81 protein-coding genes, 1 tRNA gene and 4 pseudogenes are annotated in these 111,934 nt (G+C 52.7%); 16 read left to right on the top strand and 70 right to left on the bottom strand.

Annotation, left to right across the window (positions count from 1 at the left end; all coding sequences use genetic code 11):
• Positions 1-156: 156 nt before the first annotated feature.
• The 3 genes and pseudogenes from IPH59_09920 (at position 157) to nifJ (ending at position 4,891) form a co-directional block, all read left to right on the top strand.
• A complete protein-coding gene (locus tag IPH59_09920) occupies positions 157-564 on the top strand; it encodes an Rrf2 family transcriptional regulator (GenBank protein MBK7092018.1) in 408 nt (135 codons plus the stop codon).
• Between the two features lie 55 nt (positions 565-619).
• The gene (locus IPH59_09915; protein MBK7092017.1) at positions 620-1,180 is read left to right on the top strand and encodes a dCTP deaminase; all 561 of its coding nucleotides are present in this window, start codon (positions 620-622) and stop codon (positions 1,178-1,180) included.
• Between the two features lie 155 nt (positions 1,181-1,335).
• A pseudogene (gene nifJ, locus IPH59_09910) lies at positions 1,336-4,891 on the top strand (pyruvate:ferredoxin (flavodoxin) oxidoreductase).
• Between the two features lie 319 nt (positions 4,892-5,210).
• Here nifJ and IPH59_09905 read toward each other — a convergent pair.
• From IPH59_09905 to fusA, 9 genes are all read right to left on the bottom strand, one after another.
• Positions 5,211-9,026 (bottom strand): S8 family serine peptidase, encoded by a 3,816-nt coding sequence (locus tag IPH59_09905; GenBank protein MBK7092016.1) that lies wholly within the window; start codon positions 9,024-9,026, stop codon positions 5,211-5,213.
• A gap of 306 nt (positions 9,027-9,332) precedes the next feature.
• Positions 9,333-11,099, bottom strand: a complete 1,767-nt coding sequence (locus IPH59_09900; GenBank protein MBK7092015.1) for a hypothetical protein — start codon at positions 11,097-11,099, stop codon at positions 9,333-9,335.
• A gap of 172 nt (positions 11,100-11,271) precedes the next feature.
• Positions 11,272-12,612, bottom strand: a complete 1,341-nt coding sequence (locus tag IPH59_09895; protein ID MBK7092014.1) for an NAD(P)/FAD-dependent oxidoreductase — start codon at positions 12,610-12,612, stop codon at positions 11,272-11,274.
• Positions 12,613-12,738: 126 nt separating this feature from the next.
• Positions 12,739-14,220 (bottom strand): hypothetical protein, encoded by a 1,482-nt coding sequence (locus tag IPH59_09890; protein ID MBK7092013.1) that lies wholly within the window; start codon positions 14,218-14,220, stop codon positions 12,739-12,741.
• 96 nt (positions 14,221-14,316) lie between these two features.
• On the bottom strand, positions 14,317-14,691 hold the full coding sequence (locus IPH59_09885) for a hypothetical protein (protein ID MBK7092012.1): 375 nt from the start codon (positions 14,689-14,691) through the stop codon (positions 14,317-14,319).
• Positions 14,692-14,967: 276 nt separating this feature from the next.
• On the bottom strand, positions 14,968-15,558 hold the full coding sequence (locus IPH59_09880; protein MBK7092011.1) for a hypothetical protein: 591 nt from the start codon (positions 15,556-15,558) through the stop codon (positions 14,968-14,970).
• A gap of 182 nt (positions 15,559-15,740) precedes the next feature.
• On the bottom strand, positions 15,741-16,358 hold the full coding sequence (locus IPH59_09875; protein ID MBK7092010.1) for an outer membrane beta-barrel protein: 618 nt from the start codon (positions 16,356-16,358) through the stop codon (positions 15,741-15,743).
• Positions 16,359-16,782: 424 nt separating this feature from the next.
• Complete coding sequence (locus IPH59_09870; GenBank protein MBK7092009.1) at positions 16,783-17,376, bottom strand: outer membrane beta-barrel protein; 594 nt, start codon at positions 17,374-17,376, stop codon at positions 16,783-16,785.
• 231 nt (positions 17,377-17,607) lie between these two features.
• Entirely contained in the window at positions 17,608-19,689 is a 2,082-nt protein-coding gene (fusA, locus tag IPH59_09865; protein MBK7092008.1) for an elongation factor G, read from the bottom strand.
• A 259-nt stretch (positions 19,690-19,948) separates the two neighbouring features.
• Between fusA and IPH59_09860 the strand changes: the two genes are divergently transcribed.
• Entirely contained in the window at positions 19,949-20,149 is a 201-nt protein-coding gene (locus tag IPH59_09860; GenBank protein MBK7092007.1) for a hypothetical protein, read from the top strand.
• Between the two features lie 9 nt (positions 20,150-20,158).
• Here the strand turns inward: IPH59_09860 and IPH59_09855 are convergent, their stop codons facing one another.
• From IPH59_09855 to IPH59_09790, 14 genes are all read right to left on the bottom strand, one after another.
• Positions 20,159-21,151, bottom strand: coding sequence for a glycosyltransferase family 4 protein (locus IPH59_09855; GenBank protein MBK7092006.1), 993 nt, complete (start codon positions 21,149-21,151; stop codon positions 20,159-20,161).
• Between the two features lie 56 nt (positions 21,152-21,207).
• Positions 21,208-21,873, bottom strand: a complete 666-nt coding sequence (locus IPH59_09850; GenBank protein ID MBK7092005.1) for a PD40 domain-containing protein — start codon at positions 21,871-21,873, stop codon at positions 21,208-21,210.
• Positions 21,874-22,651: 778 nt separating this feature from the next.
• Positions 22,652-23,902: an aspartate aminotransferase family protein gene (locus IPH59_09845; protein ID MBK7092004.1), complete on the bottom strand. Its 1,251-nt coding sequence runs from the start codon at positions 23,900-23,902 to the stop codon at positions 22,652-22,654.
• A 1,068-nt stretch (positions 23,903-24,970) separates the two neighbouring features.
• Entirely contained in the window at positions 24,971-26,425 is a 1,455-nt protein-coding gene (locus IPH59_09840) for a hypothetical protein (GenBank protein ID MBK7092003.1), read from the bottom strand.
• Positions 26,422-27,312, bottom strand: a complete 891-nt coding sequence (locus IPH59_09835; protein MBK7092002.1) for a hypothetical protein — start codon at positions 27,310-27,312, stop codon at positions 26,422-26,424. The genes IPH59_09840 and IPH59_09835 overlap by 4 nt, the downstream gene beginning before the upstream one ends.
• Positions 27,313-28,106: 794 nt before the next feature.
• On the bottom strand, positions 28,107-29,804 hold the full coding sequence (locus tag IPH59_09830; protein MBK7092001.1) for an AMP-binding protein: 1,698 nt from the start codon (positions 29,802-29,804) through the stop codon (positions 28,107-28,109).
• Positions 29,805-29,919: 115 nt separating this feature from the next.
• Entirely contained in the window at positions 29,920-32,013 is a 2,094-nt protein-coding gene (locus tag IPH59_09825) for an Ig-like domain-containing protein (protein ID MBK7092000.1), read from the bottom strand.
• A gap of 51 nt (positions 32,014-32,064) precedes the next feature.
• Positions 32,065-33,369 (bottom strand): type IV pilus secretin PilQ, encoded by a 1,305-nt coding sequence (gene pilQ / locus IPH59_09820; GenBank protein ID MBK7091999.1) that lies wholly within the window; start codon positions 33,367-33,369, stop codon positions 32,065-32,067.
• A gap of 14 nt (positions 33,370-33,383) precedes the next feature.
• Complete coding sequence (locus IPH59_09815; GenBank protein MBK7091998.1) at positions 33,384-35,195, bottom strand: AMIN domain-containing protein; 1,812 nt, start codon at positions 35,193-35,195, stop codon at positions 33,384-33,386.
• Positions 35,185-35,826 carry a type 4a pilus biogenesis protein PilO gene (gene pilO, locus IPH59_09810; GenBank protein ID MBK7091997.1) on the bottom strand — a complete coding sequence of 214 codons (642 nt, stop codon included), beginning with the start codon at positions 35,824-35,826 and terminating at the stop codon, positions 35,185-35,187. Before pilO ends, IPH59_09815 begins: the two co-directional genes overlap by 11 nt.
• Before the next feature lie 36 nt (positions 35,827-35,862).
• Positions 35,863-36,651, bottom strand: a complete 789-nt coding sequence (locus IPH59_09805) for a PilN domain-containing protein (GenBank protein MBK7091996.1) — start codon at positions 36,649-36,651, stop codon at positions 35,863-35,865.
• Between the two features lie 5 nt (positions 36,652-36,656).
• Complete coding sequence (gene pilM / locus IPH59_09800; protein ID MBK7091995.1) at positions 36,657-37,706, bottom strand: type IV pilus assembly protein PilM; 1,050 nt, start codon at positions 37,704-37,706, stop codon at positions 36,657-36,659.
• Between the two features lie 211 nt (positions 37,707-37,917).
• Entirely contained in the window at positions 37,918-38,181 is a 264-nt protein-coding gene (locus tag IPH59_09795) for a hypothetical protein (protein ID MBK7091994.1), read from the bottom strand.
• Entirely contained in the window at positions 38,135-38,416 is a 282-nt protein-coding gene (locus IPH59_09790) for a prepilin-type N-terminal cleavage/methylation domain-containing protein (protein MBK7091993.1), read from the bottom strand. The genes IPH59_09795 and IPH59_09790 overlap by 47 nt, the downstream gene beginning before the upstream one ends.
• A 380-nt stretch (positions 38,417-38,796) precedes the next feature.
• On the opposite strand from IPH59_09790, the gene IPH59_09785 reads away from it, so the two are divergent.
• On the top strand, positions 38,797-39,771 hold the full coding sequence (locus IPH59_09785; GenBank protein ID MBK7091992.1) for a hypothetical protein: 975 nt from the start codon (positions 38,797-38,799) through the stop codon (positions 39,769-39,771).
• 184 nt (positions 39,772-39,955) lie between these two features.
• Here IPH59_09785 and IPH59_09780 read toward each other — a convergent pair whose 3' ends face one another.
• The 10 genes from IPH59_09780 to IPH59_09735 all read right to left on the bottom strand — a co-directional run bounded on the left by IPH59_09780 (position 39,956) and on the right by IPH59_09735 (position 49,773).
• Positions 39,956-40,801 (bottom strand): hypothetical protein, encoded by an 846-nt coding sequence (locus IPH59_09780; protein MBK7091991.1) that lies wholly within the window; start codon positions 40,799-40,801, stop codon positions 39,956-39,958.
• A 360-nt stretch (positions 40,802-41,161) separates the two neighbouring features.
• Positions 41,162-43,153 (bottom strand): 30S ribosomal protein S1, encoded by a 1,992-nt coding sequence (gene rpsA / locus IPH59_09775; protein ID MBK7091990.1) that lies wholly within the window; start codon positions 43,151-43,153, stop codon positions 41,162-41,164.
• A 325-nt stretch (positions 43,154-43,478) separates the two neighbouring features.
• Positions 43,479-44,090: a 1-acyl-sn-glycerol-3-phosphate acyltransferase gene (locus tag IPH59_09770; GenBank protein ID MBK7091989.1), complete on the bottom strand. Its 612-nt coding sequence runs from the start codon at positions 44,088-44,090 to the stop codon at positions 43,479-43,481.
• Entirely contained in the window at positions 44,087-44,779 is a 693-nt protein-coding gene (locus IPH59_09765; GenBank protein ID MBK7091988.1) for a (d)CMP kinase, read from the bottom strand. The genes IPH59_09770 and IPH59_09765 overlap by 4 nt, the downstream gene beginning before the upstream one ends.
• 79 nt (positions 44,780-44,858) lie before the next feature.
• Positions 44,859-45,740 carry a hypothetical protein gene (locus IPH59_09760; protein ID MBK7091987.1) on the bottom strand — a complete coding sequence of 294 codons (882 nt, stop codon included), beginning with the start codon at positions 45,738-45,740 and terminating at the stop codon, positions 44,859-44,861.
• Positions 45,741-46,076: 336 nt separating this feature from the next.
• The gene (locus tag IPH59_09755) at positions 46,077-46,802 is read right to left on the bottom strand and encodes an rRNA pseudouridine synthase (GenBank protein ID MBK7091986.1); all 726 of its coding nucleotides are present in this window, start codon (positions 46,800-46,802) and stop codon (positions 46,077-46,079) included.
• Complete coding sequence (gene scpB / locus IPH59_09750; GenBank protein ID MBK7091985.1) at positions 46,799-47,545, bottom strand: SMC-Scp complex subunit ScpB; 747 nt, start codon at positions 47,543-47,545, stop codon at positions 46,799-46,801. Before scpB ends, IPH59_09755 begins: the two co-directional genes overlap by 4 nt.
• Positions 47,529-48,281, bottom strand: coding sequence for a segregation/condensation protein A (locus tag IPH59_09745; GenBank protein ID MBK7091984.1), 753 nt, complete (start codon positions 48,279-48,281; stop codon positions 47,529-47,531). The genes scpB and IPH59_09745 overlap by 17 nt, the downstream gene beginning before the upstream one ends.
• Positions 48,278-49,255, bottom strand: a complete 978-nt coding sequence (gene trpS / locus IPH59_09740) for a tryptophan--tRNA ligase (protein MBK7091983.1) — start codon at positions 49,253-49,255, stop codon at positions 48,278-48,280. Before trpS ends, IPH59_09745 begins: the two co-directional genes overlap by 4 nt.
• Positions 49,256-49,266: 11 nt before the next feature.
• Complete coding sequence (locus tag IPH59_09735) at positions 49,267-49,773, bottom strand: HNH endonuclease (GenBank protein MBK7091982.1); 507 nt, start codon at positions 49,771-49,773, stop codon at positions 49,267-49,269.
• Positions 49,774-49,912: 139 nt separating this feature from the next.
• Between IPH59_09735 and IPH59_09730 the strand changes: the two genes are divergently transcribed.
• Positions 49,913-50,842, top strand: a complete 930-nt coding sequence (locus IPH59_09730) for a GNAT family N-acetyltransferase (GenBank protein MBK7091981.1) — start codon at positions 49,913-49,915, stop codon at positions 50,840-50,842.
• Positions 50,843-51,358: 516 nt separating this feature from the next.
• The gene (locus IPH59_09725) at positions 51,359-52,594 is read left to right on the top strand and encodes a metallophosphoesterase (protein ID MBK7091980.1); all 1,236 of its coding nucleotides are present in this window, start codon (positions 51,359-51,361) and stop codon (positions 52,592-52,594) included.
• A gap of 485 nt (positions 52,595-53,079) precedes the next feature.
• On the opposite strand, the gene IPH59_09720 is transcribed toward IPH59_09725, so the two are convergent.
• The 5 genes from IPH59_09720 to IPH59_09700 all read right to left on the bottom strand — a co-directional run bounded on the left by IPH59_09720 (position 53,080) and on the right by IPH59_09700 (position 58,289).
• On the bottom strand, positions 53,080-55,098 hold the full coding sequence (locus IPH59_09720; protein ID MBK7091979.1) for a GAF domain-containing protein: 2,019 nt from the start codon (positions 55,096-55,098) through the stop codon (positions 53,080-53,082).
• A gap of 110 nt (positions 55,099-55,208) precedes the next feature.
• Positions 55,209-56,051 (bottom strand): hypothetical protein, encoded by an 843-nt coding sequence (locus IPH59_09715; GenBank protein MBK7091978.1) that lies wholly within the window; start codon positions 56,049-56,051, stop codon positions 55,209-55,211.
• A complete protein-coding gene (gene rnhC, locus IPH59_09710; protein MBK7091977.1) occupies positions 56,017-56,676 on the bottom strand; it encodes a ribonuclease HIII in 660 nt (219 codons plus the stop codon). Before rnhC ends, IPH59_09715 begins: the two co-directional genes overlap by 35 nt.
• Positions 56,677-56,685: 9 nt before the next feature.
• Complete coding sequence (efp, locus tag IPH59_09705) at positions 56,686-57,246, bottom strand: elongation factor P (GenBank protein MBK7091976.1); 561 nt, start codon at positions 57,244-57,246, stop codon at positions 56,686-56,688.
• A gap of 83 nt (positions 57,247-57,329) precedes the next feature.
• Positions 57,330-58,289: a YafY family transcriptional regulator gene (locus IPH59_09700; protein ID MBK7091975.1), complete on the bottom strand. Its 960-nt coding sequence runs from the start codon at positions 58,287-58,289 to the stop codon at positions 57,330-57,332.
• Between the two features lie 250 nt (positions 58,290-58,539).
• Here IPH59_09700 and IPH59_09695 point away from each other — a divergent pair, with 250 nt between their 5' ends.
• Genes IPH59_09695 through IPH59_09685 form a run of 3 tightly spaced genes read left to right on the top strand, consistent with a single transcriptional unit; the run spans position 58,540 to position 63,569 of the window.
• Positions 58,540-60,513 carry a hypothetical protein gene (locus tag IPH59_09695; GenBank protein MBK7091974.1) on the top strand — a complete coding sequence of 658 codons (1,974 nt, stop codon included), beginning with the start codon at positions 58,540-58,542 and terminating at the stop codon, positions 60,511-60,513.
• Positions 60,514-60,515: 2 nt separating this feature from the next.
• Positions 60,516-61,820: a hypothetical protein gene (locus tag IPH59_09690; protein MBK7091973.1), complete on the top strand. Its 1,305-nt coding sequence runs from the start codon at positions 60,516-60,518 to the stop codon at positions 61,818-61,820.
• 15 nt (positions 61,821-61,835) lie between these two features.
• On the top strand, positions 61,836-63,569 hold the full coding sequence (locus IPH59_09685) for a M6 family metalloprotease domain-containing protein (GenBank protein MBK7091972.1): 1,734 nt from the start codon (positions 61,836-61,838) through the stop codon (positions 63,567-63,569).
• A 47-nt stretch (positions 63,570-63,616) separates the two neighbouring features.
• Here IPH59_09685 and IPH59_09680 read toward each other — a convergent pair whose 3' ends face one another.
• The 9 genes from IPH59_09680 to IPH59_09640 form a co-directional block, all read right to left on the bottom strand.
• Entirely contained in the window at positions 63,617-63,910 is a 294-nt protein-coding gene (locus tag IPH59_09680) for a zinc-ribbon domain-containing protein (GenBank protein MBK7091971.1), read from the bottom strand.
• 399 nt (positions 63,911-64,309) lie between these two features.
• Positions 64,310-67,912 carry a PKD domain-containing protein gene (locus IPH59_09675; GenBank protein ID MBK7091970.1) on the bottom strand — a complete coding sequence of 1,201 codons (3,603 nt, stop codon included), beginning with the start codon at positions 67,910-67,912 and terminating at the stop codon, positions 64,310-64,312.
• Positions 67,902-68,702, bottom strand: coding sequence for a hypothetical protein (locus IPH59_09670; protein MBK7091969.1), 801 nt, complete (start codon positions 68,700-68,702; stop codon positions 67,902-67,904). Before IPH59_09670 ends, IPH59_09675 begins: the two co-directional genes overlap by 11 nt.
• Positions 68,702-69,823, bottom strand: a complete 1,122-nt coding sequence (locus IPH59_09665; GenBank protein MBK7091968.1) for a hypothetical protein — start codon at positions 69,821-69,823, stop codon at positions 68,702-68,704. The genes IPH59_09670 and IPH59_09665 overlap by 1 nt, the downstream gene beginning before the upstream one ends.
• Positions 69,824-69,855: 32 nt before the next feature.
• Complete coding sequence (locus tag IPH59_09660) at positions 69,856-71,154, bottom strand: tetratricopeptide repeat protein (GenBank protein MBK7091967.1); 1,299 nt, start codon at positions 71,152-71,154, stop codon at positions 69,856-69,858.
• Positions 71,151-72,158, bottom strand: coding sequence for a tetratricopeptide repeat protein (locus tag IPH59_09655; protein ID MBK7091966.1), 1,008 nt, complete (start codon positions 72,156-72,158; stop codon positions 71,151-71,153). The genes IPH59_09660 and IPH59_09655 overlap by 4 nt, the downstream gene beginning before the upstream one ends.
• A gap of 53 nt (positions 72,159-72,211) precedes the next feature.
• Positions 72,212-74,242, bottom strand: coding sequence for a serine/threonine protein kinase (locus tag IPH59_09650; protein ID MBK7091965.1), 2,031 nt, complete (start codon positions 74,240-74,242; stop codon positions 72,212-72,214).
• Positions 74,243-74,404: 162 nt separating this feature from the next.
• Complete coding sequence (locus IPH59_09645) at positions 74,405-76,435, bottom strand: hypothetical protein (protein ID MBK7091964.1); 2,031 nt, start codon at positions 76,433-76,435, stop codon at positions 74,405-74,407.
• A gap of 23 nt (positions 76,436-76,458) precedes the next feature.
• A complete protein-coding gene (locus IPH59_09640) occupies positions 76,459-78,132 on the bottom strand; it encodes a hypothetical protein (GenBank protein ID MBK7091963.1) in 1,674 nt (557 codons plus the stop codon).
• 242 nt (positions 78,133-78,374) lie between these two features.
• Here IPH59_09640 and IPH59_09635 point away from each other — a divergent pair, with 242 nt between their 5' ends.
• The 3 genes from IPH59_09635 (at position 78,375) to IPH59_09625 (ending at position 82,813) form a co-directional block, all read left to right on the top strand.
• The gene (locus tag IPH59_09635) at positions 78,375-80,723 is read left to right on the top strand and encodes a hypothetical protein (protein MBK7091962.1); all 2,349 of its coding nucleotides are present in this window, start codon (positions 78,375-78,377) and stop codon (positions 80,721-80,723) included.
• A gap of 154 nt (positions 80,724-80,877) precedes the next feature.
• On the top strand, positions 80,878-81,918 hold the full coding sequence (locus IPH59_09630) for a hypothetical protein (GenBank protein MBK7091961.1): 1,041 nt from the start codon (positions 80,878-80,880) through the stop codon (positions 81,916-81,918).
• Complete coding sequence (locus IPH59_09625; GenBank protein ID MBK7091960.1) at positions 81,911-82,813, top strand: hypothetical protein; 903 nt, start codon at positions 81,911-81,913, stop codon at positions 82,811-82,813. The genes IPH59_09630 and IPH59_09625 overlap by 8 nt, the downstream gene beginning before the upstream one ends.
• 145 nt (positions 82,814-82,958) lie before the next feature.
• Here IPH59_09625 and IPH59_09620 read toward each other — a convergent pair whose 3' ends face one another.
• From IPH59_09620 to IPH59_09555, 14 genes are all read right to left on the bottom strand, one after another.
• Positions 82,959-83,135: a hypothetical protein gene (locus tag IPH59_09620; protein MBK7091959.1), complete on the bottom strand. Its 177-nt coding sequence runs from the start codon at positions 83,133-83,135 to the stop codon at positions 82,959-82,961.
• A 150-nt stretch (positions 83,136-83,285) separates the two neighbouring features.
• Positions 83,286-83,594, bottom strand: coding sequence for a hypothetical protein (locus IPH59_09615; GenBank protein MBK7091958.1), 309 nt, complete (start codon positions 83,592-83,594; stop codon positions 83,286-83,288).
• 86 nt (positions 83,595-83,680) lie between these two features.
• Positions 83,681-84,361, bottom strand: coding sequence for a hypothetical protein (locus IPH59_09610; GenBank protein ID MBK7091957.1), 681 nt, complete (start codon positions 84,359-84,361; stop codon positions 83,681-83,683).
• Positions 84,362-84,529: 168 nt separating this feature from the next.
• Entirely contained in the window at positions 84,530-87,601 is a 3,072-nt protein-coding gene (locus IPH59_09605) for a hypothetical protein (protein MBK7091956.1), read from the bottom strand.
• Positions 87,602-87,697: 96 nt separating this feature from the next.
• Positions 87,698-89,899, bottom strand: coding sequence for a hypothetical protein (locus tag IPH59_09600; protein MBK7091955.1), 2,202 nt, complete (start codon positions 89,897-89,899; stop codon positions 87,698-87,700).
• A 115-nt stretch (positions 89,900-90,014) separates the two neighbouring features.
• Positions 90,015-92,039, bottom strand: a complete 2,025-nt coding sequence (locus IPH59_09595; GenBank protein ID MBK7091954.1) for a thrombospondin type 3 repeat-containing protein — start codon at positions 92,037-92,039, stop codon at positions 90,015-90,017.
• Positions 92,040-92,223: 184 nt separating this feature from the next.
• Complete coding sequence (locus IPH59_09590; GenBank protein ID MBK7091953.1) at positions 92,224-93,423, bottom strand: ABC transporter permease; 1,200 nt, start codon at positions 93,421-93,423, stop codon at positions 92,224-92,226.
• A complete protein-coding gene (locus tag IPH59_09585) occupies positions 93,420-94,367 on the bottom strand; it encodes an ATP-binding cassette domain-containing protein (protein ID MBK7091952.1) in 948 nt (315 codons plus the stop codon). Before IPH59_09585 ends, IPH59_09590 begins: the two co-directional genes overlap by 4 nt.
• 76 nt (positions 94,368-94,443) lie before the next feature.
• Positions 94,444-95,757, bottom strand: a complete 1,314-nt coding sequence (locus IPH59_09580) for a hypothetical protein (protein MBK7091951.1) — start codon at positions 95,755-95,757, stop codon at positions 94,444-94,446.
• A 306-nt stretch (positions 95,758-96,063) separates the two neighbouring features.
• Positions 96,064-96,537, bottom strand: a complete 474-nt coding sequence (locus tag IPH59_09575) for a GreA/GreB family elongation factor (GenBank protein MBK7091950.1) — start codon at positions 96,535-96,537, stop codon at positions 96,064-96,066.
• A gap of 129 nt (positions 96,538-96,666) precedes the next feature.
• Positions 96,667-96,739, bottom strand: a tRNA-Thr gene (locus tag IPH59_09570).
• A gap of 459 nt (positions 96,740-97,198) precedes the next feature.
• Positions 97,199-99,475: a hypothetical protein gene (locus IPH59_09565; protein ID MBK7091949.1), complete on the bottom strand. Its 2,277-nt coding sequence runs from the start codon at positions 99,473-99,475 to the stop codon at positions 97,199-97,201.
• 1 nt (position 99,476) lies between these two features.
• Complete coding sequence (locus IPH59_09560) at positions 99,477-100,055, bottom strand: hypothetical protein (GenBank protein ID MBK7091948.1); 579 nt, start codon at positions 100,053-100,055, stop codon at positions 99,477-99,479.
• Between the two features lie 317 nt (positions 100,056-100,372).
• Complete coding sequence (locus IPH59_09555; protein ID MBK7091947.1) at positions 100,373-101,350, bottom strand: hypothetical protein; 978 nt, start codon at positions 101,348-101,350, stop codon at positions 100,373-100,375.
• A 511-nt stretch (positions 101,351-101,861) separates the two neighbouring features.
• Here IPH59_09555 and IPH59_09550 point away from each other — a divergent pair.
• The 3 genes from IPH59_09550 to lepB all read left to right on the top strand — a co-directional run bounded on the left by IPH59_09550 (position 101,862) and on the right by lepB (position 103,627).
• Positions 101,862-102,602 carry a dockerin type I repeat-containing protein gene (locus tag IPH59_09550; GenBank protein MBK7091946.1) on the top strand — a complete coding sequence of 247 codons (741 nt, stop codon included), beginning with the start codon at positions 101,862-101,864 and terminating at the stop codon, positions 102,600-102,602.
• Between the two features lie 91 nt (positions 102,603-102,693).
• A complete protein-coding gene (locus IPH59_09545; GenBank protein ID MBK7091945.1) occupies positions 102,694-103,164 on the top strand; it encodes a hypothetical protein in 471 nt (156 codons plus the stop codon).
• The gene (lepB, locus tag IPH59_09540) at positions 103,136-103,627 is read left to right on the top strand and encodes a signal peptidase I (GenBank protein MBK7091944.1); all 492 of its coding nucleotides are present in this window, start codon (positions 103,136-103,138) and stop codon (positions 103,625-103,627) included. The genes IPH59_09545 and lepB overlap by 29 nt, the downstream gene beginning before the upstream one ends.
• 136 nt (positions 103,628-103,763) lie before the next feature.
• On the opposite strand, the pseudogene IPH59_09535 reads toward lepB, so the two are convergent.
• From IPH59_09535 to IPH59_09495, 9 genes and pseudogenes are all read right to left on the bottom strand, one after another.
• Positions 103,764-104,290 (bottom strand): annotated as a pseudogene (locus tag IPH59_09535) (DUF1572 family protein).
• A gap of 66 nt (positions 104,291-104,356) precedes the next feature.
• Positions 104,357-104,785: a hypothetical protein gene (locus IPH59_09530; protein MBK7091943.1), complete on the bottom strand. Its 429-nt coding sequence runs from the start codon at positions 104,783-104,785 to the stop codon at positions 104,357-104,359.
• Positions 104,786-105,013: 228 nt separating this feature from the next.
• On the bottom strand, positions 105,014-105,442 hold the full coding sequence (locus IPH59_09525; GenBank protein MBK7091942.1) for a hypothetical protein: 429 nt from the start codon (positions 105,440-105,442) through the stop codon (positions 105,014-105,016).
• 259 nt (positions 105,443-105,701) lie between these two features.
• Complete coding sequence (locus IPH59_09520; protein MBK7091941.1) at positions 105,702-107,105, bottom strand: cysteine--tRNA ligase; 1,404 nt, start codon at positions 107,103-107,105, stop codon at positions 105,702-105,704.
• A 345-nt stretch (positions 107,106-107,450) separates the two neighbouring features.
• Positions 107,451-108,521, bottom strand: a complete 1,071-nt coding sequence (locus tag IPH59_09515; protein ID MBK7091940.1) for a M42 family metallopeptidase — start codon at positions 108,519-108,521, stop codon at positions 107,451-107,453.
• A gap of 541 nt (positions 108,522-109,062) precedes the next feature.
• Positions 109,063-109,942: pseudogene (locus tag IPH59_09510) on the bottom strand (D-alanine--D-alanine ligase).
• A 103-nt stretch (positions 109,943-110,045) separates the two neighbouring features.
• On the bottom strand, positions 110,046-110,678 hold the full coding sequence (locus IPH59_09505) for a DedA family protein (protein ID MBK7091939.1): 633 nt from the start codon (positions 110,676-110,678) through the stop codon (positions 110,046-110,048).
• Positions 110,678-111,150, bottom strand: a pseudogene (locus IPH59_09500) (2-C-methyl-D-erythritol 2,4-cyclodiphosphate synthase). The gene IPH59_09505 and the pseudogene IPH59_09500 overlap by 1 nt, the downstream one beginning before the upstream one ends.
• A 324-nt stretch (positions 111,151-111,474) precedes the next feature.
• Positions 111,475-111,876 carry a hypothetical protein gene (locus IPH59_09495; GenBank protein ID MBK7091938.1) on the bottom strand — a complete coding sequence of 134 codons (402 nt, stop codon included), beginning with the start codon at positions 111,874-111,876 and terminating at the stop codon, positions 111,475-111,477.
• Between the last annotated feature and the right edge of the window lie 58 nt (positions 111,877-111,934).

Raw genomic sequence — 111,934 nt, 5'->3', positions numbered from 1 at the left:
AAAGTATAATATAGAGTGGAGAGTTACTGAGATTTAGCAACTGAAGATAGAAACGAGACTTGACTTTGTGAATTATTTCACATTATATGCTTCCGTTTCTGCGACGGAATCGCAGTGAAACCACTACTCGATTAGCGAAATGAAAGAGGTATCGCAATGCAGTTCACCAAGGCTGAGGAATACGGAATCTTCGGCATCATGTATCTGGCCAGCCAACCGCCCGGTCGGATCACGCCGCTATCTGAGATTTCTGAAAATCAAAAAGTGCCTGAGAAGTTCTTGGCCAAGATATTTCAGTCACTGTCGCGTTCCGGACTGATTCGTTCGCACCGCGGTGTCAAGGGTGGTTTCACCCTCGGCAAACCGTCGCACGAAATCACCATCAAAGAAGTCGTCGAAAGCATCCAGGGCCCATACTACATCTCCAAGTGCCTCACCGAGCCAACTGATGGCCAATCGCCGGCAATGTTGAGCTTACGCAAGCTGCTTGAGGAAGCACAGGCTCGATTGCTCAAGGTCTTTTCGGAACATACGATTAAAGATTTGACCGATTGGCAAGATTAGCGTATTCATTCTGGATAAGTCGATAGTTGTAGTGGTCATTCAACATGGATAAGTTATGTCGATAAAGCCAGATCATTGGATAGTTCGGATGGCGAAGGAGAATCGGATGATTGAACCGTTCGCCAATAAGCAAGTCTCCAAGCAAGTTATCTCATTCGGCGTGTCATCCTACGGATACGACATGAGACTCTCAGATGAGTTCAAAGTCTACACGCCGGTTCATGCCGCAGTCATTGATCCGAAAGATCAAAGTAGCGACGACTTTGTTGCGATGAAAATGAAGTCGATAAAGATACCACCGAATTCATTTGTGCTGGCGCGTAGCCTGGAGTATTTCCGTATTCCACGCGACGTGCTGGCGATTTGTTTCGGCAAGTCGACCTACGCACGCTGCGGTGTGGTGGTCAACGTAACTCCGCTGGAGCCGGAATGGGAAGGGTTCGTCACGATCTCGATATCGAACACCACTCCCCTGCCGGTTCGGCTTTATGCCAATGAAGGTATCGCCCAAGTGCTGTTCATCGGAGCAGACGAGTTGTGCGAAACTTCTTATGCGGATAAAAAAGGCAAGTATCAGGCTCAGAAAGGCATTACCCGCGCGCGAATACGCAAGTAGTCGCACAGGCTGAGCCGTTATCAAATAGAAGATTCAAATGGCGTCATGAGGGCGCCACGTTCAGAAAGGATCTGGTGATCTTTGTGATAAATAGCCACGAGAAAGAACAGAAAACGGCAGCCGGTGATAGCGGAGCAAAAACCGCCAAACGCCGCATGGTGTCAATCGACGGCAACACCGCCGTCGCTCATGTTGCACATGCAACCAATGAAGTCATCGCCATCTACCCGATCACACCGTCATCGGTAATGGGCGAAATCGCTGACGCCAAATCGGCGAAACACGAAAAGAATATCTGGGGCACAATCCCAACCGTAGTCGAAATGCAGTCCGAAGGCGGCGCTTCCGGCGCTTGCCACGGCTCACTCACTACCGGCGCTCTGACAACGACCTTTACGGCGTCCCAGGGCCTCCTGCTGATGATTCCAAACATGTTCAAGATCGCCGGCGAATTGTCGCCGACCGTGTTTCATGTTTCGGCCCGCGCCGTTGCCGTCCAAGCACTCTCGATTTTCGGCGACCATAGCGACGTTATGGCCACCCGCTCGACCGGCTTCGGTTTGCTGGCTTCCGGTTCAGTGCAGGAGACTATGGACAACGCACTCATTGCACAGGCCGTATCGTTGCGTTCACGGATACCGTTTGTCCACTTCTTCGACGGCTTCCGCACTTCGCACGAAGTCGCCAAAGTCGAAGAGTTGACTTTCGACGATATGCGCGCCATGATTCCTGATAGCATCGTCATCGAAAACCGCATGCGCGCTCTGACCCCTGATCGTCCGCTGCTGCGTGGATCATCGCAAAACCCTGATGTCTACTTCCAGGGTCGCGAACGCGTCAATGAATTTTATATCAAGGCGATTCCGATTGTTCAAGACGTGATGGACCAGTTCGCCAAACTGACCGGCCGTCAATACCATCTCTTTGACTACTTCGGTGCACCAGATGCCGACCGCGTCGTCGTGATGATGGGCTCAGGCGCCGAAGCGATGCACGAGACGATCGACTATCTCAATGCCCACGGCGAAAAAGTTGGTCTCATCAAAGTCCGCCTCTACCGTCCGTTCTCAGTTGAAGCTTTCGCAAAAGCTATCCCGGCAAGCGTCAAAGCGATTACTGTGCTCGACCGTACAAAAGAACCCGGCAGTGTCGGCGAACCGCTCTACACTGACGTCCAGACCGCATTGGAAGAAATGACCGAGCGCAAGATTGCGCCGTTCAAATCGATGCCAAAGGTCAGCGGCGGCCGCTACGGTCTTGGCTCGAAAGAATTCTACCCGGCAACTGCGAAAGCCGTAATGGACAATATCAAGAAGGACGTGCCGAAGAACCATTTCACTGTCGGTATCGTCGACGATATCACGCACACCTCGCTCGATGTCGATAACAAGTTTGATATCGAACCCGACGAAGTCTTCCGCGGATTATTCTACGGTCTCGGCTCCGACGGTACGGTCGGCGCCAACAAGAACTCGATCAAGATTCTCGGCGAGAAAACGTCGGCATACTCTCAGGGCTACTTCGTGTACGACTCCAAAAAAGCCGGCGCCGTCACGGTGTCGCACGTACGCTTTAGCAAAGACCCGATCAGAAGCCCCTATCTCATCAACCGCGCGAACTTCATTGCTTGCCACAATTTCTCATTTGTCGAAAAGTATGAGATGCTTGAGAAACTGGTCGAAGGCGGAACATTCCTCCTGACTTGCCCGTTCACTGCCGAAGAAGTCTGGGACAATCTTCCGATCGAATTTCAAAAATCGATCATCGCCAAGAAGGCGAGATTCTATGTCATCGATGCCGTTAAAATCGCCAAAGAACTGGGATTAGGCGCGCGCATCAACATGATCATGCAGACAGCGTTCTTCGTGATTTCGGGAATCATCAAACAAGACTTTGCGATTTCCGCGATCAAGGAAGCCATCAAGAAAACCTACGGCAACAAGGGCGAACGCGTCGTCGAAATGAACAACGCCGCGGTTGACGCTGGAATAAACGGCGTTCATCAGGTGAAATACCCGATGGCGGTAACCAGCAAATTGCATCGCCCCAGTGTAGTTCCTGATCACGCTCCGGAATTCGTAAAATTGGTGACCGCACCGATTATCGAAGGCCGCGGTGACGAACTTCCGGTGAGCGCATTCCCCGAAGACGGTTCTTACATGACCGGCACCACCGAATTCGAAAAGCGCAACATCGCTATCGATATCCCGGTGTGGGAAGCTGACATCTGTATCCAGTGCAACATCTGTTCGCTGGTTTGCCCGCATGCGGCGATTCGTCCGAAATTCTACGAAGCCTCTGCCCTTGCAAACGCACCGGCGACTTTCAAGTCGATCGATGCTATGACCGGGCAGTTGAAGGGTCTGAAGTACACGCTTCAGGTCGCGCCCGAAGATTGTACCGGATGCGAAGTCTGCGTTCAGGCTTGCCCGGTTGTCGCCAAGGATGAACAAGGCAACAAGACCGATAAGCGCGCCATCAACATGGCATCGCAGATCGCGCTTGCGCCAACCGGAACGGGAGAACTTTGAGTTCTTCCTGAACCTGCCGGAGCCCGATTCGGCGAAGTTCAATGTCTCAACCGTCAAAGGCAGCCAGTTCGTCAAACCGTTGTTTGAGTTCTCCGGCGCCTGCGCTGGTTGCGGTGAAACACCATACGTCAAACTCATGACGCAGATGTTCGGCGACCGCGCCATCGTCGCTAATGCGACCGGCTGTTCGTCGATCTACGGCGGCAACTTGCCGACTACCCCCTACTGCAAACGCTCCGACGGTCGCGGACCGGCGTGGTCCAACTCCCTGTTCGAGGACAACGCCGAATTCGGATTGGGTATGCGTTTGACCATCGACAAGATGCATGAATTTGCGATGGAACTGATGGCGAAAGTTATGCCGGATCGCGTCGAAGAAATTCGCAGCGCTCCGCAAACGAACCAAATCGAAATCGAAGTCCTGCGCGGTAAGATCGATCAGATCAAGAAGCAGTTGGAAAAGATCGACTCTTCCGAAGCCAGACACCTGCTGTCAATCGCTGACTACATCGTCAAGAAATCGGTGTGGATCGTCGGCGGTGACGGCTGGGCGTATGATATCGGTTTTGGCGGCTTGGATCACGTGCTGGCATCGGGACGCAATGTCAACTTGCTGGTACTCGATACCGAAGTCTACTCCAATACCGGCGGTCAGATGTCGAAGTCAACGCCGCGCGGCGCCATTGCACAGTTTGCAGCCGGCGGTCGCCCTGCTCCGAAAAAAGACCTCGGTCTTGAGATGATGAGCTACGGCAATGTCTATATCGCTCGCATCGCAATGGGTGCAAGTCCTAATCAGACTGTGAAAGCGTTTGCTGAAGCCGAAGCCTATAACGGTCCGTCGCTGATCATCGCTTACTCGCACTGTATTGCCCACGGCATCGACATGGCGCACGGTCTCGATGAGCAGAAGAAAGCTGTGGAATCTGGCCACTGGGTTATGTTCCGCTACAATCCGCTGCTTCGCGACCAGGGCAAGAACCCGTTCCAGCTTGATAGCAAGGATCCGACGATTCCGTTGGCAGAATATGCTTACGGCGAGAACCGGTTCCGCGCCCTCAAGTCGCAGAACCCGACAGCTGCAGCGAAGATGATGGAAGAAGCCCAGGCTGAAGTCAACTCACACTGGAACTTCTACAAGCAGCTTGCTGCTATGGATTACGCCGTCGATAAGAAGTAGCTCAACAGGCATCCATATAAACAAAGAAAGCGTTCTGCTCCGGCGGAACGCTTTCTTGTTTACGACCGCAATTCTAGTGTAGTGCCACAGAAAATTCCTTACAAGTAAGAGAGGCTTCCCCGCGAAGGGATCGTCATTCCCGCGAAGGGATCGTCATTCCCGCGAAAGCGGGAATCCAGCGTAGAATTCGTTTGAATTCTCGAATTCCTCAGTTGACAGATTCACGACGGTTGCTGCAGTGGAACGGTAGGGACCACAAATCAAAAGGGGCATCCGTTTCCGGATGCCCCTCTTATGGTGCGTGTGTGATATTGTGTGTCTACTTACAAGCTGCGCAAGGCGATGGTCCGCCTGAGAAGACGTAAGCGATCAAGTACACCGCGTCGGAGATGCTCACCCCGCCGCTGCAGTCGGCATCGGCTGACATCAGCGGATTGGGAGCCGGACCTCCGGAGAAGACGAATGCGATCAGATAGACAGCGTCCGAGATGTTGACCACGGTGCTGTTGTCGCAATCACCGCAAGTGTACGGCGGAGGAGGAGGCGTCACAGTCAACTTCGCCGGTACTACCAGCGGGTTGTTGCCCGGCACCGGATCGTTGTTGTAGATGTTGATCTTCGACTTGTAAATGCCGGTGTCAAGATCAGCCGACGAGAAGAGCAAGTCAATCGTATCCGCTGTGCCCGGAGCGACACTGCCGCCCAGCGATGACAGATACAGCCACTGCGCCGGCTTGGTGAACTCAACGGCGAGCCCAGCATGGATGTAGGCGGCATTAAGAGCTACCTGCAAACCGTCAAGACCGTTCTTGTTCTCCATACCGATCGTGCAGCCAAGCAGATCCATATTGGCGCCTGCCGATTCATACTGAATCTTGATGTTGCCGCTCGGCGACAAAATGATCTGCGCCGTGATGATGTTGCCGACGACGGCATTGGAGTTGTACTCCGGATACTTCTCGAACTGGATCACAAGATCACTGCCGACAACCTGATACAGCACCTTGCCGCCCGGATTGTCAGTATCAAGAATATTCAAGTCATCCCAGCACCAGTAAATGGCATTGTTCGGCGTGGCGTTCGACGGCAAGCCGCCGTTGGTCAAGCCGTCATAATCGGTGGTCGGACCGAAACCGATGTAGCCGTTGCTGGCAATGTAGAACTGCGTATAGACTGAATCATAGTATGCGAAACTGAATCCGATCGGGAATGGACCGACAAAGTTGTCGTCTGCCAAACCGGTCACCTGAGTACCGGTCCCTTCGATGTCGACCCAGTTGTACACCGGACCACCCGGCTGATCGGAATCAACCCAGTAATAACCGAAGTTGTCGGGACCGCCGGCATCATAAACGACCTCCGGTCCGCGCTGATTGGAAGTCTCCTGTGCTTTCGATTCCGGAAGCAGCGGCTGTTCAGTGGCATAGCTGGCCGGATTGACCTGGCCGGATGCGGCAAGGTCTGAGAACAACTGCATCCGCTTGGAGAAGTCAGGCAGAAGCACCAGCGAGTAGTTCAGCCCGCCAAGACCTGAGTTGGAGATAATCAACTGCTCATTCGTCGAATCGCCGATAGCGACGGTCTCGTCGAAGCTGGCATGGTTGACAGCGATCTCTGGACCGAAGTCCAGACCGATGTCGTCGACAAACCAATCGTCGTCGGAGGCGCCGACACTGCGTAAACGCAGGCGGAATGCCGAATGATAGGCATCAAGCGGAGCGCCGATAGTGACTGTCGCATAGGCGGTCATGTCGGCACCGGAACCAAACTGGCGGCTCAACTCCACCCAATTGCCCTGGTCGTTGAAATACTCAATAATCAAATCGTCACCGGTCTCAGGCGAACTGCCGCCGCCGGTACGTTCATAAGCATAGCTGAAATTGACGCCTTCGGAAACTTCCATGTCGATTGCCTGCGACATCACCGTGTCGGCAGAGCCATTGAGGCGAAGGCTGTAGAGTGCTGACGGTTCGCTGGTACCGACACCATCAATCGTAGCGCCGGTGTTGTAAACCCACTTGGCGACTTCGAGTGTCGTGGTCGGGAAGGTATCAACGAACGGCAGCGTCAAAGGCTGACCAGCCGAGGTTGTACGCACGGACGAAGTCTTGGTCACCAGCGGTTCGGCGACGGATACCGCCGTCACAAACGAGGTGTCCTGCTGGCCATAGGATGACAGCGGCACAATCACTCGCACCTTGAAGTTGAATATCGCATTCGGCGCCAGTGTGCCGGTGGAAGAGATTACTGACGTGCCGGCGTTGTCGTAGATACCAGTCGCCCAATTGACGCCGGTCAAACTCAAGTTATAGCTGTCATTGAACAAGCCGTCATTGGTCAGTGTGAAGTTGTGGAACACCGTGTCATCGACCGCACCGGATGTCGACGAAGCACTCGGCGTGAGCAGCATTGCGTAATCGATCACGCGGAACGAATAGGTCGCGGTGGTATCCGCTTTGCCGTTGATGGCATGTGCTTCGAGATAATAATTGATCTCGGTTCCAGGCGACTGCGCCGGAATGTAACCAACGTACTCATTCGGATTGCCCGTCGTGACCAACGTGTCAAGATACGGCGTGAAGTTGATCGTATACTTCAAGAACAAAGAGTCCGGAACAAGCGCAGCATCGGCAGCGATGTTACACACCACCGGATACGGATTGACTATCTCTTTCGTGTCGGTAAGACCGGTGTGCGAGATAGAAACACCGCAAGGATAACTTTGCACGAGCAGAAGACTGTTGTAAACATTCAAACGTCCGCCGGTGACAGTGATTCCCGCCAGCGATGGTTTCGGATCAACACCGTCGAGCAAGAAATCGCGCATTACAAGAGCCAGCGCGCCGGGGTTCTGTTTGTAAGCCGCCATCATCGTAACGCAAGCTTCCGACCACAAGAGACCAATCGCGCCGCAAACTTGCGGTGTGGCCATTGAAGTACCGGTGTTGTTGCCGTAGCTCGCACCGGGGAGTGTGGAATAAACATCGGTCCCGGCAGCGCCAAGATCGATTGTCGTCAGTCCATAAGCGGCACCCGAATTACGTGCGTCAGTGCGCGTCGTGTTAGTTACGGAAATCATATAGGGGCTTCCGCAAGCTGTCGGGATATCGCCGTTGGTATCAACATTGATGTTCTGATTTGCAGTAGCGCAGGCATTAAGAACACCGGCATTTCCAAGTGAATCGTAGTATGCGCACCACAGCGGGAAGTTGGCCGGCTGGCCGAAGTCGACACCGAACGATGAGTTGGTTGCGACAACGAACGTACCCTGTGCGCCGTTGGTCTGATTGTAAAGCTTTCTCTCTTTCAGCACATATGCATAAGCACGAACAACGATGGACTCCGTTCCGGATGAACCTGCAACAGGCATGACCTTGCAATTCCAGCTAACGCCGGTTACGCCAATTCCGTTGTTGCCGCGCGCTGCAGCAATACCGGCGCAGTGAGTTCCGTGCGAGTTGCTCGGCACTGAACCATCCATGGCGTACGCATCCCAACCATCATAGTCGTCGATATAGCCATTGGCATCATCGTCAATACCGTTGCTCGGGATTTCGTCGCTGTTTTTCCAATAGTTGATATCAGGGTGAGCGAGATCGCAACCGCCGTCGACAATCGCGACGACGATTTCATCACCGGTGCTCGTGGTGCCGCCGGTAGTGATGTCCCAAGCTTCAGGACTATCCATATCAGCGTCTACGGTGCCGCCTGATTGGCCGGTATTGTTGTGGCAGTACTGTTGACCAAATCCTGCGTCATTCGGTATCGTGGCGCGCAAAGTCACATGGTGGTTGAACTGTGCCAGCAGCACTCCATAGTTGTCGCGAACATCTTCAAGGAATGACTCGCGCATTTCCTTGGTCCAGCCCGCATCATCATACGAATAGAGCCAAATATTCATGTCCGGCGAAAGCAGTTCGACCGCCCTGAGACCCTGAATCGGAAAAGCATCCCCGACCGCCTTGGCGTCGACGTAGCGGCTGACCTGAATCAGCAGTTCGCCTTCTGTGTAAGTTGGTTCCTTGTAAGTCGCCGGTGCCTGTGCCTGCGCTGAAATCGCAAGTACAGATGCCAGCATTGCCGCTGCGACCAAATGTCGTAAAGAGCGGAGGACCTTGCTCTTAGCATTTGTCATTGTTTTGCTCCTTGAGTTGCTCGGAAAGTAGAAGTACATTATTTTCAATCATTACCAGGTAGATAAGCTTGTAAAATCAGCTGCAAAAGCGAAAACGGGCCTGAATACAGATTCAGGCGCAGGTCAGTACTAATCCAGCGAGTATAGTTCGTTTACAATATAGGGGCTAATTTCAATATGTCAATCAATGACTTGGCCGGAATTACGGGGATTTATTGCCCCGAAAGGGGTCATTATTGCTCTCCGCTAAGTCGTTGGTGATATTGGATTAGGAGGTCGATGGATTGACATGAGGCTCAATCCCCCCTACGGACACGCAGAACACGGCACAGCCCCGCCCGCGAAGGTGTAGTTAATCAGCAGTACTACATCTCCGACATCGACTCCGCCGGAACAGTTCGTATCCCCTGATTCCATCGGATTGGGCGCCACGCCCGACGAAAAGATGTAATTGATTAACGCGAGCGCATCCGCGATATCAATCGAGCCGCTCTTGTTCGGATCACCGCAAATGTAAAGCGGTTCTATTACAGCAATGGAAAGCGCAATCGTATCGTACTGCACCGGATTGCCGGAATCTTCCAGCGAGAAAGTCATGAAGTAATCCGCTGCCCAAGTCGGCGTTCCGGTTATTGAACCGACATCACCGCCGTTAAAATTGCACCCAAACGGCAAATCACCGCCAAGCATCGTCCACTTGTAGGGTCGCGTTCCATTGATCGCTGAGAGTGGTTGATTGTATGGCAAGTTCAGCGTGCCGTTCGGCAAAGAGTAGCTGATGATATGCAGATTGCCGTCGCACATGTCACCGATGCCGTCACCGTTCTTATCTCGCTGGTTGGCATTGGCAACGTCGGGACAATTGTCGCAGGCATCACCGATCGCGTCGCTGTCCGTATCAAGTTGGTCGGCGTTCGCTATAAATCGGCAGTTGTCGTTGGTAGGACAACCGAAGCTGACGAATCCGGCATCGCCGACTCCGTCAAAATCCGAATCAACACAGGGATCGCATGTATCGCCGATAGTATCGAAATCAATATCTGCTTGGCTGTTGTTTTGAGTCCCATTGCAGTTGTCGCACAAGTCGCTGATAGCATCACCATCTGAATCCACACCCGCTGAACAGCGCCACGACACCAACTCATTGTTGAGCCAACAATGCATTCTTCCCTTCTGCTGCTCCGAGAAACGATCCCAACACGAACTGCCGGAGTAACCCATGAAATTGCTCAGCGGCGTCGGAGCCCACGGCGTCCCGCTGCAAAGATCCAACCCGGTAAGGTCGGTGCAGAAATTATTTGTCGGTGTTGGTCTGGTATCGGCACAGAAGTCGCCGGTAAAATCAGTTTCGAATCCATCGGAACGCTCGCGGCAACCGCCGCATCCCGGTCCAACTTCGCTGACACCATGAAATGTGTGCCACAAACCGAGGCAGTGGCCCACCTCATGAGCAAGCGTACTCTCGTCTGCAATAAAGTGCGGCGTCGTCATGACTATGCCGCCCTGATTGGTCAAGCAAGCCGGATCCCAAGGGAATGTACCGTAAGAATATGACGCCTCGACATAGCCCACGAAGACATTGATCTGATGCTGCGGGTCGATCGCGTACTGATTCTTCATCGGGAAAAATTCATCCTCAGACATCGAACGATAGCGACTATCATCGACAAACCGCCAATCATAAGAGAATTGGATTCTTGACGGCAAGTAATCCTTGTTTAGCTCTTTCATTTGCGATACCACCGTCGCGGCGCTCGCCTGTGGCGACGAGCCATCGTTGTTGCGGAAGACGTGAATCATGATCTTCAACCACGTCATCGAGTCGCTGGTTGACGGATGGAATGAATCGCGCATCGTCGGAACATCGCACGGCCCTTCAATCGGACAATCCGCCAGCGCCTTATCGTATCGACTGCTGTTGGCTTCAAGATATCTAGTCGTTGTCCCGCACCAGTCCCCCTCCGTGTCGGCAAACAAAACGTTGGATGGAATCAAAAACGCGGTGGCAAGCAACACAATTGCGAGCATTGAAAAGCACTGAAGGAATCTGCGGATGTTGGTAAGTAGTTTCATATCATATCTATCGGTCGAAACGCACGATGCGGTCACGACTCAATCGGCGGTGATTTTAAGAATGTTGAGGCAAAGAACAGAATGAACTTTGCCGCGTGGGTAAGTTGATAATTTAGTGCAATTCAACGGTTTGTCAAGGTAGGTTTTGAGCTGACAATCCTGCTCAAGCCGATCACAACACCAAGGTTGTCGGCTTTTGGTCAGATGACGACTGGGCTGGCTTCCCCGGCGCGGACGGCGTGGTGCGCCAACCGCCAAAAATCAGTCTGATACTGCGATCATAAGTGATGTAGTTCCAAACCCAGTTAATCAACACCACCAGCTTGTTGCGGAATCCGACAAGATTCATCAGGTGCACAAATATCCACAACACCCACGCCAGAAAACCTTGCGCCTTGAAGTGCGCAAAATCAGCGACCGCGCGATTGCGTCCCACAGTAGCGAGATCGCCCAGATTGTTGTAAACAAACGGGCGAAGTTCCTTCCCGCGCTGAAGACGCATGAGATTATCCGCAAGACGTCTCCCCTGCTGCATCGCGACCTGAGCAACCATCGGATGTCCGTTTTCATAGCTCTCTGTCGGCATGCAGGCAAGGTCTCCGATAACGAAGATGTTTTCGTATCCGCGCACGCGATTGAAGTTATCAACCTTGACGCGCTGGTTACGCGTGAGCGAATCGGCAGCGAGCCCCTTTAGCGGCGAGCCGAGTACTCCCGCCGTCCAAATTACGGTTCCACTGCGAATCGACTTGCCATTCCCGAGTACGACATTGATGCCGTCGAAATCCTTGACCGGCGCATTCAACCAGATCGTGACTCCGAGTTCCTTCAGGAATTTGTCCGCATGCTCCCCTGCCGGTTCCGACATCGCCGCTAACAAACGCGGCGCTGCTTCGACCACGTGGATTTGCATCCGGCGCATATCGAGTTCGGGATAGTCAATCGGAAGTATATGCCGCTTCAACTCAGCCAGCGCACCGGCAGTCTCAACACCGGTCGGTCCGCCGCCGACAATAACAAAACTGATCAACGACTCGCGCTCGTCGATGTCATTTGTCAACAGCGCCTTCTCGAATCGGCGCAATACGAAATTCCTGAGATTAAACGCATCCTGAATCGACTTAAGCGGCATCACCTTTTCGCCCAGCTTGTCGTTGCCGAAGTAGTTCGTGCGCGAACCGGTCGCCATCACCAGATAATCATAGCGCAGACGGCCAATACTGGTCTCGATCTCTTGCGTGTCGGGATGTACCGCCGCGACCTCCGCCATCCGGAAGATCAAGTTCTTTTGACTGCGAAGTATCTTGCGCAATGGATACGCGATAGAATCTGGCTCCAAGCCGGCAGTGGCTACCTGATATAGAAGCGGCTGGAAAGTGTGATAGTTGTTCTTGTCGAGGAGAATGATTTGCAGGTCGGCGCCCTTCAGCTTACGGGCAAGAGTGAGCCCTGCAAAACCGCCGCCAACGATAACCAGGCGGGGAAGATTCGATATGGGGACGTTTACTGTCATAGCGTTGAACTCCTGTAAGAACAATCGCCACTGTTGTTCACTCTTCTTAACGTATTATCGACTGATTGGTTCCAAATTTCACAAGGGACAAATGGACTTCATAGAGCGATATTACGCGCCGGCAATTTAATCATTTCCAACCGGAATGAGATACCATTTTTCGCTGCCGCCTCGCGACCGGATAAGATGTTTCGCAATCTCACCAGTCCCCCAACCCTGAATCTCCGATACGCCCTGGCTTTCGGGATTGAAATGCGCTGCGAAAATCGCAGACTCGCGGACAAGAAAGTAGTCCGGCCGGCGCGTTGAAAACTTCGGATTGCTAAATTGCAGACCCCGTTCGCGCTGTTCCATGAAGTAGAACGCATCGGGCGTCGGGAAGAACTCGATGACCGATCCGGGATGACTCACCGCCAGCGAATCAAGTTGACCGCCAACGTCAGCGAGATCATCCATTGTCATGTACTTCATGCCGGGGATCTGCCTTTGATGCCAATACATCGCCCCAACAACAATAATCACTGCCGAAACAGCTAAGACCACCGGCCGAAGTCGCTGGAAAATGCGAATCGACTTTTCAGTAAAGTAATGTTCAAGCACAACCAAACAGATCACCGCGAGCAGAAAATACCCCATTCCATACATGAACTTGTACCACATCTCAATGCCGATCACATACACCAGCCACGCCGGTATCGCGAGAAAGAACAGCTTTCCAACCGGCAGTGACTTGCGCCAGCAATAGACTCCTGCGGCGGTCGCGACAATCAATTCGCCAATGTTGTTGAATGTAATCAAACGGCTCAAGTCATAGGAGGACTTCCGCGCTAACTGAAACGCCATATCGCTTTGGAAGTCGCTCCAGTGCCCGCTGACATACACGAGATATCCGACCCACGCGACTGAAGTAATGCCAATAACAGTGATGTCAAATGCATCGAGCCGCCGCCACTTCCCATCACGAATATTCTCGAATAAGCATAGAGCCAACGCAAATCCCAAAAAGTAAACCCCGTTGGGATGCACAAGCACAGACAGCGCCATCAGCGAAAGTCCCAGCATCTGCCTTTGCTTCAATATCAAACCAAACCCGCTGACCACCATCAGCCACAATAGCGAATCCATGCGGGCAACATTTCCAGCTTTGATAGAGGGCACCGACAGGAAGAACCCAGCACCGATGATCAAGCCAAGCAGGCGCACGCCGAAGCGCCGCACCATTGTGAATACTACCACCGCCGCCATCATCATCGCAAGCAACGAGACACCCCGCGCAACTCCCAGCGAGACGCCAGTGAACTTGAATACTGACCCGACGACAACGAAGTACCCGGGCGGCATCCAATGAATAGTCCGTTCAACATTAAGTTCAGGCGCGTGAAGATTACCGTGTTCCGAAAATGCCACCGCTTGCCAGAGAAAATGCGACTCATCGACCCACGGCAACGGCAGTTTCGAATCCGCCATACAATGCAGAAGCACGTATGCCACCATCACCAGCGAGACCAGTATCGCCCACAGATTCGCCTCCGATGTTAGTCGATCGACCAACCGCGGCGATTGCGAGCCATCCCCTTGTTCGTGCATCTGCGTTTCAGAGTTTGCCATGCACTAAAATCAACCGTCGAACGAGAATGTCCAACAGTTAAATTTTCTTGAATCAACTGCTGTTAACTTTACGAAGCTGGCGACAAGCCGGAGTAATCAATTCAGATTGAATGCAATTGCATAGCTCCAAGCATTGGTGGCGAGATTTTTGGAGTTCGTAGTGCCGTAGTTTGCACTGAATTCAATGGAGTGGTGGTGAGTGAATTGATAGCCAATTCCAATCGCCGCTCCCGCGCCCCGCCCTGTACCGACTTGCTTCTTGAATGGCGCCTTAAATGAGGCTTGGCCAACTTCGACGAAAAGGTATGATGTGGGCATCGTGGGTGATACATAGAACGCCATTCCGATACCCAATAGTCCGCTGATGGTGATCTCGTGATTATTTGTGGCGGCGAATTTGAACCGATACCATGAATAATTGCTGCAAATATAGGGGACAAAATAATCGCTCGGTGCGTATCCAACCCTCACGGTTGTCCGCAAGGCCAGATGTGTGTATGTCGGCGACTTCCAATCAGGTCCGTTCAAATGATAAAGCTGATGCAGCGTGACAACACCGGCACCGAATCCAACTGAAGAGCTGAACCCCTTCCTGCTTTCGCTCGATTTAGTATCGTCTGGCCGCCCTTCGCTAAACGCGGCAACAGACGACAGCAGTTGCCAGGTGACGTCGCAAGACTCCCGGCCTCTTTTTACCGACGCCTCGAACAGTCCGCACCAACCGCCAAGTGAATCTCACCCTCTCCCCTACCAAATGAACAACCGCAACCCAAGCTCAACACCTAGGCGCTTGCCGTCATACTTGATCTCGTCTTCGGTATCCCAAACGCTGGCCGCCGGTTCAATGGTCTTGAAATGATCGAAATTGTAACTCACTTCGCAGTAGCCGCCGATATTCTTGGCAAACATCGCGATTGCGCCCGCACCCAGAGAAAACGAGCGGAAATCAAGATCCGCCTCTCCCTCACTCACGGTACCGATCAGCGCCGAACCGTAGTAGGGCCTGCGCGCCTGTAGCTTTCCAATTGCGATCGGCTCGCAAAGTAGTAGGTCAGCTCTGGCCCGATTGCCGCAGCGCTGAAATCCATGTCGCCGTAAGATACTCTTCCAAGCATCAACGATATCCCTGCGCACGCACTGGGACAAATAGCCAATGTCGGACATGACGACGATGTCGAGATTTTCATCGCCTGATTCCTCGTCCGGCGAGAAACTCTGATAGGTGCCGCCGCCTCCGATAAGAAGGCTACCGCGGCTGAATGGTGACTGGCCGGCAAATCCTACGCCTGCAAACAGCAATAGGAAAAGAGTCGCAATAATTGAAACTCGACTGAACATTGGTCCACCTTTCTCTTGTAGTCAGCGCTTTGTATGCGCTTAGAATATAGTAATGAGGGTCTCTGATCGTCAAGAGAAATCAACCCTGCTGGAACAATTTGGCAATACACAAAAAAAACGGCGGACTCAATGTCCGCCGTCTGAAAGTACGTAATTTTCGATCTGTTAAATCTGAGGTCGAATTACTTCGTGCCGCCGAAGAACACATTTACGCCGCCATGAATCTCGGCGTAGTTGGTCTTCTCTTCTTCGGTGAAGATCATATGGAAACGACCACCGAGGTCTACACCCACGGTCGGGCTGACCATGTACAGGATACCAAGACCGCCGTTGATTCCAAACTTGGAGTCGGCATCTTCGTGCGAAGGCATATAGTAACCGGGACCTGCCTCGGCATACGGACACATTTTCTTTTCAGGTGAGAAGAAATAGACGCCGTTCACGTTGATTGCGATCCAGCTTTCGGTTTCGTCATAATTGAATATGTCTTCGAATCCGCCAAGGTCGCCAGATGCTTCGCCCTTGTACTTAATGGACTGACGATCGACAGAAGCAGCGACCGCCATCTTCGGAGCCAAACCATAAAGGAACTTGCCGCCGAACGAGATACCGAGAGAGGTCTCATTCTTGACGGTAAAGTCTTCAAAGGTCTCTTCGTAGTCGTCAAACATCTTTCCAAAGCCGATACCGTAGTTAATAAATCCGCCGACGGCCATTTTACCCTTGAGATCGCCGATCCCTTGGGCGGAGAGCGAAGCGGCCATCAGAAGCACCACCATCGCAATAAGAGTCTTCTTCATTTGTGAATCCTTTCGATTTAGTTGAGTCTCTTCACTCTTACAGTTTTATCTTACGTTGTTATTTCAGCAGTTCGTTTGAACTGATTCGTGAAATCGTTCACTGAATTGTGAGTTAACAGCCTAACCCACGACGAGTTAGAAAAGGCAAACAACACAAATCATCCCTGAAAGTTAGCGGCAGCGATCACCATCCTTCGAGTATTCAGTTTAGCATTCAATTGCGAGTCCCACTCACCAAGGGGACTAATCTCCACGGGGGCAAGTATCACATTTTATCGATATTCAACGCAACAAAAACTTTTGGAATAGAGGAGAAAAACAGTCAAATTAAAACGGTGCAAGTGATTGATTAATATAGCGTTGGCGAGGAACGTCAAAGGGCGAAGCGTGGCTTCGCCCTGACTATTTTTGCGAAATCTGGTTACTACATTTCCATTGGAGCGCCGGTGTTACCCAGCCAGAAATGAAGACCAACTGCCAACTGAAGCATCATGAATGTCTCGCTCGCCATGACGAAATGCATGCGAGCCATCAGATAAAGCGACATTGTCGACTTCAGCATGCGCTGATACATGACGCCGCCGAAGAAACCGATGTCACTATCGGAGCCGCCATCATATAGGCCGGCGCCTGCGTTCAGCAAAAGCATCGCCCGCTGCATATAGCTCATGGCGTATAGTGCGCTGAACAGGAAGCTCGTCCCTGACTCAGACTCGGAATAGTTCACTTGTGAAAAATTAGGATCCTTTGATTCCGCCTCAGCCTTGAAACTTTGGAAGTAGATTTCTCCTCCGATCATCATCTTCTCGTTCAGACCGTAGTGGAAATTGCCGCCGAAGTTGATTCCAGGGCCATATGAAGTCTTAATGAACTCGTCTTCATAGTCATCGAAGCCGCTAAGGCCGAGGGTGTAACCCGCGTAAGGGCCAACCATCATCATAGATTTGAGCGATGCCGCTGAACCGGCGGAAGCCGCCAGCAACACGATAAGCGTGGCGGAAATTACGAATCTCTTCATTCGTGACTCCTTGGTCTGTTTATAAGTTATGTTACTTCAGTTCGAATTGTACCCAAACTCGAAGCAGTAGGGCTTCGATCAAATTCTGAATAACGAGTTAAGACGAGTCCGTCAACAAAAAGTTTTGTGGTGTTCGTGGACGGCTAAAGTATACATACAACGCCTTCACATAAAAAACGCGGCAGACTTCTAATCCGCCGCGCCATATTGCTGCAACATCGTGGAGATCGCTTAGTGCTTATCCTCGGTACGGTGCTTCTCGTACTCGGCTACGATCTTGTCCGTGATTTCTCTCGGCACCGGATCATAATGCCCGAACTTCTGAGTATGTCGTCCCCTGCCGCCTGTCATCGAGCGCAGCGAGGTCGCATACTTGAATAGCTCCGACAACGGCGCCTGCGCCTTGACGCGCTGATACTTCCCTGCCGGCTCCATTCCAAGAATCTTGCCGCGACGGGAAGACATATCTCCCATCACGTCGCCGGTATGACTGTCCGGAACCGTGATTTCGAGATCATAGATCGGTTCAAGCAGAATCGGATTACATTCGACCGCGCCCTCTTTGAAGGCGATCGATCCGGCAATCTTGAATGCCATATCGGATGAGTCAACCGTATGATATGATCCGAAGAACAACGTCACGCGCACATCTACGACCTTATTGCCGGAAATGACACCGCGCTCCATTGCCTCAATCACGCCCTTCTCGACCGAAGGAACAAACTTCGCCGGAATCACACCGCCGGTGATGGCGTCGACAAATTCGAATCCACCGCCGCGTGCCAATGGCTCGATCTTGATCGAAACATCACCAAACTGTCCGCGACCACCCGACTGCTTCTTGTAGCGATACGCCTTTTCGCCTTTGCGCGTAATCGTCTCGCGGAAAGCAATCTTCGGCTGCGTCAATTCGACTTCAATACCATAGTTGGATTTGAGCTTCTTGCAAACAACATCCAAATGCAGCTCGCCCTGGCCATGGAGGATAGTCTGGTGCAATTCTGGGCTAATCTCATAGTGAAAAGTCGGATCTTCATGGCTCAATGCCGTAAGTCCGGCGCCGAGTTTGTCTTCTTCACCCTTGTTGGCCGTCTGAGCGGCGAATTCAATCGTCGAGACCGGGAATTCGATTGGCGGCATGACGATTCCGCTGTTGCGCGAGCAAAGAGTATAGCCGGTACGGGCATCCTTAAGTTTGACAAATGCGCCAAGATCACCGGCATGAACCACCGGCATATCGGTGCGTTCCTTGCCGTTGAGCGAAAACATTTGGGCGACCTTTTCGGTGTTTTTCTTATTCGAATTGAAAACTTCTTCGCCCGATTTCAAGTGTCCCGAATAAATACGGAACAGCGAAAGCTCGCCAACGTGGCGCTCGGCTACGGTCTTGAACAAGAACACGCAAAGCGGCTCGTTCTCGCCCAACTTGATCGACACAACTTTGTCGTCCTTGAGCGCATTGGTCTCAGCGACAAAAGTCGGATCCGGGAAATAGGTGACGACAAAATCAAGCAGCGGCAGAGCACCCTTGTTCGAGGTCGCCGCACTGATGAATACCGGGAATAGCACCCGCTTGGCAATGGCTGCCTTGAGTCCCTTGTCGAGATCTTCTTGTGACAATTCGCCCGACTCGAAAAACTTCTCAAGCAGCGCGTCATCGGCTTCAGCGGCAGCTTCGGTAAGCTTTTCGCGTGCTTCAGTAGCCTTAGCGTTGACATCAGCCGGAATCGGCACTTCTTTGGTCGTGCCGTCGGCGTTGTACTCGAAGCCCTTCATCTTAAGGATATCAACAAATCCCTTAAAATTGAGCGCTTCGCCAATCGGAATCTGCACCGGCAAACAGCGCGGGCTGACATTGTCATGCAGCTTGGCAAGCGTGGCTTCAAAATTCACATGTTCTTTTTCGATCTTGTTAATTATGAAGGCCGCCGGACAACGATACGTTTCCGCCAGGTCGAATGCATATTCGGTGCCCGATTCGGGACCGCTCAAGGCATCGACAACGATCAGCGCGGTATCAACTACGCGCAATCCGGCAACAACCTCGCCGATGAAATCGGCAAAGCCCGGCATGTCGATGATGTTAATCTTGCAGCCCTTGTGCTCGGCGTGCAACAGAGTCGCAGAAATGGAGATTTTGCGGCGTGTCTCTTCCTCCGTATGGTCGGAGACAGTCGTACCGTCGTCAACCTTACCAAGACGCTGGATAGCTTTGGTGGAGAAGAGAATCGATTCGGCAAGAGACGTTTTGCCGCAGCTACCGTGTCCTACCAGTCCAATGTTGCGAATTTGGTCAGCGAGATACTCTTTCAATGTCAACTCCTCTGTCCTTTAGATAAACATCATAATCGGCTATTTTAGCAGTCAGAGGGCTATTTGTCAACCGAATTGTCGCTGCTTTGCACCATGGTCGGATAAGGTCCGAAGTGCCAAATTTTGGCGAATTATTGGGCATGTCCAGGGATCTGGAACGAATTCCGCCATAAGTCCCTGCGCAGTTTCTGCACAGGCGGGGATTCCAATGAATTCATAATGGAACGCCGTCGATAAAGAAGCAAGGAGATACTACTTTATGTTTGATAGCTCGATTAGCGGAATCAGAAACGGACTGGCAATGGCCGAGCGCGCGGCCAACAACATCGCTCAGTTCGAATCGTCAGATCCACAGGATATGGTTGATATGATGATCGCCGAGCGCACCGTCGAAGCCAACGTCATGGCCCTCAAGACCTCCCTGCGGATGTCCGAGCACTTAGTCGACCTGTTCGCGTAGATCAGTTTTCTACTTCTGTGAAAGCGTCTTCCCGACTGTGTCAATGATTCTGAGCAGCGCCGTTTGACGCCGTTGGTAAGAAAACTCAAGCAGAACGTGTTGGCGCGCCTTCTCCCCTTCCGAAGAATCCATCGACATCGCCATCCGAACTGCGGCAACAATCGCTTCAACCTTATCCCCCTTGAAGATTACTCCGCAATCACCGACAACTTCAGGCAAAGCATAAACATTCCGGACTACAGGAATGCAGCCGTGAAGCATAGCCTCGGCTACTGAGCATCCGAAACTCTCGTGGCGCGACGCTTGAAGATACACCTTGGCCCGCGCGTAGTGCGTCCCCAGTTCCGTAAAAGGGACCTCCCCTATTAAGCTCAAGTTGGGCACACCGGATGCAATGGCATCTTCCCTGTTATAGTCAGCAACGTTGCCTATGAGTACGAAATTGAACCGAGGTAATTCGCGCGCCACAAGGAAGAACTCTCGCAGACCTTTGACCAGCCAACTCTCTTTCTCAAGTCGACCAACGGTAAGCACCGTGCTTCGTTCACTCGCAGAAAGAAGCTTGGCCGTGTCCTCAAACCCGTGATAGATAACGCTCACTCTGGCGGCATCGATTCCGAGGTTTTTGACAATGGAATCTTTCGACGAGTGAGAGACCGCAACAATCGCCTGCGAACGATTGAGTATCATGCGCGTGAAGCGTTTCTGTCGTTCACTCCGCGCATTCCCATACTCAATCTCCGGGCAGTTCGCCGCTTCATAACCGCCGACCACAGTGACGACCGGCTTGCCCATCATCCTTGCCGCCAAGACAAGCGGCAGCGCACGCTGCGAAGCGAACCACAAGAAAACCATCTCGCAATCGGCAACAGCACGAATGCCGCGTCCGATGCTCATCGGCGAATAATAGCTGTGTTCGATTACAAAGTGCTCGCGCTTGAGTATCTCAATATCGCGCGCCACAAAAGAGGGCCGCGTCGGATAAGCGACGAGAATTTTCACGCGCCTACGATAAGCAGATCAACTGGAGAAAGGAACAGCAATTTACAGATGCCGTATTATTCGCCTTGTGATTTCAATGGACCGACCGGCGCCTGACGGTGAAGCGGCAAATTGATCGTTTCTAACCCCTTGCCTTTGGCATCAAGTACTTCGAACGCAAACGTAGTGTCCTTGCCTGTCGCCTTCCAACCGATGGCGCGCAGATACTCCTCGGCGTTGGCTTGATACTGCCACCCATTCATCGGGCGCGGTTTGACCTGATCTGCCGGAGGCGGTTCAACCAAGTGGACGACAATACGGCGGTCAGGACCTTTGAATGCGTAGGCCAGATAGCGGCTGTCGGGGCTCCAGAGAGCATCAATGAAGTTGGTATTCTTGCCGAAAAGTATGAACTTGTAGATTCGAAGATCAGTATCAATCACGCCCAGCCATTGGTCCGGCTCGCCCGACACAAAAGCAATCTTCTTGTCATTCGGCGAGACCGAAATCATGTGGAATTTCTTATTGATGAACTTCTGGGTAAACTCATGCGGATAGTGCGCCGGAACCGTATCCGTTAACTCCTTGAGAGTAAGGATCGGCGAATTGATCTGGTCGGTGATAACTTCCTGAATGGCCGTGGCATCTTTGGACAAGAAGAAGCGTTTGCTGGTTTGCGCGGCAAATGCAGATATCGCTACAGCGACAATCAGACCGACGAAAATGAAGAAAGTGCGATTCATTATTCGAGTTTACCTTTCGATTGCTTGAGTCATTTCCTGATTATACAAGAATCGACCAGATTAGACGAGAAATTTAGCGGGCGCCCGTGCGCGGCAGACGTCCTGAGGCTGTCCAACAAGTTGACTCAGAATCAGGTGCCCCACCGCTTGGGGACTGTCAAAAAAAGCCCATTCCACAAAGCGACTATCTTATCTCGAATTCTGACCTTGCCGTAAGTCATTCCCGCGAAAGCGGGAATCCAGTTCCGTAGGGCAGGTCTCCTTACCGGAATCAATTCGACATTTGGAGCACTCAATTGGAGACCTGCCAAGCTCCCCCTACCCGTTTCGAACCTGGCAGGTCTCGGTCAACGTGCTTCCCATAACACAGCGAAATTTCGTCAACGAAAACTCCCCTACATTTCGGTAGATGTTTCAATTCCCCTCTACAGGGACTGTTGAGAAAGTGTCCAATACTGTCATCCTGAGCGCAGCGAAGGATCTGTTCGTGTTGCGTAGCAAAGACTAACAAATTCTTCACTTCGTTCAGAATGACACCGGATGGGTTTTTCAACAGTCCCTACAGAGGGGTGCCTTGGGCGCGCGATCCGCCGCGGCGGAGAGCGCGATCAAGGCGGGGTGTGTCCTTTTGTGCGCAGCAGACAACGCAAACCTGGCAGGTCTTTATCGACGTGCTTCATCTCACATCGAAATTTCGGCAACGAAAACTGCCCTACAATTACAAACAAAAACGCGCGGACGATACCATCCGCGCGTTTGATTCTACAAGAGCCTATGCCTAATCGACGAGAACCTTCTCAAGACGCTCGGCGATGTAATCGGCCTCGGCTTCGGTGATGACCAAAGGCGGGCTGATACGAATCGTGTGATTGTGACTGTCGTTTGCCAGCAAATCAAGTTCAAGCAGCTTGCGGCAATAAACCATCGCGTCGCCGTTCTTGACCTCGATGCCGATAAACAGCCCGCGGCCGCGGACTTCCTTGACATGAGTCGAACGTGCGGCGATCTTCTCGATCTTGGCTTTGAGATATGCGCCCATCTTCGCGGACTTCTCCGACAGCTTCTCGCGCTTGAACACATCGATTGCCGCAACACCGGCCGCCATAGCCAGCGAATAGCCGCCATAGGTCGATCCATCAGCGCCCGGCTTGAATACCATGTCCATCAACTTGGAGTTGGTGATCATCGCCGAAAGCGGAACCAGACCGCCAGAGATGGCTTTGCCGATGATGATGGCATCTGGCGTGACGTCTTCATGCTGGAAACAGAAATCGCGTCCGGTACGGCCAAGGCCAACCTGGATTTCGTCGAAGATTAGCATCAGGTTGTTCTTGTCGGCGATTTCGCGTAGTCCGGTCAGGAATCCTGCCGGCGGAATATACATGCCGCCTTCGCCCTGCATAGGCTCGACAAGAATACCGCAGGTGTTCGGCGTGATCAGCGACTCGACGCTCTTGAGATCGCCATATTGCGCAATCTTGAAACCGGGCGTCAGCGGGCCGAAGCCTTCTTTGTATTTCGGTGTCTCGGAGAACGAAACGACAGTGATCATGCGGCCATGGAAATTCGAGCTGAATACGATGATCTCTTGCTTGCCGTCGGCGATGCCTTTGGCTTTGTAGCCGTAATAGCGGGCAAGTTTAATCGCAGTCTCAACAGACTCGACGCCGCCATTCTTGCAGAGAGCCTTGTTGCCTTCCTTGCCGAAACGCGGTCCAAGTTGCGGAACGAGATCGCAGAGGTCCTTGAGGAATTTCGCGCGAACATCGGTATAAACGACGTTAGATATGACCGAGCCGTAGCCTTCGGTCAGGGCGTGTACGATTGCTTTGACGATTTGCGGGTGATGATGACCCGGATTTGCGGCGCTGTAGGCAGACAGGCAGTCGAGAATCTTGCGGCCATCAGCGGTATACAGCCAAGCACCTTCGGTGCGGCGAATGACAGTATTGAGACGGGTGTAGTGATGCGCGCCGAACTGATCTTCGAGCTTGAACACGTCATCGTCCGGCATGGTTGAGAAACCCATCTTTTCAAGTGTCTTTTCAGCAATTGATCCGTTCGACATAATATTCACCTCGCGAAAATACGTTTAGGGGCATCCGGTGCCCGAATATTGTAGCCCCCTATTATACGAAATAGCGATTATTAGTCAATAGAAGTTTGTCAGAAAAATTGCTGTATTCTTAAGTTATTTAATGACTTATGAGGATTTGCGCTTACCCTACTTTTCCGAATTTTATTCGGCGATTACGGCCTTCCACCGCGGTTCGTGCGACTGACACGCAGTCGTAAATTCGCTATTTTCAGCCACCGCCCCGTTTCAGCCAATAAATGTAGAAAACGACAGCGACTGCAAACACGATAATACTTAGCCAATTACTCAAGAATTGTCTTCCCTCAACTCAAATTATCCCAGAAATCCGGTGCCCGTTCGTCGGCTATTGATGTAACGCAAGTCGCTTCTGGATGTTCCTGTGGGGAGACAGGACGAAAAATCCCACGCTACGCTGCGATCTGGTTGAGCTACCAGCTTCTGTTGTTCCTTCAATCCAGCCTCACTCTTCTAAACTCGACCGCGTAGGGGCACGGCTTGCCGTGCCCGCCTTGCGGGGCCGTGCCCATCTTCTTTGGTTTCAACTTCACTCGAATACTTCTCCACGTACTTCGTAGCCTAGCCCCTTGTGGGCGTCGGTGTATTGCACTCGCTCGGTTTCTCCCCTCTCCCTTTGGCCGACCAGGTCCCGCCTTGCGGGAGAGAGGGGTCGGGTCGAAGATCCCGCGCTTCGCGGGAGGTGAGGGCGCTTCTTGGTTGCGTCGGGTCTTGACTCGGAAGCGACGCTGCGCCGAACGATACCACTCACTACCTTCGCGGACGAGTTGTGACCTGACGCGCCAGTGCCCGTAGCCTAGCCCCTTGTGGGCGTTGGTGCATTGCGCTCGCACGATTTCCCCCTCTCCCTTTGGCCGACCAGGTCCCGCCTTGCGGGAGAGAGGGGCCGGGTCGAAGATCCCGCGCTTAGCGGGAGGTGAGGGCGCTTCTTGGTTGCGTCGGGTCTTGACTCGGACGCGACGCTGCGCCGAATGATACCACTCACTACCTTCGCGGACGAGTTGTGACCTGACGCGCCAGTGCCCGTAGCCTAGCCCCTTGTGGGCGTCCCAGTGCCCCTCTCCCGTTTGGGGAGGGGGCCAGCCGGCGAGGTGAGGGCTTCTCTGCCCTCCCGGTGCGCCAGTTAATTGTTTCAATCGCGAACACATTTTCACCCACTGCTTCCACCACCCATCCGCTCTGAAGTTGCAGCGTATATCCCTGCCACGCCAAACTATCCCCATTGATATCTTCCGGCGCAACTGCAATAAAATACTGCCAATTACTTGTTCTGATTATTCCATCAGTGACTTCCAGAACTCCGAAATTGCCCGTAATACGCATCGTCTTGTAGATGACGCCTGTGGTGTCGAATGCGATCAGCTTCTCCATCGGGTCGAAACTGAAGTTCAGATTGTCATTTTGGAGCATAAGCCGCCCATGCGTTGCCAGACGATTCCGAAATGACTCGACCGTGGCTTCCTGCGCTTTTGAACGGGCTGTCTCGTTGGCAATAAGTTCCACTGACCCGTATGACTGCCCAGCGAGCTCAGCGGTAGTCTGCAGTTGTTCTTTATCCACAGGTGCCTGCCACCCAATTGCTGAAGCGAGCAGAGTCGGTAGGTCCCGTCCACTGCGCACCGAATCACGCCAGCTCGCACTGTGACGATCTAACAGAAACCCAAGCGCCGGTCCGGTAAGATACGCGAAAGAATTTGCCAAACCGTCATTGCTCTCTCCAAGCTGAAGTTTCTTGGCGACTACTTTCGTAATCAATGAGTCGGCCAATCCGCAAAGCTTCAGTCCGGTGTATTCCGCAAGCCCCTCGTGTTTCTCAAAAGCGTTCTCGTTGTTGTCCGGGTGTTGAGACTGGCGATAGTATCGCAAGGTCAGCGCATCAACGATGGCATCCTTCTGCGCTGAAAGCTCCTCGGCAATCAAAGCCCGGTTGAGTGCACGAAACTCCAGAAGCAATCCCACTCTGCCGTCGAGTTCGTCGAGATAGAAATTGGAAGTCGTTGCCGAAGGAATTCCCAACTCCTCCTGTACTCGATGCCAGCTTTCATGGAACAACAGTCTGGCGCGATCTTTTGGATTACTCGCTGAGACGGCGTTCCAATTGACCATGGTCCACTTTGTCCCCGACCATGAGAAAGAGGTGTTGGCAATATTGGTTGCCGACTCAAGTGTCCCGGTATAGACTCCACGATCAGCGCTAAGTCGTCCTTCGCGATCCATCTGATTCGCAACGATGAAACGTGTGGCAGGATCCACGAACAGCGTTGGTCCATATAGCGGCACACCCCACAGCTTTCCGGCATCATGATCGGAAATTGCCTTAATCTCTTCAAAGTACTGCCTGGCCGCGTCAAGACTAATCGGCGTTGTCTCTGCCGGCTCACATTTCGCAATCTGAACACACCCAAGCATCAACATCACGTAGTAGAAAACCAGTTTCATTTCTGCTCCTTAGTGGTGGAATAACGACGAATCAATTTCTTCTGTCCCGGAATCGATTTGTTCATGAAAAACGGATGGCTTTCCAGAAGCGCCATGACTTCTTCCGGCGTGGCACCATTGCGGCGCGCTTCGAGAGCCCGAACGAGGGTCTGCTCGCAAAGACGCCCGCCATGATGTAAACAAGAGAGATAGAGACTGTTGCTCCAATATGCCTGCAGTACTCCCGTACCGTCTTTAGTGAGAAGCGCCATCAGGCTCTCTTCCCCATCGATCACAAGATTGAGTTGTTGAGCATTCCACTGTCTCACAATGCTGTCAGCCACAGGAATAAGCGTGACCCTTGCTTTGCCCAGTGCGATCGGTTCATATGCTTCAACAAATATCTCGACACCACGCCTCGCCGCCTTCTCCACCCAGGGGCGCATTCGCTCCAAGGGAATTGGAAAAGCGTCAATGACAGCCACCGCCTTAGCTTTCTCGAGCATTTCGCGGCAGTGAACATAGATTTGTTCCACAGTCTCGACTCGATAGACGTGCTCATCAATCGGCGCGAATTCGGTGTTCGCCAGCGCCACTTCTGCTGCCATAGAAATTTCGTTGAATGTCGTCACCGCTCGCTTGAGAAAAACTCGGGCAGGAACAGGCCGGCAAAGGCGGTTGGGTCCGTCCTCAACGATTAGCGCTCCTCTTCGAGAAAGACTCTCTACCGCCTTATATACATTTGCTGCCGGCTTACCAAGGCTCTTGGCAATTCGATAAGCAGTCGTCGGTGGCTGCGGAAGCAGAAATATGTAAACCTCAACCTCCAGTTGATTGAGTCCCAGTTCTCGAAGATAATCATGTGCTTTGGTTCGTCGCATAGTGTTAGTATATTTATATACTACCATACTGTCAAGAACATTCTGCGTGGGCGGCAGACGTCCTCGTCTGCCCCAGTTCGTAGGGCAGGCCGAAATTCTCCTCCTACCAAGCTCTCCTTGGAGACCTGCCATCCTGCTTGCGCGCCCGTTCAAGTCGGCGTCTTTCGCCATTTCAAGCTTCCCCCTCCCTTTGGCCGATCAGGTCTCGCGCCATTGTAGAGGTGATTGAGGCTTCGAGATGAGGCCCAGTTCGTAGGGCAGGTCTCCTTACCGAAATCTCTCCCCACTCGAAGCACTCCCATGGAGACCTGCCAACTTCGATTTGCATTGCGCGCGCAATCAAGTCGGGGTGTGTCCCTTCGCCATATCCACGCAAGCTTCTCCCTCTCCCCCTGGCCGATCAGGTCCCGCCTTGCGGGAGAGAGGGGGTTGGGGTGAGGGCTGGGGTGAGGGCGAACTGAGGTCAAAAATATGTAGTCATCCACTCGAGATTATTTCTCGCGCCTTATTATGAAGGCACTGATGTTCGCTTGGAAGCGCCAGCTTTGCCGGCCCAACAAGTGTTTGCAGTGAGTTCGCAACGGCCGTTGCGGTTCAACAATCTCGATCTCACTGTCGGCTCTTGCGGGGGCGAGTCTGCAAAAGGTAGCCCCGGTTGCAGATGCAAATGGTCTCTGTAGCGAGCACCGGTTTCGGTGATAGCTTTGGCTGTCCTGATTAACCCGGGTTATGCCGATTTATTGGAACAGAATGTGAAATGAAAGTGAAGAGATCAGAAAGTTAGAAAGCAATGTAACAAGAATCAAGTCCACTGCACCTTACTATAGTTCGCCGAGCTTCTGCAAAGTATCGAGAAGGACATAGCGCTTGACCTTGCGCGTCGACGTCTTGGGAAGTTCCTCGGTCATGATGATCACGTCCTTGACCCGCTTGTACTCTGCGAGTTGCTCGCACAGCGTAAGCACTTCCGTCTTGATGATCTTGCGGATCTCCTCGTCCGATGGCACAACGTTTTCGTTCATCGACGCGATACACTCAAAATCAGGAACGACAACGACAATGGGCTCCTGGCCGGTTCCCTTTGGTCGCGGCAGTACCGAACATTCGGCGACGAGCGGCGAAGTATCAATCACGGCTTCGATCTCCTCCGGGTAGATGTTCTTCCCTGCCGGAGTAATGATGACGTTCTTCTTGCGCCCGGTTATATGAATATGCCCCTTGTCATCGAGATAGCCAAGATCGCCGGTGGCGAAGTATCCATCCCGCATTACGGCTGCGGTCGCTTCGCTGTCCTGAAAATATCCCATCATGATCATTCTGCCGCGCGCCGCAATCTCACCTATCCCCTGCTCGTTCTTGTCGAGGATCTTGATATCGACGCCGTCAAGCGGCATCCCGGCGGAAGCATAATTGTTATCTGACTCGCGATTGACCGACAAGATCGGCGAAGTCTCGGTCAAGCCATATCCCTGCAGCAATACAATCCCGAGATTATTGAAATAGCGGGATACGCCCGGATCCAGCGCAGCGCCGCCGGAAACGAAAAATCGAATCGAATCAAGACCGGCTTTTGAACGAAGCGACTTGAAGATCAACTTCCCTGCCGGAACATTGAATACTGATTTCGAGATATCGGAAATCTTACTGCCGAGATCGACATACAGACGGGCAACCAGCGGCTTCTTTTGCAATGCTCGCTGAATCCCCCAGTACATCTTTTCATACAGTAGTGGCACACCGCACATGACAGTCGCGCGCAACGCCTTGATATCTGCCATCAAATCGGCAGACTTAAGCGAGCGGACATACCCTATCGAGGCGCCAATCGACAGCGGGAAGATAAATCCGCAGGTCGATTCGAACGTGTGATGCAGCGGCAGCACCGACAAGAAGCGATCATCGCTCCGAATCGGCACACGCGCCAACACCGGCTCGATATCCGACACGATGTTGTCATGCGACAGCATCACACCCTTGGAATCGCCGGAGGTCCCGGAAGTAAAAATCAGAACCGCAAGATCCGTCGGCTTGGTGTCGTGCTTGGGCACTTCCTGTTCGCGGCCAAGTTCTTCGATCTGCTCAAGAGTCATTTGATCGGGAACAACTGTATCAATTGGCGGATCAATCGCAATAACTTCGGGGTAAGGCGCCGACATTGATTTCAATTCCATCAGGTCCGCGTAGGACGACTGCGAACAGAAGATATAGCGCATGTCGGACTTGTTGATGATGGTGCGCAACTCAAGATACTTCAACTGCGGATCGAGCGGAACCACAACTCCGCCAGCCGCGAGAATCGTCATGTAGACCATGCACCACTCGGGTGAATTGGCGGCATATATTCCGACGCGCATACCCAGCTTATGCCCAAGTTGCGGCAGTCCGGCGGCAATGGCGTTGACCTTCTTCACCAGCTCAGAATAACTGAGCGGTGTGAATCCATCTTGCGCCCTGAGCCAGAATGCCGGCCGGTCAGCATTGGTGCCGGCTGATTTGAAAAGCAGATCTTGAATCAGCATAATAATTTCAGATTAATAACGTTGTGCGAGACGGTAAGCGCAAGAATTTTGCTGAAAATGAAAGAAGCCCTTCTCACGAAAGGCCTCTTCGGACAGGATAAGAGCAGGATGAGCCTTACTCTTCGTTCTTAACCTTGACCTTCTTGGCAAAGCTGACGCCACCGCGGGGGTCGGTATCAGTTACTGTTACAATTGCCGCTCCGACTGCTGCCGGTGCGGAGAAGAACAAGTTGGCTTCGCCGTAAGAATCAGTTATCAGGACCGAACTTGAGAGCGTACCGAAGCTGGTCGTTATCTGCAGGCGATGGCCGCCGAGCGGATTGCCGGCACGATCTTTCACGACTACGGAGAACGGAACGGTCGAGCCCGGTTCGATTTCCGGATCGATGATAATATCGCTATTGCCGACATAGGTGTTGCCGGTAAGGAACAACGTCTGGAAGAACGTGTTCGGACCGACGACGCCGCCCGCATTCACGGAGACGATCGCGACTGCGCCGATACCGTCATCCGGAGAATTCGGCGAGTAGTCGAGCTTTAATACTTCAGAAACGTAATTGACTTCGTAAAGCGATCCATAGCATCCGTCTTGCGTGCTTCCGCCATTGATCTGGCCGAAGTCGGTCTCAAATTTTACTGGAGTACCGGCAACGACATAGTTCGAGTTCAAGTCGAGCACACGCACCATCACCTTGCCCTTTGATTCGCCGTCGGCGATCAACGAACTCGGATACTCAAGGACAGCAACATCGGTCGCAGGTCCGGAGCTGATGAATGCCACAGTGTCACCAACGGTTCCGCCGGACGTGGAGGCATATATGTAGACAATACCGTCGTTACGCGGATTGCCTGAATGCCAATCAACTTCGCATATACCCTTCGGGAAGTTGACGCCGGTGAGAGCTTGAGCGACTACAAAACCTTCTTCGGTGCTGAAGTAAACAGCAGTCGAATCAGGTACCGGGTTGCCCCAGATGTCGACGACGTTAACGGCGACACGATTAAGTGCGTTTACCACATCCCATGACCGCACGTTGCAGGTGCCCGCGCCGATGCTGATGTGAGCCGGCGGACCCGCATTGATAGTGAGATGAGTCACCGCCGAGAGCACTGCGCCGGACGATGCACGAAGGCGGATCGTTCCGGAGATCGTACCCGAGTACACGGTGACAGAGGCCTGACCTTGCGAGTTTGAATTCACGCTGACCGGACCGTAGCCCTGAGCCTGAATATTCTCGCCGCCGTTCGGGCCGTTGGCAATTGTGAAATCAATCGGAATGCCTTCAGGAATGGTATTGCCAAATTCGTCGTATCCGGTAGCGGTGACGACGCTGAACTCAATACCGCCGACGCCCTTGACGCGCAAGTCTTCACCATTATGAGTGAGTGAAATCGACGCGACGGTCGTGTTCGGATTGAGCTTGGCGGAAACTTCAGTGTAATCGTAATCTGAACCGTCAATCATCGTGGCGCGAAGATAGACAGTGGTTGCCTGGCTGCCTGCATAATAGGTGACAGAAACCTGTCCGCCCACAGTAGTGGCAGTCGAAGGAATCGATCCGATCGGATCCCAGCGCCCGTTGGCGTTGGCATCGAACATCAAGCTGTCGATCCCCTGCGTGTAGTAGCCGTCTTTGTCCTTGTCGACAAAGCGCTCACCGGCGGTAAGGAAAATGACCGTACCATCGGCAACCGGAGTTTCGTCGTTATTAACAGCTGATACAATGACTGTTGCCGAATCGGCGCCATTGGCGGTCATCAAAGCCGGCGTTACGACGATCGAAACGCGACCGGTCGAGACAGCGGACTCATTGATGCGGAGCGCTTTGCTCAAGCTGTTTCCACCGACCGTCGCGGTGAGCGTAGCGCTACCGGCAGACGAAGCGGTGAACAACGAAGCGACGATACCGTCAGCATCGGATGTATCTGTTGTAGGCGTGAAATATCCGAGCGAAGTCTGAGTTACTGAAAAGACGACCGTGCGGCCGGAAACCGGTTCGCCGTCGGCATCGGTAACAAGAGCTTCCACCACGACAGTGGAGCCTTTGTCAACCTCGGAGGTCGGCGTCGAGACAATCTGCTCGACGAAGTAGTTGCCGCCGCCGGAGAGCGTGTCGTCGCCGCAACCGGCGATGAAGAACGCAAAGGCAGCAAGCAACAGCACTGCGAAGCCCGAGGCTATCTTACTCGACAGTGAAAGTGAATTCATACTGGCAGACTCCTTCTCGTGAAATCCAATCGTTTGCATCACTGGCCTCACTTAATTTTCAGTGTCAGATGGCGGAACGGCACCGGCCAGACTACCATCGACAATTGTAGGAGTGACAAAGATTAAGAGATCACGGTTTTCGACTCGCTTGCGCTCATAGCGGAAGAGGTAGCCGAGCAACGGAATGTCCTTGAGAATCGGAATGCCGGACTGATCGGTGATGACGTCTTGCGTCGTCAGGCCGCCGATGACGGCGGTCTGGCCGTTTTCGACGACCACGTTGGTTTCGGCATTGCTGGTGTTGATGATTACGCCGTTCGGATCGAACGTATATGATGAACGTTCGGGGCGAAGCTGCATGAGAATCTTGTTTTCTTCAGTGACGTGCGGCGTTACACGCAACAACGTACCAACTTCTTCGAAAGTGATTACGACGTTACCGGACTGGTCAAACGTCTTGATCGGAATCTTCTGACCCATCTGAATGCGGGCCTCTTTGTTGTCGACCGTGGTAATCTCCGGATGGGCGACGACCTTGCCGTTGCCGTTGGAAATCAATGCGGAGATGGTAGCAGTCAGATCCCAGCCGTCTTGAAGCGTCGTGAAGCTGAACGTACCAGCCGGATCGCCGACTTTGTCAAGATTCTGGCTTGATTCCTGACTGTATTCCTTACCGGAGCTGGTCTTCTTGAAACCGGTAGCGGTCCAGTCGATACCATACTCCTGCAGTGCGGAGGTCGAAACTTCGATCATCTGGGTCGAGATCTTGATTTGCTTGGTAGCATAGTCAAGCTTCGAAACGAGAGTTTCGATCTTCGCCAAATTCGACGGCACATCGCGAACCACAAGGTTGTTGGTGCGCTTGTCGATTTGCACCTTGCCGCGCTCGGAGAGCAGCGGGGTGACGGTCTTCTGCAAGTCTTCTGCTGCAGCGTTGTCGATCTTCATTACCGACGTGTTAAGCTCGGTCAGCTTTTCTTTCTCGCTGAGATGCTTTTCCATCGTCGAAACTTCATCAAGGTAAATCTTGGTCGGGACTACGCGGATGTAGTCATTCTCGGCGACCGCGGTAAGTCCATAGGTCTTGCAAACGATGTCAAGTGCTTCACTCCACGTAACCTTTTTGAGTGAGAAAGTGACATTGCCCTGAACTTCCGGATTGGTGACGATATTCTTCTGTCCGTAGTCGGCAAGGAAGCCGATGACGGTGCGAATGTCGGCATTCTGGAAGCTGAGGTTCTTAATAGGCGCCGACGGATCGTCCTGCGCTGTTGCGCTCTGGCTGAAGGCGAAAGACGCCGCGAGGGCAATCGCCACGACCAGTATCGTACTATAGAGTTTCTTGAGTATCATCATTCCCTCTCTATTGATTAGTGCGTTTCTTCAAGGTCAAGGGCAACCTGGCGATTCCAGCCGTATTGGCGAATCTGGAACACGACGCGATCTTCGGAGATCGAGAGCAGGAAGCCGTTCTTCACACGGTCACCGGTTTTCAGGATATAGGAGTAGCCGTTGGCATCTTCAAAAAGCGCGCGGCTGCTCTGCTTATCCTGTAGAATTCCGACGAGGCGCAGTGACTCGACGTCGGGAATGCGATCATAGCCAGCGCTCTGCTGGGCGTCTTCAACCAGCGGCTCGAATGGATCCATGCGTCCGCCGGTGTTGTACATGACGATTTCGCGTTCCGGAAGGAATTCGTTGTACGGGCCGACCTGCGGATCCGGGACGAATTCATCTTCGGCAAAACTGGTTTCGTCAAGCGCCAACTGCTGTTCATCAGCATCGTTCTCAACGAACTTGATGCCGCGTTTGTATTTCAGTCGGATCTTGTCAATCTTGGTCATCGGCACGTTAGCCGCAGCGTCTTCCTGCGCAAGCGTTGCTTCGTCAGACGGTTGTGAAGCATCGACCGACTTGTTGTCGCGGCTCGACTGATACTTCTGACGAACAGCGTCGCTCTTTGAAAGCGTGGCTGGAGCGGTTTCGCCTTCGGCAAGAGTCTGTGCTTCGTCGCCGGCAGCTTCCGGTTCAGCAGCTTGTGTGCCGTTTTTCAAAGCGGTCGCCAGCTTTGACTCAAGCGCATTGGCGCTGTCCTGACCGGCATACTTTGGCTTCGGGTTCACCTTGACGTCCGGCAAAGCGGTCTTCTGTGCCTTCGGCGGTTTGATCGATTCCAGCGGCTGCGTAGTCGGTGCGTTGGTCGGATTCTGCATTTGCGGAATCACTGCCGAGTCGGCCACTTTAGCCGGTTCGTTTTTGACAGCCGGTTTTTGAACAGGCTGGGCCTTGTCATCAACCTTGACCGGAGCAACTGACTTAGTTTGCGGCGCCGGAACAGAGTTGTCGGCTACGACCGGCGAGGCCGGTTTGTCTTCGCCGTATATTGCAGTCAATAAATTCGGATCAATCTTAACAGCCGGTTTGGGAGCCTCGACTTGCGTCGGAGCAACTGCCACTGGCTTAGATTCGACTACTTCCTTCTTTTCGACCGGCTCAGTTTTCGGCTGTTCCGGCTGCGTCGGCTTAGTAGTCGGCGTGATAACTGCCACGGTTGATTGCGGCGTGGTGCTGTCAGATTTCGGCTTGTTGAGCAGCTTGCCTTCGTCGATTGGTTTTGAAGCTACTTTCAGATCAGCCTTGGCCGGATCTGACTTGTCAATCTTCGGTGCATTTTGCTCGTTGCCCGGAAATGCCGGCATCGAAGCCGGTGGGTCGTTGTTGACCAGCGTCGGCGCCGGTCCACCTGCTACCGCTGACCACAATGGGAAATCCTTGTCAGACGGTGTATTGATAAAGAGTGTTACTCCGTTGTCCCCGGATTTAACTTTGTAGGTCAAACTGCCGACGGCATCGATCACGACACGTACGATCTTTTCAGGATCGGTCGAGAATTGGCTGGTGCGAATTTGACGAACCATTCCGATCGGCAGATTCGCGAATGCGTGTTGCGGCAAACCGTGAACGGCATCCTTGATGTCGACGACGATTCGATACGGCTTATTCGCGGCTTCCTCAACGATCTGGTGCGTAAATTCGCACTTACCGTCGGTCGCCACAGTCAATTCAGTGAATTGGCCGTTCTTGACCATATGCAGATTTGTAACTTTGACAGTTGCGTTCGCGGAGATTGAGGCAACCGCGAGCAGCACAATCAAAGCTGCAAGGATTCGCTTAGTTGGCATTTTCCATCTCCTCTCCTTCGAACTGAACGCCTTTGAGTTTCTCTTCCGGCTTGACAAAGTATGTTGAGAGGAAGAAACTGGCTTCCAGAGTGCGCGTATCATAGCTGCCTTTCTTGCGATCGGTAGACTGCTGAAGGGCGACATCCGGAGGCAGTCCCTTCAAGCTGAGGCGCGAGACATTCGTGATGAACGGAAAGTTCGCCACGGATGCGAGGAAGCGGCCGAGTTCGTGATAGGTACCGACGAACTTGACGCCGAATTCGGAAGTGTTATAGAATGATTCGCTTCCGGCCATCTGCGGCATGACTTCGCCGATCTTAGCTTGCGAGATCATTGCCGCCGAATGCAATTGCATCAGGAAATCCGGCACTTGCTCTTCTTCGGGCAATAGCTGTTCGATGCTCTGGTAGCGATCGAGAAGCTTGTCGTATTCTTTGCGCAGTCCGGCCAACGATTTTGCCTTGAGCTCAATCGTCTTCAGATTGGTCATGACTTGTTCATAGTTGGCTCGCTGAGCGCTGAGCTGTTCACTGGAAGGTTCGTACACCTTCGAGTGCCAGAAATAGAGCGCCAGAACAAATACCAGCGCTACTAATAGCAGCTTCTGCGTTTTCGGGTCTTTGAAATCCATTTATGCCTCCGGCTCTCTCTCTTTGCGTTGTTAAACCTACTGTTCCTCGTAGTTGTCATTGAAGTAATCAAAGGTGTAGTCATCCTGATCTTCGGCCGTGCTGGAGAAGTCGAAGTCCTCTTCGGACATTTCTTCGAATTCGTCCTTGGCAAGATCAGCATCATAGAGGAGGTTGCAGGTTATTCTAAAATTGTAAGCGGTAACGGAGCCGACGTCTTCGGCGACCGCGCGGCTCAATTTGATGTTGTCAAAGAAGTCAGATTTCATCAGACCAATAATGAACGACCCGATTGCATTGAGGCTGTGCGAGTAGCCATCAATTGTGGCCGTTCCCACTGCCATGTTGACCGGCGTGGCCGTCGGTTGAGCGGCACCGCCCTGTCCGGGAGGATTGCCGGCGGCAGGCTTGCCGGGCGTACCAGGCTGATTGGAAGCCGTGGTGCCGATGCTCGGAGGAGTCTCGGCAAAACCGGTCATCCAGAGGAATTCCGGCATGCGCGAATTCAGGTCTTCCATCAGCTTGATATAGAAGTCGCGGCGCTGGTCGAGCTTTTCGATTGCCGACACGCGCGCGAGAATCTTCTCTTTCACTTCAGAAAGCGCATCGATAATCGCGATGTCTTTCTTGTAGCGGCCCTCTTCAACACGGGCTTTGGCAATGAGCTTTTCCATTCGCCCGATTTGATGGTTCTGATAGAATGTGATGCTGCCCAGCGCTATCACTAAAGCGGCGGCAGCAACACCAACGTAGAGGAATTTCTTGTCGAAGTTGAGGACGTTCCCTCGTCTCCGGTACTCTTTTGGGAGTAGATTAATTTCCAACATATTGGCTATACCTTCCTTGCTGCCAGTCCAATCGGCACCGCCAGAAGAGGCGCAATTCGCTCCGGCTGGACGTTGGTGAAAAGGTCCGGATCATATTCGATGTTGCGCAGTGGGTTGGCGATTTCAATCGGAATGTTCAGTTTCGATTGAAGGAATTCCGGCAGATGCGGCATCAATGCGCCGCCACCGGAAAGCACCACCCAGTCAATCTTGTCAACTTTTGCCAGCGAACGGAAATACGAGAAAGCGACTTCGAGGCCGGAGATCAACTCTTCGGCGGAAGTTACGATTGTTGCTTTCAGCATGTCCTGATCGATGGAGGCTTCCATCTCGCCCTTGATCGCTTTCATCGTCAATTCCTGGTTCAGACGGAATTCCTTCTGAATGGTATCGAAGATGTTTCTGCCGCCGGCGGCGACATCGCGGGTCGAGTGGTAGATGCCATCCTTGATGAACACGACGTTGGTGTTGTCGTAGCCGATGTTCACCAGCGCGGTAACGCGTTCGGGATGGATATCGTAGTTGATTTCATAGGCATTGAGCACGGCGAAGGCGTCGGTGTCGACGATGACCGGACGCAGATTCGCATCGGTCAGCAGATCGAGGTACTGCTTGAGGAAGTCATTGCGCGCGGCAACGAGCAGGACGTCCATCTTGTTGTTGACGTCGTCGACGCTGAGGACGTGATAGTCCATGGTGACATCGTCGAGATCGTAAGGAGCGCGTTGCTCCGCTTCGAAGAGAATCGCCTGCTCCGCTTCGGGGCCGGTCTTCTTGTCGAGGGTGAACTTGTCCGTGATGACGCCATGACCGGAAACCGAAACGACAACATCTTTCGTTCGCGGGTCGACCATGTCGATGACGGATTGGATGTTGAAAATTACAGTATCGCGATCCTTGATTTCGTCTGAGACAATTGCCTCAGGCGGGAGATCACGCGATTCCAGCGCCAGAAGCGCGTAGGTGCCGTTGCGGCGTTCGAGCTTGACGCACTTGATTGAAGAGGCGCCAATATCGAGGCCGACGGTCGTCTTGCTACCTTGTCCAAACAGCATATCGTACCTTATCTGTTAAAATGAGCTATATTTCCTGTCGCTGGAGACTATGGCGTCTCCTCAATACAGAAGATTGTTAAGTCCTTTAACTCTGTTTTATTATCGTCGGGGCAGAGGGAAAAAATTAGCGCAGGGTGATAAATTCTTTCACAGCCGGGGGGGCGACTGCCCCGTGTTGGCGGGGCAGTCGTTACGGATGCGAAGCAAAGGATTAGTTGTAGCTTAACAGTTTGGCGCGGCCCGAGCCGGCGACCAAAGACACTGAGAATGAACGAGTTTGGCCGGCGGCATAGCCGCTGCAGACAACGTCGCCGCTTTCGGATGCGGTACCATTCGGGTTGAAAATCACCGTTGAATTGTCGAAACTCGAACCAATATAATTCACATTAGAAGAGAGCGAATCGCGACGGACGACCGAGTCGCCTGTTTCATAAGTACCCAGTTCGGGGTTGAGCAGGTCGACGAAGGTGATCATAACCTTCGCATCGTTGTCTATAAAAAACACCAAGGGGACGCTGTTGTCCAACTGCCGCTGCGCGGGCATAGCGCATGGTGCTGACAATTTCGCGCCCGGTATTGTCGAATTTCATTTTCTTGATTGCCCCGCCGAAATTGGGAACGGCCAAAGCAGACAGCAAGCCGACAATGACGACGACAATCATCATCTCCATCATCGACACGCCGCGTTCGGAAGTATGTTTCAGCATCATCTTAGTTCTCCGTCTTTAGTTTAACCGAGGTTATCCTATGCAACGATGCTGCCAAGTGAACGGTCGATTTGAAACGGTTGCTATTGATGCAGTTGCGGGGGTGGTAATTAGGATCGTTCCTATTGCAGAGTGCGAAAAGTGTTAATTGCAGGCGTCAGGGTATGGGGAGGAGACCATACAGGTCATAAACGGGCTCGGTCCCTCAAAGGCGGGATCTTCGACAAGCCGGCCCCTACACGTTTCTATTTGTGAGAGTCAGACAAAAATGTCTGACCTACCGAGTTCGGACTCCGAGACGCGATTCTTCAAATAATCAGTTGCGCAAACGAGGCGGTTGGAATTATCATATACTATTCCATCCATCATTGGGGAGGTAGAGTATGTTTCTGCAGAAGAAGTGTTTTGCCGCGTGCGTGACTGTGCTCATCACAATCGGGCTGTTGTCGTGCGCGAAAAAAGGGAGCGGCGATGATGATGTAGACGACGGGAATAATCCGTACACTATTCTTGACCTGCGGGTCGTTTCGGTAAGCGATACCAGCGTGACGCTGACGTGGACCGCCACCGGCGACGACGGCGACGATGGAACCTGCACCAGCTATGACATGCGGTATTCGCGCGTTGCAATCACGCATGTGAACTGGAACGATGCGATACAGGCTACCGGCGAACCGCTTCCGCGTGTCGCCGGAACCGTTGAGACGATGGAGGTGAAAGGGCTCGATGAGGATTCGACCTATTACTTTGCATTGATGGCGACGGACGAAAACGGGAACGACGGAGGGACGTCGAATTGCGTGATGGCAATGTGCTTGGTCGATCACGAAGTCAGTTTCCCGGACGACGGACTGGAGGAAGCCATTCGAGACAACATCCATAAGCATATTGGGCCAATACTGCAGTCGGACTTGACGGCGTTGGTGTTTCTTGATGCGAACTCGCGAGGCATTGAAGACCTGACCGGAATCGAGCAATGCACGAAGTTGCAGGTCGCATTCTTGTCGGGCAATGAGATCTCGGACCTCTCTCCCCTATCGAATTTGCCGGAGCTGTTTGCGCTGCAGGTGAATGGAAATGATGTCGCCGACATCTCGCCGATTGCGGGGATGGATCAGATGACGGTTCTCTTTCTTGATGTCAATCCGCTCTCAAGTATCGCGCCGATTTCCGAGATGACGGGATTTCATATTCTGTCAATTCGCCAATGCGGACTTACAGATTTGACGGCAATCGTTGCCAATGCAAATATCGCCGACGCTGACACAGTGATGGTGCCGGAGAATCCGCTTTCGCAAACGGCGCTGAATGAGCAGATACCGGCGTTGGAAGCGCGTGGTGTGACGGTGGTGAGGTAGGATGCCCTCACCTCCCGCGAAGCGCGGGACCTTCGGCCTTGCCCCTCTCCCGGCGGTAGAGGGGGAAACTTGGGTGCGTGCGAAGTTGTTCGAGTGAAGTCGAACCCACAGAGACGCAAGAAAGATTGGTGGGTCTCATGACCTACTAAACTGTCGGATTACATCGCGAGGGAGCGCCGACAGGTTACTCTGTCAAGTCGCGACAGTCGAATTCCCTCAGCTCAAGCTTTTTGTCCTTGACGAGCAGTGTATAGAACTTCTTTACCGATTCATCAAATCTCAGAGGGTGCCAAATGTTGTTCCCCCAATCACCCAATTCGCCGAGTTCATACCATCGGCGGCTCTCAAGGCAATTGCCGGCTACCTTGACGACCTCAACGCCCCATACTTGTTGCTTCCATCGCATACTTATGTAGCCATAGTATCCGTCGAATCTCGCCACAAGATCCACATCACCATAGTTGATTCCGCACGATCCGACTGTTACAATCCGGGCCGGCTCCAAAGGTCGTCTGATGTTTCCGACAGCAAGGAAACTACCCATGTTGAACGAAACCTCGAATAGAGAGTCGTCTACCATGTCAACCCTGTACACAAAGTCACCGGGGCCGAGCACCGACAGATCAACTGCCATGGGTACGGTGCCGATTTCAAGTGCATGAGCCTCATAGAAAACATAATCATAGTGTACCACTCCTTTGCCATCCACTCCAATCAAGCTGTCGCAGACCACAACACCGTCGCCGTTCCAGTTAAAGTCGAAATTGACTATCTGTAGTGGAAGCTTGATCTTCCGACAAACTTTCTGATTGTGGATCAGCAGCAGTTCATCGCCCTCTGCGAGGATAACCGTGTCACCACGTATTACCGAGAAAGTTCCGCCTCCTTCCTCCATGGTGTCATTCAAATGTAGCTTTTCTGGATTCAGAGACATAAGAATTCGCGACTCAAGTCTCTCTGCCATTGTTGGCGTGCAAAGCGGGAGGATAAGAGTGAGTGCGAAAGCAACTGCGCAAATCAAGCGATTCATACTTCTGCGCTTCCCTTCAAGTCACCAAAGTGGATGCAGTTATCGTCTAAGAAACGTAGGCAAATCGACTTTGGACCGCAAGCACGATTGCACGGAGTTAGCCGGCAGCTGAGCCGCAATACTGAGAAGGCAATCGGGCTATTTTTTCCCCACCCTGCGCTTCACTCCGCGGGGCCACCCTACTACAACCTCGGGCGCGCAGACCGCGCCCTTACGCGGGTTGCAGCAAACAAAAAGGGTGCGGAGGTTATCCGCACCCTGTATGGAGACGAACGCGGCAGGCGCCACCCCCGCCCCCAGAAAGGCGACTCTGGAGCGAGTCCTTTATTCGCGAAAGAATGTCTGACCTACCAAACTATATTACGCGGTGGCGTCACCCTCGGCGGTGGAGCCGTCTTCGGCGCCCATCGCGGTTTCCATTGCGGAAGCCATCTGGTTGCCGACAGTTGTCGGATGACCGGCGACGAATGATTCGTGTTCAGTCTTGTCTTTGCCACGATAGTAGTCATCGACAGAGAGAACAATCTTGCGTTGAGTCTGATCGAATTCGACCACCTTCAACGGAATCTCGTCGCCTTCCTTGAAGGCATCCGCAGGTTTCTGCAGATTCGGAACGCCGAGCTGATGCGTGGAGACGAAGCCTTCGACTTCATTGCCAAGTTCAACAATGACGCCGCGATCAAGGACGCGGGTGATGGTGCCGACGCATTCGGAACCGACGGAATACTTCATCGCATAAGCCGGCCACGGATCGTCGAAGAGCTGCTTGTAGCCAAGCGAGATGCGGCGATTCTGGCGGTCGATCTTGAGGACGATGACATCCACTTCCTGACCCTTCTTCATGACTTCGGAAGGATGCTGGATGCGGCGATTCCACGACATATCGGAGATATGCACGAGGCCGTCGATGCCTTCTTCGAGTTCGATAAAGGCGCCGAAGGTCGTCAGGTTGCGGACCTTGCCGCGCACCTTGGAGCCGATCGGATATTTCTGATCGAGAATCGTCCAGGGATCCGGTTCCATCTGCTTGATTCCGAGAGAAATCTTTTCGTTGTCCTTATCGACGGCCAAGACGATGGCGTCGATCTTGTCGCCGACGTTCATGATCTTGGAAGGATGCTTGATGTGCTGGGTCCAGCTCATTTCGGAGATGTGGATCAAGCCCTCAATGCCCTTCTCAAGTTCGACGAAGGCGCCGTAATCGGTCAATGACACGACAGTGCCGTTAACCTTGGAGCCGACCGGGAATTTCTCGCCGATCTTTTCCCACGGGTATTCGGTGAGCTGCTTCATACCAAGCGATATGCGTCCGGTCTCTTTGTCGAAGTCGAGAATCTTGACTTCGATCTCGTCGCCCAGTTGGACGACTTCGGACGGATGGGCAATTCTGCCCCACGACATGTCGGTGATATGGAGAAGACCGTCGAGACCGCCAAGGTCGATGAACACACCGAAGTCGGTGATGTTCTTGACGCCGCCCTTGCGGACCTGGCCGACTTCGATCTGTTCGAGCAGTTTGCCGCGCATTTGTTCGCGCTCTTGCTCGAGCACGACGCGGCGGCTGACCACGATATTGCGGCGGCTCTTATTCAGCTTTATTATTTTAAGATGAAGAGTTCTTCCGATCAATTCATCGAAATCCGGCACCTGGCGCAGGGCGATTTGCGAGCCCGGCAGGAAAGCATCGACGCCGAACAAGTCGACAACGATACCGCCCTTGATGCGGCGCATGAGGCGGCCTTCAACAAGCTCGCCGGCATCGTGCGCTTCGCGGATCTTGTCCCAAACGCGCATGAAATCGGCTTTTTGCTTGGAGAGAATTAGCTGGCCGTTCTGGTCCTCGACGGATTCGAGATAGACATCGATCTCATCGCCGACCTTGATATTGATCGGTTCGGAGAACTCATCAAGCGAGATTATGCCTTCAGATTTGAAGCCAACGTCGACAATGACATCCTCGCGGGTGATATCGAGCACGCGGCCCTTGATAATCTCACCCTCCTTGATATCCTGGAGCGTGTGATTATACATATTCAGGAGATCTTCGTACTCCTTGGATGAATAATCGTCATCATCGAGATCGGTTTGCTTGATTGCATCAACGTGAGCAAAAGTCACCGGAGTAGATTCGGCACGACGAGTCGCCTTCTCGGAGACGCGGCGCTGACGATCAGTGGCCATCGCTCCGACTTCGGATGCGAACTCCGTGATCATCGTGGTACCTTTTTGTTCAGCTTTGCTGACCTTCTTGGTACCGGATGCTTTTACTAATCTACTGGTAGACTTCTTCTCGGGCGTCTCACCTCCAGTCGTTTTAGCTTTCTTTGTGGTTTTTGTGGTTTCTTCAGACATTAATGTCTTCCTCCTAAAATATAGCGATAACCCTTCCGGGCTTTTTTCTCGAATCTACACACCCCGTCTCCCCGACTTCGTCGGGGAGCCACCCCTCTCAAGAGGGGAATTAAGACGGTGTCATCGGTCAACATCGGTGCCCCACCGCTTGGGTGACTTGAATGTCGCTGTCGAACTCGCCCCCTCCCAGAGGAGGGGAAAGCGCTGGTCCCGTTGAACGGGATGTCAGACAAGAATGTCTGACCTACCGAACCTGGCCCTTGCTCCGAGGAGCGCAGGGCCCTGACCTACGCGCCTTCGGCAGGCCTGCCCTCGCCGCCGGCCGTCAGGTGGCTTCGATTTCCGTTTTGAGGCGGCGAATCGCGGCCATGACGTCGTCCGTCAATTTATCATAGCGCGCCTTGTCATCCTCGGGCGAATCGTAATCGCTCAAGTAGATCGGCTGCGCGAATCCGACGCGCAATTTGGCGCGGCGGAACAAGACATCTTTTATACGATTCGACCCGCAGATGGCTGCAGGGACGACCGGTGCTCCGGTGGCGAATGCGAGACGCGCCATGCCGGGCTGACCGGATTGGACTTCGCCGTCTTTCGAGCGCGTGCCTTCCGGAAAGAAGATCAACTGATCACCGCGCTTGAGAATGTCCTGCGACTGTTTCCAGGCGTGGCGGTCGGCTTTGCCGCGATTTACCGGAAAGGCATGGACGCCGCGCAGAAACCAACCAATCGCCCTATTGCGAAACAGTTCGACCTTGGCGAAATAAAACACTCTCATCGACAAGACCGACCCCAACATGGGCGGGTCATAATTCGAGAGGTGGTTAGACGCAATCAGCGCCGGACCTGCGGGAACATTTTCGCGACCGATGACTTTCCACCCCAGAAGCCATCCCGCGAGACGGATTGAAATTTGGGCAAGGCGATATACGAGACTCAAACTGTGGTTACCTGATGGGCGAGATCAATGATTTTTTGGACCTGCTCTTCGAAGGTAAGGTTAGAAGTGTCAATCTCACGTGCATCTGGCACTTTGGTAAGTGGCGATGCCGCCCTACTCGAATCCGCGTGATCGCGTTTCGCTAAAAGTTCCTGCTGTTCGGCGACGGTTGTCGTCACGCCGATCTTTGCCAGATCGCGCACTCGTCGTTCGGCGCGCGCCTGCAGATCGGCCAGCATAAATATCTTCACTTCGGCGTTCGGAAAAACGACCGAGGTAGTGTCACGTCCTTCGGCGACAACGCCGCCGCGAGCGCCGATTTCCTGCTGCCACTTGACGAGGATTTTGCGGACCTCGGCGTGGCCGGAAATCGGAGTGGTACCGGCGGTGACATCGGGGCGGCGGATTTCCGCCGAGACGTCTTCGCCGTCCATGAACAGATGTTGTTCGTGATCGATGATCTTGAACAACAACGTCGTACTGTTTGTCATGTCGACAATCTTCGGCTGATCGTTAAGATCAAGGCCGCTACGGATCGCCTTAAGCGTGATCGCCCGGTACATGGCTCCGGTGTCGAGGAACAACAGGTCGAGCCGGCGCGCGACTTCGCGAGCGGTGGTGCTCTTCCCTGCCCCGGCGGGGCCGTCGATGGCGATTACGATATCGGTCAGTCTCCGTTTCTGTGTCATGCAAACCAGTACAGCTATTTAATATAGTCGGGGGCAAGGGATTATCAAGGGAAAAGTGAGGGGAAAATGGGGGGATTTGTTAGTGTTTTTCGGTCTTGAGAGCGGTGAGTTTTTCAAGGGCGCGAGCGCCGACGCGGGTGTTGGGGTAGGTGGTTGCGATGGAGTCGCAGAAGGAGGCGATGGAGGAGGGCGGTACTACTGCCAAGATATTGTCGAAGCCGGCGATTGCGTATTCGCGGTTTGGATTAGAATGAATAAGGATCGTACAATAACTCGTAATTCTGGATGAATCTTCAGCCATTAACGCCGTTAAGAGGCCACTTCTGCACGCTTCAGGTACATACTTGCTCTGCGGATGTAATTCTATGAGGCTGTCAATCATAGCCAACGGCCGCATCCAATCTCGTCTTGTTGCGATCTGAGGTATCCGTCTAAACATTTGGTAGGCCAAGCTTTCATCCCCTGTCGGCTGGTCGATATGGATAGTCACATATGGTGAGAATACTTGATTTCGATAGCCTGCTTGCACCTGTGTTTCACCGATTGTAAGGCAATCCGTGCCATCTCGCTTCACATAATCGGAACGACTATACTTGCAGAGATAGTGTATAGCCACAAGTGAGTCACCGGCGGCCAATGAATATTTTCTTTGCCCAAGACTCCCGCTCAAATAGAAATCCTGCTGTATCAACGACTCGCCTTCCCTGTTCAATAGTGACAGCTCTCGAAGGTTCAAGCGAATATCGCCAACCTCAATAGTGTGGTCAGAATAGTTGATGAGCGAAACATAGGCGATGATGTTCTGGCCATAGAGATAGTTTGTTGTGTCAAAGTGAAGGTTAAGGGAAAGTGAATCGAGTGGTTGGATTTCGGTGACATCTTGGGCTTGGGAATTGACCGAACAGAGTGTGATCAAGAGTGAACTAAGGAGATGGAAAAGCTGGTTTGCGTATTTCGACATTTGATCCCTCTGGAGTTGGTAAAGACGGACAGGGAGAATATTCCCGAGAAATGAGCAAGTCAGGTCAGATCCGCTGAGTTTCGGTAAGTGCGGTGAACGCAACGACCAGTCCGCTGGGTCGCTTTCGCGGGAATGACGGTGGTGTCGGAGACGCAGCAACCAACAGGCTGTTGAAAGACCGTCCACACTGTCATCCTGAGCGCAGCGAAGGATCTGTTCGGTTGCGTAACAAAGCTACGCTTCACTTCGTTCAGAATGACATGGGAAGACGTATTCAACTGTTCCCTTCGCCGGAATGACGGTGGTTTCCAGACACCGCCCACAAATGCTCGTCAGTTAGATCATGCCGACTTTGCGTTTGAGGCGTTCGACCTCGACGGGGAGAAGGTAGCGCCATTTGCCTTTGTCGATGCCCTGCAGGGTGATGTCGTCGAATTTGACGCGGACAAGCGAGATCACCGGGTAGCCGATGGCTTTGCACATCTGGCGGATTTCGCGTTTGCGGCCCTCCTGCAATTCGATTGACAGGAAGGTAGTGTTGTCGTCGTTGTCGAGGATTTTGGCTTTGGCGTGGGCGACGTGACCATCCTCCAAGGCAATGCCGTCAAAGAAGTGGCGGAGGTTTTCCTGACTGAAGTTACCCTTCACGCGAACCGTGTAAAGCTTTTTGATGCCGTAACTTGGGTGGGCGAGTCGAAAGGCGAGTTCGCCATCGTCGGTCAACAGCAGTAGACCTTCGGAGTCGAGATCGAGGCGGCCAATCGGGTAGACACGGTGGCCGAGATTGGTTATCAAACGCTGGATTGTCTTGCGGCCAAAGTCGTCTTTGAGCGTGACAAGGTAGCCCTTGGGTTTGTTCATGGCGATGTAGACGTTGCTTTGCGGTTGGCGGCAATGGACGCCGTTGACGAGAACCTCGTCGGTGTTTTCGTCGATGACGTGTCCCAATTTTGTGACCACTTCCCCATTGACGACGACTTTGCCTTCGGCAATGAGTGTGTCAGCCCCGCGCCGGGACGCCATCCCGCATTGGGAGATGAATTTGTTAAGTCGCAGTGTCAAGCTTCGGGGATCTTATCATCGTCGGGCTCGAGGGTCTCGGCCAGATCATCAAGTTCGATGTCGGAGTCGAGTTCGTCGACATCCGGGTGTTTGTCAAGTTGGCTCAAGGCAGACGCCATGGACTCGGCTTCGTTCTCCTCGATAGTCTCATCGGAATCGGCGAAAGCGAGTTCAGGCTGGCGATGCGGATCGACGGCTTTGGGGCCAAGCTCGGCCAATTTCGGGAGCTGTTCGATGCCGGCGATACCAAAGTATTCCAAGAACTTAGAGGCAGTTGCATAAAGTAACGGTTTGCCGATCTTTTCCGCCCTGCCGGCAGGTTTAATCAGCTTGCGTTCGAGCAAGGTCTGGATTACGCCGTCGGCGGCGACGCCGCGAATCTGTTCGATCTCGCCCTTGGTAATCGGTTGCTTGTAGGCGATGATGGCGAGGGTTTCGAGACCGGCTGGAGTCAGGCGACGTTCGCGCTGGACGGAGAAATACTTCTCGACCTGCACGGCGTAGTCGGTGATCAGGTAGTATTGGAATCCGCCGGCGATCTCGCGAACACGGAAGGTGTTGTTGTTGGCGGTGTATTTTTCGTTGAGCTTATCGACGATACCCTTGACGCCGCCTTTGTGGCGCGAGGTCAGGAGCTTCTTGAGTTCGGTAACCGGCATCGGGCGCGGCGAGGAAAACAGCACCGCTTCGATGAGGTTCATTTCGTCTTCGGTATAGCCAATCTGATTAGAGTCGGACGACATAGATTTCTCCAAAATGCTGGTGCTGACGGGCGCTGATGCGCTGAAGTTTAGCCAATTCGAGAATGGCGAGGAAAGTAACAACGTAGTAGATGCGACGCTGATTCGCCAACACCAAGTTGGTGAGCGTGGTTTGCTCGGTGGTTTCGAGCACGCCGAGGATATACTCGACCTGGTCCTCGATGGAAAGTTCGAAATTGTCGACCTCGTGCTTGGGCTGATCGGCGGCGGTTTTCATAACCTCGGAGAACGAGCGAACGAGATCGTAGAGAGTAGCTTCGATGGTGAAAGTCTCCTGCACTTCGGGGCTAAGATATGAGAAGTCACCGCGTTTGAGCACCTGGCGCTCTTTGACTTCGAGGATGGCGAATTTCTCGGAGGCTTCTTTGAAGCGCTTGTATTCGAGCAGAGCCATAATCAGCTCTTCGCGCGGGTCCTCATCATCGCCTTCGATTTCGGCATGACGCGGCATCAGCAGACGCGCCTTGATGCGAATCAGCGTGGCGGCCATAAGCAGATATTCGCCGGCAACTTCGAGGTTGAGCAATTTCATCATCTTGACATAGTCGAGATATTGGCCGGTAATTGTTGCGATGGGAATTTCGTAGATGTCGATCTCTTGATTGCGAATCAGATAGAGCAACAGATCGAGTGGGCCCTCGAAGCCCTCGATTTTTATCGGGAAGCTATCGGCCTCTGAGACCGGTTGAATATCATCGAAGAAATTATCGTTGCTCATCGCAGATTCATCTTCTCTCTAACCATGGTCATCGTTTCCTGAGCGCGAACACGGGCGCGATTGGCGCCGTCCTCGAGCATGTCGTTGACAAAGTCGATGTCGCTTTCGAGCGCCGTGCGCTTGCTACGAATAGGTTCTAACGCTTTATTTATGTCGTCCGCAAGCTGTTTCTTGCAGGCGACACAACCGAGAGCGCCGGAGCGGCAGTCGGTGTCGATGCGGTCGATTTCCGCCTGCGGAGTATACAACTGATGCAAGGCAAAGACCGGACAAATTTCGGGACGGCCAGGATCACCCTTGCGGAGCTTCTGCGGATCGGTGAACATCTTCTTGATTTTGGCTTCGGTCTCTTCGGGTTTCTCCGCTATGGGAATCTCGTTGCCGTAGGACTTGCTCATTTTCTGGCCGTCAATTCCGGGAACGACGGGAATCTTGGTGAGCAGTGCCTGCGGATCGGGAAAGACCTCGCCATAGATGCCGTTGAAACGGCGACCGACCTCGCGGGTCAATTCGATATGCGGGACCTGGTCCTTCCCTACCGGCACGAAATCAGCGCGATAGAGAAGAATGTCGGCGGCCTGCAATAGCGGATAGCCGAGGAAGCCGTAGCTGTCGAGGCCGAGTTTCTCGACCTTTTCCTTGTGCGATGGAACGCGTTCGAGCCACGGGGTCGGGGTGATCATCGAGAACAACAAGTGCAGTTCAGCGTGTTCTTTGACCTGCGACTGAATGAAGATGGCGCACTTTTTCGGATCGAGACCGGCGGCAAGATAGTCGATTGCCATCTGGACGATTTTGTCATCGAGGTCAGCGGTCTTGTCATAATCGGCGGTCAGCGCGTGCCAGTCGACGATGCAGCAATACATGTCGTATTCGTTTTGCAGACGCACCCAATTTGCGAGGGCGCCTTCGAGATTACCGAGATGCAACTTGCCGGTAGGTTGCATGCCGGAGAGAATAACTTTTTTAGCCATGTTGATTAGTTCTACCCAACGAAGAGATATTTTTTCCAGACTTCGTCGCCTTTGCGAACGAGCTGGCGGATAAAGGTGAGGTGGCTGGGCTTGCGCGGACGATTGGCGAGCGGCATGCCAGCCTCATCGGGCGTGCGGTTGCCCTTCTTGTTATTGCAGCGTTCGCAGGCACAGACGAGGTTGTCCCAGGCGTCGGCGCCGCCGCGAACGGTGGGAATGACGTGGTCGACGGTCATATTGCCGTGGGTCGTGCCGCAGTACTGGCAGACGCCGTTGTCGCGTTTGATGACGTTCTTGCGATTGAGCATGACCTGGCGATAAGGAACGCGGGCGTATAACTCGAGCCGGACGATAGAGGGTTCTTCGACCGAACGCGAGACCGAGCGGACGCGATGTCCGTTGCGGCTTTCGACGAGTGACGCTTTTCCGAGATAAACCAAGACAATAGCTCTCTTAACGCTGGTGGTGACCAACGGCTCGTAGTTCTGATTGACGACTAGTACAGGGTCAGTTAGCATAGCGTTCCTAATTAGCCTTTAAAGTACGGCTAAAACGCAAAAGTGTCAAACTAAAAACTGTATTAAAACTGCGATTTTCCCGCAAAAACATTGAGTGTTTTTAGTTGGAGCGAGACGGCGCCGGTGATAGAATTTGTGTATGAAAAAGCTCAAAGTTACCGTCCGCCGAACGCGCGAAAGCGATTTGTTCGAATGCTGGCAGATGATTGCCCGCACAATGAATGATTTGTTCAAGAGGAGCGGCAAGAAGCCGTTCAAGTTCACTGCGACCAGCGCTGACCCTACGATGATTCATTTTCGCAAGGTTGATCCGGAAGCGTCCTACGTTGCGCTAAATGCCAAAGGTGCGATTGTCGGATTTACGCAGGCGTTGATACGAGGAAATGAATGGTATCTGGCGTATCTCTTCGTTGATCCGCAATATCAGTCGACAGGAGTCGGCCAGAAATTGTTGAAGCTGGCGATGGATTATGGCCGCAAGAATGGCGAGATCACGCGCTGGGCGCTGTCGACATTTGCGTACAACCCGCAGGCGCTGGCGATTTACAGCAAGATGGGAATGACGCCGCAGATCGCACTGTTGGTGATGACCCGTGATTGGAAAGGTGATAAGAAACCCGCGCCGATCAAGCCGAAAATGCGACTGACGATGCAAGTTGTGACGACGCATAAGCTGATCAATCGATTGACGAAACTTGATATCAAAGTACGCGGGACGGCACGACCGGAGGAGCATTTCTTCTGGACAGGCGACGATAAGCACACACAGTTGGCGTTTTATGATGACAAAACGCTGGTGGGATACAGCGTTGTCGGGGCGACGGCACGAATTGGTCCGGTTGCGGCGACGAAGCCTGAGTATTTGTCGTCGATATTGGCGATGTCAGTGAATTATGGACTTGAGATTGGGCAGGCGCGTCAGTTGATTTTCGTGAATGGCGAAAATGTCGAAGTGGTGCAGTCGCTATTGCAGTCGGGGTTCCATATTGAGGAAGCGACGGTTGTGATGGCGAGCGAGCGGTTTTCGGATTCGAGCCGTTATGTGCCGGGGCATTTGGCGCATTATTAGGCCCTCACCGCAGCCCCTCTACTGCGAATGGAATTCGTGAATGGTCGGAAGACACACCCCGCCTTGAGTGCGCTCGTTCCTCGCGCTCTCAAGGCACCCCTCTCAAGAGGGGAATTGAGCGGAGGTGCCTTTACCCTTGGATTACTCCTCAGTATCTGGATATCGGCCCCGCCTAAGGGGAAATTCTCAGAGGCTCAACCTTCGCCGGTAAGACACCGGGCGCGGTAACCGCGCCCCTACGAAGCGACATCGAATCAGTCGTCCTGATCGGTGAAGCCGGATCAATTGAAGAACCGGGCAGACGAGGAGAGGCTGCCGCGCACGAAGCCTTTTGAAGTCGTCCTTTCAACTACGAGCCAGGTTCCAACTCTCCCCGGATTCCGCTTCGCGGGAAGACGGTGGAAGTCTGAACACCAAGAGCAGTGAACTTCTTGATTGACGTTGCATCTTTACTTAGCAACATTCCGTAATATTAGCACAGGAACCAATGGCGGGGTTGAGGGTTATGATACTAACGTGAGGCAATTCTATTTAGCATTGGGAGCCGGTGCATTTGTGCTGGTACTTGGCCTCGGGCAGGTACTGCTGATGCGCGTCCTCAATACGATTTGGTGGCGCAATCGCACGGTTAAGCGGTTGTCGCTGGGGATACTGGTGTTTACTTTTGCTTCGGCACTTGGCTGGGCAATACTGGTCTATCTTAAATTCAGCACAGCGTTGATTTATGTTTTCGCGACGATGACAACCATTGCGGCGGTGCTGAATTTTGCGCTGTTGGTGTCACTTCCCTTTTCGGGTGTGATCAATACGATCATGCATTTCATTACGAAGAATCGCGAGAAAAAGGGACACACACAGCACGATGAGCCGAAATCGCGGCAGCGCCGATTGGTGCTTCAGGGCGCGGCAGCGATGTTTCCGGTGGGTGCAGTAGCGCTTGGATCGGGAGGAATGACGAAGGCTTTCTCGGGCGTAGATGTGCGCGAGATACCATTCTATTATGAAGACCTTCCCCCTGATCTCGATGGGTTCAAGATATTTCATGTGTCGGATAGTCATCTCGGTCCTTACGTGGACAATGATGATATTGCTGCGTTGATGTTGAAGGCCGAGCCGTTTAAGCCGGACATTCTGCTTTTCTCCGGCGATATTGCGGATGATTTGACGATGCTGCCTGATTGCATCAAATTGGTGGAACAGCTCAAGGCGAAGTATGGCGCGTACGCTTCGATGGGTAATCACGATTACTATCGCGGGGCGCCGGAAGTTATTGCGGCGTTTGACAAGAGCAGTGTGCCGATGCTGATTGATCGCGGTGTTGCGATCAAGGTTGGCAAGGCAGAATTGTATGTCGGCGGTGCGGATGATCCACGGCGTATGGGTGATCGATATGACGATTTTCTGCGCAATACGTTTGACCGGGCACTGGACCAGTCGAGCAGCGACAGTTTCAAGGTAGTGATGAGCCACCGCCCGAGCGGATTTGATACGGCGATTGAGCGGGGTGTTCAACTTACGCTTTCCGGACACACGCATGGATGCCAGATAGGTTTTATGGGCGAGCCGATCTTCAATGAATGGGGCGGCGAACGATATGTTTGGGGACAATATAAGAAAGGCAATTCGCAGGTGTACACTTCAAGCGGAGTGGGACATTGGTTTCCGTTTCGATTGGGATGTCCGACAGAGGCGCCGATTATAGTTTTGAAAAGAGGGAAAGATCCGAATCCGGAAAAGGGACGGGTTGTTTAAGCGCCCTGTCCTTAAGAGCGGGCAGCCGAGGACGTTTGCAGCGCACAGATTGCTTTCCAAGCATATGAACTACACAACCCCCTTGCCCCCTTTGCTAAGGGGAATAACTACGATGCACGATTAGATGAATCCCACCGCAAGCGGTGGGGCACCTAACTCGGTCTTGACTTATGAGAGAGCCTCAGGACGTCTGCCGCGCACAATCAGTAGGCGAATGGCGCCCTCACCATGCCCTCTCCCTTCCAGCGGGAATGACAAGGCTTCCCAGGACAGATGTGTTCAACGGGCAGGATAAGGACCCCGTCTCCAAGCCTCATTCTTCGGCTTGGGCCACCCCTCCATTCAACGGAGCAACCCCCCCAATAAGTGATCGTCTACATGCTTCGACACGCCCCCTTACGTCCTTCGCTAAGTGGAGTAACTGAGATGCTCGAGTAGAAGAATCCCACCGCAAGCGGTGGGGCACCAATGCAGAGATAAAGCTACTAAATGGTCGTTTGCATGCCGCGGCGGATGTCCTGGATGTTGCGGACTTCGGTGACGATCTTCTCGGTTTGGCGTTTGATCGCCAAGAGATGCACAGAAGCAGCTTCGTCCTTGACCGCTACGGAATTCATCAACTGATCAGTGCGCGCCATAATCGATGTCAACGGTGTCGAGAGACGCATCGGGAGTTCGGCGAACAACTCGCCGGCGATGTTGCGCTGCTGCATGACAGAAACTTGACGGCGCAAGGTTTGAGTCTCTTCGCTGTTGATATGATTGGCCAGCACCTGCGCGATGATGTTTGCAAGGGCACGCGAGAAGAGCGTTTCGGAGAGCGAGAAATTGTTGCGTTCCCAACAGCGCAGTTCCGCAAGTGAGATGACGCCGATAGTTCTTGAACCGCTCATCAACGGGATAATCAGGGCCGAACGAGTGCCGGCGATGAGAGCGAGCGATTCTTCATCCTCGTCCATTTGCGTGCGTGTTTCGCGCTGATTAATCACCATCACGCGGCCAGTGATTACGGCCTGTCTGTGCCAGTGAACGCGATCGAGTGCGATGGTCGACTGCGCCGGCGCTTGTTCGCCAATATCGCGACTGCGCGAATCGGCGACGAACTCGAGTGATTCGGTTTCAGGGTGGTAGCGCCACATGCGGCAATAGGTGGTCGGGACTTTCTTGACCAGAAGCTCCAGCAGTTCCTGCAACATGACCTTAGTGTCACCGCCTGATACTACTGTTTTCAAGGCGCCGGTGAGATTGAGAATTTGGCGATTGTAAGCGACCAATTGCTGTGCCATGAGGTCTTGCTTGACCAGCGACAACAGAACTTCCGTTAGCGCGGGGGCAATTCTTTCGCCGAATTCGCGCGACAAAGAGTTAGTGGTCGATGCAAGAGTTACTGCTGCGACCACAGTGTTATTGGAGATCAGGGGAATGGTGACGGCACAGCGGGCGCCACAAGAGGCGAGCCAGTTGTCGTCCTCGTAGGCACTTCCCTGCAAATCGTCACAGAATGCCAACTGCGGCTCACTGAAGAGCGCGCCAAGTTGCGTTTTCAGGGTACTGATTGAGCGGTCGCGATCAGTGAGGAGGTTCTTCCCTACCCCGAGACAATGCTGAGTGACGTTGTAGCCACGCGGGTCAAAGACTGCAATGCGCAGGATGCTGAAGTCGATACGCTCCCGCAATCTGTCGTAGATTTGCCGGATGTGGTCAGAGATGCGGTCAGCATCCATGAGGTCGACGCGCAGTGAGTTGAACAGTGATTCGTATGGATCGTTGGATTCGTGTTCGACACCGGATGCAAATCCGCCAATCATTAGCACATCAGTCGTGAGTTGGAGATTGTCCAGCAACGAATCTGTGACGACATCGGCACTTGTCCAGAGCCCGAGGATGGCATCAACGCCTTCCTGATCAACCCTGATCGGCATAAGCGCGACCGGCGTTGTGTGATGTCCGAATCCTTCGGAAAGAAATACGTAGTTGCCTTCCGAGAGAACATCATAGAACTGCGAGAGGCGATTCTCCAAACCAGTGTTGACAACCGGGTCAGGGTCGATAATCGGCTTGTTGACGCGGATCGTATCGACAGAAGTGAACTTGAGCAAACGGGCAACTGCGTGTTGGAGTTGGTGCATGTCGCGCGAATTGGCTTTGAGAATGCGGGTCATTTCCGAAGTGTAGTCTGAACGTGCCTGCAGTGCGCTTGTTGTTTCACGCGCGGCGATCAAACGCGGCAGCCAGGTGAATATGGCAGAGACGATGAACGTGCCGCCTGCGACGAGAAGCAGCGCTTCGAGTGGGTAGCGATATTGTGCGTCGGAGAGTATCGGAATTTTATTGATTAAATCGCTATTGGCAATCGAAGTGAGTAGTAACAGCAGTCCCCATGAAACCAATCCGGCCATGAGTTTGTTGTACGTTTCCGGCGAGTCGCCGAAAAGACGTTCGCGCGAACGCGACAAGCCGTAGCTCGTCATCACCAACAGAACCAAGTACAAATATTGCGACACCTTGAGCCTCTCCCGGTGAGAAAATTATCTTATGTAATTGTTATCGACAGGAGTGTGCTTCTTTGAAGCGATTGACGGGGGAAATCGAAGTCTGCGCCGGGATTAGCGCATCAGCCGCGGATGGTTTCGAATTGAAACGCCGTCTGCTGCGGCGTGAGAATTCCGGAATCAGTCACGAATGAGGTGACGAGCTGATTGGGAGTCTCTTCGAAAAGCTGATCCTGATAGAAGGTGTCCGCAAACGCCAACGAAGGCGAAAGCGATACGCGGGAACTGCGCGAGACGAATTTCGTGCGGTCGGCGGCAACATACACCGGTTTGCCAAGTTCGCGCGCGGTCAATGCCAGCGAGTAGGTGCCAATTTTGTTGGTGAAATCGGTTTCGGAAACCCAGTCGGCACCGATGACAACCAGATCGACGTCCTTCATAACAGCGGCGCGAGCGTCGTCAACAAAGGTCTTCACGACGAATCCTTCGATAACGAGATCACCGGCCAAAAGCAAACCTTCGAGATCGGGGCGAGCTTCCGAGAGGAAGATTGTTGTCTGATGATTGAAGCATTGACAAATCAGTTCGCGGACGGTTGCGGAATTGCTGTGGAGCATGACGGAGCGAGGCGAGAGATTGAAGCGCTCGAAGTTGCCGGCGATCCTCTCCCCTGCCAGTTGTGCGGCACGCTTGAGTTCGTCGATGAGCGAGATGACGCGAGCGGTGATGTCGCTTTCGGGGCCGTCAATGACGCTTTCGAGTCGATGCGCCAGATAGTGAAACGGCGCCATCGCGGGCTGGGCCTGATAGACTGACTGGATTATTGCGCCGATCTCGGAGCGATTCGTGATGCCCGAGTCGAGTGCGGCTTTGGCGATGATGTCCAGAGTTTGCTGATAGAGGTGCGATGAACCGCGCTGTCGGTCGGCTCTAATTCGATTTAGTAGTTCGTTCCAATTGTTCATTGATCTTCATCGTGTTCTTAAAATGAAGTTTAGCCACGCGGCGCATAGCCTCAACGCCGTGCTTGCGAATAAATTTCACGCCAGCGGTATCGACCAGTGACCCGCCACCTTTGGGTAAGGTCAGATCGAATTCGCGGCTGAGGCGATCCATCGCGATCAGAAATTCGGCGCGGGCGAGAACCGAAGCCGTCGCAACGGCCAATTCCGATTCGCCGCGCACCTGCTGTATTAGTTCGACTTTGCGACCCTTTTCCATTAGCGCTCTTTCGAGAACGTTGGCGTTGGCGAATTGGTCGCTAATTACCGTTGCGCATTCGACCTTGCCGAGCAGGTTCTCAATGGCGCGAGCATGTCCCCACGCGAGTAACTTGTTGAGGTTGCCAATCTTCTGATAGAGATCGTTGTAGCGGTCGGGCATAACTACCACCAGGTCGTGTGGTACTTGTTCTTTAATTGTACGCGCCACGGTGAGAATTCGCGAATCGGTCATTTTTTTCGAATCGCGCACATACAAGTCCATCAGGATCGGCTTCTCCAGATCGCCGACCGCGGCAGCCGCAATAACCAATGGCCCGAAATAGTCCCCTTTGCCGGATTCATCGACACCGGCGATGTAATCGCTCAACTGCGTGTCCTAATTGGCGCGTTCGAGGTATTTGCCGGTACGCGTATCGATCTTGATGAGGTCGCCTTCCTTGATGAAGGGCGGGACTTTCACTTCGAGACCGGTTTCGACCTTGGCAGCCTTAGTGATGTTGGAAACGGTGTCGCCGCGCACAGCAGGTTCACACTCGACGATACGCAAGATGACCGAGCTGGGCATGTCGATGCTGATCGGCATTCCTTCGAAGTAGAGAATGACATATTCGGAGTTCTCTTTGAGATACGGGGCGTAGTCGCCGATCTGTTCTTTGTTGAGGAAGAACTGCTCGAAGTTTTCGACATCCATGAAGTACCATTCTTCATCGCTTGTATAGAGGTACTGCGTCTTCTTGTGTGCGAAGTCAGGGATATTGAAGTTTTCGCCTGAGCCGAAGGTGCGTTCGATGACAGAACCGGACTTGATGTTCTTGAGCTTGGTCCAGACGTTGGCCCGACCGCGACCGGTCTGCGAGCGCAGGAAGTCGATTATGTAATACGGCTCGCCTTCAATCGCAATCTTCATGCCGATGCGGAAATCACTGGTAGAAATCATTCTTCCTCCGAAAAACAAATATTATAAATCATCAAATTCCAATGTAGCTTTGGAAGATAAGCAAAAAACCGGCGTTCTGGCAACTACTTTGAGCGGCCAGCGGGATGGTTTGCGAGGGTTCCGGAAGCCATTTCCCTGACGCGGGCTATCAATTTTGGCGGCTCGATAACTGTGGCGTCTGCCCCGAATCCGACAATCCAACGGGAGATTTCCTCGATTCCGGCGACGGCAACGGAATATTCGATAGACTTATTCGGCAGACGGCGGACTGTTTCATCGGGATGGCGCTGGCCGGTGGATATGACAGCGGCGGCTTTGCCACGGAAGTGAATCTTGACGGAAACAGGCGTGCCGGTATAGACTTCCCACGATGATGCAAAGTAAGAATCGGGGCTGACCTTGGGATCGGGTTCGAATTGGCGGTCGGTGAAGCTGACGCGCGTGATGCGGTCGATGCGGAAAGTGCGGATCTCGCGATGCTTGCGACAGTACGCGAGCAGATACCAGGCGCGACCGCGAAAGACTATGAAGTACGGGTTGACCTCGCGCTGTGCGGTACCGGACGAAACCGAGGCATAACGAAACGTGACGACGCTGTGGTTGTCGACGGCTTTTTGCAGAAGACGAATTGTCAGGTCGGCGGTGCGATTGTCGGTCGTATTGCGAACGGAGATTTGCTGAGTATGACGGCGGCGCTTGAGTTGTTCCGGGACGTGGCTGTTGACGGCGACGTCGATCTTGGCGATGAGGCTATGGATGTTGGCGCTTTGGGACTTGAGCGATTTCAGCGGTGATCCCAGAAGAGCGACTTTGAAAGTGAGATACTCGTCGACAGACAGATTGATCGGCGGTAAGAAGAATCCCGGAAGAAGCTTATAGCCGTTGTCGTAATAGACAGGCGCACCAACATCGCAGAGAGCCGCCAAGTCGCGAAAGATCGTGCGCTCCGAGACACCGCATTTTTCAGCAAGCTTTAAGGATGTAATGGCGTGGTGGGTGCGAATCAGATTTAATATCGCCAGCAGTCGCCCGGACTTGGACAAAGTGTACCTCGGCGCAGATGTTTAACGTTTATTCATAAGTAATCTATGCCGCTTGGCGGACTCGTCAAGCTGTTTGTGGAATTCCCACCAGTATGGGATCGCTCCCACAATTGTTGCATTTCAGTGTGAAACCAAGACCTCCTCACGTGGGTTAAGCCGATGTCCGGCAAGACGCCAAGGCTGGTGTCAGTGGCGGCACGCGGATTGCACAGATACAACCCCAGAACACCTGTTTCGGGGAGGTAACAAGATGAAGGAGCAATTTGCGACACGCAGTCGTGTCGTGGTCCGGCTGTTGACGGCGGTGATTTTTTCGCTGTTGTTAAGCGGCTGCGGACTGGAAGCCCCACAGGCGCCCAGTTGGGACACCACACTGACTATCCCGCTGATTAACCGTTCCTACACGTCAGCAGAGTTGATTGAAAAGCTGGCGAGCGACAACATCGAAATCGATGAGTACGGTAACAGCAGTTTTCACATTCAGCGCGATCTTGACACGGTGACGATGGAGTCAATCCTATCGATCGATCCGATTGAATCAAATTACAGCAAGCAAGTAGGACGCATCAAGATCGTCTCGCCGAGCGACCAGAGCCAAAGTCTGGCGTTTTCGGATTATGTCCCGCTTGTGTTGGGCAGCGTCCCTGATACCGGAATCTCGACGGTTACGGTGTTCGGGCAGGCAAGCTCATTTGCGCACGCTGAAATCGACGAGGGCGGATTGACAATCACCGCCGTCAACAATACCGGATTTGAACTTGATTCACTCGCCGGGCAATTGATCAATTCGCAGGACGGTTCTGTTCTGGCGAATTTCGTTGTACCGGGCGGTCTTGCCGACGGTCAGGAATACTCGCAAGAGTATCCCCTAAATGACAAGAGCGTCGGCGTGCAGCTCAATTTTGAAGTTTACTTCCATACCGAAGGCGGACCGGCGCTGTCGCTGGCGGATCGTGTGATTAACTTCACGATCGACTATTCGGATGAAGTCTACGTCAAGTCGGTTTACGGACAACTCGATGCCTTCAGCAATGAGTATTCCGAGCGCACCAATCTCGCCGAAGACGTTCACCTCGAGACCGGCATGTTTGCCGGCGGCACCATGGATTTGGCGGCGCGCAATTCCCTATCGATACCGGTCGAACTGACTTTTGAATTTCCGGAAATCACGAACAATGATGTTCCGCTGCAGGTGAGCTATCAGCTGGCCGCTGGCGGTGTGCTGAATCAGCAAGTCGATCTTGGTGGTTGGACTATTCAACCAAATCAAGATTCGATTCTGACCGTGGTGCAAGCCAATGTTGCCGGTACCGGCGGGAACTATGCGACTATTGATTCGGAAGATGAATTTGAAATCGAATTCGGTTTGAATGACATACAGCTTGCAACAGCTCGCGGCGTGTTTGAGCCAACTGAGCTGGCTATCGAGAACAGCGAAGTCGCTGTTGATGTGCCGGTCGGATTTGATGAGGTCACGCTGGAATTCGTGGAGTTGAGCATCACGCTAAGCAACTACACGAATCTTTCCGGTGATGTCGCGGTCAATCTTCAGGCTTCGAATGGCAAGAGTCTTCAGGTGCTCGGCAATGTCGAAGCGCGCGGAGACAACAGCGCATCAATAACGCAGATATACTCTGATCAGCTTGCGGATTTGTTGACGCCGATTCCGGATCACATCACGGTATCCGGCGTTGCCACAGTCGGCGATGGAGTGACATCGGTGGAACTGACGCAAGATGAGTACTTCTCGGCAACGGCAGTGATCAGCGCGCCGATGGCGTTCAAGATTTCCCAAGCTACTGTTGAAGGCGACAAGAACAAGCTGACCGTCGACAAGGATATTGCCGAAGGATCGGACCGCCTCAATCACGGCAATTTCAAAGCCACGATGCACAATCACCTGCCGCTGGGCGCGCAGATGCGCGTGTATATCGGCACCGATTCGGCGTCGCTGTTCACCGCGCCGCTAACAATAATCGGGCCGCTGTCGTTTGATCAGGCAACGACGGATGCCAATGGCGCGGCTACGAATGAAGTTGTCACCAATAGCGAAATAGAATTGACCAAGGAAGATCTTCTGGTCTTCGGTAATCGCAATCTGTATGTCGCGACGGTTCTGGAACTTGCCGGATCGAACGGACAGACAGTGCGCATTCGTGCCGCGGACTATATGGCGATCTCCGGCGTTGTCCAGTTTACTGCGCGCGTCGGCGGGGAGGAATAACGATGAAGAAGCAAGATAATTCGAAAGCCGTTGCGGTTGCTCCGGAGAGAAGCGGCAATCGCATCATCGTCGGCTTGCTGATCATGACGACACTGCTGGCGCTGTTGGTTGTCGACCAGGCGTTTGCGCAGTCGGCACAGAGCGCACGTTCGATGGGAATGGCAGACAGCTATATGCTGATGTCGTCGAATTGCGAAGCATCGGCGGCTAATCCGGCGAATCTGGCATTGGCAGGAAGAAAGAACTTCTCGCTGAAGCTGGCTTCGGTCGGCGGTCACGTCGCGAATAACTCTTTCAGCATTTCAGACTACAAGAAATACAACGGCGAGTATCTCACCGAAAGCGACAAGCAGGACATTCTGAGCAAGATACCGACGGAAGGATTGAATTTCGACGCGAATGCCGGCGCAAGTGCGCTGTCATTCTCGGTTGGTTACTTCGCAGTCAATTTTGATGCTATCGGCGGCGGTCGCGGGACTTTGTCAAAAGACCCGATTGAGTTGGCGCTGATGGGCAACAAGGTCGGCGAAGTTGTCACTGCAGATGGCAGCGGCGGCGACAGCTGGGCTGCTGCGGCGGTCGGCGTCAGCTACGGCCGGAAGATCATGTCGCGAGGCGGTTATGATTTCCTGGGCGGCGCGACGTTCAAGTACTTGCGCGGATTGGGTTACTTCTCTGCAGAAGAACTATCAGCGGAAGCAGTCACGCTTGAGACCGGTATTGACGGAGTCGGCGGGCTGACGACAATCAGCGCGACCGGCGGTTCGGGATTCGCAATGGATCTGGGATTGGCAGTTCAAGGACAGCACGCCCAGTATGGACTGGTAGTGCGCAATGCCTTTGCGAATATCAACTGGAATAAAGAAGCGGAAGCAACGCTCTACACTTTTGAGCTTGAAGGAATGACGGTAGAAAACTCGGATGACGATTCGCTGGTCACCTCGGATGAGACGACTGTGGCGATCGGCGAGTACTCTTCCCGTCCCCCGCTTGAGCTTGAACTTGGTGCAGCCCGCAATTTCGGCAAGCTGCTGGTTTCGGGAAGTGTGCGTCAGGGATTTGTCAATACGGCGTTTGTTTCCAAGATGCCGCGACTGGCCGGTGGAGTTGAGTATCCGCTGGTCAAGCTGTTTGATTTGCGCGGCGGCATCGCCATTGGCGGTGTCGACGATTTTTCATTGGCAACGGGTATCGGGTTCAATTTCGGTCCCCTTCAGATTGATATGGCGTACGCGTCATCGGCGAAGCTCCAACCTTGGAGCGGGAACGGCGCGAAACTGGCAATTTCGACAATACTTGAGTTCTAGGATAAGGAGAGAGCAATGCGAACCCGTAAAATGATGATTCTAGTTGTAGCCGCGATCGCAGTTGCGGTCCTGGTGATTGGCACAGCTGATGCGATGCCACCGCACCCGAGTTTGCTTGAGCAGACAGAGCATGTCGGCGATGCGCAGAAGTCGCAGATTCTTAAAGGATGCCCTCATCCGCATTTGGCAGGAGCACCGGATGGCCGCGGTTTTGGCGAGCCGCTGCGAATCGATCCGTTGGCAAATCCGCAGGTTACAGGCAACATCCTGTGCATCTTGATAGAATTCTCTGACAAGCCGGCACAAGCCAGCGCAGAGTATTTCGATTCGCTGTTGTTCGGCAGCGCAACGGGAACTGTGAAGAACTATTACAATGAGATTTCATACGGCGGATTCGATGTAGTAACCGTGAATTATCCTTCGGACATCGGCTGGCAGACTGCGCCGCAGACCTATGCCTACTATTGTGCAGGCGACTACGGGATGGGCGCGTATCCGCAGAATTCGCAGAAGCTGTTCGAAGATGTAATTGATTTGGTCGATCCGGTCGTCGATTTCTCGAACTATGATCTCAATGCCGATGGTTATGTCGATGCGGTGATGCTTGTGCATACCGGATCGGGCGCAGAATTGACCGGCAGTGTCAATGATATTTGGTCGCATGCCTGGGGAATCACGCCGCGTTCGCGCGACGGCAAGTGGATTTCGCGCTACGCAATCCAGCCGGAATACTGGTATGGTGCCGGCGACATGACGATTGGTGTATTTGCACACGAAATGGGTCATGCCTACTTTGGCTATCCTGATCTTTATGACATAGACTACACCTCGAATGGCATTGGTCGCTGGTCGTTGATGGCCGGTGGATCGTGGAACGGCAGTCTTGGCAACAGCCCGGCGCATCCCGATGCGTGGTCGCGAATTGAAGCCGGTTTTGCCACCGCAACCAATGTGGTTGCGAACCTGGTCAACCAATCGATTCCCAATGTCGAGCAGAATTCTTCCGGCGCGATTTTCCGTATGTGGACGAACGGTGTTGGTGGGAATCAGTATTTCTTAATCGAAAACAGACAGCGAGTGGGCTATGATGCAGCATTGCCGACCGGCGCTTCAGGCCTGCTGATCTGGCATATCGACGAATCAATGGCTACCGGCAACAATACCGATAACGCCAACGAATGGTATCCGGGACACACGTCCTCAGGACATATGCGGGTTGCACTTGAGCAGGCAGATGGGTTGTGGGAGTTGGAAAAGAAGCTCGACAATGGCGACAACGGTGATCCGTTCCCGGGTTCGACTGCCAAGACCACGTTCAGCAATCTGACTACGCCGAATTCGAACGATTACAGCAGCACCGGAACGCTGGTCTCGATCACGAACATTTCGGCGTCAGCCTCGACGATGTCAGCCGACCTCGCGGTCAGCTTGATTGCCGATGCCGACGACTACACGTACGACAACGTCTTGCCGGCGAACTACTCGCTCGACCAGAATTTCCCGAATCCGTTTAACCCGTCGACGCGAATCAGTTTCAATCTGCCGAAATCGGGCGCAGTTCGCCTGACGATATACAATATCCTCGGCGAAAAGATTGAGGAACTGGTAGATGGTTATCTACCGGCGGGAACGCACGCGTTTACCTGGAACCCAAACAGCGATGGTACGCCGTTGGCTTCCGGAGTTTACATGTACGAACTCGTGACGGAAGAGGCATCATTAAGCCGCAAGATGCTGCTATTGAAGTAATACCCCTGGTTACCGATTAGGGGTCCTGTCATGCTCCTTCAGGACCCCTACTCGACGTTTGGTCTTTCACTCGGAACCGAATCCATCACATCACTGTCGGGAAATCGGAATGGAGCATCCTCCATTTCAACATCCATTGGCAGTCCACGTTCCGGCTTCTTGACGCCGCGATTTTTCTGCTTCATCACATCTTTGTAGACCGCGTAGCAGGTGCGACATCTTTTCGGATCCTCTGTGAATCCTCTCTCGGCGAAATACTCTTGAGCTCCGATTGTGAACGCGAATTCTTCTTTGCAATCAACGCAAATCAGAATCTTGTCCTTGAATTTACCGTTGTCCATAAATCCCCCCAGTCTGGATTATGGAATGTTTAAAGAACTACCGAAGTAGCTTTGACTCCATCCTCTCACGAGATGTGTGCTTCCATGCACCGCAAAAGTTACTCAAACAGGCATTTCGCCATACCCGGTTCGAGTATATCGCAAATGTCTTGTTTAAGTCAACTAAAATTTATGCAAGAGGTTACGGAAAATAAAGGTGGAGTTATAATGGTCGAGGTTTGGGCCCTCACCCCCGATCGGATCGGGATCTTTGACCTACCCTCTCCAGAGAGGAAACGCGGATGCGGGTTCCGCGGCCGACGCCCCCAACCTACCCCCTCCCAGAGGGAGTTAGTTGGGGGGCCAGCCGTGAAGTGAGAACCCACAACATGCGGAAAGCAGCACCGACCCGAGGGGCCCCTACTGCAGTTTCATCATTTTGCGGACAGCGACGAATTCGCCGGCTTCGAGGCGATAGAAATAAAGGCCCGAAGAGACCTGGCGGCCTGATTCGTCGGCGCCATCCCAGACGACAGTTTTGAAGCCCGGCTCCTGATAGGAATCGACCAGCATGCGAACGCGCTGACCCAGGATGTTATGAATCGTCACGCGGACGTTGACGCCTTCGGGCAACGCATAGGTGATGCTCGTTTGCGGGTTGAACGGGTTCGGGAAATTCTGCAAGAGCGAGAATTCTTTGGGAAGGACAATGTCGGATGCCAGCGAATTGACAAGTTCCAACATGCGATCACCGCGTTCGGTTCCGGCAAAGCTGGCCAGCGATGGACGCAGTTCGCGGAAGCCTTCAGCATATTCTGACAAGTTAAGGTCGTCATAATGAAGCGGAGCGGCTGACGGATGAGTCAGATCCCAGTTGGTTGAAATGACCAGCAGGTCGGTGACATCAACCACGCCATCGCCGTTGGCATCGGCGTAGGTGGCACGTTTGTCAGTCCACTCAAGAGCCTGCTTGGCGGCGAAGCTGTTGCCTTCACCGAAGAGATCACGGCGCGGACCGGTCACACCGAAGAAGATTCCGAGCGGGAGGACATCCTGCTCATTTACGCGGCCATCGTTGTTGCAATCGCCCGGGAATACCGAGGGGCCGGTCACAAAGCGGAATGTGAAGTCATCGAGCGGCGAGCCCTCGGCGATGTTGTCGTTGTCGCCGTCGAGTGAGTTTCCAGAAAGGTCTTCGACAGTGCCGAGCAGACGGACATCAATGGTGTCATAGGCAGGCAACTTTCCGGTCGGCACGAACTGCAGGCGAGTATTTTCATTGATGCTGTTCACGGTACCGCCAAGCAACTGATTTAAGCGCTTGGAACGAACGACAAGCGGCGATGGGACCAAAGAACTGATATCAATCGATTCGGAGATATCGATGGTGATTGACGAGCCGACCAGGACTTGATTGGCGTCGGCAAGCGGTGAAGTTGCAGTTATCTTGGGCGGCTTGCGCTCGGCAATGCCAATACCTGAGAGACTGATCTCGAAAAACTCGGTAACGGGGTCGTTGGTTTGTATCGTCAGAGTCGCGGCATAATCGCCAATCTCTTCGGGATCGAAACGGACCGGGATGTAGAAGAATGCACCCGGCAAAAGATTGGTGGTTGTGGATGTAGCCAACGGCACGAAGGCCGGGTCATCGCTGGTGACATTGAATACCGCCAATGACAGCACACTCGCAAAGGGGTTGGTGATCTGGTTCGTGACGACTACTGTGTCGATTTCGAATTCGTCGACCTGGACGGAATCGAAGTCGATACTCAATGGCGCAACCGAGGCAATCGGCAGCGGATTGGAGCGGAAATAGAAATTGATCGTGTCGATCGGCAAATTCGCTGTTGAGGTACCGATGATTCGAAGTTGGTAGTCCCCTGCCGCGAGAATCGAGTCCATTGCGACTGTCGCGATGAACTGCTCGGGCACGCCGACCTGCGATTTGTTTAGCGTTACGGTTGCACGACCACGACGCGGATTTGACGGGATGATCGTCGCGGTAAGATTTACGCGGCGATTATGAAGTCCGAAAATCGTGTCGACCTGAATAGTGTAGGTCTTACGGAAGTTGTTGGAAACCGTATCAGCTGATGCAAGAATCATATCGAAACCGGAGACCTGGATATAGTTTGGTCTTGAAAAGGTCGTGCCCGCACCGCAATCGTTAGATGCGGTCAGGTCTACGGAGTAAACTCCCGGTGTGTCGTAGGTCATTAATGTATCTTCGCGATGAGCGGAAACGCCATTGCCGAAGTTCCAAAGCCAACTTGTCGCGGGGTTAGTAGTGCTGCCATTGAAGTTTACCAATAACGGGGCAGAGCCGGATACAGGAGTTGCGGTAAACGTTGCATTCGGTTTATCACTGACAGTTACAGTCAATGTCGCGGTATCAGGTCCGCAAAGATTGGTGGCAATCAACCGGACAAGGCGCGTTCCAATAGTGGTGTAGGTGTACGTCGGGCTGGTTACTGTCGATGTATTGCCGTCGCCGAATTGCCAGAGATAGGTAGTGCCATCATCCGGCGGTGTATTGTTGGTGAATGTCACCGGCACGCCAACGCAGACAGTCGTGTCGTTTGTGACAAAGGCGACTACAGGCCGTCCCAGCACAGTGATGGTCTTTGTGACTGACTGTGTATCAGAGTCGCAACTGGCAGTCATGGTGATATCGTATTCGCCGGGGAGCGCGTAGATTTTCGTCGGAGCAAATTCCTCAACGATATCGACCGTGTCGACATCGCCATCACCCCAATCCCAGATTGTTCGATACCACGAGCCGGTGATTAGAAAATCGGTGTCAATGCTTTGACCGGCACAAGGTGAAAGCGGCGCCCAGGTAAAGTCGGGAACGAGCAGACAGTTTTCGAACGGACCGATATCGGGATTGGCGCCAACCCAGCGGTCGCCGCCGTCATAGTCGGCATAGAACATTCCAAAAGTCCATAGCCCGGCATTAATCAAAGGCGAGGTATTGCGAAGATGGTAGTTGCGCGCACTTGCATCGACAAACTGCGGGTCGACTCCGATCAGGTTTGATGGATCGGTCGGGCACCCGCCAAGCATCAGGTCATTCGGGAAGTTCCCAAAGAAAGCATTGTTGACGACCGGCGCAGCTGATGTATTGCAGTCAATCGCGTAATCGGAATTGGCATAGAAGATGTTGTTCTGAATGACGGGATTGGCCGTTTGTAAGTATCCAATTCCACCGCCATTGCCGGAGTCGCTTTCGCCGGCGTAGAAGAGATTGTTATATACATCTGGAAGCGATCCAGCATCGAGGTACACGCCGGCGCCATCGAGTCGGCTGCGATTCCAACGCACGAGGTTATTTTGAATTTGTGCCGGGACGGTGTCGGCGAAAGCGCCCAGCAAATAGATGCCGCCGCCAAGACTCTGTATCGACCAATTGGAATCGATATCGTTTGACCAAATGCGGGGGCTTGATGCAAAACCGGAAATACCGCCGCCACTGCTGCGAGTCCAATTCTCTTTGATGAGGTTGTTATGAATGTCGGCTTCGCTGTATTCAAGACGAATTCCGGCACCGGGAGTAGCCGAACCGGAGCCGCCATTTTGAACAATCCGGCAGTAGCGAATCTCGGGATTGGTTGAAAATCCGGTGGTGCCGGGGATATAAATTCCGTGAGGAGTTCCGCGCGTTATGGTGAATCCGTCGATGACAACGCCACCAACTCCGTAATAAAACTCGATACAATTACCGGTCAATGAGCCGTCGATCGTAGTGACTCCGGCTCCGCTTTGGCTTCTGAGGACGACAGGACCGGACGTGATGAAGATATGCTCAAGATACGTCCCCGGCTTGACCATGACGGTGTCTTCACCGCTGACCTGATAGGTGTAGTTGACGGCAAATTGGATAGTGCGATAAGGGCTCGCTTCGGTGCCGAAATTTGCGCCGACGGCATCGGTACCGTTTGGCGCGACCCAGAAAGTGCCTGCTTGAGCGGGCAATGAAGCCGCGAGCAGAAGCAATACGAATGTTAATAGCTTACGGAGCATCTATGCGAATCTCCCCTTCCTCGATAAAGAGGACTTCCTCACGCGGCAGAGAGTTTCCCTGCCAATCGATAAGGCTCAAGGTTTCTTGCGGGATCCCCAGCGATGAAGTTCCAGCGGCTTTTCCGGCAATAGTGATCACGGCGATTGTGCCGTCGATTGATACTCCCTGCGCCGATTGATTGCCTTTGATGGAATAGGCGACGGCGACATATCCGGGACGCGTTTGCGTGAAGAAAAGCGCATCCTTGCCTGCGAAGATATTCCCTGCGACGACAGAGACGACTTCAACGAGCGCTGTGTCGTATTCGAGCCGGAAACTTGCGCCGAAGAGCGAATCGACGTTATGCACGAAGATGCTAATTGATTTGTTTTCTTCGATACCGACTTCGCTGAACATCGGACTTACGCGAATCATCGGTACGAGCGGTTCCATTTTGATATCGACTTCGGTAATGACGCCGGTGAAGACGTCGGCTATGGCACTGCCGGAATAGAGAGCAATTTCAGTATTGTTGAATGCGGTCATTTCGAAGGTTCGGTCTTCGCCGATGGGGACATCGGTGGTGATTGTTGCGACGCCGTCGACGATATCAAGATCGTGCGTGATGGTTTCGAAGCCCTCACCGCTGATGGTTAGCAATATCTCAGTTATATTCTCGCCGAGACCCGCTTCTTTGAGCAGCGAGGTAATAGTGACTTCTTTGGAGCCGCCGGAGTTTGTTGAACTGCCGGAGCAACCGGCAATAACGGCAAGCACCGTAATGAGCGCAAGAAGGCGAATGATATGCATTAGAATCGCAACCTCCCGCCGAAGCTGAATTCGGTGCCGGCAACATCAATGATTTGATCCTTTGGCGCGTCTTTGTTGGCTTCACCATTGTTCATGACTAGTCTGCCGAAGAATGAGTAGCGTTGATCGGGAGCTGCGTATTCAAGGCCGCCGCCAAATGAGACGACGTCTGACTTGCCGAAGAAATTGGTCGAACTGGATTCGTAGTCGTTTGCCGACAAAGTTCGATATCCCGCAAGAAGCGAAGCGGTGACTTGCGGCGAAAGTTTGTAGGCGAATGTTCCGCTGATGACGGATTTGTCGCTATTGGAGTTTTTGTCTTCGCTTTCAAGTGATGATCCAAAGAGAACCGAGTTCTTATTGCGCATGATGTGAGCTAAAGTCAATGCGACACCGGCTTTGTTGAATTGTTTTCTTCCCGTCGCTACGAATGAAAGAACACCGCCGCTTTTGAAGACTTCGGTACCTTCGACTTTGTCAGCCATATAGTGGCGGTAAGACAAATCCAGATCGAGTGCGGCATCGCCCTGCTGGGCAGTGGCCGAACCCTGGATTGCGATTTCATCACCGGGATTGTATTTGTCGCCGTCTTCGAGATAGGTGAACGGGCCGTTGAGATTGTAGCTGAGAGTGGCGCCATATAGCAACCATTCGTTGGCTTCCGAGGCAACTCCGATTTGGCCGGTGAAGCCGAGCCCTTCGCTAACCTGTTTGACAGGGGTCGTGAGATAGTCATCGGAAATCAACTCAGCGAGGAGCACTTGAACGGTGTCAAGATTGGTCTGGCCGAGCGGCAAGACGATGCCGCCAGAGACGAAAACGCGGTCTTCGGCAAACGAGTGGAATACTCGAACTGACGTACCCGACATCGAAGTCAGTGTTGCGGTAAGCTCGGACGCATCGAGGTTGGAGCGGCTAATGGCAGAGGTAAGATGAACCTCCCAGTTATCCGCTACGGGTAGATAGAAATTGAATGGGAACGCTGACTGGGTGAGATTGAGTTCTTCGCCGCCAACGGTAAGCTTCCAGCTTTGATAAACAATGCGCGCCGACATTGCTTTGGTCTGTCCATAGACGATCTGGGCATTGAGATTCGTGCTTGATGCGATAACAATTAACAATGAGACGATCGTCGCAATCCGATAACAAACGCTCAGTCGGTCCTCCCTCTTACTACAACTGTTCCCTTGGTGACACGCGGTGTCACGTACGGGTTTTCATCTTCAGGCGCGGTACCTCGGGTTGATTCCTGCAACCGTTCGATAATCACGCTGCGGTCGACTTCGGTCTTGCCCTGTTCGACGACTTCCGTGTTCGCCAAAGCAGCGACTTCGCCGATCGGCTTGAGTTTGCCGTCGTAATCGGACAAGCCGCCGAATTCCTGGATGGCGTTTTTCGCCAAGCCGAAGTTGGCGTCCTCGTTGATTGCGGCTTTGAATTCAGCCTCTGCCAGCGAGTACATTCCCTGATCGACATATTCGAGACCGCGAGAATAGGCAATGAGCGCCAGAATCGACTCGGTAGCCGGTTTGCTGATGGCATTACGGATCTGCGGTGTGATTTCATAACCAAGTTTGGAGATAATATCGAAGCTAAGTTCCTTCTGCATTTTGAAAAAGTCGTTGACCTTTCCCTCTTTGCGGTCGGGGTAGCTTGCCAGACCGGGTCCGACATCGATGATACCGGCATCGAGTTCGATACCGTTGTCGGGTTTGGCATTCAATTGGCCGGTGACGATTTTCGCCGCGCCGACCAAGCGGCCAATACGCGGAGAGGTGAATTTGTCTGAGAATTCCGACTGGCTCAACTTCAGTTCGTCTTGTAGTGCGGCAAGTTCCAAGCGCTCGACGAGGGTCAAGTTCGGGACATTGGCAAGGTCGGCGTAGATAAGCTCGGCAATGCCGCGCCCCAACGAGCGATATTGCTGGGGTAATGCTGTTGCATCGAAGCGTACGATTGCGGCAGTATTGCCGGGAATCTCGGAGACGTTGACGTTCTTCTCATTAGAGATGGCGGAAGTGACGACTTTTTGGAGGTTGTCATCTTCTATCCAGCGGAGGCGTTTTTTGGCCTCGGACTGAAGTCGCGGGTCACCGCTCATCGAGAGATACTTGCGATAGTTTTCGCGAGCGCCATCGAAGTTGCCTTTGCGTTCGGCGATCATGCCGCGATAGAACACTGATGAGGCGTCATTCGGCGAGAGTTGGGTTGCCTTGTCGAATGCTTGTGATGCGGCATCGAGGCTATCGAGTTGATAGTAGGCGATGCCAAGTCCGCGCCAAAGTTCGGCTTTGTCGGGAGCTTTCTGCAGGCGTTCGCGATAGAGCGAAGCGGCACGCTCATAATCGCCCTTGCCGAGAACGCGAGTGCCGGTGTTGGAGGTGCTTGCACACCCACCGATCACACCGGCTATCACGAATACTGTTAGAGTTGCGAGAAATCCGTTTCTCATTGTGAGTTTGATTTGATCTCCAATTCTACTCTCTGTTTACGTTCGGAGGCCATAACGAAGTTCGGAGAAATCTGCAGGGCCTCGGCATAATATTTATTGGCTGATTCAAGGTCGCCCTTCTCTTCGAAGGCGATACCGCGCGACTGTGCGAGTACAGCGGCGAGGCTGACATCGGGAACCTTGGCGCCGGCCTTCTTGATAGCGTCGGCTTGCACGTTGAAATAGGTCAGGATTGAATCGCTGACCATACCAATGAGCTGGCCGATCTTGCCTTCCTTGCCTTCAAGGCTGAAGCTCTTTTTCGGCAAGCTGGTTTCGGTGTCGATGATGCGAGCCATGATGCGGACTTTGTTATCTTCCATCTTCATGAATGTACCGAATACGAAGTTCTGGACGCCGACAACCTTGCCGACCTGAAGCCGAGTGTTTTCATCGGCGAGGTCGCTTTGCGACATTTTCAGTTCGTCGGTGATGAAGTTGATTTTTTCGCGCGACGGGACATAAACAACGCCTGATTGCGTAAGCGTGCTATTCATCATAGCGGCAACGCCGATACCGGCGGAGGCATACTTCTCGGCATCAACAATCGAACCGTTGGAGAAGTCGGCGGCGTAGACAGTGATCATCTTCTCGCGCATGCCGGGCTTGAAACCGGTGTCCTGGCAGAACTTGATCCAGGTGCGGGCGAACTTCTTGTGTTCTATGTCTTCGTTAAAGGAAGTATTCGGGTCCATCTTGACCAATGCGCCAAGATAGCTGACCGCGACCGGTTCTTGATTGTTGACGGCGGCAGCTTTGGAGAGCCAGGTGAGCGCGGCGATGCTGTCCTGAGTTGACAGTCCGGGCTGGGCGACCAAATCGGAGGCCTTGATCACAGCATCGGCGAACTGGCCGGTGCGATACAGTTGGCTGACCTTGTCGAGGTCTTCCTTGACGCCGGCGTTGGCTGCAACAACAAGCAGCAACAACATGACGAACGCCATGACGATGTTCAATTTCCGCATAATAGGATTCCTTTCGTTCAACCTAACAGTTTGAAAAATTCTCGCAAAGAAAATCATTTCTTCCGCAGACGCAGTTCAACGAGCTCGTCGCCACGGAGATTGATATATTTCGGCTTATCGATGGTGCGAAAGTCGGGATGTTCGATCCAAATCTTGTGCGTTCCCTGCATGAGACGGATTGGAAACGGAGTTTCGCCATCGACGATCTTTTCATTATCGATATAGACCTGCGCCGCGACGACTTCATTAGGGTTGTTTTCGACAAGCGACGCGATGGTCAGTTTGCTGTCCTTATTTACCGGTTCAAAGACCTTACGTACTTCATTGCCGTCAACATTGACGACTTCTGTGAGTCTGCCGACATCGGTGATGATGCCAACTTCGTAATTGCCTTTAGCCACGTCTGAGAATGTCACTGGTTGTCCGCCATATTGTACACTCTTCCCGTCGAATACAACAGTCACCGGTTCGAATATCTTGTAGTTTTCAACGACGACAACGATGCTTCCGGTTGCCGTCGAGACAGCCGCTGTAAGCGTAAGTGATTTGCTAACAACAACATCGGCCACATTGAAGCTCTGTGCCAGAGGCTTTGAGCCCTTGCCTTCAATTCGGACTATGTACTCACCCGGGGCGAGATTTTTCTTGGCAAAGGTGGATCCTGTGTATTGTTCTTTCTTGCCCTCGAATTCCACCGTGACCGGAGCGAATTGTTGATAGTTGGCCAATGTCAGATCAAAACCTCCCGTTGGAAGGGGCGTCTGTTTGAGGCCGCTCCACATCTTGACAAGCGCTGGCGGGAAACGATTGTCGGCGAACTCAGTGCCGGGTGATTCGGAGTAAAGTTCCTTGAGGATTTCGCTGGCGGCAGAGATTTGCTGATCCATCAGCTTCGAGGCCGCCTGAAACTGGCGAATTTCGAGTTTTTGTCCAACTGAGGCGGAATTCGACTGGCGTAGACTGGCGAACAAGTCGGCAGCTTCGGGGAATAGTTTCTTTTCGTACAAATCGAAAGCAGTCGTCAATGAGTCGGAAAATGTAGCCGACTTTGTTGGGGATTCTGTTGATGGCTGCATCAGGTAGTAAATTGCAGCAACGGCAACCAAAACTACCGCGGCGAGAATTCCGACCAACTTCCCCTTGCCGCTCGGGCGTGTCGACTCGGAAGTGGGCGGCGACACGGGCGGAGCGGGATGTTCCGGCGGTGCAGTTCGCACGGTGCGTTCGCTATATACTGCTGAACGCTGGATTACTGTCTTATCTGAAGATTCGGGCAGGTCGAGTCCGCGCAATGCGTTGGACATCTCTTCGGCATTCTGGAAGCGACGCTCCGGTTTCTTTTCCAATGACTTCATCACAACATCGGAAATCGACTTCGGCAGACTGCTTCGAAATTCAGTGGGCGGAGGCGCAGTTTTTTCAAGATGTCCGGTCATGATTTCGTAATCGGAATCAGCTTCGAAGGGCGTGCGGCCAGTGAGGACTTGATACATTGTTACACCGACGGAGTACAGATCGCTGCGGTTATCGATGTCTTTGCCGCGAATCTGTTCCGGTGACATATAGAGCAAGGATCCGGCGCCGGTGCCGGTACGCGTTAGCTTAGTGCTGCCGGCGACTTTGGCAATTCCGAAGTCGGTGATCTTGACGATGTTCGCCTTGGTGATCATGATATTGGACGGCTTGATGTCGCGGTGAACAATGCCGTTGACGTGGGCATATCCGAGCGCCGCGAGAAGCTGTTCAAAAATCGGAATCGATTCAATGGCGCTGAGGTATTTCTTATCACGCAAGATGCGGTCGAGGTTGGTGCCATCGACATATTCCATGACAATGAAACTGAGGCCATCGACTTGGTCATAGTCATAAACACGAACGATATTCGGATGCTCGAGGCGCGCCAATGCGAGGGCTTCCCTTTCGAAGTAGGCGGCGAGCATTTCGTCCGAGGCTACCTGGGGATGGAGAATCTTGAGAGCGACCTGCTTCTGGAGCTTGGTATGGTGAGCGAGGTAAACGGCGCCAAAGCCGCCCTCACCGAGTTTATCAAGGATGTCGTATTTGCCGACGCGCTTCAAGTCCATTTAAGTCCCACAATATCAAGTCGTTAAGGTTTACGAATCTGCAAGAAACCTAGAAGGGATTCCAGCGTCAACTAAAAATGCCCGGTTGAGAATATACTGAAAATCGAACGGCGCCATTCCTTTCGGAACGGCGCCGATTGTTTTGCTTAATTAGAAATCAGATTAGAACGGATTGCACGGCGGAGGGGCTCCACCGGCAAAGACATAAGCAATCAGGTACACCGCATCAGAAATACCGACCGCAACGTCGCAGTTAGCGTCGCCGGCATCCAAAACCGGAACCGGAGTTGGGCCACCGGCGAAGATGTACGCGATGCAGTAGACGGCGTCACTGACCGTGATCGCGCCGGAGTTGTCGGCGTCGCCATGCATGATCATGACTTCGACGAGCGCAGTGTCGGCATCGGACACACCGGATAACGAAGTCGCTTCAGCAAGTAGAGTGACGTTGTTGAAGACGCTCGGCAGCGTTCCTGCCGGACAGACGACCTGGACATTCACCAGTGACGATTGAGCCGGATTCAGTGCTACTGAAGGCACTGATGGCGTCACGGTCCAGCCGAGGGAGTTGCCGGCTGTCAGGTTGAAGGTCTCCGCGTTGGCTCCTGAATTCTGGACAAGGAAGTAAGTTGAAGTCGACGAATTCGAATAAACGCTATCATCAGCCACTGAATTGACATTTACGGCTACGGTTGGTGCGTTAGTGTAGGTAGCGCCGTAGGAGTAGCCTTTGTCATTGAGAGTCTGGCTGACGTTGGTGATAACCATGACCAGTGAACTCCAGCTGTTCGCGCTGTAGAGGGTGAAAGTACCGTCTCCGGAACCGTTCAGGACCATAGTTGATTCAGCGTAAATATCGGAAGGCGAGCTTTTCCAAGGCATCATCGTTACAATCCACGGTGTCGTGTTGTCACCGTTAAATGTGACGGTAATCGAGTTGGCATCGCCGGGGATGTTGAAGAGGACATAGTTGGAGCCCATGGCATCAGGATATTTGCTGGCAATGGGAAGTTGTCCTACAACTGGATAGGTATTGTGCGTGCGCACCAAGCTGATTAGCGGGTAACGAACTGCTTCCTCGAAATGCAAGCCGTCGTTGCGCGTGTTGGTGATGAAGTTCCAAGCAGCAAAGCGCGCGTAATTCGGATTGAGTGTAGTGCTGTGGGCTGCAAGTACGGTTGTGAATGCTGGATACGGCGACGTGCTGATCAATTCATCCCAAATATCCGGCATAATGGCAGCACCGAAATTTTGGACGAGATAGACCGGCCAGATGAATGCGGCATATAGATGCAGGTCGGTCGTTGAGTGAAGCGACCAATCGGGATTTGAGAACCAATCGCTGCAATAGTTGTAGTTATCGTTGACCGGGTCATAGACATAGTCTTCCATCCAAGTGGCGGCAGCTTCCATGAACCAGACGTTTTCGCCAACGTCGTACGCAAACTGGACGGCGTGGTAGTATTCGTGTGCGCAGGTAACTTTGGCGGCGCCTTTGACGTCGCCTTCCGGGTCATCGTTAGCCGGGAATCCGACAAAGTTGCGATGAACCGAAATATAACTGCTGGCATCATTCCAGGCATTGGGGCCGGCTGTTTCCGGCTGAGTATATCCGTAGTAGCCCATTTCTTCGGTGTAGATATCGTAGCGACCATCACCGCCGACGACGCCATCAGATGGCGGAGGCAGGTGACCGAGATTGGTGATTTCTGCGCGATATGAGCTGTCGCAATAAGCGGCTATCCACTCGACGTAGTCGGGGATGCCATTTGCGGGCGCGGTATCGGTGGTCGGCACAGCGTGGGTGCTGGTTGTGTTGTACCAGATTTTGAACTGGCCGCCGGGAGAATTGTAGCTGAAGGATCTTGTCGGGCGCGCCATGATTTCTCTAAACATCGCCTGACTTTCTGAGTCAAACAGCTCCCAGTTCTGACGGACCTCGAGCAGAATCTCGGTGGCGCACTTATTGGTTTCGATAGCTGCGGATTGCAGGTGAGAAGGCAAGGCGCCCTGGTTTTTGATCGACTGCACTTCAAGCAGCAGACGTTCCTGGACGGTCATATTGCCTTTGGAATACTCATCCTGAATCAACTGGTATGATGATTTTTGCGCTGCGAACGCCGTTGCTGTCGCAAGCGACAACAATGCAACGAACGCCAGTGCAGCGCGTTTCAAGTGGCTGTTAAAGTGCATTCCGATCTCCTATTCTGCATCGGTTAAAAATCACAGGGTGGGCTGCCGCCGCCAAAGATGTAATTGACAATATGGACGACATCGCTCACTGACTGCAAGCCGTCGCAATTGACATCTGCGGAAACAATCGGTTTTGGCGCAATCCCGCCGGCAAATATCCAATTAATCATAAACACTGCGTCGGAAATACTCAACGTGTTGTCGCCGTCAACATCGCCGGCAACACGAAAATACAAATGGTAAGTATAGTTGTAGTTCGAACCAAAATGGGTGGCAACTGCAGGCTGAAAAGTTACCCGCAAAACATTTTCAAAATTCGGAATGCTGATTTTGACTGCACCATTGATGATCGGTGCGATAACGGAGTCTGTGTATTGTCCGGCGCCAAAGTCGATTGTGTAAGCGACACCCCAAACAGTCGCCGAGAGTCCGGTGAATTCGAACACCAGCATACCGTCGTAACCCTGGAGATTCTCGACAGCTATGTAGTTGGCGCCAAACGGTTCCGGCGGCAGACTGGAGAAATTGCTGGAGTCGGGCAGAGTATAGTGATGCTGCATCACGTTGACCTGCGGGTATTCGGAGCCAGTTTCAAAGTGCTGGCCAATATCGCGGTTTCCGGTATGGTAGTTCCAATTGACGAAGCGAGTAAATTCGGTCTCGATGGTACTGCCGGCAGTATTGATCGCACTGCCCCACGCTGTAATCGCTGTTGCGTTACGGCAGAGCTCCCAAATTGTGCGCATTATTCCAGCGCCGAAACGCTCTTGAAGATACTTGGGCCAAATGAACGACGCGTAGCGATGTCCGCCACCGGCCTGCAGACCGACCTGTGTCACGTTGAAGAAATCTGGCAGATAGTTGTAGTTATCGTTGACCTGCGGATATGCCATTTCTTCCATCCAAGTTGAAGACATTTCCATAAAGAAGGAGACTTCCGAAACGTCATAGGAAAACTGGATAGCGTGGTAGAACTCGTGGGCGATGGTGACTTTCAATGCACCAAGGACAAGGCCTTCGGGATCGTCATTCGGCGGAAATCCGGGTGAGAAGGAATTGTGCACTACGATATGCGATGAGAAATCATTCCAAGGCTCGGGCCCGGCAATCTCAGGCGAAGTAAAGCCATAGTACGGTACTTGCTGGAAATAGAGATCGTATTGGCTTGATCCGCCAAGGTCGAAATCGGCCACCGGCGGCAAGTGCCCCAGTGTCACGACTTCGTACAGCCAACAAGAGTCAGCGATGTTTGCGGCACGTTCGATGAAATCGGGGAGACCATTGGAGTCAGCATCAGCAAGCGGAATGGCATTTGCACCTTCGGTGTCAAAGTGAAGGCGGAAATACCCCAAATTTGATTCGATGTACCACTGAGTTGTGGGACGCGCCATGAACATTTTCGAATAGCCGCTGTAGTCATCCGGTTTTTCGAGAATGAGGCTGAAAGCCTCGACAAGATCATCAGTGGCGCATTTGGAGATTGATTGCTCATTTGCGCGAAACTGTGCGGGGAGAGAATCGGGCGTGAGAATATCAACAGCACGATAGATCGTGGCGAGTTCGGAAGTGATAACACCTTGGGAAACTGCGACCGCGAAACGGTCGTTTTTGGAAGCTGGATGCACTTCTGCCTTGAGCGCGCACGGGGCGACTCCCCATAGCAATACTGCCAAGAGCAATACTCTAAACAATCTCAACAGGTCGACCTTCTGAAAATGAGGGTACAAATCGTGATAAGTACACCAGACAGGATAAGTTAATACGTTCATGTCAATTTGTCAAGTTCAAACTTATCAATGAGTTAGGCGCAGAGACGCCCCTGCGCAGGACTAAATTCTTACCTGTCATTACATTATCGGATTAGTACGCCATTACATGAAGTCTTCGGGGGAGTCATTTTGTGGATTGACTCGACGGCTCGGGCAGGTATCTTGCCCCAATGTCCCGCCATACGACCTACGTAATCCTGTTCTTAGTTACAGCTTCGACATTGGTACTTGAACTGTCAATGACCCGGCTATTCTCGGTCGTGATGTACTATCACTTCGCGTTCCTGGCAATTTCACTGGCGTTGTTTGGATTGGGCGCTTCAGGGCAGTATCTGTATTTGAGCAAGCGCGTTTTTGGAAGTGACGATACCCCTCGTGCCCTATCGACGATAGCTTTGTTGTTCGCGATCTCAATCATTGTGGCACTGTTCGTATCGCTTTCCCAGGCGATTTCGATGGAGTATTCGACTGCGAATGTGTTCAAACTGGGACTGATCTATGTATTCTCGCTGATTCCCTTTTTCTTCTCAGGGCTAATCGTTTCGCTGATCTTGTTTCAAGGCGCTCGCGATATTTCGCGGCTCTATTTCTGGGACCTTGCCGGCGCTGCGACCGGTGCGTTGGTGACGGTGCCAATTTTGAACGCGGTAGGCGCGATCAATGCACAGTTAGTTGCAGCGGTGTTGAGTTGTGTTGCTGCGGTAATCGCCAGCACAATCGCCAAGGGGCGACAAGCAATTGCCAGCTATGTTGTAGCGATCTTAGTCTCGGGACTGCTGTTGGTCAATTTCTACTCCCCTATCTTTGAAGTACGCTACACCAAAGGGATGGAGAAGCAAAACGTCGAACTGCAAAAATGGAATTCGTTTTCGTTCATCACGGTTCAAGGAATACCCGGAGAGCCGACTGCCAAGGTGATGGATATCGATGCTGATGCGCGGACATACATTATCCAGGATCCGTTTGCGCTTTACGGTGCAGACGTCATCAAGAGCGAGATTGCCAAGACAATGGTGTCGCATGTGCCCAACATTCTGCTCGATGATGCCGAGGTTCTGATAATCGGTCCCGGCGGCGGGATCGATGTCGTGTTTGCACTGGCGTGGGGTGCAAAATCGATCGATGCGGTGGAGATCAATCCGATCATCGTTGATGATGTGATGTTGGACAAGTACCGTGCTTACTCAGGCAATCTGTATGCACGACCGGATGTGCATGTCCACAAGTCTGAGGGCCGGTCGTTCGTCGCACGCTCGGAGAAACTTTACGATATGGTGCAGTTGACGTTGGTGGACACCTGGGCGGCAACTTCGGCAGGAGCATTCAGCCTCTCGGAGAACAATCTCTACACTGTCGAAGCGTTCACCGACTACATCGAGCGGCTTAAGCCGGATGGCGTCGTAGCGGTGACGCGCTGGCTGTCTGCCAAGCCTAAGGAAGGTCTGCGTCTGATGGCAATTGCGATGGAGGCGGCACGGCAGATGGGGATAGCCAATCCGCACCAGCATATTGCGATTGTCGGATCGAGTGCGGTTCCGGCAGTTGAGCAGGAAATGATGACGCTGATCTTCAAGAAGTCGCCACTGGAACAACAAGAGATTGCGCAGATCGGCGAGAGAGTAGCATTGATGAATGGACGGATGGTATTCAGTCCGGAAATGCGGGCGACCAATGAATTCACTCAATTTGCATACGCGCCGGATGTAAACAAATTCTATGAGCAATACGAATTCAATATCACACCGAGTACCGATGACCAGCCGTTCTTCTTTCACGCGCTTAAGGGAGCAAATCTCGCGAAGATCATGACTCTTGATCTGGAGTCGCGGAAGAACAACATCGGCTTATTCAACTTGTATGTCGCGGCGGTGCTGTCGCTATTGCTGGTACTGGCGTTCCTGATTGGACCGCTAGTGCTCTCGAAGACCGGACGGTTGATGCTGGGCGATTGGACGGCGATCCGGCCGTTGACATATTTTGTATTCATCGGGCTTGGATTTATCATGATCGAGATTGCGTTGATGCAGAAGCTGATTCTGTTTCTCGGACATCCGGTGTATGCGCTGGCGGTGGTACTAACGGTGATCTTAATATCTGCGGGGACAGGTTCGTACTTGACCCGGAACCACGATCACCAGACGAGCAGGCGCTATGGACGATTCCTTTTCCCGGCAATAATCGCCACCGTGTTGATTGTTACATTTTCATTACCGCTTCTCATAGAAGCCGCTTTCGGTTTACAATTGTTCTGGAGAATTGCGATTGCGGCGTTGCTGCTTACTCCGATCGGTGTATTGCTGGGGCAGCCGTTCCCGATCGAGCTGAAGGCGGTGGAGCACCACCGGCGGGAAATCATTCCGTGGGTGTGGAGTTTGAATGGAGCGGCCTCGGTGTTGGGTTCGGTTGCGGCGGTGGCACTGGCGATGGCGTACGGATTTACGGCGGTGGTGTTGATCGGGACGGGATGCTATTTGATGGCGTTCTTGGTGCGGGGGAAGGGTACCGACGCTGGTGTGTAGTCATAACTTTCTGGGGCAATGGCTTTACAGAGTTAGGCGATAGCGGCCCCAAAACAACTTAAGTTGCAACTTTAATGTTTAATTGCGACTTTAAGATTAAAGTTGCAATTAACTATGACGATTCGTATAATAGAGAGTGACGAAAGGCACGCCTATGAATACGAATCCTTCCCCTCATAAATCCGCCACAGCCGGAAGCTACATCGTCGAGGTCAAAGAGACGCTATCGGGAGCCCGAGAATTGCGAGAAGCGATCTTGACTTTGACCTACGCCCTACAAAACAGTCGGACACAAGAAGGGCTGTTGGTCATCGTTTCATCGCGGATGACAAGCGAGAGAATCGGCAGTGAATGGGAAAAAGCGCGCGGAGTATTCAGGCCTGAGATTATGAAGCGGGCGCATGTTATTCGCGTCGAACAAGGGAATTACATCGGGCTGCCGTCCAATTTCGGCAAAAAGGCTAAAGAGCAGCTTGATAAGATCGTAACTACATCGAGCGCGGGCAAGAGCCGGAATCGCGGGAGTCAATTTTCTCACTTCGAGATATTGCGGGTGCTGTTGTTGCGGTGGCTGAATAACGAGGGTCCGGTTACGTCGCGGCAAGTGACCATCGACACCGGATACAGTTACCCTACCGTGGCCAAGGCGCTGCAGCGGCTGAATCGATATCTGCGCAGGAATTCGGACCGAAGGATAGAGTTGACGAGATTCCCACACGATGAATGGGCTCGACTGGTCTCACTGACAGAAGACATTCGCGAATCAACTCGATTCGTCGATCGATCGGGCAGGCCAAGGACTACCGAATCGCTGTTGAAGAAACTGGCGCGGCTCAATCGAGAAGATATTGCCATCGGCGGGATCTATGGCGCAAAATTTCATGTTCCCAACCTTGATCTGATCGGAAGTCCGAGATTGGACCTGACAGTCAGTTGTTCCCACAAAGTCGCAGACTTCGAATTCGTCCGCCAACTTGATGCCGCGCTGGAGCAGAGTGATAACTTTTCGGAGCCACCGTCTGTGGTTGTGCATGTGGAGAGGAGCGCGAATCCTCAATTCTACATAGCACAAGATGGTCAGCAGTATGCCGACCCAATCGAGTGCCTCTTGGACTTGCATGAGGCACGATTGGAGGCACAGGCAGCGGAATTCCTTGACGAATTGATTCGGAAGCGAGTAAGCACAAATGGCTGACATAAGTCCTGAACAAACTCTTGAGAGAGTGGCAAGCGCCATTCCAGCGAGGATACGGAAACATATCACAATCGTCGGCAGTCTGGCTGCCGGATATGTGTTGCGGACGAAAATCACACCGGGTACGGTGCGGACGAAGGACATTGATTGCGTCCTCTCCCCTTTCGCGCAGGCGACCATTTCCGGAACGAGCATCACAACAACGCTACTCAATGCCGGATGGACTTTGCGACCAGACAGTGAGTTTCCCGAGCCGGGTAACAAAGAAACCGATCTCGATAAATTGCCTGTCGTGAGACTTTACCCGCCGGAATCGAGTGACTGGTTTGTTGAGCTACTCTCGGTCCCGGAAAGCAACTCCGGCGAATTCGAACGATTCAGACGACTTGAGGTCGACGCCAAGCGGCACTTTGTTCTGCCCAGTTTTAAGTTCCTACCGATTGCCATTTATGAACCGATTGCAACCTCTGTGGGAATTAGTTGTGCCCGCGTTGAAATGATGGCGCTTGCGAATCTTCTCGAGAATCCGACTATTCAGCAGACTCCGATGCGGGGACTGATTTCCAATCGCATCATTAAGCGCGGCAATAAGGATATTGGCCGGGCAGTTGCGCTGGCGCGAATTTGCGATGACGAAATCGAGACGTGGCCTGAACTGTGGCTAAAGGCGCTTAGGACGGTCTTCCCGGAAAATTGGTTGAAGTATGCAGTTCATGTAGGCGATGGGATTCAACAACTGGTCGAAAACGAAGGGGATCTTGAACAAGCCTGTCATACTTGCAACAACGGGTTGTTATCATTTGCTCCTGTAACTGTGGAGCAGTTTGCTGTCTCAATCAAGCGATTTCAGAAGGATTGCATCGAACCGTTTATCGAACTGTGCAGCCGCGAGTGATTAGAGTGATTTGAGAATCAGACAATTCAGATCAAAAAAAACCGGGGTCGAATTGCTTCGACCCCGGGCGTGAATTCTGGAAGGTTCACGAAGAGGAGATATTCACCTCACTTAAGCCAACTCTGGTCTATCAGGCCAACTCAAGTTAGAGTTCCAAAGTACGAGCACAGTGGGATGTATCGAGCAATCCATACTCGCCCTTCAAGATCTTGTCGACGATCTTGACGAACTTCCGTGTTACCACGGACTGCAACTCGTACGGGTGCCAGAGCTCCTTCTCCCCAATGGGAGCCAGCTTCTCGTTGGTCTTGCGACGTGGCATAATAATACCTCCAATCAGACGTTGTTGAAGTCAGCACCCGAATGATTGGTTGTGCGTGGCAAGCCCGCCTTAATGGGTGTATCTTAGAGAAACGTTGGGCGGTTCGTTGTGAGGGTGAACCTTCCACCTATTAGTTTTTTGACATACACTTCAACGATTAAACTTTGAGTGTAATCGATTGATCGCCCGCCACTTATAGATATGAACAACTTGTTGAGTAACTCCCAAAATGGCCGCTGAATCGCGTTCAGTCTTGCCTGAGAGCAGCAACAGCAAAGTCTGACGCTGGCGCTCGGACAAACTATGACGGATATGCCAAATCAGTTTGCGTTTGTAGTTGGAGTAGTCGCGGGCGGTGCTTTCGCCGGGGCGATGATACGCCGACATCTCCTGCGAGAATTGTTCGAGGATTTGCTGGTCAACAATGATTTCGGCAAACTGATATTCGCGCTTGGACATGTTACTGCCGATTGAGTTGTTAGTTAAAGTGACTGATGGAAGAAAGATAACGAAGCGACGTTGAGTGTCAAGTTAAACGATGTTTATTACTCGTCGCTGAGATGATACATCATGCCAAAATAGACGGGAAAGAACAGCATGTTCTTGCGCAAGGGGCCAAGCGTAGCGCCGGAAGTTTCCCAGGCGGAACTAAATGAATTGAGACTGACTGCTTCGATGGAAACGGTGAGGCTGATGTTTGGAGTGACTGAACCGTGGACACCGAGCCCGAAGGAGTAGACCGGTTTGGCGCCGAGGCTATAGTCTTTATAGACAACTTCGTCTTCCACAATCTGCGGCAAAGAGATGCGATTGGCTTCAAAGAGGCCGAGACCGAGTTTGACAAACGGGCGGTACTTCCCTGTCGAGACCATGTAGTATTGCATGAAGATTCCGCCGCGACGGAAGCGCACGCGGGACTCATCGACGCCATCCGGAAAAATGGAGACTGATTTCGGATGGAAATTCGAGTAGGAGAGTTCCATGCCGGCGACGGTGGATTTGGTGATGTAGTAGCCGAATTCACCTGTCAGAGTGATTCCCTCTTTGCGCCAACTGGAGGCAATGAGCTTGTAGTTGGCGTCTGCCAATGCGCCCATCGGATAGGAGATTCCGAGTTTCGGCGCGAAGAAGACGCTTCCAGTGCGGTCGATATCGACAAGGCGGTTTGTTGCCGTCAGAGTTGTCGAAAACAAAGCGAGAAGCGCGCAAATGAGATAATTACGCATACGAGTTTGTTATCGACAAATGAGCGGACAAGTTTATCGGGGGATTTTGGCGCCAATAGGCGCATTTTGGAGCGAGGGTTGTGCAGGCTGGGCGTATGAAGCGACCAATTGGAATGGCAATTTAAAGGCAACGCAGAACAAAGGTTGGGACAACTGTGGTTGTCGCGTTTACGGACAGGTTGAACATGGCGGCAGACCGCCGCTGAAGATGTAGTTGATGAGCAAGACGGCATCGGAAATAGTGACGGCCTGACTGCAATCAGCGTCTCCAGCAAGAATCGGCGAAGGCGCTGGACCGCCGCCAAAGATATAATTGATGAGAAATACTGCATCGCTGATGGTTACATTGCTGTTGCCATCGGCATCACCGCAGACAAATTGCGGACAACCGGCTTGATCGGATGAGATGTGTTGGCAGTAGAAGGTCTTGGCCTTGTCAACGATGGATTTCATTCCATCGAGATTGCCAGATAGTTGACCGGCAATTATGACGACGAATTTGAATGAATCTGCCGGTGAAAGAACGCTTTCGTGAACACCGGCGACAATGACAGAGTTTAAGTCGCCAATGGTCGGAGCGCTCTCAAATTTGTTAATTGCATTCATCTTGTTCCAGAGACTATCCGCGTGATAAGTGCGAAGCGGCACGACGTAACGGGAATTCTCCCAGACGAATCCGCCCGGTGCTTCAAGACCGTCCTCGCGGATTACCGCCAAGGCGGCATAGCGGAGCGTATTCGGCGGTGAAGTAGTTCCCTGCTGGTAAATCATCTGCCTGGAGTCATCGCCGCCGCCGTTATTGGTAAGACCAATGTCAGAAGGAATATCCCAATCGACGGCAAAACCAACGAGCATGTTCTCGATTCTGCCTGAGGTGTTTTCCGGTCCGGTGTAGATACTGAATTGTGCCAAGTAAAAGTCGGAGTTTGTAAGGGCTTTTGGCGCATAGTAGGTCACGCGAAACGCAATCGTCGAATCGCGATTGACTCCAGTACCGGTCGCAGTTCGGTAGTCAGGATCGCTGGTATCGACAGTCAAATTTGATTTGGCATAGAGTCTTCCATAGGGATTAGAGACGCTCGGCGCGCCGCCCGAACCCTGATAGATGAGCCAGCTCATGTTATCGGGATGGGTGCCAACAATCAAGGAGCCATCGCGCAGATAGTTCACGCCGGCTGCCGTGTACGTAAAGAGATTGCCCTGCTCGTAGACGCCAATACGACCAGCCTGATTGACATTAAGGCGGTTGGTGGCAGTGTTGATGGCGACATCGGTTGGCAGGAAGAACTCCTGGAAGTTATACAGATCAACAACGATATCAAGCGAAACAGCTGAGACGCCATTGTTGTACGCGAAGCTGACAACTGCCTGGTAGAGACCTTCGGTAGCGGGTGCATTAACGCGAAGCTTGATCGTATCTGCGAAACTGCAGCCGACCGGTACAGATGAATTTGGCGGATCATTCGGAAAACTAATCCAACCGGATCCAGAGAGGTAGTTGATTGTACGCGTGTAATTGGCAACCGCATTGCCGGCATTCACTATGACAATATTCGAATCGCGTTGCTGCCCCGGTGTGGTGTGAAATGGGTAATCAAGCGCAGCGGGGCTGGCGCTCAGATGCGAAGATGTGTTGGTTGAGAAACACGGGTAGCTCAAGTTCATGACGGGATTGTTCGTCCATGATCCTTCGGTATAAGCCACCGCTCCGGCGTCGCGATCGAGAATGTATTGGATACGCAGACTGTCAGTGACATACGGCGCTGACGACGACCAATGTTCGGAATTGCAGGCACCGGCGGCGCAGTTGTTGGAGGTCGTATTGGTCAGGTTGACCGGCGGTCCCCAGATGGCGCCGTTATTGTGCGATACTTGGGCGTAAATCTCGCCGTTTGCCCAACCGGCTGCCGAACAATCGTGAGGTCCGGGATCGCCTTGATCATCGCCGGTGAAGAAGGTGTAAGTGGCATAAAGCCGATACGAACCGGCGACAAAGCACTCGCTCAAGTTCATTTTCGAAATATTCTTGTTCCAAATCCCGCGCTTGCAATCGATCTCGGAGTTGTCGGCATCGGCGACGAGACTACGGCATTGCTGACAATTGTCCCAGTGATAAAGACGAGCGCCTTGATTACCTACCACGGAACTTGACGAGTCGAAGTATGATGTGGTCCAGAGAATATGCAGGCAGCCGTCGCTGGAATACAACGCAGAGAGATCGGTGTAGGCGCGTTCAAGATTAGCGCCAACGTAGTTGGTGATGTTGGTGGGAAGCATCCAGGAGGTCCCGAGGTCGGTCGACTCGGTGAATACGACATCATTATTGCGCTGTTGGATTGCATCGGCATGTGCGCCGTCAGCAGAACGGAGCCAGACGATGGCGACTTTATTGGAATTAGGGTCCTGCTGAATTACTGCGGAGACTGTGGTGGTGGAGTCGATCCACAAGCCGCATGTCGCTGATGGTGCGGTCATGCCGGCATTTGTCTTGTAGTACACGAGAGACAGATTGACCTGAGCGCCAGAGTACTCCGTGCTGACAACGTGGGCGATTGGTTGGTTTGAGCCATTGACATCTACGGCAATCTTGGGCCAGAAATATGGGCCATCAACGCTACCTGCACCGGAGACAACATTCTGGCAGTTGACACCAGCGGCAGGAAAGTTGAAGACAGAAAATGTCGACAGACCGAGGCCATCGCCACGCGCTAACTTAGTACGATTGTCATCGAGTTTATGATATGCCACAACTGCACGTCCGCTTCCGGTGGCATCATAACCAATTGATGCAAAGCCGGCGCCATTAGCAGCCGGATCAATACCGGCATTTGATGCTGTCATTGCGCCGGAGAGGCTGTAGGCATAGTAGCTCGTGTTGCGGTTCGATGCTGATCCGGCCGGCAAGTAGTTCCAAGCATTGTGAATCCAACCGCCTCCGATAACAATTTGGCGGCCCATCGAACCATTTTGCTGCATGTCGTTCCAGGTGGTTCCGACTTGCAGAGTTGAGTTGGGACCGAATCGGAAGAACTGCTCCGACGAGTTCCCTACTGCGACGGGAGGCGCGAGCTTGGATTCTCCGGGAGTAAGCGGCTCAAGCTGAGGATTTGCGATTCGATCTATAGAGTGTTCTGAAGATGCAATTGCAAAATTGGGTTGGAAGCAAAGCACAATAGCCAAAGTGAGAGCAAGGATCGCGGCAAACGTGCGGAAGATGTTCTGCTCGACAGATTTGGTCATTCAGCTATTTCCAAATGAGTGAAGTAGTTATGATTGCTCACCAATAGAATATGGTCCAAACCGCGAAAAAGCAAGGGAAATTGCTCCTGTTAATGGTCAAGGACACGCATCACAAGGCGGTGCTCCGCCTGAGAAGATGTAACTAATCAGGTATACTGCATCGGATATTGTCACTCCGCCGCTGCAATCGGAATCGGCAATCAAAAGCGGATCCGGCGCAGGTCCGCCGGAGAAAATGTAGTTGATCAGATAGACCGCATCGGAAATTGTCACTGTGCCGCTGGCGTCGGCATCACCGCAGACTCCCTGCGGTTCGGAAATGAGAATTGTCAGTCCCGCAGTGTCTGATTTCTGCGGAGAATCAGAGTCCTTGCAGACGATTGAAAAGAAGTATTGAGCCGGAAATGTCGGTACACCGCTGATTGTTGCGGTTGCAGTATCGAATGTCAGTCCAAACGGCAAGTCGCCACCGAGGAATTGCCAATGGTAAGGCTGAATTCCACCAACAGACTCAAGTGTGGTCGAATACGCTGTGCCGGAGTATCCCTGCGGCAGCGAAGTTGAAATTACGTGAACGCCGAATGGTACAAGCGTCGTTGTGCGCAGAATCCATTGTAGCGGATCAAGCACGATGGCAGTAACGGAGTCTGAGAACGGAAGCGAGTAAGCTTGGAAATCGCCGAAGTTTTCGATGACCGTATCGATTATGCCGGCTGTGGTCGCAATTCGAGTCTTAATCGGCATTTTGAATATCGTTGGAGTCGACTGAATCTGTTCGATAAACAAATCAACGATGTAGTCTCCCAGTCCATCGGGGCGGCACTGCCAGGAGTATTCGTAGTCAGGATGACCTTCGCCGAAAATCCACTCATTGGTGAACCAGGAAATGTCCTCCCCTACTGAGGCGCTGAAAACATCAACGAAATCTTGTGTTGTCGCGGTGCCGTAGCGGAACTCGGAGTTGGCGAAAGCGCGAACACCTTGGAAGAACGCCGAATCGCCATAGACGCCTCGAAGCATGTGCAACACCCAACCGGCTTTGTCATAGGAGAGATTTGAATTGTAGATTTCGGTCTGGTTAAGGTTTTCGACATATATTGAACCGGGTCCCATGAACTTCATAGTCTGCAGGTAACTGTGATAGGCGTTGACACCGGCAGTGGCTTCAAAGAAGAGCGGTTCGGAATAAGTTGCGAAGCCTTCATTGATCCAGATATGATGGAACGTGCGGCAGGTAATCATATCACCCCACCATTGATGACCCGACTCATGGGCGATAACCCAATCGGTGTGGAAGTCGGATGAATACATTGTAAATGTCTGATGCTCCATTGCACCGGACCAACCGAAATCGGCGCAGCCCATTTTTTCATTCATATATGGATAGACCCCATAACGATCGCTGAGAATGGTCAGTGACTGCGGGCCAAATGTCTTGAAGGCGTTCATTGCAACGGTGTTGCCGGGAAGCGAATAGCTGTAGTATGGAATCGAGTCATTGTCGTAGACCCAGGTCTGAATGTCCTTGGTATAGGTGGCGCAACAAAATGCTACCAGATAGGTGCAAATCGGATAACGGTGGCGGAAATGCTCGAGTTTGCGTCCACCGCCAAGGTTGGTGGAGGTAACCAGCATGCCGTTGGTTGCAATGTCATACGTTGAGGGACACTCGATGTACAGGTCGAGTGAGTCGACTTTGTCTTCGGGAAAATCTTTGCAAGGCCACCAGTGGCGTGAGCGAAACGGCGTCGCCTTGGTCCAGCACAGCTGGGTCGAGAATTCGGAGGTAAACGTCAAACCGGCGGAGCCGTCGTAGTACGGGACGCCGTGATAGTAGACAGTCATTTCGAATTCTTGATTCAGGGAGATGGGCACAGGTAGATTGATCGAAAGCAAGTGCGCGGTGTGACTGAAGGTTGAAGATGCGGCTCCGACCTTGACCGAATCAACGGTAAGCTCATTGCGTAAATTGAGATCGACGCGGTTGAGCCCGGCGATTAGCGATTTGATTTGATAGTCGACTGAGGCATCGATAGAGAAGTTGGTGAAATCCAGATCGAGGTGCAGACCGTAGTAGCGCATATCGAAATCGTTCTGATTGCCGTCGACCTTTTCGCCATTAGGGAGGTTCTCAATAATCGCTTCCTGGATACCGTCGGAGTGAATCTTGTAGAAAGCGTGGCGCATCTCCTTGATTTCGGCGATATCTTTTTCGCTGAGGTTGTTCCAGTCGTAAGCGGATAACGAACTGCACAAAAACACGGCGACGATGGTCGCGACTGCAAGTAGCTTCTTCATATTGTGCGCATTTTCCTGTTGGAGTATTTATCGACAGACTATCAGTTTAAAATACGCCCAAAAGGGCGATTCGTCAATCGAGAATCGCCCTAATAGGTGAGTTCCTGCCGCTGGGTTAAGGGCAAGCCGCACAAGGAGCGGCTCCGCCTGAGAAGATATAGGCAATTATATAGACCACATCAGACACGGACACCACGCTGCTGCAGTCGACATCGGCTGCGGACAGCGGCACTGGAGGCAGGCCGCCGGAGAAGATGTAGCTGATTAGGAAAACTGCGTCGGAGATGCTGATGACGCCGTTGCCGTCCATGTCTCCACAGGCTCCGCAGGCATCCCCTACTCCGTTGTTGTCGCCATCTTCCTGGAGCGGATTGGCAGTGTAAGGACAATTGTCAACGGTGCAGGTGTTGGCTGGATATCCGGGATTGCCGAAGCCGTCGCCATCGGTGTCGGTGCAAGTATCACAAGCATCGCCGATGCCGTCGTTGTCGGTATCAGCCTGGTTGACATTCACGACAGTCGGGCAGTTGTCGCAGGAATCGCCGCGCTGGTCGCCATCGAGGTCTTCCTGGAAGGGATTGTAGAATCCGGCGCAGTTATCGACATTGCCGCAGGCGCCGTCGCCATCGGCATCATTGAGCGGATCAAGCGGGCAAAAATCGCAGACATCCCCGACGCCATCGCTGTCGGTATCTTCTTGCAGCGGATTCGGTCCAAAGGGGCAATTATCTACCAGGTCGATAACGCCATCGGCATCGACATCAGGCAGACCAAGGTCATACTCGGCGAGAACGATAGGCATCGCGGGATTGCCGGTGTAGCGCTGGGCGTAGATTTTACCGCGAATTCCGACGTTGAAATGAGTTGTGCGATACTCGGCGACGATTGAATCTCCCAGCGTGCTGATCTGGTATGGGGCAAGCCAATTGGTTCCGGCATCAAAGGACCAGGCAGCAAAGAGCTTGTTGTTCTTGACGTAGACACAACCAACGGTATCGCCGACGATGCCGGTGATGACCGGGAAGTTCTCGGCATCGGGTCCACCGGCAACGACACTTAGTATCGCGATATTGTCGACATCGCCGAGATTTCCGCGTAAGCAGACAATATCGACATTGGCGGTGTCGGCGTCGTCATAAAGCGCGGTGACGACGATGATCTTGCCGCTGTCGACTGACATATCAGGATAGCGGAGGTGTTCGTCATTATTGGTCATTTCGTAAAGAGCGGCGTCGGTAGAGAGCGACCAGTTGTACTGAAAATCTTGACGGAAGAAGAACTTGTACTGGTTGTCGGTTGTGTCGAGGTAATCGTAAACAGTGTATGTCTGGTTGTTCATGGTATCGATGGCAACGGCCGTCGTTTTGCAGTTGGGGAACTGGGCATAGTAACTGCCAAAGGGTAGATTGTTCTGGCGGCCAAACAATGTGGGCACATTTCGGAGCGAATCAACGCCGCCCCGGCTCATGATTGCCGATTCAAAGCCCCAGTTCCAGGCTTGCGCCGGATATGGCGCAGCCGCGACATCGGCCATGATCATTTCTTTCCATCCGAGACCGGCAATGCTGAAGAAGGTCACAGTCCAGCCGGCAGGATTGTTGGGATCGGGAACGTCGGCCAACATAAATGCGCCGCCGTTTTGGAAGGAAGTCGGAGGAACAAAGGTACCGATCATGCGGGTACCGCTATTGAAATTATCTATCGAAGGATAGGAAATGCCAAATAGATCGAGGAAACAGCAACTCGTCCACGAGGTGCCATAGTTCAGGGATCCGTTGATGTAGGTATAGCTGGAGTCGAATGTACCGTTGTAGTATTCGTACATTCGCGCCATAACACCGCTGCCGTTGGAGGCTGTTGAAGGGTGTCGCCATTGCTGGGCTATTAGGTTGGCGTCGCGGTTAGACTCGCGGAGCAGTTCGGCAAACTCGGAGTAACTCAGTTCTTGCTCGGTGGGTGTAAAAGTAACTGGCTTGGCGCTGACCTCGATAATACGGCCATCGGATTTTGAGACTTGCCGTCGAGCAGTCGTATCTGCGACACCAAGTGAACTGAAGATTAAGACGTGGATTGCAACGAGCCCCCCAACCAAAGACCACCCTGCGACCCGCATGCGCAACTCCTTGTTGATACGTTTCATAGTGCCATTTTAGCCGCACGCAAATACCCAAGCAAATGCGCCATGACGGGCAATCACTTTGACGCCGACGAATGTGTACACTAGACCTTGAGTTAATTGGACAATTGAAGTTTAAACGTTAAAACGCGTTCTGTCAATTGACAAATATGTTGCGGAGCAAAAAAGTAAGCAAGATTGGAAACGGCTAAGCCTCTTTCATCCAGCGGAGCATTTCTTTAACGGTAGGTTCTTTACCATACATGAGCATACCGATTCTGAATATCCGACCGGCGAGCTTTCGCATCAGCCAAGTCGAGGCGACGAGAATTAAGATCGAAAGCGCAGTTTCCCAGAAGGGTACTTCGGTGAGCACGATTCGAACCGGTAATACCGCCGGCGAGGTGATGGGCAACTGCCCTAACACCCTTGTCAACAAGGACTCTGGTGATTGGAATGCTATGAGCGCTGCGGCGATAGAAGGCAGCAACGGCAAGAACAGGACTGCCGCACGAGAGGAAGTATTGGGATCATTAATGGTGGCGGCGAAGGCGGCGAGGAAGGTATTCCAGAAAAGGAATCCGCCCAGCGTGATGACGATCAATACGATGATATTGAGCGGATTTGAGAATTCGATCGGGATCGGCAAACCGGAACCGGTCAGGCTCATAACGAGGAAGAACGGGAGTGCGCTGAATACGGTTATCGCGGTGCCGGCGGCGGCATAAGCGGAAACGCCGAGAATTTTGCCATCGATCCACTGCTGGGGTGTGACGGCAGAAATGATCTGCTCGGTAACGCGGAGTTGCTTTTCGCCGGTAATCGCCACCATCTGGCAGGCAAGACTGTTGAATATCCCCATCAGCATCAACATGATCAAAACGCCGGCAGCGATTTTCTCTGCGAGCGAGGACGGACCGCGGCTGAGTTCGTGAAAAGCGATCTGGATGTTCATTGGTTTCATGGCGTCGGTGAGTTGATCTGCTGTGACGTCCATGGCTTCGAGCTTGAGTCGACGGCGTTCGGCATTGAGGATATCCTGCAGTTCCGATTCCCAGCGCGGGCTCTTGGGAACAACGAGATCCGCATCGTCAATACTACGGAGGATTAGCAGGCCGTCGATCTCGCCGGTTCCGACTTGTTCACGAAGATCGGACTCGGTTTGCTGCGGCGAAATGGGAGTCATGACGATTCGTGAATTGCTGAAGTTGAGCTGTGGCAGAATTTCCGGATTGATCAGGACGAGATTGACTTCTGAAGTGTTCTTCTTCTCGAGAAAGTAGCGAGTGCCGGAGATGATGAATCCAAACGCGACAAACAGTAAGAAGGTTATGATCATGCCTTTGAGTTTGAACCAGCGCATGAATTCCCAGCGGCTGATTTCAAGTACCGTGCGGAAATTGCTCATTGCGATTCCTCCGGAATGCTGTCACCGCCTGCGCGAACAGCCTGGACGAAGATGTCGTGCAGGCTGGTGCGTTCGGTGTTGACGCCGAGGATTTCCGTGTGCGCGGCGGCTTCGCGAAGGAAGGAACGCAGATGTTCGCTATTGCGCAGGAAGAACGCATACTCCCCTGCCCCACGGCGTTCGACGCGCTGGACAATTTCCAACGACTCCAGTGCGGTGATTTTTGCAGCAGGATCAAGAGCGAGGATGATCTTTCCGGCGGCTTGTGCTTCCTCGCGAATTTGTGCAAGTGTGCCATAGAGGACCCTGCGGCCGGCATTCATTAGTAAAACGCGATCTGCCAAACGCTCGACCAGGTCCATCTGGTGGGCACAGAGCAGTATCGTCATGCCCTGCTGTCGCAGTTCGCGGATTATGTCGATGAATGCTTCCTGATTGATTGGATCGAGACCGGAGAAGGGTTCATCGAGGACGGCGAAGTCGGGAGTATGAAGAACGGCCGAGATGAATTGCACTTTCTGCTGATTGCCTTTCGAAAGTGTTTCCAACTTGTCATTAGCGCGCTCGCCGAGACCGACGCGGTCGAGCCAAAGCTTTGCCCGTGCGGTTGCATCCTTTCGCGACAATCCTCGCAGAACTCCCATATAGGTCAAGGTTTTGAGGATTGGGATGTCGCGATAGAGGCCACGGTCTTCGGGAAGGTAACCGAGTTTCGCGGATGAAAGAGATTCTGACGTTCCCTGCCGCAATTCAAAGGTAATGTTTCCGGAGTCGGGTTTCATAATGCCGAGCAGCATGCGGATAGTGGTGGTTTTGCCGGCGCCGTTGGGGCCGAGCAATGCGAATATCTCTCCTGCTTTGACAGCAAAGGAGAGATCATCAACAGCTTTTTGACTTGAGAACTGTTTGGCGATGGACTGAACGATGAGGACGTCGTTATTCATGCGCACGGGGAATATATACGCAGGAGCAGAGATGTGGTTACGAAAATCGTACGGCAGTAATCCGAATCGTCACAATTTATCGAGGAGTAACGACTATACTTTGAACCACGGATTCGCCCGCCAGTGTCGAACCGGCAACGTAAATCTCCATGGCATCCAGACCTGCCAAATCAAGAGCCCAAGTCCTCTCTCCCGTCTTGCGTGGAATCGCTCTCTTGAGCATTCCCGAAGAATTGCGTACGACAACATAGAGCTGAGTCGAAAAAGTCTCGGTATTGGCTTTAATGACTATTGTCCCGTCTTTCTGATGAAGTTCCAGTTTCAATTGCTTAGAGGGAACGCTTCCCACGAATGGCTGAAATGCCTCAGCACAAGTCGCGAACTTGAAACTGGTGCCGTTGCGACTTAGCTGCGCAATGACTGTTTCGAGTTTCTGACCAAAAGCAAACCGCAAATTGGAGTACGAGTGTATTGGGATAGACAAGATTGCGTCGGAGCCCGAATCGGCGAAAGCAGAGAGCATTCTAAGTTCGTTTGTTGTGAGATTCTTGAGCAAGGAACGCGAGACAAGTCGTTTCATCTCACCCCTACTCTGGTAATCGGCCATATCCGGATGATAAGGAACTAAAGCAATCGGCGCCCGGGACCAGTCACTTTCGTTGGCACGGCAGCGGGTAGAGTCGTTGGAAAGGGTCTTCAAAGGAGGACTGCTGGATAGATCAAACGGAATGACATTTTCGAGCCAGCGGGAGAACTCATTGTTCTCCCAGACCCAGCCGGCGCGAAAGCTTACAGGAAAAAAACCGCGATCCGCGATTAACTGATTCATTACATTCTCACATAGTTCAACATCAGCGCCGTCGGCATATGTCGTGCCGTCGAACGACACGAGTTGGATCCACGACGAGTCAGATTTGCCCGCTGAAACACACTCGTGCCAATCGGTGTGGTGATAGTGCCAACCGATCTCGTCACCGAATTGCTTCACGTCATTGCTGAAATTCTGCATTGCATCAAATACTGCGAGGCAACCAGCCGCATGGCAAATCAGTTCGCTGGTTACCACAAACCAAGTGAATTTCGGATGTCCGCCAAAACTGTCAGTGAAGTTGGCGCGCCATTCGGGAGACATTACGCGAGCGATAATTTTGGAAGTATCTGGCAGAAAGTTCGAGAGGTCCAGTTCTACTTCTTTACCGATTCCACTCACGTGGAAAGGCTCGGTATCCACAGCAAGGACGACGTATACTATCCCTTTGCGCGCATGATTTGAATCCGGCGCTGTCGAAGCGTCGGAACCAAGGAGTCGAGAGACAAAGAATGTCATTAGTAGAATAATAAGTGTGGTTAGTCGACGCAACGGCCAAGCGCGAGTACTTGCCCAGTCCATGATCCTGCCTTCTGGACTTTCCGATAAGCGCTGCGATGAAACGAGCGATACGATTTCTCATGATTTACGATGTAAGCACAGTGGTGTCAGGCAGTCAGGAGTTCTAAGGGCTCGAAAGCATCAGGCACCGCCGCAGTCCAACGGCGGTGACAGCGCTATAACACTATTATAAGCGATGACATGAAGAATGCAATCCGAATGTTAACGCGAGAGATCTACTAGCGGACACCGTTTTTGAAAGACATTCAATAGGCTCAGGCCTTCTTGGGGATGCAGCCGAGGCTAAGGAAATGAATTCGAATGCGACTATTCGATGCCTTTGATTTCGGTGATTTCTCCGCTCCAATGATTTGAGCCGAATTTGAATTCGACGACTTCGCCGACCTTTTTTCCCATCAGAAGCTTCGCGACCGGAGCGGCGAAGGTAACCATGTCCGGCATCAGATCGAGTTCGTATTCGACCGGACCGACGAGGTTGAAGATGTGGACTACTTTGCTCTTGACGTCGACCACTGTCGCCTGTGTGCCGAAGAGTACCTTCTCCGGTTTGGTGGTGCTGGCATCGATGACTCGCCCCTTGAGATAGCTCTTAAAGCGCTGCATTTTTTCAAGCAGAAGCACTTGGCGTTCCTTGGCTGCGTGGTAGGCGGAGTTTTCTTTGAGATCACCTAATGCCGCGGCCTCGCCAATGTCTTTCGAGTTCCCGTCGATATCCTTCTTAAGGTCGCCGATTTTTTCTGTAAGTATCTTGTGAGTGCTTCGAAGAATAGGAACTTCCATCGTGCTTGATCCTCTGGTTTCTGTTCAGGCCGACAACTGCCAATATTTTATGGACACGAGGCAGGATTGGTTAGTGTTTGCGTCGAAATTCCCGACCGAGATTTTCAAGGGATTCGGGAAATTAACAAAAGCCGGTGAAGGGACTCGAACCCCCGACCAGCTGATTACAAATCAGCTGCTCTACCAACTGAGCTACACCGGCTTAGAATTTGAGCGCGAACGCTTCAATTACGTGTCAAGAAACCTGGGGCGCAACGACTACTCAAGAGAATCCGTTTGTTGCCATCCTGACAGGTTTCGAGCAGGATATCATACAGACTTTCGGGCTTTGGGACAATACGATTTTTGTAAATTTTGGGGACGAAACGCTCGGTGCACAAGCTGGATGTTCGACCAACAGGGCGAAGGCAGGCCCAGCTTTTGCCGGACCTGCACTCTTCCCGCTCCCCTCTTTTGAGCATTCTACTATTTCAGCAACATCATCTTCTTGGTTGCCTCGAAGCCGCGGTGCCGCGATTTCGACTTCGATGACATATCAGCCATGAAAACTGTCAGTTTAGAATCACGCATCGACACTTCAAAGTCGGGGTGACATTAGCCACCTAGACAAGTAGGTATCATTGGAGAGGTTTGTAGAAAATTTCTTGTGAAACTCGGCAGGTTATGGTTCGAGAGGATTTCCGGCAATGGTACGAGGTTTGCCATCGCGGTACTGGGTAATGTAGGTCTTGAGAGTGTCGCACTGTTGTTGTTGAGTGATCTGGGGTATTTGGCCTTCTTGCTTCAACTGCTCAAATGCTCGCGAATAACGGTCGCTGAGACTTACATCGATCAGATTCATTTGGCCATCAAAGTAATAGTCGATACAGCGTGGTCCCATTTCATCGCCCTCGTCGGTCTGAATTTTGTAACGATCCGGGCCATCTCGCCATATCAGAAGACCGCCTTGATAGTCATTCCTGCCATCTTTTTGATTGACTATCGATGGTTTGAAGAGAATGAAGTGCTTTGCATTGCTTGGAATCACAGGATGGAATCTATTGTCACTATCTCGCAATGGCGGAGACACTCCAACTGATGAAGCAGGATCAAGCGCGTACATGCAGACACAACTAAGTCGATTGTGAAAACTATAGAACAGCGCTTCTTCTTTTCCATCCTTGTCAATATCTTCGTACAACTTCAGATCGCCAGTCCCGGGATTGATGTGCCAGCCCATCGGGTTTCCTTTTCGATCCCAGAACCGCACGTAACATCGGGCCGGATTAATCGCATTTACGACGGAGACGATAATCGTGGAACCAATATACTTTTGAATGTGCGGAATAGAGCCTTCGTAGTGCTCCGGAACTCCTGGTGGCAGCGTGTCGGTCGGGAATTCGCGTCTTACACTGCAATCGCGGGTAAACAGAGTGTCGCCATTGTCATCAAACACAAGCATCCAACCGTTTAGGGGATGGTCGGAGCTAATGAGCGGCATATAGACGAGTTCGCTCAGAGAATCGTCATCGAGATTCCCAAACTTCCAGTATGTTGAATCGTCCGTTGCGGGCAATCGCAAGTCGTAGCTCCACACATGTTGGCCGCGTCTATTGACGGCTTCGATTACCGTCCCGTGAGTTATCACGTGCTCTGGATTCCAATCAAACCATGGCCACGCCTTTGGATAGATCACACAGACTAACAAGTAAGCCAGCACCATCAACATCGGAACCTGCACTTTGGCCATGCGCGAGTACTTGACCGCCTGTTTGGCGACGAATTCGCCGATGCAGACTCTTTCCGGGCGGACGACATTGTGGTCGTTTATTGCCGCACTGAGCGAGCTTATCGGGAGTAGCAATAGCTGACGCGCTGGAAACTGGGAGGTTAGCGCATCAAGATGTTGTCTTGCGGTAGCGACATTCTCTGATGGAAGGACGAGATACTTGACGTGGGAGAAAAAGGCGCGTTCGACTTTGGCGTGGATCGTTGCATCATTGACGGAGATGACGTTGCCGTCTTGATCGATGCCACCGGTACAAGCAATTTCGCCGGGCAATAAGTGATCATGACGCAAGGCCTCGGTATGCAACAACTGGGCATAAGCCAAGAGCGCCGCCGCGACACCAAGCGAATCGCCGGTATAGGTCGCGCGTTTGTCCGCCACAGCAAATCGTGCGTGATAGTAGGACGTTCCGAGCCGGGAGTAGCCTTTCGATTTGAGATACCGACGGGTCGCCGCCAGTCCCTGATATGCGACACCGACGATTGGGTCATCGGCGGCACGAAGCTGGTTATCGAACGTGATTTCATCGTTTTGGGCGCTTCGTCCGCGCTCTTCAACTGAACCGCTCAGGACTCGGAGTTTTCCGCGCGATCTTTCGCTTGTGCCATTGTTCTGTACGAACAGGCAATAGACTCGATCAATAGAGACGTACTCGCGCTCAGCCTGCCACTGGTCGAGAATATCTTGAAGAAGTTTCTTGGTTGCTGGAGATGTTTCATCAAAGGCGGCGACGAATACATGAAACGTCTCGAATTCGCTTAATCCGCTGACTGATGATTCGCTCTTCTCAAATGCGACGTTTTCTTGTGTAATCTTGGCGCATGCGGCGAGGCCGGCGTCAAGTTTGCCGACATAGAAGTTCTGCCTGGCGATTTGCATTCTTATGGATTGAATCGATGTCTGTCTGGCGGCGACTTCGACACACAGAGCGTCAAGCTTGGCCAATTCATCCAGCGACAAATCGCTGATGGTGACATCGCTTAGTGCGCTTTCAAGTAGGGCGCGATACTCAGCAACATAACTGGAGTATGCGGGATTGTTGTTTAGCGGTGCGAGTCGCGGCCAGAAGTCAAGAAGTTGCAATAGTGCGCTGTCGCCTGCGTCGTTTGCTAAGACGAGAGTGCGTAAACGTTCAAAAGCTTCCGCGAATTCCACCGGTGAGAACGCCATTTTATTGGTAAATCCGTATTCCGATTTCGGTGTTAGCGTCGACGAGTGCGAATTTCAAGGTATCATTCGGTGTCACGTGTCTTACTTCGGTCCCGCTCTTGGATGTGATGGCTACTCGGGCGTGCTGGTACTGCGCATTGCCGTCGAGAGCAAGGACGCGCACGATGATCTCCTTCCCTTCCGACTTCTCCTGCAGCTTGATGCTGACCTTGTCGCCGCCGGGCGATTCGAGAATGGTGTCAGTTTCGCTCTTGACGCGCTCGGGATTGTACGATAACGAGTCGAGTTGGAAGACTGCCTCTGGGAGTCTGATTTGCCATCTAATCGACGCAAGGTCCTCGACCTGTCGCAATCCGAACTCGACCTTGCCCTGCTTATCGGTCACATAGGTCAATTGTGCATTCGCTGATTCTATTAGAACATGCGACATCTGCGATTCGTCCTGAGCAATCACCTGCAAGTAGTCAACAGCACGTTCGGTATCGCGCATGACTCGAACAACGATGTCCTGCTCCTGCGAGTACCAGGTTGCGAGGTTTTGCAGTACGGGTTCGTTCGCGCGTTCGCCGTCTGCTGCCAAAATGCGCTGACCGGGCAAGGTGTTGCGATGGAATGGCGAGAGGTAAATAATATTGGGTAACGATTTGCCGGCAAATATACTTGAGGCAATCTCCGAGATGTCTTCCGGTCGATAACCCCGGCGGAATCGATTTCGGAGAGCAACAGCTTGTAACGTTCACAATAGGTTTTGCAGAACTCGCACTCGCGAATATGAGCAATAGTCGAGTGGGCGGTTTCCAGCCCTTCGACGAACCGGTTTAGTTCTTCGCGTAATGGGTGCATAATGAGTCCTTTGACCCTCCTCTTATCGAGAGTAGTGTTTCAATCGCCGATTTATCAAAACTTTTTCCTGATTCGATCACCAAATTCTTCGTCGGCATGGCTCAGGATTGTTTCAAAAACGTACTTGTAGCGTTTTAGATAGTGCTTATGCTCGGATTCGGGCATCGATTCTCGAAAATAAGCGGGCAACAAATCGACCTGATTTCCATTGGACTTGTCGGCCAGATACAGCGCGACAGCACCTCCAAAGCATAGACCCGTCTCATGGGAGATCCTCCCCTGCTTGACGAAGCGAGTGATGACCTCGACGCAGATGAACTCGACAACCTCCTCGCGCAGTTTCAACAGCTCCCACGAGAGCAAGAGCTGCTCTGGACCGGGTAACGACGAAGGCGGTATCGCGTCGATTTCGAGATGAGTTCCCGAAATCTTAACGGCTGCCGCGAGAAGCTGATGGCGAGGAATCCCCGGGAGATACTCTTCTCGCAAAGCAAGTAGCGCGAATATTTTCGCACACCACTCTTCGATTGAGCGCGTTGTGACATAAGCTTCTTCAGCAATGAACTCCAGCTTGTCCTGCGGGATGATTGATTTGTCGACCATTTTGACATCCCGGACCTCGGCCAAGCAAATCAAGTTGGCACAGCCGTTGAATGAAATGGATGTGTACTTATCGCTCGATAGTATCTTATTAAGTTGCGTCTTCAAGCCTGCAGCTTCAGGATATTCCTGTTTATTAATGCGATAGAGTTCTTGCCTGACGTAACCGAGAAGCAGTCCCCGGAATTTCGACATCACGAATGTCGGATTTGCCTGTGCAAAGTCCGAGATGCCTTCCTTTGCGAGATAACTGAAAATCACGCCAAACTTCACGCCTTTCTCGACCCGCAGGAAAGTACCGAGTATGTCAATCGCCAAATCGGATTTGTTAGCGAAGGAATTGTGCGGACCAACGGGAAGTCGATATCCACGCCGCTCGAGATATCCTAAGCTTCCGACCACGAACCTTTGGCACATGTGAAAAAACGGCATGAAGGCTTTCAGATCATCGGGCTGCCGAAGAAACAGGGATCAAGACCCGTTCGTCTTCTGTTCCTTGTCGCACTTGTCTCTTCCCATTGTTGCCCGTCCGCTAACCTGCCGTGTGAGAACGTCTGCAAACATGATCGTCTATGATGTAGTCGGTATTAGAGGATTAGTATAAGTGTATTCTGAGAGATTGGCAATTGCTTTGATTGGGGTTCTTGACGGCAGGTTTGGGCAGAGGTCCGTGCAAATTGGCAATGTGTGATAACATTGTTGATGGTTTTATCCCTCGGCGTTGCCAAACCGAGCTAATCGTGCAGAACCGGTGCGAGAATGAGAATAAACAGGAGTGCGATTTTGTGCGCAAATTGAAATCATTGATGACTGTTTAGCAACGTTGCGTGGATGAATCAGCCGGAGATTTGGAACACTGCATTTGATATCCACTTTGCCCTTGACAACGCTATGGGTCGCGGTTATCGTTTAGGTATCAACACATATAACACGTGGGGTGCAAATGAAGAACTACTACTTAGTCGCCACAATCGCCTTGATGGTCGCAGCACTGATTTGCGGTCCTGCTCAGGCCCAAGTAAACAATCCTTCGGATGATTCCATATTGGTTAAGAACGTCAAGATCTGGTATCCCGGCGGGTCCATGGCCGGCAAGATCAAAGCTGAACTGTGGTGGCACCAGCCGGAATATCCTTATTCCCTTCCGACCAGAGGGGTTGCTTTGCATCGATACTGGGGAGATATCGGAACAATTGTCTGCGATTCAATCCGGGGGCTGCAAGTGTCATCTTCGTATACGATAGAATACGCATTCACAATCGACAATTCGCTTGGAAGAATCGACGCCGAGATAGACTTACTTGATGATTCTGCTTACTTCGACTCCGGACACTATCATCTTGCAGACATGTATTTCACAGTAAACTCGTCCGGCCGCTTTATGACTAACGGAGCAAATGTGCAATTCTTCTGCCTGCCACCTTTGGCCTGTATGTGGTGGGGCCGGCACATCCCCAGCGTGAACATCATTGCGGACCCGGGTGATTTCAACGGCGACGGCATAACCAACATTTCAGACTGCGTGTATGGAATCAGGTACATTTTCGAATCGTTCGCCGATCCCCTGCCGTGCGGTGACGCCAATGGTGACTGCGTCACAAATATCAGCGACGTGGTTTATCTGCTGAACTACTTATTCTCCGGCGGACCACAGCCCAGTCCCGGGTGCGAGTTTTGGCGGTGAGGGTAGTGCGGCGATAATGGTGGAAGTGTCAGGAGCGCAGGGCTCCTGACCTACAAAGCTACGGAACTGTACTACCAACTAAGGAAAAGGTATGGACTATAAATGCTCCTGTGGAAAGACTACCACACTAGACGCTCACGAAGAATTGACGACAGAATTCAAATGTCCGCAGTGCGGCATAACCAGCAAACTAAATCAGCGCGGAAATCCCAGTCCTCATCCGAAACCTTGGATAGCGGCACTGCTCGCTGTGCTTTCGCCGGGGTTAGGTCATTTCTATTCAGGTAACATCAAAATCGGGGTTACGCTGATCGGGATCAGTCCCGTGCTCGCATTTGCGAGCTTGCTCCTGAGTTTCTATTGGGATGCTCCCCCTTTCAATATGGTTGTACCGTTGTTGGCCGGTCTCGCTTACTTCATCTTCTCAATCTTTTCCGCAGTAAAGGTGGCGAAGACCTATCACACTTTGGACGAAGCCGAAGCGTATCACGAGTTTCCTCTTCTATCCAGTCATAGCAGTTGGTGGTGCGTTAATGGGTCTCCTGATCGCATCAATCTTTGACAATTTCGAAACTTACAATGTCCCGTCAGTGAGCATGGCAGATACAATAGTGATTGGTGATAAAGTCATCTGCGACGAGTCGGCGTATGATGACAGTGATCCTCAGCGCGGCGATTTGGTCGTCTTCTTCTCGCCCAGCGATAAAACGACAAAATACATCAAGCGATGTGTTGCTATCGGCGGAGATGTTGTACAGTTGGCTGGCAAGAAGTTGTTTGTTAATGGTCAAGAAGTACTCCTGCCGCCGACAGGATTGCACAGAGACCCGGATGTTGATCCGCGGCGCGACGACTTTGGTCCTTACCAAGTTCCCGCAGGAAGCTACTTCATGCTCGGCGATAACCGCGACGATTCGTACGACTCGCGCTACTTTGGGCCAGTTGACAGGAGATTGATCATAGGCAAAGCGGTGCGAGTTTGGTTCAATTTCAAGTTAGGCCGAATCGGGGTGCCGCTGAAGTAGGATTCGAGCTGCGGGTAGAGTAGCTGGCGGGTCTCCGGGAGAGTAAGTTCCTGAGATTGAGATTCGCTCGGCAAGGAGACCCACCCTACGAAGACGATTTGACTGCGTCCGAACCACAGGGGTTCGGACCTACGAGTTATTCCGGTTTCTTCTCTTTCGTGGGATTCAAATTGTAGGCCTTCGACTCACCGCGAGGAATACTGATCCATTGCCACTGCTCGCCACTGGCGATGCGGGCAAGCATTACGATCTGTCCGACATGATATGCCACATGCGCGACCGAACGCGTGAGCGCTTCACTCACCGTTAGCGGGACGCCTCTGATGTTACAGTCCGGCTCAGGTCGGCATCAGTGAGTTTCGCGAGCTCGGCTTGCAGTACGTTCCTGCCCTTGTTCCACCATTCGAGAACCTCCTGCTGACTGTAGTGGTGCTCCTCAAATTCGGCATCGCGATCGCGCCACGGTTTTTCGCCGTCGGTGGTCAGGAAGTCGGTGAAGCGTGAAAGCAGATTGCCGCCGAGATGTCTGACGATCATCGCAATCGAGTTGTACCCTGCTGTCGCGCCGGGCACGCGGTTCATGTCTGCTTCGGATATCTGGTTGAGCGCCTTCTCGCCGATGAGGCGGTAGCGGGTGAATTCGGCGGTGAGGGAGGTTAGCATATTTGGGTCCTATTGGTGTTTGTTACCTGCGAGGAACAATGTCAGGAGCGCGGGGCTCCTGACCTACTATCTGAAAATTTGTATCTGTACTTGAGTTCTGACTGGTACTGCATATTGCACTCGAATGGTATCACCCACTCGAAATTGTTGCATGAAGTCCAGAAGCTGAAATTCTAGTGGCATGACGTTATTAGTCGTATCTTCTTCGCATGAGCCGGTTAGTGGTATGTTTGGATCCGTTCCGATAACCAACGTCTTTGTAGAAACAAAATCTTCCGCCGTCATTCGGACATTGTATTGACCTGCAGAAACTTGCTTGCCATTGTGATCCTTCTGGTCCCAACACGTTTTGATAGAGCCTACTCGACTGGTATCAACCAAGGTTATGACAAAAAGGTCCACTTCTTCGTCATCCGAACAAGACGACGTAACAGACAGTACGGATAGAAGTAAGACGACACTGATAATTGCAGCAACGGAGTATCTTCTGTGCATATCTTATCTCCTTACTGGAATGCTCACCGGGTTATCGATTCGAAGACAACGGGCGCGCAGACCACGACGCTAAAGAGTTTCGTGAGCCTGGGCGAACGCCCTGCAAGCGGGATCTGCGACAGTTAGTCACTACGATAATTCACCGGGCGAGGGAACCGCGCCCCTACAGGAAAAGTGTCAGGAGCGCAGGGCTCCTGACCTACTCCACTAAGGCTAACACAAAAACACTCACTCATTTGATCCAAACAGATGATTGAGTAGTAGCTTGTTGTAACCTCTGGCATACTCATAGTAAAAAACGGCGCGTGACATACTTGACGATTCTTCATAATCATCTGTTGTCCCTTTGATTACTTTGACGAAGTGAGTCTTCGAGTACTTTTCATAAAACTGCGGCACTCCTGGAATCTCAAGTGCATAGCCCATTACTCCAACGAATCTTTCATCACCATTTGCGATTGCTCGCCCAAAGTCGACTTCAAAGTTAGCGTCGTCCAACACTTCGATATATGAATGTTCGATTGGTAATTCCTTAGTCGCGCTCAAAGTAGAGTCTGAAGACGCACCGTCGCGTTGCGCGGAGTTCTTACAACCAGTGAGTATTGCGAAAAGCGCAATTAGTAATGCGGTTGATTTGAGGAACGTGCGTGCATTCATAGACTATACTCCTCTTCAATGAGCGTAGAACGACATATCAGGCAACTTATCAACAGCCTTTTGGCGAGAATGGCAGGCGAGGAGACCTCGCCCCTACTGGTTTTTTCCTCTACAGCTTCTTCTTCAATGAGTTTTGTAGGTCAAGCCGCTCTGGCCCCGCGCGCCTCCTCTGTCATCGCGTCACGCCCCAAGAAGTCGTGAACTACTAAACTACGAACTCTCGCGCCAAGGGTGCGATTGGGCGCAGCGTGCTGCGCCCCTACAGCTTCTTCTTCCAGACAGTGCCCTGCGGGGTGTCTTCGAGGATGATGCCCATCGCCAGAAGCTGGTCGCGGATGGTGTCGGATTTCTTGAAGTCGCGGGCTTTGCGCGCGGCGATTCTTTCGGCAATCAGCTTCTCGACTTCGGCATCGAGCGAGACTTCTTCCTTCTGCAAAATTGCCAGCACCGAATCGAAGCCGTCCATCGTGGCTTTGACCTTGGCGGCGTCATCTGAGGAGATGCCGCCCTCGGCGATCAGGCGATTGATGTCGCGGACGAAATCGAAGATCGCCGCAAGCGACTGCGAGATGTTGAGGTCGTCATCGAGGCCGTCGTTGAATCCGGTTGTAACGCGCTCGATGTACTCGTCGACCTTGCCGGAGGGGACGTCCTTGATGCCGGTGGTGAGGTTGTCGTAGAAGTCGCGGAGGCGCTGAATCGCGGCTTTGGCGCCCTCGAGGCCGTCCATCGTGAAGTTGAGCGATGCGCGGTAACGTGTGGATAACAGCAACGGGCCGATCGCGACGGCCGCATAGCCCTTGTCGAGCACGTCGCGGACGGTGAAGAAATTGCCGAGCGATTTCGACATTTTCTTGCTCTCGACGATGAGATGCGCGCTGTGGAGCCAGTAGTTGACGAATTTCTTGCCGGTGGTGGCCTCGGACTGCGCGATTTCGTTTTCGTGGTGCGGGAACATGTTGTCGACGCCGCCGGTGTGGATGTCGAACGACTCGCCGAGATATTTCATCGACATCGCGGAGCACTCCAGATGCCAGCCGGGACGGCCCTTGCCGACTTCGGTTTCCCAGAACACATCGCCGTCTTTTTCGTCCCAGCCCTTCCATAGTGCGAAATCGGAGACTTGCTCTTTCTCGTATTCATCGGAGGCGACGCGCTGTGAGGCGCCTGCCTGTAACTGCGACAAATCCATGTGCGACAGTTTGCCGTATTCGCTGAATTTGGCGATGGAGAAATAGATGTCGCTGCCGGCGCGGTAGGCGACGCCTTTATCGAGCAGTGACTTGACGATTGCGACCATTTCGGGGATATGCGTCGTCGCCGCCGGATAGTGTTCAGCGCGCTCGATGCGCAGTGCGTCGATGTCGTCGAAAAACGCCTTTATATATTCCGCAGTGTACTCGTCGAGGCTGACACCCTTGGCGATTGAGCCTTTGATGGTCTTGTCGTCGATGTCGGTGAGGTTCATCACCTGCGTGACTTTGTAGCCGCGATATTTGAGATAGCGCCGCAGCAAGTCCTCGAACATGTAGGTGCGGAAATTGCCGATGTGGGCAAAGTTGTAGACAGTCGGTCCGCAAGTATACAGACGGACCTCACCGGGATTGAGCGGTTTGAATTCTTCGAGTTGGCGCGACATCGTGTTGAAAAATTTCAGCGGCATTTGGTCTCCAAAAAGTATTGCCCTCACGGTTCGATCGCGGCAGGCGTGGACGACTGCCGCGCATGTTGTCATTCCCGCGAAATCGGGAATCCAGGTTAGGCGCTTACATCCGTCGGTGATGCTGGACACCTGCGGCACCGCGTTTGCGGAAACGCAGAACAAGAATCTACACCCCCCTCTCCCCCTTGCTAGGGGGATTAACGAGCCCTCGGTTCGATCGCGGCGGCGTGGACGACTGCCGCGCACAAGTGGGGTCTGACGTTCCCTCAACTGCAAGCGCCCTCACCCCCAACCTCTCTCCCGCAAGGCGGGACCGGCCGGCGAGGGGGAGGAAGCAAAGTTGAATCACGCTTGCGTGAACGACTTGACGGTTTTTTCGTCGAGTTTCTTCATCAGTTCGACGACGAGCTTGACCGAGGCCTCGTAATCGCTGCGCGCCATAATGGCATTGTGGCCGTGAATGTAACGCACGGCCGGTCCGATCACGATCGACGGCACGCCAACGCGACATGTGGATGCGAGTGCCATCGGTGGTGCCGCCCGCATTGACGACAGGTGATATTTGATCTTCAGCTTGTCGGCGGTCGCCTGTACAAAGTGACGAAGCTTGACATTCGGAATAATGCCACCGTCAAACACCAGGATCGAAGGTCCGCTGCCGACTTTTTCGTTGGCATCGCCGGAAAATCCGGGCGTGTCGCGGGCAATACCGGTGTCGAGCACAATCGCCAGATCCGGATCGATCATCCACGCCGAAGTTCCGGCGCCACGACAGCCGACTTCTTCTTGCACCGAGCCGACGCTATAGAGCGTGTTGGGGTGCTTGACTTTTTCGAGACGCCACATGACTTCGATGGCGGCGGCACAGCCGAAGCGGTTGTCGATGGCCTTCGCCATGTACATATCTTTTTCGGCCATGATCGTAAATTTTGAGTCGGGGACAATGACATCGCCGACCGAGATGCCGAGTTTCTTCTTGACGTCGTACTTCCCTTTCACGCCGACGTCGATGTACATATCGGTGATTTCGATGACTTTCTTACGGGCTTCCGGTTCGAGAAGATGCGGAGGTGTTGAGCCGACGACGCCGAGAATGGGACCCTTCTTGCCGAGCACCATCACGCGTTGTGCCAGCGCGACATGACCCCACCAACCGCCCAACGGGAGAAATTTGAGGAAGCCGTTGGCCGAGATCTCGGTTACCATGAAACCAATTTCGTCGAGATGGCCGACGACCATGATTTTCGGCGAGGCGGATGTGCCTTTGCGTTCGGCGATGATCGAGCCCATTTTGTCGAACGATACTTTGCCCAGTTTGCCGATGTGTTTCTTGAATATTTCGGCGACAGCGCTTTCATGTCCGGGAGGACCGTAGGCGTTAGTGAGTTCTTCGAGTAACAATTCGGTTCTGTCCACAGTTTACCTCCGTGGTTAAAATCACTATCCTCTTTTGCGCTCCCTGAACATCAGGGATAGAGCAAACGATAATAATATTGAGTACGGTTTTCAAGGGATTCGTTGCCTGAAGAGTGACGAGTAAGTGAGGAAGAATACAACCCCTAACCCCCTTTGCTAAGGGGGAATAACTAAACGTGCTCTGGAGAAGAGATGCTAGGTCAATTGATGTAACGAGTCGTTCAATTCTCCCCTATCAAGGGGAGTGGTTTTGCGGTCGAGGAACGAGAGCGCACAACCGAGGGGTGCCTTGTAATCCGCAGTCAGAAGATTGATTCATTGCGGGAACGGACACACCCCGTCCCGCGTCCTCCTTTGTCGGACACGGGACACCCCTCTCGAGAGAGGGGAATCAACAAAATAGGCGGATCGTGATTTACTCAGAAACAGGTCGATGATTATTGAGCAAATTACACACGCTCACCCTACCCTCTCTCCCGCAAGGCGGGACCTGGTCAGCCAGTGGGAGAGGAAAAATCACTTCGGGCGCATTCACGCGACTCTACGATTTTTTTAGCGACAACTCGATGATCTTGGAGAGCAGTTGCTCGAACGACATGCCGGCGGCTTTGGCGGCTTTGGGGACAAGCGAGGTCGCGGTCATGCCGGGAAGCGTGTTGACTTCGAGACAGAACAATTCGTTGTCGGGATTGAGGCGGAAATCGACGCGCGTAGCCTTCACAGCCGAGCACTTGAAACGCGGTTAAGGCGAATTCCTTGGCGTCTTTTTCGACGGCGGAATCGATTTCGGCAGGACAGAAATAGTCGGAAGCACCGGACGTGTATTTTGAGTGATAGTCGTAGAAACCGGACTTGGGGACGATTTCGACGACGGGCAGAGCCTCTTCGCCGAGGATTGCCACAGTCAATTCGCGGCCCGGGATGAATTCTTCGACGAGAATATTCAGGTCGTACTTTCCGGCGAGGCGGATGCCATCAAGCAATTGGTCGTAGTTGTGCGCGATGGTCAATCCGACCGTCGAGCCTTCGCAATTCGGTTTGACCACCATCGGGTATTCGAGATCATCAGCGCCTCCACTGCCGAGATACTTGAAAATCGAGTGCTCATCGCCAAAACAGACCGTGCGCGGCGAAGGCACACCGACGGCGCTAAGAATGAGTTTGGTTCGTTGTTTGTCCATCGCCAATGCGGAAGCCAGCACACCAGAGCCGGTGTACGGAACTTTGGCGAGATCGAACATCGCCTGCAGTGTGCCATTTTCTCCGAGGCCGCCGTGGAGCGCTATGAAAACGCAGTCGCAGTCACGCATCGAGGCGGGAATCGATAGGTCGTATTTCTGGCGCGGTGCAATTTCACCGGTTGGCAATGACTCGGTTGTCGGCGCACCCAACAGGTCGTGGCCATCTTTGGTGTCGATCATTGCGACATCATGGCCGATGGTCTTGAGTGCGGCGGCGATGGCTTTGCCGGTATTGAGCGAAACCTCGCGCTCTTTTGACTCGCCCCGGCCAGAACTAATATCTTCAAGTCGTTTCTCCTCGTTTACGGCGCACAATAATCTTGTAAATGATAAACCCCACCACAAGCAAAACTACGGCGATGATGATCTGATTGTAGGTTGCAAGTATTCGGTCAATGACCGCCCAGTCCTGACGGAGCCGCTTGGCAAGAAAGAGTACCAGAAAATTCCAGGTGATGGTCGAGATGGTGCTGTAGATCAACATCCGCCACGCCGGGACACGGCCGATACCGGCCAATAGCGCGATCAAAGCCCGCACACCGGTCAGCCAGCGCGAGGCGAGCAGGACTTTGTCGTGATATTTTTCAAACCACTGTTCGACATGGTCGAGGCGTTTGACGCCCAGCCAGCGCGCGCGGTGGCTTGACAAGACCACGCGGCCCTGAGTGCGACCAACGTAGTACAATCCCATCACGGAGATCAGCGTGCCGACAATCGACAGGATGTAGATGGTCGTCCACGAGGCGTTGCCGCCGGCGGCATAAACGCCGCAGATGAAAATGCAGGTGTCGCCGGGAAATGGTGGAAAGAAATTTTCGATGATCATCGAGACGAGTACGAACATGTAGATCCAGATGGCGCTGTGACCCGCGACCATGTTGAGGATTTCGTCGGCTTTGGAGAAAAAGACTTCCACTATTTCTCCACTAACACCACAGCCATCGCCGCGATGCCCTCTTCGCGACCGGTGAATCCAAGCTTCTCGGAAGTCGTTGCCTTGAGCGAAATCGCATCAAGCGCCACTCCGGCGGCGGCGGCGATATTGGCGCGAATTTGCTCCGGAGTATGGCGCGATCTTGGGACGCTCGCAAACGATGGTCATGTCAGCGTTGACCAAATTCCAGCCGTCGTTGTTCAGCATCTCCATCACACGCAGTAGCAGTTTCATGGATGAAATGTCCTTGAATTGCGGTTCGCCGGGCGGAAAATGAATTCCGATATCGCCCTTGGCGACGGCGCCGAGAAGCGCATCGCACAACGCGTGCAACAATACATCGGCATCCGAGTGGCCGAGCAAGCCGAGTGGATGTTCGATTCGTTCACCGCCGAGGAAGAGCGCGCCCTTCGGCGAAGCGATGGACATCATAACCGCAACCGATTCTAATCATGGGGTGCAATTAAAGGAATTGCAATGCGGTTGGGAATGGAAATTGTGGGGAATGAAGCCCTCACTCCCGATAGGATCGGGATCGTTGACCTGCCCTCTCCCAAAGGGAGAGGGAAGAAGACCTTTCTTGTTGTGGGTTCGACTTCAGTCGAACATCTCTCCTTGAGCCGGTAGTTGTAGGGCAGGTCTCATTGCCGAAACTTCGTGATGGGCGAATCAACTCGCTGTGAGACCTGCCGGTTGACGATGATGATTGAATTGGCAGGTCTCCGTTGAGATGCTCCCCAATTCCAAACGCCTCCGATAAGGAGACCTGCCCTACCGCCTATGATCTCTTGCCATACTTCTTGAGTCGCCAGGAGAATCTCCTTTTCCATGTAAGAGGCTCCTGCCCTTTCAGGCGAATCTCGTTTACTTCGCCCAATCGTTCTTCAGCAGATGAGTCAAATACGCTTTTGTCCAGCTTGCCGCACAGATACGTCCAGATCTTATCTTCTTCCGCGAAATACTCGAGGTCGATGCACTTTGGATCGACTTCGTCTCTTAACCAAAGCGATATTCGACCCTGGCGAATGTCCCTTTGTTCGTATTGAACTCTCTCTATCTCATCATATTTCCATTCTTTCGCAAGGCAGAACAGATTCTGTCCAAAGAGAACACCACCAATAAACGAGTTATCACAAAAAATGACTCGATACGCTGCCAGATAGATGAGAAAGATCAACAATCCAATCGCAAGGACCGAAATGGCATGGCTCTCCAGCCGCTTACGAGCCCCTCTTTAT

It is taken from the genome of bacterium (assembly GCA_016708315.1).
Taxonomy (GTDB): Bacteria; Zixibacteria; MSB-5A5; order CAIYYT01; family CAIYYT01; genus JADJGC01.
Note: the sequence above shows the minus strand (reverse complement) of the source record. Positions and strands in the feature narration are given on the sequence as shown.

Coding starts and splice junctions, on each gene's coding strand:
- IPH59_09920 (MBK7092018.1), top strand. CDS start 157: ATGCAGTTCACCAAGGCTGAGGAATACGGAATCTTCGGCATCATGTAT.
- IPH59_09915 (MBK7092017.1), top strand. CDS start 620: ATGTCGATAAAGCCAGATCATTGGATAGTTCGGATGGCGAAGGAGAAT.
- IPH59_09905 (MBK7092016.1), bottom strand. CDS start 9,026: ATGACAAATGCTAAGAGCAAGGTCCTCCGCTCTTTACGACATTTGGTC.
- IPH59_09900 (MBK7092015.1), bottom strand. CDS start 11,099: ATGAAACTACTTACCAACATCCGCAGATTCCTTCAGTGCTTTTCAATG.
- IPH59_09895 (MBK7092014.1), bottom strand. CDS start 12,612: ATGACAGTAAACGTCCCCATATCGAATCTTCCCCGCCTGGTTATCGTT.
- IPH59_09890 (MBK7092013.1), bottom strand. CDS start 14,220: ATGGCAAACTCTGAAACGCAGATGCACGAACAAGGGGATGGCTCGCAA.
- IPH59_09880 (MBK7092011.1), bottom strand. CDS start 15,558: ATGTTCAGTCGAGTTTCAATTATTGCGACTCTTTTCCTATTGCTGTTT.
- IPH59_09875 (MBK7092010.1), bottom strand. CDS start 16,358: ATGAAGAAGACTCTTATTGCGATGGTGGTGCTTCTGATGGCCGCTTCG.
- IPH59_09870 (MBK7092009.1), bottom strand. CDS start 17,376: ATGAAGAGATTCGTAATTTCCGCCACGCTTATCGTGTTGCTGGCGGCT.
- IPH59_09860 (MBK7092007.1), top strand. CDS start 19,949: ATGTTTGATAGCTCGATTAGCGGAATCAGAAACGGACTGGCAATGGCC.
- IPH59_09850 (MBK7092005.1), bottom strand. CDS start 21,873: ATGAATCGCACTTTCTTCATTTTCGTCGGTCTGATTGTCGCTGTAGCG.
- IPH59_09845 (MBK7092004.1), bottom strand. CDS start 23,902: ATGGGTTTCTCAACCATGCCGGACGATGACGTGTTCAAGCTCGAAGAT.
- IPH59_09840 (MBK7092003.1), bottom strand. CDS start 26,425: ATGAAACTGGTTTTCTACTACGTGATGTTGATGCTTGGGTGTGTTCAG.
- IPH59_09835 (MBK7092002.1), bottom strand. CDS start 27,312: ATGGTAGTATATAAATATACTAACACTATGCGACGAACCAAAGCACAT.
- IPH59_09830 (MBK7092001.1), bottom strand. CDS start 29,804: ATGCTGATTCAAGATCTGCTTTTCAAATCAGCCGGCACCAATGCTGAC.
- IPH59_09825 (MBK7092000.1), bottom strand. CDS start 32,013: ATGAATTCACTTTCACTGTCGAGTAAGATAGCCTCGGGCTTCGCAGTG.
- pilQ (MBK7091999.1), bottom strand. CDS start 33,369: ATGATGATACTCAAGAAACTCTATAGTACGATACTGGTCGTGGCGATT.
- IPH59_09815 (MBK7091998.1), bottom strand. CDS start 35,195: ATGCCAACTAAGCGAATCCTTGCAGCTTTGATTGTGCTGCTCGCGGTT.
- pilO (MBK7091997.1), bottom strand. CDS start 35,826: ATGGATTTCAAAGACCCGAAAACGCAGAAGCTGCTATTAGTAGCGCTG.
- IPH59_09805 (MBK7091996.1), bottom strand. CDS start 36,651: ATGTTGGAAATTAATCTACTCCCAAAAGAGTACCGGAGACGAGGGAAC.
- pilM (MBK7091995.1), bottom strand. CDS start 37,706: ATGCTGTTTGGACAAGGTAGCAAGACGACCGTCGGCCTCGATATTGGC.
- IPH59_09795 (MBK7091994.1), bottom strand. CDS start 38,181: ATGATCACCTTCGTCGACCTGCTCAACCCCGAACTGGGTACTTATGAA.
- IPH59_09790 (MBK7091993.1), bottom strand. CDS start 38,416: ATGATGCTGAAACATACTTCCGAACGCGGCGTGTCGATGATGGAGATG.
- IPH59_09785 (MBK7091992.1), top strand. CDS start 38,797: ATGTTTCTGCAGAAGAAGTGTTTTGCCGCGTGCGTGACTGTGCTCATC.
- IPH59_09780 (MBK7091991.1), bottom strand. CDS start 40,801: ATGAATCGCTTGATTTGCGCAGTTGCTTTCGCACTCACTCTTATCCTC.
- rpsA (MBK7091990.1), bottom strand. CDS start 43,153: ATGTCTGAAGAAACCACAAAAACCACAAAGAAAGCTAAAACGACTGGA.
- IPH59_09765 (MBK7091988.1), bottom strand. CDS start 44,779: ATGACACAGAAACGGAGACTGACCGATATCGTAATCGCCATCGACGGC.
- IPH59_09760 (MBK7091987.1), bottom strand. CDS start 45,740: ATGTCGAAATACGCAAACCAGCTTTTCCATCTCCTTAGTTCACTCTTG.
- scpB (MBK7091985.1), bottom strand. CDS start 47,545: ATGTCGTCCGACTCTAATCAGATTGGCTATACCGAAGACGAAATGAAC.
- IPH59_09745 (MBK7091984.1), bottom strand. CDS start 48,281: ATGAGCAACGATAATTTCTTCGATGATATTCAACCGGTCTCAGAGGCC.
- trpS (MBK7091983.1), bottom strand. CDS start 49,255: ATGGCTAAAAAAGTTATTCTCTCCGGCATGCAACCTACCGGCAAGTTG.
- IPH59_09735 (MBK7091982.1), bottom strand. CDS start 49,773: ATGCTAACTGACCCTGTACTAGTCGTCAATCAGAACTACGAGCCGTTG.
- IPH59_09730 (MBK7091981.1), top strand. CDS start 49,913: ATGAAAAAGCTCAAAGTTACCGTCCGCCGAACGCGCGAAAGCGATTTG.
- IPH59_09715 (MBK7091978.1), bottom strand. CDS start 56,051: ATGAACAATTGGAACGAACTACTAAATCGAATTAGAGCCGACCGACAG.
- efp (MBK7091976.1), bottom strand. CDS start 57,246: ATGATTTCTACCAGTGATTTCCGCATCGGCATGAAGATTGCGATTGAA.
- IPH59_09695 (MBK7091974.1), top strand. CDS start 58,540: ATGAAGGAGCAATTTGCGACACGCAGTCGTGTCGTGGTCCGGCTGTTG.
- IPH59_09690 (MBK7091973.1), top strand. CDS start 60,516: ATGAAGAAGCAAGATAATTCGAAAGCCGTTGCGGTTGCTCCGGAGAGA.
- IPH59_09685 (MBK7091972.1), top strand. CDS start 61,836: ATGCGAACCCGTAAAATGATGATTCTAGTTGTAGCCGCGATCGCAGTT.
- IPH59_09680 (MBK7091971.1), bottom strand. CDS start 63,910: ATGGACAACGGTAAATTCAAGGACAAGATTCTGATTTGCGTTGATTGC.
- IPH59_09675 (MBK7091970.1), bottom strand. CDS start 67,912: ATGCTCCGTAAGCTATTAACATTCGTATTGCTTCTGCTCGCGGCTTCA.
- IPH59_09670 (MBK7091969.1), bottom strand. CDS start 68,702: ATGCATATCATTCGCCTTCTTGCGCTCATTACGGTGCTTGCCGTTATT.
- IPH59_09660 (MBK7091967.1), bottom strand. CDS start 71,154: ATGAGAAACGGATTTCTCGCAACTCTAACAGTATTCGTGATAGCCGGT.
- IPH59_09655 (MBK7091966.1), bottom strand. CDS start 72,158: ATGCGGAAATTGAACATCGTCATGGCGTTCGTCATGTTGTTGCTGCTT.
- IPH59_09650 (MBK7091965.1), bottom strand. CDS start 74,242: ATGGACTTGAAGCGCGTCGGCAAATACGACATCCTTGATAAACTCGGT.
- IPH59_09645 (MBK7091964.1), bottom strand. CDS start 76,435: ATGCACTTTAACAGCCACTTGAAACGCGCTGCACTGGCGTTCGTTGCA.
- IPH59_09635 (MBK7091962.1), top strand. CDS start 78,375: ATGTCCCGCCATACGACCTACGTAATCCTGTTCTTAGTTACAGCTTCG.
- IPH59_09630 (MBK7091961.1), top strand. CDS start 80,878: ATGAATACGAATCCTTCCCCTCATAAATCCGCCACAGCCGGAAGCTAC.
- IPH59_09625 (MBK7091960.1), top strand. CDS start 81,911: ATGGCTGACATAAGTCCTGAACAAACTCTTGAGAGAGTGGCAAGCGCC.
- IPH59_09620 (MBK7091959.1), bottom strand. CDS start 83,135: ATGCCACGTCGCAAGACCAACGAGAAGCTGGCTCCCATTGGGGAGAAG.
- IPH59_09615 (MBK7091958.1), bottom strand. CDS start 83,594: ATGTCCAAGCGCGAATATCAGTTTGCCGAAATCATTGTTGACCAGCAA.
- IPH59_09610 (MBK7091957.1), bottom strand. CDS start 84,361: ATGCGTAATTATCTCATTTGCGCGCTTCTCGCTTTGTTTTCGACAACT.
- IPH59_09605 (MBK7091956.1), bottom strand. CDS start 87,601: ATGACCAAATCTGTCGAGCAGAACATCTTCCGCACGTTTGCCGCGATC.
- IPH59_09600 (MBK7091955.1), bottom strand. CDS start 89,899: ATGAAGAAGCTACTTGCAGTCGCGACCATCGTCGCCGTGTTTTTGTGC.
- IPH59_09595 (MBK7091954.1), bottom strand. CDS start 92,039: ATGAAACGTATCAACAAGGAGTTGCGCATGCGGGTCGCAGGGTGGTCT.
- IPH59_09590 (MBK7091953.1), bottom strand. CDS start 93,423: ATGAGCAATTTCCGCACGGTACTTGAAATCAGCCGCTGGGAATTCATG.
- IPH59_09585 (MBK7091952.1), bottom strand. CDS start 94,367: ATGAATAACGACGTCCTCATCGTTCAGTCCATCGCCAAACAGTTCTCA.
- IPH59_09580 (MBK7091951.1), bottom strand. CDS start 95,757: ATGGACTGGGCAAGTACTCGCGCTTGGCCGTTGCGTCGACTAACCACA.
- IPH59_09575 (MBK7091950.1), bottom strand. CDS start 96,537: ATGGAAGTTCCTATTCTTCGAAGCACTCACAAGATACTTACAGAAAAA.
- IPH59_09565 (MBK7091949.1), bottom strand. CDS start 99,475: ATGGCGTTCTCACCGGTGGAATTCGCGGAAGCTTTTGAACGTTTACGC.
- IPH59_09555 (MBK7091947.1), bottom strand. CDS start 101,350: ATGCCGTTTTTTCACATGTGCCAAAGGTTCGTGGTCGGAAGCTTAGGA.
- IPH59_09550 (MBK7091946.1), top strand. CDS start 101,862: ATGAAGAACTACTACTTAGTCGCCACAATCGCCTTGATGGTCGCAGCA.
- IPH59_09545 (MBK7091945.1), top strand. CDS start 102,694: ATGGACTATAAATGCTCCTGTGGAAAGACTACCACACTAGACGCTCAC.
- lepB (MBK7091944.1), top strand. CDS start 103,136: ATGGGTCTCCTGATCGCATCAATCTTTGACAATTTCGAAACTTACAAT.
- IPH59_09530 (MBK7091943.1), bottom strand. CDS start 104,785: ATGCACAGAAGATACTCCGTTGCTGCAATTATCAGTGTCGTCTTACTT.
- IPH59_09525 (MBK7091942.1), bottom strand. CDS start 105,442: ATGAATGCACGCACGTTCCTCAAATCAACCGCATTACTAATTGCGCTT.
- IPH59_09520 (MBK7091941.1), bottom strand. CDS start 107,105: ATGCCGCTGAAATTTTTCAACACGATGTCGCGCCAACTCGAAGAATTC.